Genomic DNA, 112555 nt, shown 5'->3' with positions numbered 1-112555 from the left:
CCGGACGCGGCGTACGCGTTCACCTGGCCGCTGCTCGCGGCGACGGTCGGGTTCGCGTTCCTCGTCACCGGGGATCGCTCGTCACGCGCGACGCAGGTGACCGCCACCCTGGCGGCTCTTCCCGCCGTGCTCCTCCTCAGCCCGCTCGTCACCCTCTACTTCCTGCTGTCCGCCCGGTTCGAGCTGATCCTCCCCGTCGCCACCCCGCTGCCGATGCTGTGGGTCGTGCTGGGGCTGACCGTCGTCGTCCCCCTCGTCCTCGTCGGACGAGAGCGGATGGGGTGGCGTCCGGCGGCTGCCGTGGGCGCGCTGGCCGTGGCCGCAGCAGGGGTCGGCGTGGCGACGAACGTCCTCGGCGCCGCACCCCGTCCGAACCTCCTCGTCCACCACGTCGACGCCGACGCCGGCACGGCGCGGTGGGTGGCCCTGCCGCAGGAGCTCGACGCGCACACCCGGCAGGTCGGCGCGACCGGCTGGGCGCCGACGCCGTTCGAGGCGTCGCCCTTCCACCAACCGGGTGCGACCCGGCCGGCACTCAGTGCCCCGGCACGGATGAGGTCCGGCGGCGACGTGACCCCGCCGGCGGTCACCGTCACCCGCGACACCACGACCACGGCAGGACGGGAGCTCGTCGTCGACGTGGCACCCGGTGCGGGCCGGTACGCGGTCACCGTCGACCTCCGCAGCGCGGGCGGCATCCGGTCGGTCGTCGTCCACGACGAACGCGTGGACGAGGTGACCTCCGGTTCGCCGAGCTCGGTCCGCGTCGTGGCGTTCAGCCCGGGACGGGTCATTCCGCTCCGGTTCACCGTGCCCGCGGGGGCGGACGTGCAGCTGGCCCTCGCGGCCTACACGACCGGCTTCGACGGCTCGCCAGAGGTGCGACCGCGTGGCACCGACCACACCACGGCGGTCCACGAGGTGCCGGACGGCGTCCTCGTCACCTCGGTCGTCGACCTGGGGGGCCCGTCGTGACGGAGCGGACCGTGGGGGAGCGGCGGCTGCTCGCCAGCTTCGCCGCCGTCCCCCCGACCGAACGCGTGCGCCTGGCCAAGCGCACGTCCAACCTCTTCCGCGCCCGGGAGGGCACGTCGACACCCGGGCTCGACACGAGTGGGCTGACCGGCGTGCGAGTCGTCGACGCCGGCACCCTCACCGCGGACGTCGACGGCATGTGCACGTACGAGCACCTCGTCGCCGCAACGCTGCCGCTCGGGCTCGCACCGCTCGTCGTGCCCCAGCTGCGGACCATCACGGTCGGGGGGGCGGTCACCGGTCTCGGGATCGAGTCGACGTCGTTCCGCAACGGGCTGCCGCACGAGTCCGTCCTCGAGATGGACGTCCTCACCGGTGCCGGCGAGATCGTCACGGCCACACCGGACAACGAGCACGCCGACCTCTTCCGCGGCTTCCCCAACTCCTACGGCTCGCTCGGCTACGCGACCCGCCTGCGCATCGAGCTCGAGCCAGTGGGTACCTGTGTGGACGTGAGGCACGTCCGCTTCCACGACCTCGACGCCCTGTGCGCCGCCATCGCCGAGGTCGTCGCGACGGGGTCGCACGACGGCGAGCAGGTCGACCACGTGGACGGAGTGGCCTTCTCGCGCGACGAGGCGTACCTCACGCTGGGTCGTCGCTCCGACCGCACCGGACCGACCAGCGACTACACCGGGCAGCAGGTCTACTACCGGTCGATCCAGCACGAGGGCGCCTCTCCGCGGCGCGACCTGCTCACCACCCACGACTACCTCTGGCGCTGGGACACCGACTGGTTCTGGTGTTCGCGCGCCTTCGGCGCCCAGAACCCCCGCGTGCGGCGGTGGTGGCCGCGCCGGTGGCGCCGGTCGAGCGTGTACTGGACGCTCGTGGCCGCGGACCGCCGCGTCGGGTTCTCGGACCGTCTCGAGGCACGTCGGGGCAACCCGCCGCGGGAGCGGGTCGTCCAGGACGTCGAGATCCCGCTCGAGCAGACCGCGACCTTCCTGCACTGGTTCCTCGACGAGGTGCCGATCGAGCCGATCTGGTTGTGCCCGTTGCGTCTTCGCGACGAGCGGAGGTGGCCGCTCTACCCGCTCGAGCCCGGACGGACCTACGTCAACGTCGGGTTCTGGTCGACCGTGCCCGGCCCGGGACCGGGCGAGGAACCGGGGGCGACCAACCGCGCCATCGAGCGCCGCGTCCACGAGGTCGGCGGCCACAAGTCCCTGTACTCCGACTCCTACTACTCCCGGGCCGACTTCGACGCCCTCTACGGCGGCGACGCGTATGCCGCGCTCAAGGCCACCTACGACCCGAACGGGCGCTTCCCCCACCTCTACGACAAGGCGGTGCGACACGCATGAGCCACACGACCGGTGAGATCCGCACGGTCGCCGACCTCGTCGACGAGGTCGTCGTCGGCCCACTGCCGGTGCGGGTCACGGCCTACGACGGGTCGAAGACGGGACCGGACAGCGCCCCGCGAACCCTCCACATCGCCAACCAGCGAGCGGTCGCCTACCTCGCCACGGCGCCCGGGGACCTCGGCCTGGCCCGCGCCTACACGACCGGCGACCTCGTCGTCGAGGGTGTGCACCCGGGCAACCCCTACGAGGCGCTGGTCGACCTCGAACGCGTGCACTTCCGCCGCCCTGACCCGCGGCTGCTCCTCGACCTCGCTCGCATCGTCGGGCCACGCAACCTCGCGCCCCCGCCCCCGCCGCCGCAGGAGGCGGTGCCGCGGTGGCGGCGGGTTGCGGAGGGTCTGCGCCACTCGCACCGGCGCGACAGCGAGGCGATCCGCCACCACTACGACGTCTCGAACCACTTCTACGAGCAGGTGCTCGGACCGAGCATGACCTACACCTGCGCGGTCTTTCCCGACCACGACACCGGGCTCGACGAGGCGCAGGAGGAGAAGTACCGCCTCGTCTTCGAGAAGCTCGCGCTGCGTCCCGGTGACCGGTTGCTCGACATCGGCTGCGGGTGGGGCGGGATGGTCCGGTACGCCGCGCGGCGGGGCGTGCGCGCGCTCGGCGTGACGCTGTCCGGCGAGCAGGCGGCGTGGGCCCAGGTCGCCATCGCACGAGAGGGGCTGGGGGAGCTCGCCACCGTCCGGCACGAGGACTACCGCGGCGTCACCGAGACCGGGTTCGACGCCATCTCCTCGATCGGCATCACCGAGCACATCGGGGTGCGCAACTACCCCACGTACTTCGACTGGATGCTCCACCACGTCAAGCCGGGAGGGCTGGTGCTCAACCACTGCATCACCAGACCCGAGAACCGGGCCAAGAGCGTCGGCCCTTTCATCGACCGCTACATCTTCCCCGACGGCGAGCTCACCGGGTCCGGTCGGATCATCACGACCATGCAGGACAACGGTTTCGAGGTCGTGCACTCCGAGAACCTGCGTGAGCACTACGCCCTCACCCTGGCGGCCTGGGGTGAAAACCTCGTCGAGCACTGGGCCTCCTGCGTCGCCGACGTGGGGGAGGGCACGGCGAAGGTCTGGGGCCTCTACCTCGCGGGCTCGCGTCGCGGCTTCGAGCGCAACGCCGTCCAGCTCCACCAGGTGCTGGCGGCGAGGCCGGTCCCGTCACGACTCCCGCAGCTGCCGCTGCGGCAGTGGTGGACCTCGTGAGGGTTGCCGCGGTCCAGGCGACGTACGTGCTCATGGACCGCGACGCCACGATCGACCGGGTCGAGGAGCTCACCGCGTCAGCGGCCCGTGAGGGAGCGCAGCTGGTGGTCTTCCCCGAGGCGTTCGTCCCGGGGACACCGATCTGGATCGACACCCGACCCATCTGGGACGGCGACGCCGAGTGGTTCGCGATGCTCGTGGAGAACGCCGTGACCATTCCGGGGAGGGCCGCCGACCGGCTCGCGGCGATCGCGGAGAAGCACGGCGTGTGGCTGGTCGTCGGGGTCCAGGAGCGTGACCCCCACGGGTCGACGATCTACAACACGGTCCTCTACCTCTCCCCGGACGGTGAGCTCGCCGGGCGCCACCGCAAGCTCGTGCCGACCGGGTCGGAACGCACGGTGTGGGGGATGGGTGACGGGTCGACGCTGGACGTCGTCGACACGCCGCTCGGCCGCGTCGGCGGGCTCATCTGCTGGGAGAACTACATGCCGCTGGCCCGGTTCCACCTCTACGCGCAGGGGGTGGACGTCTGGCTGGCCCCGACCCTCGCCGTGGGTGACGCCTGGGTCGCGACCATGCAGCACCTCGCCCGGGAGAACCGCATGTTCGTCGTCGGGGTGAACCCCGTCCTCCACGCCGACGCCGTCCCCGCTGGGTTCCCCGACCGCGACCGGCTCGTTCCGGCCGCGTACCTCGAGGCGAACGGCCCGTGGATCGAGCCGGGGAACACGGTCGTCGTCGGGCCCACCGGCGCGGTGCTCGCCGGGCCGGTCCGCGAGGCGGAGCAGACCCTCGTGGTCGACCTCGACCTGACCGAGGTGAGGGCGGGTCGCAGGCTCATGGACCCGACCGGTCACTACCACCGGCCCGACATCTTCCAGCTCCACGTCGACACCTCCCGCCGGCAGGCGACCATCGCGACCGACCGGTCCGCCGGTGACGTCGGCGGGGGCGGCGTAGCGTCTCGACCCATGGACCGGAACCGGGAGATGTCATGAGGGTCGTCGTCGTCGGTGCAGGTCTGGCCGGGGCGAACGTCGTCGAGGAGCTGCGCGAGCGCGGGCACGAGGGCGAGATCGTCCTCATCGGGGCCGAGTCGCACCTGCCCTACGAGCGGCCACCGCTGAGCAAGGACGTCCTCCTCGGGAAGAAGGAGACCGGTGACGCCACCGTCCACGACGCCGACTGGTACACCGGGCACGACGTCGAGGTGCACACGGGCACGGAGGTCACGTCCATCGACCGGGAGCGTCACGTCGTCGTCACCGGCGCCGGTGCCGGCGAACAGCCCTACGACGTGCTCGTCCTCGCCACCGGCTGTGAGCCGAGGCGCCTGGCCCTGGCGGACGACTCCGGCCGGCCGGTGCAGTACCTGCGGACGGTGGAGGACTCCGCCGCGATCAAGCGGGCACTGACCGACGGGGCGAACGTCGCGATCATCGGTGCGGGCTGGATCGGTCTCGAGGTCGCCGCCGCGGCACGGCTCGCGGGAGCGCAGGTCACCGTCCACGAGAGCGCCGAGCTGCCGCTGGTGGGCGTGCTCGGTCCCGAGGTGGCAGAACGGTTCGCGGAGCTGCACCGATCGCACGGAGTCGACCTCCGGCTCGGTGTGACGGTGACCGCCGACGACCTCGCCGAGGCGGACCTCGTCGTGGTGGGCGTAGGGGTCCTGCCGCGCACCGCCCTCGCGGAGGCGGCGGGTCTCGACGTCGACAACGGCGTGCTCGTCGACGCCCACCTCCGGTCCTCCGACCCGGACATCCTCGCCGTCGGCGACACCGCGAACCAGCAGCACCCGGTCCTGGGCCGGCGGTTGCGCGTCGAGCACTGGGACACCGCGATCAAGCAGGGCAAGGCCGCTGCGGCGACCATCCTCGGCGCCGACGAGCCCTACACCCGTCTGCCGTACTTCTACACCGACCAGTACGACCTCGGGATGGAGTACTGGGGGAGTGTCGGCCCGGACGGCTACGACCGGGTCCGGACCACCGGCGACTTCAGTGGGGCCTTCCGCGCCTGGTGGATCCGGGACGACGTCGTGGTCGCGGCGATGCAGGCCAACGACTGGGACGCGGCCGACGAGATGCGCGCCAGCGTCGGCCGGCCGCCGCCCGCGGAGTCAGGGACGTGACGAGGCATCGCTGAGCAGCCACACGGCATACTCCGCGTCCGGCGGGCGCAGGTCGTAGCCGCCCGCACGCAGGTCGAAGCGCAGTCCGGCGGCCTCGACGTCGAGCGCGAACTCCTCCGGCGGGTAGGCGCGGCTCCCCGCCGGGCCACCGGTGAGGTGGAACCCGATGAGGAGGCGACCGCCGGGAGCGAGCAGCCCGCGCAGCGTGGCGAGCGCCCGTCGCTCGGTGCCCTCCGCGAGCAGGATGAAGACGTTGCCCACCGACACGACGAGGTCGAACTCCGTGGGGCGGCCCTGCGCCGCAAGCGCCTCCGGCGAGAGCGCGAGGATGTCGAGCGGCAGCAGGGCGATCCCGGGGTAGGTGCGTTCGGCCTGGTCGACGAGGGCGAGGTCCGGGTCGACGCCCGTGACCTCGTGTCCGCGCTCCCGGAGCGCCGCCGTGACCCGGCCCATGCCGGCGCCGGCGTCGAGCACCCGGGCACCTCGGGGCAGCAGCGCGTCAGCAAGCCGGGTCTCGCCGTCGACGTCCTCGCCGCGCGCGACGAGGTCGGCGAACCGCCGGCCGTAGCCGAGGTGTGCCTCGCCCCCGAGGGCCCAGCGGGTGGCCGGTAGCTCGCTCACGCGGACTCCAACGGCTCGAGCAGCCCCGGTGCGCCCAGCCACGCCTCGGGGATCGCGAAGGCGTCGACGAGCAGCCTTGCGTGCGGTGCGAGGTCCTTGCACAGGACCCCGACGCCGCGGATGACGCGCTTCGACGCGGTGGGCGTCAACCGTCCGTGCTCGAGGTACCAGGCACGGTGGCGCTCGATGGTCGAGAGGGCGAAGAGGTCGGTGACGTCGTCGAGGAGCTCGGCCACGGGTCCCTCCTCGCACCTCTCCACGGCGGCGCACATCGCTTCCAGCAGCACGCGGTCGATGTGCGCCTCGGCCGCTGCGAGCAGGTGGTCCTGGGCGTTGTTGAAGATCCGGAAGGCGTCCGCCGGCTCGGCCTTGGCGGCCTTCGCGAGCCGGAGCGCCACTCCTTCGAGCAGGTGCTTCTCGCGGTCGAGGAAGAGCGAGAGCTGGCGGCCACGGTGCCGTTCGGCGTCGTCGTCGTCGGTGCTGGGTGCGCGAGCCATGAGCCGTGAGATGAGCCCGGCAGCCGGGGTGCGCTCGAGGATCGACGACGCCGTGAAGCGCGAGGCGAAGGCGATCATCGCTCTCGGCGAGTTGTCCTCGAAGGTCTCCTGGAACTCGGTGAGCAGGCCCTTGGCCACGAGCTGGAGCAGGACGGTGTTGTCGCCCTCGAACGTCGTGAAGACGTCGGTGTCGGCCTTGAGGTCGGTGAGCCGGTTCTGCGCCATGTAGCCGGCGCCACCGCAGGCCTCGCGGCACATCTGGATGGAGTCGGTCGCGTGCCGGGTGGTGACGGCCTTGATCCCGGCGGCGCGGGCCTCGAGCTCGCGCTGGTGCTCCTCGGGCGCGCCACCCTCGTGGCCCGCGACCTCGTGCATCATCTCGACGAGGTCGTTCTGCGCGAGCATGAGCGCGTAGCTCCTGGCGATGGCGGGCAGCAGCTTGCGCTGGTGCGCGCGGTAGCTCATCAGGGTGAGCTCCTCCTCGCCGCCGCCGGGGGCGGCGAACTGCCGTCGGTGCAGGGCGTACCTCGTGGCCAGCGTGAGGGCCGACCGGGTCGCGGCACCCGCCCCGCCGGCCACCGAGATCCGGCCGCGGACCAGCGTGCCCAGCATCGTGAAGAACCGGCGCGAGGCGTTGTCGATCGGCGAGGTGTACGTGCCGTCGGCGTCGAGGTCGCCGTAGCGGCCGAGCAGGTTCTCGCGCGGCACCCGCACGTCGTCGAACTCGAGGGTGCCGTTGTCGACGCCGGGCAGTCCACCCTTGGCACCGTTGTCGCCGATGGTCACCCCGGGCACGGGGTGGCCCTCCTCGTCGCGGATCGGGACGAGGACGCAGTGGACCCCGTGCCCCTCACCGTCGGCGCTGACCAGCTGGGCGAACACCGCCGCCATCCGGCCGTCGCGCGCCGCGTTGCCGATGTAGTTCTTCTGCGACCCGGGGGTCGGGGAGCTGACGACGATCTCGTCCGTCTCGAGGTCCTGCGTCGCCGTGGTCTCGAGGTGCTGCACGTTGGACCCGTGCCCGGTCTCGGTCATGGCGAAGCAGCCCAGGAGGCTCCCGTCGACCATGCCGGGCAGGTATGCCGTGTGGTGCCGCTCGGTGCCGAGGTTGGCGATCGCGCCCCCGAAGAGGCCGAACTGCACCCCGGCCTTGACGAGGAGGGACAGGTCGCCGTGGCCGAGCATCTCGAAGGCGGTGACGGAGGCGCCGAAGTCGGCGCTGCCGCCCATCCCCGTGGCGAGCCCGGCGCTGGCGAAGTCCTCGCCGGTCAGGGTGAGCAGCTGCGCGGTGGTGAACGCGCGGTGCTCGTCGATCGTCAGCCGCTCGGGCGGTGGCGCGAACCGGCTCGGGTCCTCGTGCTCGCGCAGTCGACGACGCACCTCACCCCAGCGTCCGTCGAGGATGCGGGTCAGGGCGGGGGCGAGGTCGTCCACGGTCACTCCTGGGGGCTGTCGGTGTCGGCGTCGGTCACGGGGAAGACGGCGGAGAGCCCGCCCCAGATGAGCTCGGTGAGGTGCTCCTTGAGCGTCTCGCGGGACGTCCCGGAGCCGGCGGCGCCCGCGCGCAGCCAGTCGTCGCCGGCGGCGCGGACCATGCCGACCACGGCGTGGCCCCACGTCGGTGCCGGGTCGGTGCTGCGCCCCGCGGCGCCCAGCGCCACGGCGATGAGCCCACCGATCTGGACCGCGATCGACTGGCTCACGGTCGAGGCGAGGTCGATGGTCTCGGTGCGCTCGGACGGCGGCACGAGCGGGGCGGCGACGATGAAGCGGTAGACCTCGGGGTCGGTCTCGACGAGCGACAGGTAGGCGTCGACGGCGGCGGCGAGCACGTCGCGCGGTGCCGTCGTCGGTTCGGCCTGCCCGTCGGTGAGCGCGAGGACGTCGCCGACAGCCCGGCTGATGTCGCGCAGGATGCTCGTGTTGACGCGTTCGGCGACGGCGCCGTAGAGGCCGGCGCGGTCGGTGAAGTGCCGGTAGAAGACCGTCTTCGAGGTACCCGCGAGGGTCGCGATGTCGTCGATGCCCACGCCCGCGCCCCGGCTCCGGATGGCGCGCAGGGTCGCCTCGACGAGCTCGGTGCGGCGCTGGGCGCGGTGCTCGTCCCAGCGGCTGCTGCGCCCGTCCACCGGCGCCCCGGCGGCGGGCACGGAGCCGCCGTCCGGCTCGGGCCTCGTGGTGCTGGTCACAGGTCGGACCGTAGCAGGCGCGAGCGGGTACCTGCTACCGTCAGTATCGGATATGTGTCGCATCCCACGCGACCCGCACGACCCACCTCTCGACCCCTTCCAGGAGCCCACGGTGACCCCAGCCAGTCCCCGCCGCGCCGCCGTCCTCGGCGGCAACCGCATCCCCTTCGCCCGCCAGTTCGGGCCCTACGCCAAGGCGTCCAACCAGGACATGTTCACCGCCGCGCTCGAGGGGCTCGTCGCACGGCACGGCCTCGCCGGGGAGCGTCTCGGCGAGGTCGTCGGTGGCGCCGTCATCAAGCACAGTCGCGACTTCAACATGACGCGTGAGGCGGTGCTCGGGTCGAGCCTCGCACCGGAGACGACGGCATACGACGTCCAGCAGGCCTGCGGGACGGGTCTCGAGAACGCGATCCTCGTCTCCAACAAGATCAAGCTCGGCCAGATCGAGTCCGGCATCGCCGGTGGCGTCGACACCTCCTCGGACGCGCCGATCATGGTGAGCGAGAAGCTCCGCCGCAAGCTGCTCCGTCTCAACCGGGGCAGGACGACGCTCGACATGGCCAAGGGCGTCCTCGCGATCCGCCCCGGCGACATCGGCATCGAGACCCCGGCCAACACCGAGCCGCGCACCGGGCTGTCCATGGGCGAGCACATGGCGATCACCGCCAAGACGTGGGGCATCACCCGCGAGGCCCAGGACCAGCTCGCCGCAGCGAGCCACCAGAACCTCGCCGCGGCCTACGACCGTGGCTTCTTCGACGACCTCATGACCTCCTACCTCGGCCTCACCAAGGACCAGAACCTGCGCCCCGACTCGAGCGTCGAGAAGCTCGCCGCCCTCAAGCCGGTCTTCGGCAAGGGTGAGAACGCGACGATGACGGCCGGGAACTCGACGCCGCTCACCGACGGCGCGTCCGCGGTCCTGCTCGGGTCCGAGGAGTGGGCCGCCGAGCACCACCTCCCCGTCCAGGCGTGGTTCGTCGACGGCGAGGTCGCGGCGGTCGACTACGTCCACGGTGACGAGGGGCTGCTCATGGCCCCTGCGTATGCCGTCCCGCGCCTTCTCGCCCGCAACGGGCTGACGCTGCAGGACTTCGACTACTACGAGATCCACGAGGCCTTCGCCTCCACCGTGCTCTCGACCCTCAAGGCCTGGGAGGACGAGGAGTTCTGCACCGAGCGCCTCGGCCTCGAGAAGCCGCTCGGGTCCATCGACCGGTCGAAGCTCAACGTCAACGGCTCGTCCCTCGCGGCCGGCCACCCCTTCGCCGCCACCGGAGGCCGCATCGTCGCGACCCTCGCGAAGATGCTCCACGAGAAGGGCCCGGGCAGCCGTGGCCTCATCTCCATCTGCGCTGCCGGCGGGCAGGGCGTCGTCGCGATCCTCGAAGGAGCCTGACCATGGCGTTCAACTACGGCCAGTTCGTCAGCGGGGGAGTGGGCAAGCAGCTCGCCACCACCCTCGGCCTGCCGCGCCCGTCCCGGCTGCGCCGCCACCAGCTCGGTGGCTCGCTCGTCCCCGGAGCCGTGCTCGTCGCCGGTCACGGTGACGCGCCCGTCGCCGAGCGGGTCCGTCACCTGCTCGAGGACGCCGGGGTCCAGGTCGCGTCCCTGCCCTCGACGTCGGTGGTCGGTGTGGTCCTCGACCTCACCGCCATCGAGACGCCCGCCGACCTCGAGACCCTGCGCTCCGTCCTCGGCCCCGCCCTCAAGACGCTCGCGTCCACCGGACGCGTCGTCGTCGTGGGCCGACCACCCGAGGGCACCGGTTCGGTCGCCCAAGCCGCGGCCCGCCGCTCCCTGGAGGGGGTCGTCCGCTCGGTCGGCAAGGAGATGCGAGGCGGGGGGACCGCCAACCTCGTCCTCGTGGCCGACGGCGCCGACGCCGGCGTCGACGCGACGGTGCGCTTCCTGCTCTCCGGTCGCTCCGCGTACGTCTCCGGTCAGGTGTTCCACGTCGGCCGCCCGGTCGGCGAGGTCGTCGCCCCGGCCGACTGGGACCAGCCGCTGGCCGGCAAGGTCGCGGTCGTCACGGGCGCCGCCCGCGGCCTCGGTGCGGCCATCGCCGACACCCTTGCCCGGGACGGGGCCACGATCGTCGCCGTCGACGTGCCCGCCGCCGGTGGGCCGCTGGCCGAGGTCGCCAACCGCCTCGGTGGCACGGCCCTGCAGCTCGACGTCACCGCCCCGGACGCGGGAGCGAGGATCGTCGAGCACGCGCAGGCCCGCCACGGCGGCATCGACATCGTCGTCCACAACGCCGGCATCACGCGCGACAAGCTGCTCGCCAACACCGACGCCGACCGGTGGGACGCCGTCCTCCAGGTCAACCTCCTGTCGATCCTGCGGATGAACGAGGCCCTCGTCCCGGCGATGAACGACGGCGGGCACATCGTCAACGTCAGCTCGACGTCCGGCATCGCCGGCAACCGTGGCCAGAGCAACTACGCCGCATCGAAGGCCGGTGTCATCGGCATGACCCGGGCCCTGGCCGTCGACGACGCGGTCCTCGCCAAGGGGATCACCGTCAACGCGGTGGCTCCGGGCTTCATCGAGACCGAGATGACCGCGAAGGTGCCGCTCACGACCCGCGAGGTCGGTCGGCTGATGAACTCGCTGTCCCAGGGCGGTCAGCCCGTCGACGTCGCCGAGACGATCGGCTACTTCGCGTGGGACGCCAACCGGGCCGTCACCGGCAACGTGGTCCGCGTCTGCGGCCAGATGCTGCTGGGGGCCTGATGCCGACGACCGAGACGTATCGTGAAGCACCTTCTCTCGCAAGGGTCTTCGTCAAGGCAGCCGTGGCGGGCAAGAAGTCCGGCACGACCCTGCCGGACACCGAGCTGGTCCTCGCCGGACACGAGGTCGACCGCGGTCACCTCATGGACTACCAGCGGCTCTGCGGCTTCACCGTCGACGACGCGCTCCCGCACACCTACCCGCACATCCTCGGCTTCCCCCTGCAGGTCGCGCTCATGGGTCGCTCGTCGTTCCCACTGCCGCTCGCCGGACTCGTGCACGTCGAGAACGCGATCACCGTGCGCCGCACGCTCACCGCGTCCGACGTGCTCGACGTCGCCGTGCACGCCGAGCACCTGCGGGACCACCCCAAGGGCCGTCAGGTCGACCTCGTCACCGAGGCCAGCGTCGGGGGCGAGCCGGTCTGGAGCGGGCGCAGCACCTACCTCGCGCGCGGCAAGGGCAACCCCGACGCGGAGCGCGGGGCCGAGGCGCCGTCCCTGCCTCGCGGGTTCCCCGCGGCGCAGTGGTCCCTGCCCGGTGACCTGGGTCGGCAGTATGCCGCCGTGTCCGGTGACGTGAACCCGATCCACCTCCACGCCCTCACCGCGAAGGCGATGGGTTTCCCCCGGGCGATCGCCCACGGGATGTGGACGTCGGCGCGCGTCCTCGGCGCCCTCGGACGCCGGGCGGGCGGGCCGAGCACGTCGCACGTGTGGTTCCGCAAGCCGGTGCTGCTGCCGGGCCGGGTGGACCTCGTCGTCGACCGGAGCGGACCGCTCGTCGTCGCCGGGCTGCGCTCCACCCGCAAGCCGGAGGTCGAGCACCTCGTCCTCACCCTCGAGACCGCCTGAGGTCACGCGGACGGTGCGGGGGTGAAGCCGAACACCCTGCCGTAGAAGACCAGCTCGCGGGTGACCGAGTCCTCGATCGCCCCGGCCGCACGGAACCCGTGGCCCTCCTCGGGGTACATCACGAGGTCCACGTCCTTCCCGGCCGCACGCAGGGCCGCGGCCATGCTCTCCGCCTGTGCGGGCGGCACGACCTCGTCGATCCCGCCCTGGAGCAGCAGCACCGCCCCCTCCACGGCATCGAGGTGGTGGATCGGGGAGCGCTCGACGTAGACGTCCCTCGACTCCGGGTACGGACCCACGAGGCGGTCGAGGTAGCGCGACTCGAACTTGTGGGTGTCGGTCGCGAGTGCCTCCAGGTCGGCCACCCCGAAGTAGCTCGTGCCGGCGGCGAAGGCGTCACTCGTCGTCAGGGCCCGCAGGACGGAGTAGCCCCCGGCGCTGCCACCGCTGATGGCGAGCCGGTCGCCGTCGACCAGGCCGGCGTCGGCGAGCGAGCGGGCGCCGGTGACGACGTCGTCGATGTCGACGACCCCCCACTGGCCGAGCAGCCGGTCCCGGTAGCCCCGTCCGTGTCCGGTGCTGCCCGAGTGGTTGACGTCGAGGACGGCGAAGCCCCGCGTCGTCCAGAACGCCCGGCCGAGCTGCAGCCCCGCCTCGGTCCGGGCCGTCGGCCCGCCGTGGACGAAGACGAGCAGCGGCGGAAGCTCGCCGTCGGGCCCCACCGCCTGCGCGTGCCCCGGCGGGAGGAAGACGCCGTGCACGTCCTGGCCGCCGCTGTTGGTCCAGCTCCACGCCTGCGGCGCGGTGGCGTATGCCGGGTCGAGACCGTCGTCGCGGCTGCGCCGGAGCGTCATGACCGGTCCACCGACGCGTCCGCGGACGACGACGGGGAGCTCGGTGGGGGTGCCGACCCGGACGACGAGCTCGTCACCCACCGCCTGGAGGTGGTCGAACTGCACGCCCGGCACACCGGCGTCCACGAGGTCTCCGGTCTCCGGGTCGAGGACGCCCAGGCGCCCGACCCCGTCGGCCCACCAGTGCACCAGCGCGCGGCCGTCGTCGAAGAAGGCGTGGTCGCCCATCCCGAGGACCCACTGAGGCTGCATGAAGTCCGCCTCGACGCGGTGCAGCGCCTCTGGTCCGGACCCACTGTCGCGCAGGAGGTTCCACCAGCCGGAGGCGTCCGAGACGAACCACAGCGAGCCGTCGGGCGCGAAGCGGGGCTGGCCGACGCTCACGTCGTCGTCGGCCGCGACGACCTCCCAGGCGTCCGCCCCGTCCGAGACGGCACCGGCCAGCACGGCTCGCCGCAAGGTGGTCGTGTCCCACGGCATGTTCGGGTGGTCCCACGTCACCACCGCGACCTCGCCGTCGTCGGGGGACAGGGCCGGGCGGCCGACGAAGTCGGTGCCCTCCCAGAGCACCGTGCCGCCGTCGGCGTTGTCGTCGTCGAGCGAGAGGCGCACCAGGGTGTTGGCCGGCTCCCCACCGCCCGAGTGGTCCTCGCGGACCGCGAGGACGAACCCGTCCCCGAGCACGAGGCCGCCGTAGCGGAACCCTCCCTCGGGCGTGACCGCGCGCATGGACCCGTCGGCCGCCACGACGTGCACCCTGAGGTCCGGCATGGTCGTGACGACCACGGTGCCGGAGCGGACGGCATACGCGCCGCCGCCGTACTCGTGAACCCGGGAACGCACGTTGACCCCCTCACCCACGACGTCCTCGACCGCACCCGTCGAGCCGACGTGTCGGACGAGGGCGACCCGGCCGTTCTCCCATGGGCGCGACTCGAGCCAGTAGGTGTCGGCGCCGTCCACGCGCACCTCGTCGAGGCCACGGGTGGCGGCGGTGAGCGCGGCGGGGGACAGGGGCGAGGGCCAGGAGCCGAACGGCAGAGCGGTCATGACGACCAAACTAGACCGCGGACCCGCGACGGTTGGCGCCAGGCGCTGCCCCCGACGTAGCGTCGCCGCATGGTGACCCTGGCCCGTCCGCACGTCCGCTACCGGCAGTCCTACCTGGCGGCCTCCGACGAGTTCCTCGCCGCCGGGGACGAGCAGCACGGCGGCATCCTCGTGTGGCCGGCCGACGAGACCTTCCCCGGCGTCGAGTTCACCCGGGACGGGCTCGCGGACCCGGAGGAGTTCGAGCGCTTCGTCGCCAACCGGCTCGGCGACGAGGACCCGGACTCGCCGCGCCCGACCGGCTGGGTGCCGTGCACCTACCTGTGGATGGTCGACGGCGACGAGTACCTCGGCGCGATCTCGCTGCGGCACAGCCTCGACAACCCGTTCCTCGCCGAGCTCGGTGGCCACATCGGCTACAGCGTCCGGCCCTCGGCCCGTCGGCGTGGGCATGCGGTCGACGCCCTGCGGCAGGCGGTGGAACTGGCAGGTGCGCGGGGGATCGACCGGGTCCTCGTGACCTGCGACGAGGACAACGTGGCCTCGGCGCGCACCATCGAGTCAGCGGGGGGCCGGCACGAGGACACTCGGCAGGGCCGGCGCCGCTACTGGATCGTCACGGGTCACTGAGCCCCGAGGGCGCCGTCGTCAGAGGCGGTGGTGCACCCACACCCCGGGCTCGACGTAGACGGCGTGGTCGTGCTCGACGCTCGCGTGGACCGGGTTGAGGGCGAACGGCACCTCGACGTCACCGGTCTCGTCGAACGGCAGCCCCGTCCACGAACGCCACTCGGACAGCGTCCCCGAGATCGTCATCGCGCGCGGGCAGACGCCCACGACGGTGGCGCCGACCCGCACGTGCAACCTCAGCCAGGGGTCCTCGGGGAGCCCGTCATCGCGGACCAGGGCGAGGTAGTCGGTCATCGGCAGGCGCGGTCGACGGTGCTTGCCGTTCGGCCGCACGGGTGCGACGAGGTCCGTGAAGCCCAGACGAGCGGCGTTCTGCCGCTTGGCCTCCAGCATGAGCGAGGCAAGCCCGGTGCCCTGGAGGTCGCCGCGGACCGCGACCTCGAGCCCCGACACGTGCGTGGGGCTGCGCCCGGAGAGCTCGTCGAGCCACGCCCAGCGGATGACGCCGTCCCAGCCGTCGTCCGGGAGCCGCGGCCGCCCGACGTCCTCGCCCATCGCGAAGGGGACCGAGTGGGACTTCGCCACGAGACGGCCCGGGTCGGCGGAGTCCCAAGCGACGAGGGTCCACGGGGCATACGTCGTCGTGGTCCGGGAGTAGTAGAGGTCGCCCATGGGGTCGTGCCTCATGAATTCCGGCCAGGTGTCGTCGAAGTCGCGGAGGAGACCGGCGAGGTCGGGGCGCTCGGCGAGGCTGGCGACGACGAGGTCCATCCCGCGACCGTCCCACACCCGGCCGGGGTCTCGCCTGCGGTTTCCCGGGCCCCGGTTGGCGGGGTCGCGACTCATCGGCTCGTCAGCCGGCGCCATGCGTGCAGGACCAGGCCGGGCACGGCGGCCACCGCGAGGATGCGCACGACGACGTCCCAGGCCAACGAGGTGGTGCCGAGCAGCGCCTGGAGCGGCCCGACATACACCGCGGCGACGAGGAGCCCGCCGGCGACGAGCACCGCCAGGTCGAGGCTCCGGGCGGGCAGGCCAGCACGGTTCGCCCGGGGGGCCCGCAGTGCCAGGGCGACGCCCAGCTGGCCGGCGCCGAGCGCGAGGAAGATCGCCGTGCGGCGCTGGTGCTCGTCCCCGTCGACGAAGCCACCGACGACGAGCGCCATGAGGGTGAGTCCCAGGGTGACCGCGACGAGCCGGGCCAACGCCCGTCGGGGGAAGATCGGCTCGGCCGGCGCCCTGGGCGGCTTGGTCATCTCGTCGGAGCTGATGGGCTCGGACCCGAAGGCCACCCCCACGAAACCGTGCGTGAAGAGGTTGATCCAGAGGATCTGCGCGGGCAGCAGCGGGAGGGTCAGCCCCACCGTGAAGCCCCCCAGCATGACGCCCACCTCGGCCAGCCCACCCGAGACGGCGAACGCGAGGAACGCCTGGATGTTGGCGTAGATGCGCCGCCCCTCCTCGACGGCGGCCGTCACCGAGGCGAGGTCGTCGTCGGTGAGGACGAGGTCGGCCGACTCCTTGGCCACCTCCGTGCCGCTGCGCCCGGCCGCAACGCCGATGTCCGCGCGTCGCAGGGCAGGAGCGTCGTTGACCCCGTCACCGAGCATCGCCACGACCTCACCGGCACCCTGCAGGGCTTCGACGACGTCGACCTTCTGGTCCGGCTTCACGCGGGCGACCACGGTGAGGCCGCGACACCGCTCAGCGGTGAGCGCGTCCGGTGTGACCCCGTCCACGGGGAGGACGTGCGGGTCGGTGATGCCGACGCGCGTCGCGATGGCGTGCGCGGTCCCGACGTGGTCCCCGGTGACGAGAACCACCCGGATGCCCGCCTGCCGGAGCCCGCTCACGACGTCCGCGGCGGTCGTGCGGGGCGGGTCACCGATGCCGACGAGCCCGGCCAGCCGCCAGGCGTGCCGGTCCATCCGGTCGGCGACCGCGAGGACCCGCAGCCCGGAGGCAGCCAGCTCGACGGCGGCGCCCATCGCAGCGGTGACGGCGACACCCGGCGCGAGCTCCTCCAGCACCGCCTCGGGCGCTCCCTTGCGCACCTCCAGCTCGCGGCCGTCCGCATCATGGTGGGTCGTCGTCATCGTTCTCGTGTGGTGGTCGAACGGGCTCTCGGCCGTGCGGCGCCAGACGGACCGCCACGCCTCCGGATCCGGACCGGACTTGGCCGCGAGCGCGAGCAGGGCCCCCTCGAGGGGGTCCCCGAGCACGGTCCAGTCGTCCTCGTCGCGACGCAGCTCGGCGTCGTTGCAGAGCACCACGTCCCGCAGGAGGCGGTGCAGCTCCGTGTGGTCCTCGCACAGGCGACCGTCGGGGCCCGTGATGGTGCCCGTCGGGTCGTAGCCCTGGCCCGTGACCTCGAGGCGCTCCCCGTGGAGCCAGACCACCTGGGCCAACATGCGGCCCTCGGTGATCGTGCCGGTCTTGTCGGTGGCGACCACGGTGACCGACCCGAGCGTCTCCACGGCCGACAGCGTGCGCACGACGGCGTTGCGCCGCGCCATGCGGTGGGCCCCCAGCGCCAGCGCGACGGTGACCACGGCGGGAAGCGACTCCGGCACGGCGGCCACCGCGAGGCTCAGACCAACGACGAGCATCTCCGTCCACGGCCGTCCCTGGACCAGCCCGATGCCGACGACGAGCGCGGTCAGCGTGAGCACGAGGGCCACCAGCGCGCGGCTCAGGGCGGAGAGGCGTCGCTGCAGGGGTGTGGGTCGCACCCCCGTGGTGGCGATGAGCTCCGCGATCTGGCCGATCCCGCTCGCCGCCCCCGTGCGGGTGACGAGGACGGTGGCGCTGCCCCGGGTCACCCTGGTGCCGCCGATCACCTCCTCGCCGGTGGCGTGAGGGACGGGCAGCGACTCACCGGTGATGGGAGCCTCGTCGAGCTCGAGCTCACGGCCGTCGACGACGACGGCGTCGGCCGGGACGATGTCGCCCGCGAGCAGCTGGACCACGTCACCGGGGACGAGCTGGTCGGCGGGCAGCTCCTCCGTGCGACCGTCACGCCGCACCCGCGCGGTCGGCGCCACGAGCCGGCGGATCTCGTCCATGGCACGTTCGGCGCGGAACTGTTGGACGACACCGGCGGTGGTGTTGAAGACGACCACGGCCATGATGATCGTGGTGTCCGGCCAGTCGCGCAGCATCGCGGTCACCGACGACGCACCGAGCAGGAGCAGGATCATCGGGTCCCGCAGCTGGTCGAGCGTGCGGCCGAGCACTCCGCGGCGCGGGGGTTCCGGCGCCCGGTTCGGCCCGACCTCGGCGAGGACCTGGTGCGCCTCGCGCGTCGTCAGCCCGTCGGGCACGATGTCGAGCGGCACGGACTCCTCCAGCTCGGGTGGTGGGGAGACCAGTCAAGAGCGTGGGCCCGTCGCCGACGAGTGCCGAAGGTCCCTCCGCCGGGAGCGCACGAGCTTGTGCAGCGCGTCGGCCGCGAGGAGCGCCACCGCCCCGGCCAGGGCCCAGCCCCATCCCTCCGCGGACGGCCAGGCGCCACCGAGCAGCGCGGACACCGGCGCGACGCCGAGGAACACGAGGAGGAGGGCGAGCTCGGAGCCCACGGCCAGCAGGAGGGAGGGGTTGCCGGCGACCCCCGAGCGCCACACCGGCACCGTGTCGCTCCGACAGGCGAACGCGTTGGCCATCTGCGCGAGGGCGATCGTCGCGAAGGCCGCGCCCGACGCACCCGCCAGGAGGGCGGCACCGGGGTCCTGCCCCCAGCTCCACCCGCCCCCCACCAGCACGGCGGTGAAGGCCACGAGCGCCGCCGCCGCCTCGGTCGGGCCCAGCACCCCGAAGGCCCGGAGCAGGAGGCGACGGTCGACCAGGGTGCGGGAGCGGCCGCGTCCCTCCATGACCCGGCGGCTGGGTGGCTCCGCGCCCAGCGCGAGGGCGGGGAGCATGTCCGTGCCGATGTCGAGCGCCAGCACCTGGAGCACCCCGATCGCGAGGGGGAACCGGCCACCACTGAGCGCCCACGCCGCGAAGGGTGCGAGCTCGGCGACGTTGTCGGTGAGGTGGTAGGTGAGGAAACGCCGGACGTTGGCGAAGGTCGCCCTCCCGAGCTCGACCGCGGTGACGATCGTGCCGAAGTGGTCGTCGAGGAGGACGAGGTCGGCGGCCTCGCGGGCGACGTCGCTCCCGGAGGCGCCCATCGCGACGCCGACGTCCGCCTCGCGCAGCGCCCGGGCGTCGTTGACGCCGTCCCCGGTCATGGCGACGACGTGTCCGCGATCCCGCAGCACCCTGGCGATCCGCAGCTTGTCCCCGGGCGTCGCCCTGGCGACGACGACGCCGTCGGCCCGGTCGAGTGCGGCTCCGAGGGTGTCGTCGTCCTCGGGGAGCTCGCGGCCGTCCAGCACGACCCCTCCAGCGTGAAGGAGGCCGATCTCCCGGGCGACGGCCTCCGCGGTGCCGGGGTGGTCCCCGGTGACCATCGCGAGCCTGATGCCGGCACGGAAGCACGCGGCGACCGCCTCGGCGACGTCCGGTCGAGGGGGGTCCTCCAGCCCGAGCAGCCCGAGCAGGCGCAGGTCCTGCTCGAGGGCGTCCGGCTCGGTCTCCCCGTGCCACGGCCGCGACGCGACGGCGAGCACCCGCAGACCACGCCGCGTCATGTCGCCGAGCGCCCGCCTCGCAGCCTCCTGGTCCCCGGAGCAGCGCTGCAGCACGTGCTCGGGTGCGCCGAGGGTCTGCACCACCTCGTCGGTGACCACCGAGCTCATCATCCGCTCGGGACTGTAGGGCGCACTCGCCCGGACCCGCACGCTCGGCAGCGTCGCACCGGCACGCAGGGCGGCGCAGTGGATCGCGGCCTCCATCGGCTCGCCCTGCGCGTGCCACTCGCCGGACCGTTCCTCCACCCGGCCGGCCACGCAGCGCGTCGCCGCCTCCGCCACCCGGCGGACCGCGCGGCGATCCTCCTCGGACGCGCCCACGGTCCCGCTGGGCTCGTAGCCCGACCCCGTGAGGGCCACCGTCCGCCCTGGGGTCCACACGGTCACCACGGACATCCTGTTCTGCGTGACGGTGCCCGTCTTGTCGGTGCAGATGAACGTCGTCGCCCCCAGGGTCTCGACCGCGTCGAGACGCCTCACCAGCGCCTGCCGGTGGGCCATGAGCTGGGCACCCCGCGCGAGCGACAGCGTGACGGTCGGCAGGAGCCCCTCCGGGACGAGCGCCACCGTCACGCCGACGGCGAAGAGGAAAGCGCTCGTCGGCGCCAGCCCGAGGGCGAGGCCACCCAGGCCCAGCGCGGTGCCGGTGCCGCAGGCGACGAGGGCGACGACGCGGACCACTCCCGCCAGCTCGACGGACATCGGGCTGGGCGGGCGGGTGGCCTCCGCGGCGAGGTGCGAGATCTCGGCCAGCGTCGTCCACCGACCCGTCGCCGTGACGAGGGCCTCGCCCGCACCCTGGACGACGAACGTGCCGGCCATGAGCGGGTCACCGTCGACGTGGGACACCGGTTCGCTCTCACCGGTGACGAGCGACTCGTCCAGACGGAGGCCGTGCCCGGCCAGCACCTCGTGGTCGGCGGCCAGCCGGTCACCGGCGGCCAGCTCGACGACGTCGCCGGGGACGAGCTCCTCGGCGCCGAGGGTGCGGACGCGCCCGTCCCGGCGGACCCGCACCCGAGCCGGCATCATCGCGCGGAGGCGTTCAGCGGACCGGTCCGCGCGGCGCTCCTGCCAGAACGCGAAGAGCGCGTTGAGGACCACGACGACGCCGATCGCCCCGGCCAGCGCGGGCAGGCCCCCGAGCAGCGCCAGTCCGGAGGCGACGATGAGCAGCAGGGCCAGGAGGTGCGTGAACTGGCGGGCCAGCTCCCGCCAGGGCGAGGGGCCGGGTCCCGTGGGCAAGGTGTTGGGCCCGACGTCCGCCAGTCGGCGGGCGGCCTCCTCGGACGTCAGCCCCTGCCGGAGCTCGACAAGGTCCCGGACACGGTCCACCCCGCCAGCGTGTGACGGGGCCCCGGCACGGTCACAGGGCCGAAGGTCACGTGACCGCGGGTCGGGGCCCCGTTGTGCGTGGTCGTCGTGCCCGTGGGGTCAGGGTCGGTCGACGGTCATCTCGCCGAGCTCGGACCAGTCGGTGCCGGGCACGCTCGTGCTGACGATGCGTGGCGTGGCGGCGAGGTATGGCGGGAGCTCCCGCTGCGCCGCGTGGAAGTGCTCGGAGCCGACGTGGGCCGCGCCGGCCTCGTCGTCGCGGAAGGCCTCGACGAGGACGTACTCGTCGGCGTCGTCCAGGCTGCGGGACCAGTCGAACCACAGGCACCCGTCCTCCGCGCGGGTGGCCTCGGTGAACGCCCGGGAGATCTCGGGCCACCGGTCGGCGTGCTCGGGCAGGACGGCGAATCGGGCGGTGATGAAGATCAAGGCTCTGCTCCTGCGCGCGGTCGGGGTGGTGCCGATCGCCCGACCCTACCGAGCACGCCCGAACTGCGTCGCGCGAGCGATTTTCGGGCGGCTAGCATCGTGGTGCCGTTCCGCGCCCGACGCGGACGGCATACCTCCCGCAGTCCCCACCCCAGGAGCTTCCACCGTGTCGTCACCCCAGATCACCCTTCACGTCGCCGGAGACGAGCGATCGGTGGCGGAAGAGACGACCGCGGCGGAGCTGTTCGAGGGGCAGCGCGACGTCCTGGTGGCCCGCGTCAACGGGGAGCTGCGCGACCTGGCCCACGTGCTCGCCGAGGGGGACGTGGTCGAGCCGGTGACGGCGCAGGAGCAGGACGGGCTGGATGTCCTGCGGCACAGCGCCGCCCACGTCCTCGCGCAGGCCGTGCAGCAAGTCCACCCGGACGCCAAGCTGGGCATCGGACCGCCGATCCGCGACGGCTTCTACTACGACTTCGACGTCGCCGAGCCGTTCACCCCGGACGACCTCAAGGCGCTCGAGAAGGTCATGCAGAAGATCGTCAACGAGGGCCAGACCTTCGTGCGGCGCGAGACCAGCGACGAGGCGGCCCTCGTCGAGCTCGGCAACGAGCCCTACAAGTGCGAGCTCATCGGCCTCAAGGGCGGCGCCGCTGCCGAGGCCGCCGAGGGCGCCGACGTCGAGGTGGGCGGGGCCCAGCTTACGATCTACGACAACGTCCGCCGTGACGGCACCCGTGCCTGGGGCGACCTGTGCCGCGGCCCGCACGTCCCCACGACCAAGGTGCTCGGCAACGCGTTCAAGGTGATGCGCAGCGCCGCAGCGTACTGGCGGGGCTCCGAGAAGAACCCGCAGCTGCAGCGGATCTACGGCACAGCCTGGGCGACGAAGGACGAGCTCAAGGACTACCTCGACCGTCTCGCCGAGGCCGAGAAGCGCGACCACCGCAGGCTGGGTCGCGAGCTCGACCTCTACTCCTTCCCCGACGAGATCGGGTCGGGGCTCCCGGTGTTCCACCCCAAGGGTGGCGTCATCAAGCGCGAGATGGAGGACTACGTCCGCCGTCGTCACATCGAGGAGGGCTTCGACTACGTCGGGACCCCGCACATCGCCAAGGAGGGTCTGTTCCACACCTCCGGTCACCTGCCCTACTACGGCGAGGGCATGTTCCAGCCCCTCGACGTCGACGGCATGGACTACCGCCTCAAGGCGATGAACTGCCCCATGCACAACCTCATCTACCGCTCGAAGCAGCGCTCCTACCGCGAGCTGCCGCTGCGCCTCTTCGAGTTCGGCCACGTCTACCGGCACGAGAAGTCCGGGGTCATCCACGGGCTGACCCGGGTGCGCGGCTTCGCCCAGGACGACAGCCACTCCTACGTCACCAAGGAGCAGGCGCCGGACGAGATCCGGCACCTCCTGGCGTTCGTCCTCGACCTGCTGCGCGACTTCGGTCTGGACGACTTCTACCTCGAGCTGTCCACGAGGGACGACGAGGGCGACAAGAGCAGCAAGTTCATCGGGTCGGATGCGGACTGGGACGAGGCGACCCGGGTGCTCGAGACGGTGTGCTCGGAGACCGGGCTCGAGCTCGTCGCCGACCCCGGGGGCGCGGCCTACTACGGCCCGAAGGTGTCGGTCCAGGCCCGCGACGCCATCGGCCGCACCTGGCAGATGTCGACGATCCAGTACGACTTCAACCAGCCCTCACCCGAGCGCTTCGGGCTCGAGTACCAGGCCTCGGACGGCTCGCGCCAGCAGCCGGTGATGATCCACTCGGCGAAGTTCGGCTCGATCGAGCGGTTCATCGGCGTCCTCGTCGAGCACTACGCCGGCGCGTTCCCGGTGTGGCTCAGCCCGGTCCAGGTGCTCGGCGTGCCCGTCGCGGACGAGTACAACGACTACCTCTGGGGCGTCCTCACGCAGATGAAGGCCAAGGGCATCCGGGTCGAGCTCGACGACAGCGACGACCGCTTCCCCAAGAAGATCCGCAACGGCAGCAAGTCCAAGGTGCCGTTCATCCTCATCGCCGGCGAGGAGGACCGGGCCGCAGGGGCCGTGTCCTTCCGCTACCGCGACGGGTCGCAGAAGAACGGCGTGCCGGTCGAGGACGCCATCGCCGAGGTCCTCACCGCGGTCGAGACCCGCGCCCAGGTCTGAGGCGGGCCGTGCCGCCGGTGATCCGCCCCGCGGAGCCCCGTGACGCCCTCGCCGTAGCGGCACTCACGCTGCAGGACGACCGGGAGTGCGGCGCGGCCGTCCAGCCGGGCTTCCTCGACCGGTTCGCGGACGCGTGGCTGGCCGACCACGACCGGGTGACCTTCCTCGCCGAGTGCGACGACGGTCGCCCCCTCGGGGTCGTGACCGCCGCCGTCGTGACGAAGCTGCCGAGCTCGCGGCGCCCCGACGGCCGGTGGCTGCACGTGTCCCTGCTCTTCGTCACGCAGGACGCGCGCGGCGCCGGGCTCGGGGCCGCCCTCCTCGGTGCCCTGCGCGACTGGGCACTGGCGCACGGGGTCGGGCGGATGCAGCTCAACGCCGCCCCCGAGGCGCGCTCGCTCTACATCCGGGCCGGCTTCGGGCCACCGACGGACGCGCTCATGGAGTGGCGCGCCGACGGCGTCGGGGGAGCGGACGGCATACGGCGCGCAGCGTTCCCTCCCTGACACGGGGGCCGGCCGTCACGGGCTCCAGACCATCCGGACGTCCGGCTCGCCCTCCTCGTTGTCTCCGTCGGTCCACTCCACCGGCACGAACCCGTGCCGCTCGTAGAACCTCACGGCCCGGGTGTTGCTCTGGAAGGCCCACAGCTGCAGCCCCTGCGGAAGCCGCTCGCGAGCGAGGCGCAGGAGGTGCGAACCCAGCCCACGTCCCGTGTGCGGCGCCGCGACGTACAGGTGCGCCAGCTCATCGGGTTCCCGCAGAGCGAGGAAGCCGACGGCACGGTGCCCCACCTCCGCCACCCACACCTCGCACTGGCGCAGCACGACCTCGCGCACGAAGGGCTCGACGGTGCTCCGGTCGTGCGGGATCATCGGGATCTGCGGCGCCGACTCCGATCGCACTCGCCAGTACAGCTCGGCCAGGGCGGCAGCGTGATCAGGGGTTGCTCGTCGCACGGTGGGGACGCCCGAGTCGGTGCTGCTCGCCATCGCTTCATAGGATCACAGGATGAGCGACGCACTCGAGCCCGACACGAACTTCGCGGGGGTGCCGGACGGGTTCGACCGCCTCTGGACGCCCCACCGGATGGCCTACGTGACGGGGGAGCGCCCTTCGACCGACGCGGGGGACGGGTGCCCGTTCTGCGCGGCGCCCGGCCGCGACGACGCCGAGGGTCTCATCGTCCACCGGGGCGAGCACTGCTACGTCGTCATGAACCTCTTTCCCTACAACCCCGGCCACGTCCTCGTCTGCCCGTACCGGCACGTCTCGCTCTACGTTGACCTCACCGACGAGGAGACGACGGAGTTCACCGACCTCACCAAGACGGCGATGCGTGCGCTGAGCGAGTCCTCAGGGCCGCAGGGCTTCAACATCGGGATGAACCAGGGCGAGGTCGCCGGCGCGGGCGTCGCGGCCCACCTCCACCAGCACATCGTGCCGCGCTGGGGCGGCGACATGAACTTCCTGCCCGTCGTCGGCCAGACCAAGGCGCTGCCGGTCCTCCTCGAGGACGCGCGGCGCCGGCTCGCGGAAGCCTGGCCGGTGCAGTGACGTCGGGCCATTAGGCTGACCGCACCATGCTCAACAAGTACGCGCGCCCCTTCTTCACGAAGCTGCTCACCCCGCTGGCCTCGGTCCTCCTCAAGCTCGGGGTCAGTCCTGACGTCGTGACGATCGTCGGCACCCTCGGGGTGAGCCTCGGTGCGCTGCTGTTCTACCCGCGCGGCGAGTTCCTCATCGGCACCCTCGTCATCACGGCGTTCGTCTTCTCGGACACCGTCGACGGCATCATGGCCCGCCGGTCGGGCCGGTCGAGCACGTGGGGTGCCTTCCTCGACTCGACCCTCGACCGCGTCGCCGACGCCTCCGTCTTCGGCGGGCTCGTCCTCTTCTACGCCGGCGGGCAGAGCGTGCGTCCGGGCGGCGCCTTCGAGGTCTCCCCGGGGCTCATGGCCGCCCTCGCCCTCGCCTGCCTCATCCTCGGCATGGTCGTGTCCTACGCCCGCGCCCGCGCCGAGGGTCTCGGCATGACCGCCAACGTCGGGATCGCCGAGCGGGCCGAGCGCCTCGTCGCCGTCCTCGTGACGACCGGCCTGGTCGGGTGGTTCCTCCCGGAGGTCTTCCTCACCGTGGTGCTCGCCCTCCTCGCCCTCGCGAGCCTGGTCACGGTGGTCCAGCGGATGCTCGAGGTCCGCCGTCAGGCCCTCGACGTCGCGTGAGCGCGCGTGCCGGGGGCGTCGTCTCCCGAACCACCGACGCGGTGACCGTGGCCGGCTTCCGGGTCGGCTGGTCGCTCATCCGCCGTATGCCGGAGGGCGCGGCCCATGCGCTCTTCGACCGGATCGCCGACCTCACCGTCGCCCGGGGCGGGGGAGTGCGGCTGCGCGCCAACTACGCGACGGTGCGACCCGAGCTCGACGAGGCCGCGCTCGACCGGCTCGTCCGTGACGGCATGCGGGCCTACATGCGGTACTACTGCGAGGCCTTCCGGCTGCCGGTCCTCACCGCGGACGACCTCGCGGCGCGGGTGCGGGTCGAGGGCGACGGACCGGTCCGTGAGGTGCTCGCCGACGGCGGGTCGCTCGTCTGCTTCCTCGGCCACCTCGGCAACTGGGACCTCGCCGGGGCCTGGGGCGCGGTGCACCTGGGACCGGTCACGACGGTCGCCGAGCGCCTCGAGCCCGAGGAGGTCTTCGAGGAGTTCCTCGCGTTCCGGACCGGGCTCGGCATGACCATCCACCCGCTCACCGGCGGGGACCCGCCCTTTCCGCTGCTGCGGCAGGCGGCGCGCCGACCCGGGCTCATCCCGCTGCTGTCCGACCGCGACCTCTCCCGCGACGGGGTCGAGGTCGACTTCTGCGGTGAGCCCGCACGGATGGCGGCCGGACCCGCGGCGCTGGCCCTCGCCGAGCGGCGGCCGCTCTTCCCGGTCTCGATCCGGCACGAGCGCACCGGACGCCGCTGGGGCATCGTCATCACCTTCCACGACCCGGTGGCCGTCCCCGAGTCCGGGACCACGCGGGCCAGGGTGACGGCCATGACCCAGTCGTGTGCCGACGTCCTCGGCGAGACCGTCCGGAGCCACACCGCCGACTGGCACATGCTCCAGCCGGTCTTCACCAAGGACCTCGACCTCGCACGGCTCGCCCGGGCCGGTGGCGCATGAGGATCGGACTCGTCTGCCCCTACGCCTTCGACGTCCCCGGCGGGGTCCAGTTCCACGTCCGCGACCTCGCGGAGTTCTTCACCGCACAGGGTCACGAGGTCTCCGTCCTCGCGCCGGTGGACGACGGCGGCGCCAGCCTGCCGGCATACGTCACGTCGTGCGGTCGGGCGGTCCCGGTGCGCTACAACGGGTCGGTCGCGCGGCTCACCTTCGGGCCCGTGACGTCCTCGCGAGTGAGCCGGTGGCTGGAGGAGGGCGACTTCGACGTGCTCCACCTCCACGAGCCGATCACGCCCAGCGCGTCGCTCATGGCCCTGTGGGCCTCGTCCGAGCCGGTCGTCGCGACCTTCCACACGTCGAACATCCGCTCCCGCGCCATGCACGCCGCGAACCCCCTGCTGCGCCCGTCGACCGAGAAGATCCGGGCGCGCATCGCCGTCTCCGAGGAGGCCCGCCAGACGGTGCGTCGCCACCTCGGCGGTGACGCCTACATCATCCCGAACGGCGTCGACACGCAGCGGTTCGCGCCCGACGGCGCGGTGACCCGCTGGACGGGGACCCCGGAGCGGCCCACGCTGGCGTTCCTCGGGCGCATCGACGAGCCGCGCAAGGGCCTCGACGTCATGGTCGCCGCGATGCCGGCCGTCCTCGACGCGCTCCCCGGTGCCCGTCTGGTCGTGGCCGGCCCCGGCGACGTCGACGAGATCGCCGAGTCCCTCGACCCCCGGGTGCGGGCCGCGACCGAGTTCCTCGGTGCGGTCTCCGAGGCCGACAAGGTGGCCCTGCTGAGGTCGGCCGACCTCTACGTCGCGCCGCACACGGGCGGTGAGAGCTTCGGCATCGTGCTCGTCGAGGCGATGTCGGCGGGTGCGCCGGTCCTCGCCAGCGACCTCGAGGCGTTCGTCGCCGTGCTCGGCAGCGGGCCGGCCGGACGCACCTTCCCGGTGGGGGACGGCGCCGCCCTCGCGAGCGCCGTCGTCGAGCTGGTCGGCGACCCCGGCGAACGGCAGCGACTCAGCGACCTCGGGCTGCGACGGGCCCGGTCCTTCGACTGGGGAGTCGTCGCGGAACGGGTCATGGCCGTGTACGAGACCGTGATCGAGGGGGCGGACAGCTCCCCGGTCGAGCCCGCCCTGCGCGCCGGCCTGCTCGGGCGGCTGCGCTGGCCGATCAGAGGTGAGGCGTGATGGACGTCCTGCAGATCGCGACGACGGTGGCCCTCGTGCTGCTCGCCGTGGCCTGGTACCTGTCGTACTCGGCCTCGCGCCTCGACCGCCTCCACGCGAAGGTCGAGGGTGCGGTGTCCGCCCTCGACGCCCAGCTCGTCCGGCGCGCCGAGGCCACCCTCGAGCTCGCGACGAGCGGGGCCCTCGACCCCGCGACGTCGCTGCTGCTCGCCGACGCCGCGAGCGAGGCGCTCGAACGCCACACCCACCAGCCGCTGAGCCATGACCCGCTCGACGGGCAGACCTTCGCCGGACGCGAGGACACCGAGACCAACCTCACCGAGGCCCTGCGGGCGGTCCTGCAGGAGGACACGGTCGCCGCCCTCCGTGGCGACGTCGAGGGGGTCGGCGCCGACGGCCTGTCGCGGGTGGAGGCGAGCGCCCTGCGCGTCCAGCTGGCCCGCCGTTTCCACAACGACGCGGTCCGCGAGGTGCGCCGGGTCCGGACCAAGAGGGTGGTCCGGCTGTTCCGTCTCGCCGGTCACGCGGCCCTGCCGCACCGCGTCGACTTCGACGACGACCTTCCGCCTGCAGTGGTCGACTGAGACGGCTCTACACTGTCGCGCATGAGCGACTCCAGCACCACCGCCGCAGCCCCCACGACCACCTCCCACACCGGCACGACCCGGGTGAAGCGCGGCATGGCCGAGATGCTCAAGGGCGGCGTCATCATGGACGTCGTCAACGTCGAGCAGGCCCGGATCGCCGAGGACGCCGGTGCCGTGGCCGTGATGGCCCTCGAGCGGGTCCCCGCCGACATCCGCGCCCAGGGCGGCGTCTCCCGCATGTCCGACCCCGACATGATCGACGCCATCATCGAGGCCGTCTCGATCCCGGTCATGGCCAAGGCCCGGATCGGCCACTTCGTCGAGGCCCAGGTCCTCCAGTCCCTCGGCGTCGACTACATCGACGAGTCCGAGGTGCTCACCCCCGCCGACTACGCCAACCACATCGACAAGTGGAACTTCACGGTCCCGTTCGTCTGTGGCGCCACCCACCTCGGCGAGGCGCTGCGGCGCATCACCGAGGGCGCGGCGATGATCCGCTCCAAGGGCGAGGCCGGCACCGGTGACGTCTCCAACGCCACGATGCACATGCGCAAGATCCGGGCCGAGATCCGCCGCCTGCACGGCATGGCCGACGACGAGCTGTACGTCGCGGCCAAGGAGCTCCAGGCGCCGTTCGACCTCGTCAAGGAGGTCGCCGTCGCCGGCAAGCTGCCGGTCGTGCTCTTCACCGCGGGCGGCATCGCCACCCCCGCCGACGCCGCCATGATGATGCAGCTCGGCGCCGAGGGCGTGTTCGTCGGCTCCGGCATCTTCAAGTCGGGCAACCCGGTCGAGCGCGCCGAGGCCATCGTCAAGGCGACGACGTTCCACGACGATGCCGACGTCATCGCCAAGGTGTCGCGCGGCCTCGGCGAGGCCATGGTCGGCATCAACGTCGACGAGATCCCCGAGCCGCACCGCCTCGCCGAGCGCGGCTGGTAGTCCGCGACAGCCGGCCCGGCCGAAAGCGGGCCGGTGGGCCGGCGGGCGTGCCCAAACTCGCCAATTCCCCTCCTGCGGCACAGACACGCCGTGCGTGTCGCGTGCCTCCGGGGAGGAATTGGCGAGTTGTGCCCGGGGCGCCAGTGCGGCAGCGCGTCGGTGCGGCAGTGCGGCGGGCCGTCAGTGCGGCGGGCCGTCAGTGGGGGATGCGGTGGGCGTGCGTGTAGACGCTCATCCGGCGCCCTCGGGCGAACCCGACGAGGGTGACGCCCAGCCGGTCGGCGGCCTCGATCGCCAGTGACGACGGCGCCGACACGCACGCCAGCACGGACACCTGCGAGACGGCGGCCTTCTGGACGAGCTCGAAGCTGGCCCGGCTCGACACGACGAGCAGCGCGCCCGCCGTCTCGATACCGAGCACGAGCGCACCGCCGAGCACCTTGTCGACGGCGTTGTGGCGCCCGATGTCCTCGCGCACGATCGCGAGGTCGTGCGCCCCGGCCGGCACCAGCCCGGCGCCGTGCGCCCCGCCGGTGCGGTCGAAGAGCTCCTGCCGGCGGCGGAGCCCCTCCAGCGCCGACGCGACGGACTCGGCGGCCCAGACCACCTCGGGTGGTCGGGCGGCGGTCACCGCCTCGACCGCCTCGACGGCCGTCGTACCGCACAGCCCGCAGCCCCCGAGCGAGGCGAGGTTGCGGGTCGAGGTCACGGCCTCGCCGCTCGCCGGTCGCGTCACCTGGACGTCGAGAACGTTGAGGCTGTCGAGGTCGGAGCAGAACCGGGCCGACCGCACGTCGTCGCGGGCGGCGATGACGCCCTCCGCGCGCAGCAGACCGTGCGCGAGGTCCACGTCGTGCCCGGGCGTGCGCATGGTGACGGTGAAGGTCGTGCCGCCAACCCGGATCTCGAGCGGCTCCTCGCCGGCGACGGTGTCGATCGCGCGCGTTGTGTCGCCGTCGAGGTCGATGCGGACGACCTTGTGGCGCGAGCTGACCCGGCCCATCAGCGGGCCTCCAACCGGACGACGACGGACTTCGAGGTGGGGGTGTTGCTGCCGCGGGCCGTGGAGCCGAGGGGGACGAGCACGTTGGTCTCGGGGAAGTACGCCGCGGCGCACCCCCGGGCGGTTACCGCCGGCACTCCCGCCGCGCTCGTCTTCGGGGGACCGACCTCGAGGTCGGCGTCGCCCCGGTCCTGCTTCGCAGCTCTGCGTGCCATGCGGCCCATTCTCCCTTGGCTCACGTCACCGCGGCGCGGGAGCGGTGCTCGGGCCGCTCGAACTCACGCCCCGCGAGGACGTCGCGCAGGTGCACGGCCGCGGCGAGGGCGTCCTCGTGGGAGAGGTAGAGCGGCGCGAACCCCAGCCGAACGATGTTCGGCTCACGGAAGTCACCGATGACGCCGCGCGCGATGAGGGCCTGCACGACGGCATACGCGTCGGGGTGGCGCAGGCTGACCTGCGAGCCCCGCCGGTCGTCCTCGCGCGGGGTCGCGACCGGGAGGTCGACGCCCAGCGCGCCGACCGCGTCGACGAAGAACGCGGTGAGCGAGAGCGACCGTCGGCGCACGTCCGCCATGGACAGGCCGTCGTATGCCGTGAGCGCGCCTTCCAGCGCGGCGATCCCGAGCACCGGTGGAGTTCCGACGCGGGCCCGCGTGATGCCGTCGGCGGGCGTGTGGTCGGGGGACATCGCGAACGGGGTCGCGTGGCCGTTCCAGCCGAGGATGGGGTTGGTGAACGCGTCCAGGTGCTGCGGCGCGACGAAGATGAACGCCGGTGCGCCGGGGCCGCCGCTGAGGTACTTGTAGCCGCACCCGACGGCGAAGTCGGCGCCACCGGCTGACAACCCGACCTCCACGACCCCCGCCGAGTGGCAGAGGTCCCAGCACGACAGGGCACCGGACTCGTGCGCCGCCGCGGTGATCGCGGCGAGGTCCCAGAGCTCACCGGTGCGGTAGTCGACCTGCGAGTAGGACGCGAGGACGACGTCGTCGGAGCCGCGCAGCCGCTCGACGGCGTCGGCGGGGGAGAGCAGCTCGAGGGTGAGGCCGAGCTGGTCGCAGACGCCGCGGGTGACGTGGACGTCGGTGGGGAAGGAGTCGGGGTCGGTGAGGACGACGCGCCGGCCCGGACGCATCCGGGCGGCAGCGTGCACCGCCTTGTAGAGGCTGACGGTGGTCGAGTCGCCCACGACGACGGTCCCGGCCGGGGCACCGACGAGCTCGGCGATGCGGTCGCCGACCCGTTCCGGGGCGGACCACCACGCCGACTCGTTCCAGGCGCGGATGAGCTGCTCGCCCCACTGCCGCGACACGGCGTCCGCGGTCGCCTCCCGGGCCGCGGTCGAGAGGGCCCCGAGCGAGTTGCCGTCGAGGTAGACGACCCCGCCGGGCAGCTCGAACGCGTCGCGGCGGTCGGTCGGCGCGTGCTGGGTGTCGAGGGCCCTGGCCTGCTCGGCCAGCGAGGTGAGGACGTCGCTGCTCATGCCCGGAAGCATGTCACCACCCTCGCTGCCGGTCGTACGCTGGAGTGTGCGACTCCACCGGGGGAGGCGCCCGTGACCGAGGCCCTCCACCCCGACGACCCGTCCGTGACGCGCGCCGACACGGGCGGCTGGCGGGCGCTGGTCGAGCGGCTGGGCGCCGAGCGGGACGCCGCCCGCGAGCGCAGCGACGACCTCCCGCTCGACGAGCTGCGGCTTCTCGCCGAGGGCACGTGGTGGCTCGGCGACGGTGCGCGGTCGATGGCGCTGGACGAGGAGGTCTACCGCCGGCTCGACGCGGAGCAGGACCCCGTCGCGGCCGCGCAGCAGGCCCTCGACCTCGGTCTCGAGTGGGTGACCCGGGGGGACGTCGTCATCGGGACGGCGTGGCTCGCCCGGGCGCGACGCCTCCTCGAAGGGCTGCCGGAGTCGGTCGTCCACGGGTACCTCCTCTACATCGACGCGACCTACGAGCTCGACGTCCACGGGGACCCGGCGCCGGCGCAGGAGGCCGCCACCCGGCTCGAGGCCCTCGGTCGTGCCCACGACGACTCGGCGCTTCCCTGCTTCGCCCGGGTGCTGGAGGGCTTCGCCCGGGTGCGCGAGGGACGGACCGCCGACGGCTTCGAGGCCCTCGACGAGGCGATGCTCGAGGTGATCGCGGGCCGCGTCCCGCCACGGTGGGCCGGCGACATCTACTGCACCGTCATCCACGTCACCCACGAGCTGGGTGACTGGGCGCGGATGCGGTCGTGGACCGACGCGCTCGAGCGCTGGGCACTCCCGCTGTCCCGGACCTTCATGTACGTGACCGTCACCCGGGTGCACCAGCTCCAGCTCGTCGGTGCCGAGGGCGGCTGGGACGAGGTCCTGGCGCAGATGGAGGGTCCGAGCCGGACCCTCGTCGGGTCGCACGGCTGGCTGGCCGGTGCGGGGTTCGAGGAGCTCGGTGACGTGCTCCGGTGCCGGGGCCGGTGGGCCGACGCATCCGCCGCCTACCGCCGCGCCCGCGAGCTCGGCATGGACCCGCAGCCCGGTGACGCCCTCCTCACGCACGCGGCAGGGCGTTCGCACGAGGCAGCGACGGTGCTGCGCGCGGCGGTGGAGGGCAGGGGGAGGTTGGAGCGGGCGCGGCTCCTGCTGCCGTCGGTCGAGGTCGGCCTGGCCTGTGGCGACGTCGACCTCGCCGAGTCCGCGGCGACCGAGCTCGCCGGGACGGCGAAGCAGTACGACACGGCGGGGATGCGGGCCTGGGCGCGTCACGCCGAGGGTCTGCTGGCGCTTTCCCGCGGTCAGCACGAGGACGCCGCCGTCGCCCTCGAGTCCGCCCTGCGCGAGTACCGGAGCCAGGGACTTCGGTATGCCGTGGCGCGCGCCCACGAGCACCTCGCGACCGCGCGACGCGGGTTGGGCCAGGAGCGGGCTGCCGAGGCTGACGCGGCGACGGCGCTGATGATCTACCGGGAGCTCGGCGCCGCCCCGGACGTGGCGCGCCTCACGGTGTCGGAGCGCCCGGGAGGCCTCACCGGCCGCGAGGAGGAGGTGCTCGCCCTCGTGGCCGGAGGCGCCGGCAACCGGGAGGTGGCGCAGCGGCTCGTCATCAGCGAGAAGACCGTCGGGCGCCACCTCGCCAACATCTTCGCCAACCTCGGCGTCGGGTCCAGGACGGCCGCGGCTGCGTGGGCCCACGCGCACGGCATACATGGTTCACCCCACGGTCGCGCCTGAGATCTGCAGGGTTCGGCCGATGCGGGGCGAAGGGGTGCGTTCCTAGCGTCGTCGTCACGGGCAACGGCCCGTCCGACCAGAAGGAGCAGCACCATGAGCACCATCGAGCAGCAGCAGACGCCGGCAGTCGTCGAGCGCCTCGTGCAGGTCCTCAACGACGGCGCGATCGCCGTCCTCGCCGGCATCGGCCACGACACCGGGCTCTTCGAGACCCTGGCCACCCTCCCACCGGCCAGCAGCCAGCAGATCGCCGACGCTGCGGGCCTCGGCGAGCGCTACGTGCGGGAGTGGCTCGGGGGAGTCGTCACCGCCGAGCTGGTCGACTTCGACGCCGAGACAGGGGAGTACACGCTCTGCGAGGAGAGCGCGCCCTTCGTCACGGGCCCGAGCGCCGACAACCTCGCCCGCAGCATGCGACTCATCGGGCTCATGGGCTCGGTGTCACCGCTCGTCGTCGAGCGCTTCCGCACCGGAGGCGGACTCGGGTACGAGGACTACCCGAGGTTCGTCGAGATCCAGGCCGAGGACTCCCAAGCCGTCAACGACGGGTCGCTCATCGACACGATCGTCCCCCTCACCGGACTCGTGGACCGGCTGCGCAGCGGGATCGACGTCGCCGACGTCGGCTGCGGCGCCGGCCACGCCATCAACCTGATGGCCCGGGAGTTCCCGAGGAGCCGGTTCTGCGGCTACGACTTCGGCGCCGAGGCGATTGCCGTGGCCCGGGCGGAGGCGCGCGAGTGGGGACTCACCAACGCCGTGTTCGTCGAGTGCGACGTCGCGGGCCACATCGACGCCGCCTCGTTCGACCTCGTGACCGCGTTCGACGCCATCCACGACCAGGCCCACCCGGCGACGGTCCTCGCCAACATCCGCCGCGCGCTGCGACCCGGCGGGACCTTCCTCATGGTCGACATCAACGCCTCCAGCCGCCTCGAGCGCAACCTCGAGCTGCCGTGGGCGAGCTTCCTGTATGCCGTCTCGCTCGTGCACTGCATGACGGTGTCCCTCGGTCAGGGTGGTGACGGGCTCGGGACCGTGTGGGGCGTCGAGCTCGCCGAGCAGATGCTCCGTGACGCCGGCTTCGGGGAGGTCACGCTGCACGAGGTCGAGGCCGACCCGTTCAACGCCTACTTCGTGGCGCGCGCCTGACCCGATCGGGGTCCGCCCGCGTCGGCAGCGTCGGCCGGGTCGGCAGCGTCGGGGGCAACGTCGAGGAGCATGAAGGCCAGGTCCGGCCGGTGGGCGGGAAGCCACTCCGGCCGGGCCGTGCCCACCGTCCGCCACCCGCGTCGCCGGTAGAAGAGGCCGGCGCTCGTCTCCTCACCGACGACGTCGAGCATCGGGGTCAGCCCGCGCCGGTCGATCTCGGCCAGGGCGGTGTCGAGGAGAAGGCCCCCGATGCCGGAACCGCGGCGGTCACCGGCGACGAAGAGCACCGAGACCTCCGCCACGCCCTCGGACGGCCGCCCGGTCGCCCTCGCCCAGTCCTTCGCCATGCGCGCGTCGGCCAGCGACGTGACGGAGACGTGGCCGACGACGGCGTCCTCCTCGACGGCCACCCAGGCGGCGAGCTCTCCCGGGCGCACGATGAACTCCTCGGGCGGGAAGGGCAGGGGCCACCGCTGCGGGTAGGAGGTCTTCGCCTGCTGGGCGCCGAGCAGCTCGACGAGGACGGGGAGGTCGCCGGCGCGGCGTTCGCGGGTCGTCACGGGCACCCGAGGATCGTAGGGCGCAACCACGTTGCGGGCACCGTCGGACAGGCTTGTGCAGGCCGGGCGTTATCGGCATCACCAAAGTGGCCTGCCGCCAATGTGCTGCAGGTCACATCACGAGGTATAGAACTGAGGTTGGGCCGCCGTCGTCCTGTCGGTCACCCGTCCGCGCATCCCCCGTGCGCCGTCTCGGGCGGGATGCTGCGCTGGGAGGTCAGCACACCGACCTCTACGTCGACAGCAACACGGCCTCAGTGCTCGTGCGCGACGCACCCTCGGGCGACTACGTCGTCGAAACGAAGGTGCGGCTGTCCGGCCTGCCGGACGAGGGCTGCTGCTTCAACTACGCCCAGGCCGGCCTCGTCGTCTACGGCGACGACGACAACTTCGTCGAGCTCACGAGCGCCTCGATCTGGGAGACGCGCCAGACGGAGTTCGCCAAGGAGCTCAACCCCGTGCCCCAGGGGTGGAGCCGCTACGGCAACACCGTCGTCGGGCCGCCCGGGGACGACTGGACCTGGCTGCGCATCGTCGTCGAGCGGCTCAGCGGTGCCGAGCAGCGCAAGGCCGGTGGCGACACGGAGCGCTACACGGCATACACGAGCCAGGACGGAGAGACCTGGGTGCGCGGGGGCGTCTGGACCCACAGCCTGGGGGAGGACGCCCTCATCGGCCTCGTCTCCATGGGTGCCACCGACCAGGTGACGTCACCGATCACCGCGGAGTTCGACCACGTGCGGGTCCACAGCCTCAAGGGAGGCGCCAGGCCCCGGACCTGAGGTCGCGAGGCAACGGACCGGACGTACGATCGCGGGCGTGACCAGCCAGCCCACCATCGGAGTCCTCGCCGTCCAGGGCGACGTGCGCGAGCACGTCCGCGCCCTCGAGTCGGCGGGTGCCCGGGCCCTGGCGGTCCGCCGCCCCGGCGAGGTCAGGCAGATCGACGGGCTCGTCATCCCGGGCGGCGAGTCGACGACGATGGACAAGCTCGTCCGCATCTTCGAGCTGCGCGACCCCTTGGTCGAACGGTTGAGGGACGGGCTCCCGGCCTACGGGTCCTGCGCCGGGATGATCATGCTCGCCGACCGCATCCTCGACGGCCACCGCGACCAGCAGACCCTCGGCGGGCTCGACATCACCGTGCGCCGCAACGCCTTCGGCCGGCAGGTCGACTCGTTCGAGGAGGACCTCCGGATCCGCGAGCTCGGCCCGGAGCCGGTGCGCGCGGTCTTCATCCGGGCACCGTGGGTCGAGGAGGTCGGCCCCGGCGTCCGCGTCCTCGCGTCGGTCCACGTCGCGGGAGGCGACCACCCGGTGGCGGTGCGCGAGGGCAACGTGCTCGCCACGAGCTTCCACCCCGAGGTCACCGGCGACCACCGCTTCCACCAGCTCTTCGTGGACCTCGTCCGCCGCGCCTGAGAGCCCGGGTCGGCTCGCGAGCCGACCCGGTGCTCCCGAGCCCGATCAAACCCGGCTCGGGAGGTGGCAGACGGCTCCCGAGCCTCTCTCGCTCGCGCGGACCCGGCTGCCCCGGCGGCACCTGAGGGGGCAGAACGGCATACGACATAGGATCGACGCCGAGTCCTGCCCGTTCACAGCACGAGGAGACACCTTTGTCCGGCCACAGCAAATGGGCGACGACGAAGCACAAGAAGGCCGTCGTCGACGCCAAGCGCAGCAAGCTCTTCGCCAAGCTGATCAAGAACATCGAGGTCGCGGCGCGCACCGGCGGCGGTGACCTCACCGGCAACCCGACGCTCTACGACGCGGTCCAGAAGGCCAAGAAGTCGTCGGTGCCCAACAACAACATCGACAACGCGGTCAAGCGCGGCTCCGGTGCCACGGCCGGCGGCTCCGACTGGGAGACCATCACCTACGAGGGCTACGCGCCCGGTGGTGTCGCCATCCTCATCGAGTGCCTCACCGACAACCGCAACCGCGCCGCCGCCGAGGTCCGCACCGCCCTGACCCGCAACGGCGGCCAGCTGGGCGACCCCGGGTCGGTGTCCTACGTGTTCGACCGCAAGGGCGTCGTCGTCGTGCCCAAGGAGCAGGCCGGCACGGAGCTCAGTGAGGACAGGATCCTCGAGGTCGTCCTCGAGGCCGGCGCCGACGAGGTCAACGACCTCGGCGAGGCCTTCGAGATCATCTCTGCGGCGACCGACTTCGTGGCCGTGCGCCAGGCCGTCCAGGACGCCGGCATCGACTACGACTCGGCAGAGGCTTCGTGGGTGCCCAACCTCCAGGTGCCGCTCGACCTCGACGGGGCCAAGAAGATGATCCGGGTCATCGACGCCCTCGAGGACTCCGACGACGTCCAGGACGTCTTCGCCAACGGCGACATCCCCGACGACGTCCTCGCCGAGCTGGGCGACGAGGACTGAGTCCGTCCCGCGGGGGAGCGGCCGGCAGCCCCGCACCCCGCGTGTTGCTGCGCCCCGCCCCCCGCCCCGCTGTGTAGCGTGGCACCGAACACCTGTTCGGTCCTCAGGAAGGCGGCGCGCGTGCGCGTTCTCGGCATTGACCCCGGCCTCACCCGGTGCGGCCTCGGTGTCGTCGACGGCAGGGCCGGACGCGCCAGCATGGTCGCAGTGGGCGTGGTCCGGACCCCGGCCGACGCGGACCCGGCGCAGCGGCTCATCTTCCTCGAGACCGAGCTGGGCGCGTGGATGGACCGGTTCTCGCCCGAGGTCGTGGCCGTCGAACGGGTCTTCGCCGACACCAACGTCACCTCGGTCATGGCGACCGCGCACGCCACCGCGATCGCGCTGCTCACCGCCGGCAAGCGGGGCATCCCCGTCGTGTTCCACACGCCCACCGAGGTCAAGGCCGCGGTCACCGGCAGCGGTCGGGCCGACAAGGCCCAGGTCACCGTCATGGTGACCCGCATCCTCAAGCTCGCCGAGGCACCGCGGCCGGCCGACGCCGCCGACGCCTTGGCCCTGGCGATCTGCCACCTGTGGCGCGGCGCCGCGACGGCGCGACTCGAGGCGCTGGCCAGGGCAGGTGCGCGATGATCTCCTCCCTCTCCGGGCGGGCCGGTCACGTGGGCCTGGACCGCCTCGTCGTCGAGGTCGGTGGCGTGGGGATGCTCGTCCACACGACGCCCCGCACCGCCGCCGAGGTCCGCCCCGGTCAGGACGTCACCGTGTCGACCACCCTCGTCGTGCGCGAGGACTCGCTGACGCTCTTCGGCTTCGGCTCCGCCTCGGAGCGCGACATGTTCGAGACCGTGCAGACCGTCTCGGGCGTCGGACCTCGGCTGGCCCTGGCGATGCTGTCCGTCCTCACCCCCGACGAGGTCCGGGCGGCGCTGACGACCGGCGACGTCTCGACCCTGATGAAGATCCCGGGAGTCGGCCGCAAGAGCGCCGAACGTCTCGTGCTCGAGCTCAAGGACAAGGTGGGTATGCCGTCCGCCACGGCCGGTGCCGACGTCGCGGCTGCAGTCGCCCCGGTCGGGGACGCGCGGCGCGACCAGGTGGGCGAGGCGCTCGTCGGGCTCGGCTGGTCGGCCAAGCAGGCGACCGACGCGGTGAGCCGGGTGTCGGCCGCGGCCGACCCGGAGGCCTCGGTCGCCGCCCTGCTGAGGATGGCCCTGCGCGAGCTGGGCCGATGAGCGGCGCGGGCGACGGGCGGGACGTGGCCGGCAGCCACGGCTTCCGGTCCGACATCGTCGAGTCCGGTGACGGGCGTGCCGTCGACGGCTCGCTCGACGCCACGGCGCGCATCGTCGACGCGGGGGCGGACGGGGACGACGAGCGGGTCGTCGAGGCGGCCCTGCGCCCCAAACGGCTCTCGGAGTTCCCCGGGCAGACGCGGGTGCGAGACCAGCTCGGCCTCGTGCTCGAGGCCGCCCGGCGCCGGGGGACCGTGCCCGACCACATCCTGCTGTCGGGCCCCCCCGGGCTCGGCAAGACGACCCTGGCCCTCATCGTGGCCGCCGAGCTGGAGCGACCCCTCCGGGTGACGTCCGGGCCCGCCATCCAGCACGCCGGCGACCTCGCCGCGGTGCTGTCCTCGCTCGACGAGGGGGAGGTGCTCTTCCTCGACGAGATCCACCGGATGTCCCGGGCGGCGGAGGAGATGCTCTACCTCGCGATGGAGGACTTCCGGGTCGACGTCATCGTCGGCAAGGGCCCCGGCGCGACGGCGATCCCGCTCGAGCTCCCGCCGTTCACCGTCGTCGGGGCGACCACCCGGTCCGGCCTGCTGCCGGCGCCGCTGCGCGACCGGTTCGGCTTCACCGGCCACCTCGACTACTACGACGCCTCCGACCTCACGACGATCCTGCGTCGATCCGCCGGTCTGCTCGGCGTCGAGGCCGACAAGCCGGGGATCACCGAGATCTCCGGCCGGTCCCGGGGCACGCCCCGCATCGCCAACCGGCTGCTGCGCCGGGTGCGCGACTGGGCCCAGGTCCACGGGTCCGGCTCGGTCGACGAGGCCGCCGCCCACGCGGCGCTGCGGCTCTTCGACGTCGACGACGCCGGGCTCGACCGGCTCGACCGGGCCGTTCTCGACGCCCTCTGCCGACGCTTCGGCGGGGGGCCGGTCGGGCTGTCCACGCTGGCGATCGCCGTGGGGGAGGAGTCCGACACCGTCGAGACCGTCGCCGAGCCCTATCTCGTGCGCGAGGGCTTCATGGTGCGCACCCCCCGGGGGCGCGCGGCCTCGGCCAAGGCGTGGCGCCACCTCGGGCTCACCCCGCCGCGCGACCTCGCGGCCCAGGACGTCCTGCCCCTCGACGAGGGTCCCGGCCGTCTCGGCGGGTGAGGTCGCCCGGCGAACCGGTGCCACGGCATACTCGGGCAGTCCCGGGCACCTCGACCGGGTGTCGCGCGTTGGTCGAGGGTGAACACGTCACCTATGCTGACCCGACGGCCCGGCGTCGCCCGGGCCGCTGACGCGCCCGGCCCCACAAGGGCCAGGTGAAACCAGACTCGAAGGACTCTTCATGAATTCCGGTGCCGGCTTCGGCAACCTCCTCGTGCTCGCCCTGCCCCTGCTGCTGCTGGCGTTCCTCATGCTCACGCAGCGCAAGCGCGGACGTGAGGTGCAGACGTTCCAGTCGGCGCTCAGCGTCGGCGACGCGGTCGTCATGACCTCGGGCCTCTACGGCACGATCGTCGTCCTCGACGACAGCACCGCGCTCCTCGAGATCGCTCCCGGTGTGCAGGTGCGCGTCGACCGTCGCGCCATCGGCATGGCCCAGCCCGGCGTGACCGACGCCCCGCCGACGCCCGAGGCCGCCTGACATGGCACAGATGAGCCACGCGAAGTTCGCCCGCCGCGCCCTCGCGGGGATGGCGGTCCTCGCCCTGGCCCTCATGGGCCTGCTCGTCGGGTCGAACCAGTTCGGTGACGGCAGCTACGCGCCCAAGCTCGGCCTCGACCTCGAGGGTGGGACGCAGATCATCCTCGAGCCGCGGCTCACCGGGAACAAGCAGGTCTCGCCCGAGCAGATCGCCCAGGCGCGCGACATCATCGTCCAGCGCGTCGACGCCGGCGGTGTCGCCGGCGCCGAGGTCACCACCCAGGGTGGTCGCAACATCGTCGTGAGCATGCCCGGCACCCCGAGCAAGAGCACCGAGGACGCGATCCGTCGCTCCTCGCAGCTGCAGTTCCGTCCGGTCCTCGCGATCGCCGCCGGCTCACCGCAGCCGGCGCCGTCCGTCTCGCCCAGCGCGTCCCCGAGCGCCCCGGCCAGCCCGGGCGCCAGCGGCACCCCGACGCCGCGCGCGTCCCCGTCCGCGAACGTCCCCTCCGCCAACCCGGCGAGCCCGTCGGCCACCAACAACTCCGCGATCCCGGGAGCCCTGACCACCGGGACCACCTCCCCTTCGCCCTCCCCGACCGCGTCGACCAGCCCGTCCGCCAGCCCGTCCGCCAGCCCGTCGGCCTCCCCGAGCGCGAGCCCGAGCCCCAGCGGCTCCGCGGCGACGTCCGCCGGTGACCCGTTCAGCCTCGACCAGATCACCCCCGAGCTGACGGCCCAGTTCACCGCGCTCAACTGCGCCGAGGATGGCGCGCTCGACGCGCTCGTCGACGACGACACCCTGCCGCTCGTCACCTGTGACGCCGACGGTGCCGCCAAGTACGTCCTCGGCCCGGTCGTCGTCTCCGGCGACAAGATCAGCGACGCCAGCGCCGGCTACCAGGTCGGCCCCAATGGCCAGCAGACGAGCCGGGTCGAGATCCAGCTCAGCCTCAACGGTGAGGGCGCCAAGCAGTACGCCGACGTCTCCAAGAAGATGGTCGTTCTCCAGCAGCCGCAGAACCAGCTGGCCGCGACCCTCGACTCCCGGGTCATCGTGGCGCCCAGCTTCAACGAGGCGATCCTCGACGGCAACGCGAGCATCACCGGTGGCTTCAGCATCGACGAGGCGCGTGACCTGGCCCAGCAGCTGAAGTTCGGTGCGCTGCCGATCTCGTTCGACCTGCAGACACGCGAGCAGATCAGCCCCACCCTCGGCAGCGAGCAGCTCCGCTACGGCCTGTACGCCGGCCTCATCGGCCTCCTGCTCGTCGTCCTGTACTCGCTCGCGCAGTACCGCGTGCTCGGCCTCGTCACCGTCGCCTCGATCCTCGCCGCGGGGCTGCTCACCTACCTCGCGATCGCGATCCTCGGCTGGTCGCACAACTACCGGCTCGACATGGCCGGTGTCACCGGTCTCATCGTCGCCATCGGCTTCACGGCGGACTCGTTCATCGTCTACTTCGAACGCATCCGTGACGAGCTGCGTGAGGGCCGCTCGCTCGAGAGCGCCGTCGCCACCGGCTGGGACCGCGCCAAGCGGACGATCCTCATCGCCGACGGCGTCAACTTCCTCGCCGCGATCGTCCTCTACGTGCTCGCGAGCTCGAGCGTGCGCGGCTTCGCGTTCACCCTCGGTCTCACGACGCTGCTCGACATCCTCATCGTCTTCATGTTCACCCACCCCCTGGTCACGCTCCTCGCGCGACTGCCGTTCTTCCGTGACGGCCACCGCCTCTCGGGCCTGGACCCGAAGAAGCTCGGTGCCGTAAAGAAGACCTCGTATGCCGGCCGCGGCCGGTTCACGACGAAACCCCCCCGTGTCGCGGGCGAAGGGAGTGCCTCATGAAGTTCTCCGACCTCGGCAACGACCTCTACACCGGGAAGCGGTCGATCCCGGTCGTCCGCCGGCGCGCGAGGTTCTACCTCGTCTCGCTGATCCTCATGGCGATCGCCGTGTCCGGTCTCGCCATCAACAAGCTCAACCTCGGGCTCGAGTTCAAGGGTGGCTCGGAGTTCCGGGTGACCAGCACCTCGGTCCCCAGCGACTACGAGGCGACGGCCCGTGAGGCCCTCGGTGCCTCGGACGACTCGCAGGGGGTCCGCGTCTCCAAGCTCGGCGCCGGCACCGTGCGGGTGCAGACCGAGCGACTCGACGACGCCGAGAGCGCCCGCGTGCGCACGGAGCTCGCCAAGACCTTCTCGGTCAACGAGGAGAACGTCAGCGCGACCTTCATCGGTCCGTCGTGGGGCGACTCGGTCACCAAACAGGCCCTGCGCGCGCTCATCATCTTCGTCGTGCTCGTGGCCGCCGTCCTCGCGATCTACTTCCGCAACTGGAAGATGGCCCTGGCCGCGCTCATCGCGCTGGTGCACGACCTCATCATCACCGTGGGCATCTATTCGTTCACCAAGTTCGAGGTGTCCCCGGCGACGATGATCGGCTTCCTCACGGTCCTCGGGTACTCGATCTACGACACCGTCGTCGTGTTCGACAAGGTGCGCGAGAACACCAACGAGGCGTTCGCCAACGGGCGGATGAGCTTCGCGAAGGCCGCCAACCTCGCCGTGAACCAGACCCTCGTGCGGTCGATCAACACCACGGTGATCGGCATCCTGCCGATCCTCGCCGTGATGGTCGTGGGCGCGATCTTCCTCGGCCCCGGGACCCTGCTCGACCTCGCACTGGTCCTCTTCATCGGCATCCTCGTCGGTGCGTACTCGTCGATCTTCCTCGCGACCCCGCTCCTCGTGACTCTGCGCGCCAAGGACGACGCCGTCGTCGACCTCGACAAGCGGTCGGCCCGCTCGCAGGCCAAACACGACAAGGAGAACCCCGTGGTGGCCCCCGCCGCCGACCGGGACGACGTCGACACCGACCCCGACCGGGAGGCCGCCCTGGCCACGTCGGCGCCGATGGCCAGCGGTGAGGACTCGGCGACGATCACCGGCCGCCAGGTGCACAAGTACGCCCAGGCCGGACCGCGCAACCAGCCCAAGCGTCCCCCGAAGTCCCGTCGCAAGTAGCCCGTGAGCGACCTCCACGTGCTGTCCGACCTCATCGCGAGCCGGCTGCGTGACGTCCCCGACTTCCCCCGCGCGGGGGTGGTCTTCAAGGACATCACGCCGCTGCTCGGCGACGGGGACGCCTTCGGTGAGGTGGTCCGGGCGCTTGCGGCACGGCATACGCAGGGTGTGAGCCGGGTCGACGTCGTCGCGGGCGTGGAGGCACGAGGCTTCATCGTCGGAGCCGCATTGGCGCACGAGCTCGGCGTCGGGTTCGTGCCGGTCCGCAAGGCCGGAAAGCTGCCCGGCGAGACGGTGCAGCAGACCTACGACCTCGAGTACGGCTCGGCGACGATCGAGGTCCACGTCGACGCGGTCACGCACGGGCAGCGCGTGCTGCTCGTCGACGACGTCCTCGCGACCGGCGGCACCGCCATCGCGGCCTGGGACCTGCTCACCCGATGCGGCGCCGACGTCGTCGAGCTCACGACGATCGTCGAGCTGGCCTTCCTCGACGGGCGGGCAGCGATGGGGGAGCGGGCGGTCCACGCCCTGCACGTCGTCGGTGGCGCGGACGCCTAGACTCGCTCCATGGCAGAGGAGACCACGCCGATCCCGGTGCGCAGTGGGGCGTCCGGCTCCAACCGCGCTCGCGCGCGTGCTCGCCTCGCCCGTTTCGGCGGCGTGCGTCCCTCGAGCCACCCGGTGCTCGAGCCGCTGCTCACCTCGGTCCGCCTGACCCACCCCAAGGCCGACGTCTCCGTCATCGAGCGGGCCTACGACGTCGCCGAGCGCGCCCACGAGGGCCAGATGCGCAAGAGCGGTGACGCGTACATCACCCACCCGCTCGCCGTGGCGACGATCCTCGCCGAGCTGGGCATGACGCCGCCGACGCTGGCCGCGGCCCTCCTGCACGACACCGTCGAGGACACCGACTACGGGCTGCCACAGCTCGAGAAGGACTTCGGCGCCGAGATCGCGATGCTCGTCGACGGCGTCACCAAGCTCGACAAGGTCACCTACGGCCAGGCCGCCCAGGCCGAGACCGTGCGCAAGATGGTCGTGGCGATGGCCCGCGACATCCGCGTCCTCGTCATCAAGCTCGCCGACCGGCTCCACAACGCGCGCACCTGGCGCCACGTCTCGCGCGAGTCGGCCCAGCGCAAGGCCCGCGAGACCCTCGAGATCTACGCCCCGCTGGCCCACCGGCTCGGCATGAACACGATCAAGTGGGAGCTCGAGGACCTGTCGTTCCAGACCCTCTACCCCAAGGTCTACGACGAGATCGTCCGGCTCGTCGCCGAGCGGGCGCCCGCGCGCGAGGAGTACCTCGCGACCGTGCGTGACAGCGTCGAGTCCGACCTGCGCGAGGCCAAGCTCAAGGCGACGGTGACCGGGCGCCCGAAGCACTACTACTCCGTCTACCAGAAGATGATCGTCGGCGGCCGCGACTTCGAGCAGATCTACGACCTCGTCGCGGTGCGCGTCCTCGTCGACACGGTGCGCGACTGCTACGCCGCCCTCGGTGCGATGCACGCGCGCTGGACGCCGGTGCCGGGCCGCTTCAAGGACTACATCGCGACCCCGAAGTTCAACATGTACCAGTCGCTGCACACGACGGTCATCGGGCCCGAGGGCAAGCCGGTCGAGATCCAGATCCGCACGCACACCATGCACCGCCGTGCCGAGTACGGCGTCGCGGCCCACTGGAAGTACAAGGAGAAGCCGGGCGGTCCGGAGACGCCGTCGACGAGCAACACCGGTGCCAACGACATGGCCTGGCTGCGCCAGCTCCTCGACTGGCAGAACGAGACCGCAGACCCGGGCGAGTTCCTCGAGTCGCTGCGCTTCGAGATCAACGCCAGCGAGGTCTACGTCTTCACCCCCAAGGGGCAGCTCGTCGGCCTCCCCGCCGGGTCGACCTCCGTCGACTTCGCGTATGCCGTCCACACCGAGGTCGGCCACCACACCATCGGGGCCCGCGTGAACGGCCGCCTCGTGCCGCTGGAGTCGCGCCTCGACAACGGCGACACCGTCGAGGTGCTCACCTCCAAGGCTGACGGGGCCGGCCCGTCCCGTGACTGGCTCACCTTCGTCAAGTCGGCCCGGGCGCGCAACAAGATCCGCCACTGGTTCACCCGTGAGCGCCGCGAGGAGATGATCGACAACGGCAAGGAGGCGCTCGTCAAGGCGATGCGCAAGCGCACCCTGCCGGTCGCGCGCCTGTCGTCGGTCGAGTCGCTCACCGGCGTCGCCGAGGAGCTCCGGCTCAGCGGGATCGACGCCCTGTACGCCGCCATCGGCGAGGGCCACGTCAGCGCCCAGCACGTCGTCGCGCGACTGCTCGCTGCCCAGGGCGGCGAGGAGTCGAGCGAGGACCTCGCCGAGACGACGGTGCCGCGCCCGATCTCCAACCGCCGCCGACGCGCCGGCGACCCCGGTGTCGTCGTCAAGGACATGTCCGACGTGTGGGTCAAGCTCGCCCGCTGCTGCACGCCGGTGCCCGGTGACGACATCCTCGGGTTCGTCACCCGCGGCATGGGGGTCTCGGTGCACCGCCGCGACTGCACGAACGCCGAGTCGCTGCTGCGCCAGGACGACAAGATCATCGAGGTCGAGTGGGCGCCGACGGCGAACAGCATCTTCCTCGTGCAGCTCCAGGTCGAGGCGCTCGACCGGTCCGCCCTGCTGTCCGACGTCACCCGGGTGCTGTCCGAGAGCGGGGTCAACATCCTCAGCGCGACCGTGCACACCTCGCGGGACCGGGTCGCCGGGCTGAAGTTCACCTTCGAGATGGGTGACCCCAGCCACCTCGACCACGTCATCCGCAGCGTGCGTGGGGTCGGCGGCGTCTTCGACGCCTACCGCGTCACCCAGACCTGACCCCCCGACTTATTGCGCCTTCCGGTCGGGCGGAATCAAGGAAGTCACGCAACACCGTTGGCGATGTTCGCAGACAGTAGTTCGTTGAGCATCTCGGCTGGGGTTTTGAAGGCGTGGCGTTTGCGGGGTCTGGAGTTCAGTTCGGCGGCGATGTTGTCGAGCATCCCGGGCCCGTAGAAGCTGAGGTCGCTACCTTTGGGCAGGTACTGGCGCAGCAGCCCGTTGGTGTTCTCGTTCGTGCCGCGCTGCCAGGGCGAGTGGGGGTCACAGAAGTAGATCTCCAGACCGGTGGCTTCGGCGATCTGGGCGTGACGTGCCATCTCGCTGCCCTGGTCCCAGGTCAGCGACCGTCTGAGCTGTTCAGGCAGCGTCAGCATCTTGGCCACCAGCGCGTCCTGCACGGCCAGGGCGCCGTGGTTGTCGGGCAGGTGCAGCAGCATCGTGAAGCCGGTGGTGCGCTCCACCAACGTGCCGACCGCGGACGCCGAGGCGGTGGAGCCGAGGATGAGGTCGCCTTCCCAGTGTCCGGGCACCGCGCGGTCCTCGACCTCGGGCGGGCGCGAGCTGATCATCACCATGTCCGGGATCCGCGCGCGGCGCTCACCCTCGCGGCGGCGTGGTCGGCGCATCGACCGGCCGGTGCGCAAGCACGCGGTCAGCTCCCGCTTGAGACCACCACGGGCCTGGATGTACAGCGACTGGTAGATCGTCTCGTGCGACACCCGCATCTCCGGTTCGTCGGGGAAGTCGACCTTCAGTCTTCCAGCGACCTGTTCCGGGCTTTCGTGCCGCTCCAGCCTGGCCTGGACCTCCCCACGCAGCCGGAGATTGGTGGCCAGCTTCGCCGCGCGAGGAGCCGTGCGGCCACGATCGACTGCGGCTTGGGCCACCGAGGGACGGTAGCCGCGCCTGGTCGCGCCCCGAGCCAGCTCGCGGCTGATGCTGCCCGGATCACGCCCCAGCCGGCGGGCGATCTCCCGTACCCCGCGGTCGGCATGGACCAACGCCGCGATCTCCTCCCGCTCCGAGAACGACAGGTACCGGCCAACCGGGGCGGCAACAGACGTGGGTTTCACCCCGCCAGCCTCCCGGAAGATGCGACTGGCCCACCTGTACGACAGCCCCGTCAACCCGCCCGCATCCTCCACGCTCAACCCGTCCCGGATCCCAGCCCAAAACCGGCGATCCAGCTCCCGCGGCGCCCTCGGCCGACCCCTCATGACAAACAACTCCTCGTGATCGAGGTGTTGCGTGACTCCCTTGAACCCGCCTCGGGCAAACCCGACGTATTGCGCATTCCGGTCAGGCAAACCCGACGTATTGCGCATACCGGTCGGATCTCTTGAGGTCGCCCGGCCCGGAGTGGTCGCAATGCGCCATCAGTCCGGGGGGCGTCCGCCGACGCTCCCCGACGAAGCGGCTCGCGAGCCGCTCAGTGCCTCGCAAGCCTCATCGAGCCGGCACAGGACGGTAGTCCCGGCTCGCGAGCCCTCATCTCGAACCGACGTCTTGCGCATTCCGGTCACCGCGGAGGCCGACCGGCTCGCTGCGGTGTGAACGGAATACGCAATAGGTCGGATTTGCTAGGTCGGGATGCGCAATAAGTCGGGGGGCGTCAGGCGCCGAACTCGTCGTTTGCGGCCTCGGCCTGCTTGAGCCAGACCTGCTGGGACTCGAGGCGGGCCGTGAGGTCCTTGACCTTCTTGTCGTTGCCGGCGGCGGTCGCCTTCGCGAGGTCGGCCTCAAGGGTCTCGATCGAGGACCGGAGCTGGGTGACCATGGAGTTGGCCCGGGCCGCGACCTCGGGGTTCGAGGACTTCCATTTCTTGTCCTCGACCTCGCGCACGGCGGTCTCGACGCGACGCATGACCTTCTCGGTCCGCTCGATGTCGGCGCGGGGCACCTTGCCGGCGGCGTCCCACTTGTCCTGGATGACCCGCAGCGCCGACTTGGCGGACTCGAGGTCGGTGACGGGAAGGATCTTCTCGGCGTCGACCATGAGCCCCTCCTTGACGGCGAGGTTGGCCCGGAACTCCTCCTCCTCGGCGGCCGACACCTCGTCCTTGGCGTTGAAGAACGCGTCCTGTGCGGCCTTGAAACGCTCCCAGAGGGCGTCGTCCTCGGCTCGCGAGGCACGGCCGGCCTGGCGCCACTGATCCATGAGGTTCTTGAACGCGCGGGCTGTGGGACCCCAGTCCTTGCTCGCCGACAGCGCCTCGGCCTCGCGGACGAGCGCCTCCTTGGCGGTGCGGGCGTCGGCGCGGGAGGAGTCGAGCTGCGCGAAGTACGTGCGCCGGCCCTTGTCGAAGTGGTTGCGGGCGTGGCTGAAGCGCTGCCACAGCGACGTCTCGGTCGGCTTGTCGAGCTTGACGCCGGCGCGCTGGTGCCCCTTCCACTGGTCGAGGAGGGCACGCATCCGCTCGCCGCTCTGCTTCCACTGGGTCTGCTCGGGGTTTTGGGCCGCGATGGACTCGGCCTCGGCGACGATCGCCTCCCGCTCGGCCGCGGCCGCGACGCGCGCCTCGGCACGGGCCGCCTGCTCGGTCTCGCGCTTGGTGGCCAGGCCCGCCTCGATGGCGGCGACGGTGGAGTCGAGGGCGGCGAGGTCGCCGACGACCTTCGCCTCCGCCACGTGCTCCTTGAGGGTCGCCAGACCGTCTGCGACCTCCTTGGCGGGCACGTCCGGGTTGCCGAGCCGCTGCTGGAGCAGGTCGGCGGAGGCGGCGATCTCGTCGTACTTGCGGGCGAAGTACTGCAGCGCCTCGTCGGGACCGGCGCCGGGGTACGAGCCGACTTCGCGCTCCTCGTCGCCGACGGTGACGAAGACGTGGCCCTCGTCGTCGACGCGGCCGAAGCGCGCGGAGTCGGAGTGCTGGTGGACGGGGGCCGCCACCGGGGGAGCGGGGCGGGCGGCCATCCGGGAGGCCAAAGCGGCGGGAGAGGGCACCGCGGGGCGAGGCGTCGGCGCCGCCGGGGCAGCCGCGGGTGCCGGCTCCTCGGTAGCAGGCTCGGGCTCGGTGGCTGTCTCGACTGCTGCAGGCTCGGGCTCGGGTTCCGTGGCTGTCTCGACTGCTGCAGGCTCGGGCTCGGTGGCTGTCTCGACTGCTGCGGGCTCGGGCTCGGGTTCCGTGGTCGTCTCGACTGCCGCGGGCTCGGGCTCGGTGGTCGGCTCGACTGCGGCAGGCTCAGGTTCGGTGGCCGTCTCCGCCGCCGCAGGCTCCGTCGTGGTCTCGTTGGACGGCGTCGGCGTCGGCGTCTCGACCTCGGCGGTGGCCTCGGGCGCTGCCGCGGACTCCTCGGCGGGCACCTCCACGATCTCGTCCGCGGGGGTGTTGCTCGTCGTCTGGTCGCTCACGGCTATGCCTTCTTCTCAGTCACGGCAACCCGAAGGATGCTGATGGGTGCCTTGGGGGCACCGATGGTCTCCGACTCGCCGCCGGGTTCGACTCCCGCTGCGGCGACCTTGTCGACGATATCCAAACCCTGGGTGATCGTGCCGAAGATCGTGTACCCCTTCGCGTCGGGGAGCTTCGTCTCGCCGTTGACGAGGAAGAACTGGCCGCCGTTGCCCTTCTCGGGGTCCTGCGTGCGCGCCATGGCGACGGTGCCGCGGGGGTAGGTGCCGGCGGCAGGGGCGTTCTCGACTCCGAACCCGTAGCCCGGGTTGCCCTGCCCGGTGCCGGTCGGGTCGCCGCACTGGAGCAGCTTGAAGCCGTCGCCGACGCCGAGGCGCTGGCAGGGGGAGTTGAGCCAGTAGTCGGCCCTGGCCAGCTGGATGAACGAGGCGACCGCCTGGGGCGCCTTGGCGCCGTCGAGGTCGAGCACGATGTCGCCGCAGTTGGTGGTGAGCGTCGCCGTCCAGGTCGTCGCTTTGGCCGTCGCCTTGTCGGGCAGCTCGAGCTTCGCGGCCGTGCCCAGCGGCTGTGGTGGTTGCTCGCAGCCTGCGGCGTGCGGCTGTGCCGCGGCGGGCTCGGGGTCCGGCTCGGGCCTGAGTACCACGGCGAGGCCCGCGACGAGGCCGGCCACGACGATGCCGGTCCCGAGGATCGCCGTGATGCGCTTGGTGCGCTCGCGCCTCTCGGCCCGCAGGGCCAGGGTCTTCTGCTGCTTCTCCCACCGGCGCCGGGCCCGCTCGCGCTCCTGCTTCTTCGTCACCCGGGTGAGTCTAGGGAGCGGGTGCCGCCGCCGCGCACCCGACTAGGGTTGGGCCGCGTGCTGACCATCGCCTTCCCTGCCGCGGCCTTCGGGACCAACTGCTACGTCATCGCCCCCGCGGAGGGCGAGGAGTGCCTCGTCGTCGACCCGGGCATCGGCATCGAGGAGACGCTGCGCGAGGTTCTCACCGAGCACCGGCTCAAGCCCGCCGCCGTCCTGCTCACCCACGGCCACGTCGACCACGTCTACTCGGTGACACCGGTCTGCGGAGGTGACACCGCGGCATACATCCACTCCGACGACCGCTACCGCCTGACCGACCCCCTCGGGTCGGCGAGCCCCGGCCTCGTCGAGATGCTCGAGCAGCAGTTCGGCCGGGCGGCGACGTGGCAGGAGCCGAGCACCGTCGTCGAGGTGCACGACCGCGAGCGGCTCACCCTCGCCGGGCTCGACGTCGACGTCCTGCACGCGCCGGGCCACACCGAGGGCTCGGTGATGTTCGGGTTCGACCGGCTCCCCGACGGGGTCCGCGCCCCCGAGGAGCTCGACCGCACCATGGTCACCGGCGACGTCCTCTTCGCCGGCTCGATCGGGCGCACCGACCTGCCCGGCGGCGACGGGGCCGCGATGCAGCGGTCGCTGCGCGACGTCGTGCTGCCCCTGCCGGACTCGACGCTCGTCCTGCCCGGCCACGGGTCGGCGACGACGATGCGCCGTGAGCGGGGCACCAACCCCTACCTGCGAGGATTGGGCGCGTGAAGGTCACCAAGCTCAGCGGATTCCCCGAGTACCTCCCGGCCGAGCGGATCGTCGAGCAGCACTTCCTCGACGTCATCCGCGAGACCTTCGAGCTGCACGGGTTCACGTCGTTGGAGACGCGGGCCGTCGAGCCGGTGGAGCGCCTGCTCGGCAAGGGCGGCGACGCCGACAAGGAGATCTACGGCGTCACTCGTCTGGCCGACGAGGGCGCGCAGGGAGCGCAGGGCTCGTCGCGGGACGTCGCGCTCGGCCTGCACTTCGACCTCACCGTGCCGTTCGCCCGGTTCGTCCTCGAGAACGCCGGTCGCCTGACCTTCCCGTACCGCCGCTACCAGATCCAGAAGGTGTGGCGGGGCGAGCGCCCGCAGGAGGGCCGGTACCGCGAGTTCACCCAGGCCGACATCGACGTCGTCGACGTCGGCGAGCTCAGCGCCCACTTCGAGGCGGAGATGCCGCTGGTCATCGCCGAGGTGTTCGCGAAGCTGCCCATCGGGCGGATGACGATCCAGGTCAACAACCGCAAGATCCCCGAGGGCTTCTACCTGGGCATCGGCATCGAGGACGTCGCCGGGACCCTCCGGATCGTCGACAAGCTCGACAAGATCGGGCCCGACAAGGTCGCCGCGCTGCTGCGCGAGGCGGGACGCACCGACGAGCAGGCCGCGCAGTGCCTGGCCCTGGCGGCCATCCGCACCGAGGACCTCTCGTTCGTCGACCGGGTCCGCGCGCTCGGGGTGGAGCACCCCACCCTCGACGAGGGCCTCGACGCCCTGGCGGCGGTCATCCGCGCCGGGCTCGAGAACGCACCGGGGGCCATGGTCGCCGACCTCAAGATCGCGCGCGGCCTCGACTACTACACCGGCACCGTCTACGAGACCCAGCTCGAGGGTCACGAGTCGTGGGGCTCGTTCTGCTCCGGCGGCCGCTACGACGCGCTCGCCAGCGACGGGAGGACGACCTACCCGGGTGTGGGCATCTCCATCGGCGTCTCCCGGCTGCTCGGGCTGCTGCTCTCCCAGGGCCTCGTCACCGCCTCCCGCGCCACCCCCGCCGCCGTCCTCGTCGCCGTGGTCGAGGAGGACTCGCGGCGCGCCTCCGACGCCGTCGCCCGGGCGCTGCGGGCGCGCGGCATCCCCTGCGAGGTCGCGCCCACCGCGGCGAAGTTCGGCAAGCAGATCCGGTATGCCGACCGGCGCGGCATCCCGTACGTCTGGTTCCCCTCGGGAGACTCAGCACCGGCGTCCGTGGGGCAGGTCAAGGACATCCGCTCCGGCGACCAGGTCGACGCGGACCCGCAGACGTGGTCGCCCCCGGCCGAGGACCTCAGGCCGTCCGTGGGGGCGCCAGTCCCGAGTCCCTGAGCTCGAGCAGGGCGAGCGCCCTGATCGTGTCGCGCTCACCACGGCGCCACGCCCCGCTCGGGTCGGCCGACACCTTGGCCAGTGCCGCCATCGGCTGGTTGGCCATGGCCCGCAGGGCGAACAGGTCGAGGTCGTCGTCGGCGTCGATGAAGCGCTGCGCCGCGGAGGCCCGGCGCACGAACCGACCGCGGGCGACCACCCACCAGATCCCGACGATGAGGATCGGGACGAGGGCGGTGGTCCAGCCGATGAGCAGCGCCAGGCGCTCGACGGCGCCCACGAGGTCGGTGCCCGCCTGCTCGATGTCCGTGCCGGCACCGGCGGCCGAGCGGAACGGGCCGGCGATCCGGTCGTCGAGGAGCGGCAGGTCGTCCACGCCGTCCCCCGCACCCGTCATCTTCTCGCGGAAGCCGGCACCGGCACTCTCGAGCCGGCGGCCGGGCTCGGCCAGCGCCATCGTCACGTCGTGGACACGTCGCCCCACCCACGCCCACAGGGCGACCCATGCGAGGACCGAGAGGTCGGCGAGGATCTGGACGAGTCGTCGCCCGGGCAGGTCTGCATAGAGCTTCACGGCCCTAGACTCGCATCGCGGCAGACCCACCGCAGCCCACGACGAAGGAGTCACCGGTGCGCATCGGCATCCCCAGCGAAGTCAAGAACAACGAGTTCCGCGTCGGCATCACGCCTGTGGGCGTGCACGAGCTGGTGGGCCGGGGCCACGAGATCCTCATCCAGAAGGGCGCCGGCCTGGGGTCGTCGATCCCCGACGACGAGTTCGTGGCGCAGGGCGCCCGGATCGTCGACAGCGCCGACGACGTCTGGGGTGACGCCGAGATGGTGATGAAGGTCAAGGAGCCCATCGCCGAGGAGTACCACCGGCTGCGCGAGGACCTCACGCTCTTCACCTATCTCCACCTCGCGGCTGACGAGCGCCTCACGAAGGAGCTCGTCGCCAAGCGGACGACCGCGATCGCCTACGAGACGGTGCAGCTGCCGTCGGGCCTGCTGCCCCTGCTCTACCCGATGTCCGAGGTCGCCGGGTGCCTCGCGCCCCAGGTCGGTGCCTACTCGCTCATGAAGCCGCAGGGCGGCCGTGGCGTCCTCATGGGTGGCGTCGGCGGCGTCGCGAACGCCAAGGTCGTCATCATCGGCGCCGGCGTCTCGGGGCAGAACGCCGCCAACATCGCGCTCGGCATGGGCGCTGACGTCACGCTCCTCGACACCGACCTCGACAAGCTGCGGATGAGCTTCTGGCGCTACAACAACCGCGTCCACGGGCTCGCGTCGTCGACGCTGACGATCCGCCAGCAGGTCATGGAGGCCGACATGGTCATCGGCGCCGTGCTCGTCCCCGGCGCCAAGGCGCCCACCCTCGTCTCCAACGAGCTCGTGTCGCAGATGAAGCCGGGCTCGGTGCTCGTCGACATCGCCGTCGACCAGGGCGGCTGCTTCGAGGACACGCACGCGACGACCCACGCCGACCCGACCTACGAGGTCCACAACTCGATCTTCTACTGCGTCGCGAACATGCCCGGTTCGGTGCCGAACACGAGCACGTGGGCGCTCACCAACGCCACCCTTCCGTATGCCGTCCGGCTGGCCGAGAAGGGCTGGCTCGAGGCGTCGCGGGCCGACGAGTCGCTCGGCCTGGGCCTCAACACCCACGCCGGTGAGGTGGTCTACGCCCCCGTGGCCGAGGCGCACGGGCTCACCCACCGCGACGTGTCCGAGGTGCTCGCCTGAACGCGGTCGACCGCTCGGCCCGCGCCTGGCTGACCCACCTCGACGTCGAGCGGGGGGTGTCGGCCAACACGCTCACGGCGTACCGGCGTGACCTCGCCCGCTGGACGGCATACCTCGCCTCCATCGGGGTCGACGACCCCGCGACGGTGACCGAGCAGCACGTCACCGAGTTCCTCGCACGGCTGCGGGAGGGCGGCGAGGAGCACCCTCCGCTCGCGGCGAGCTCGGCGGCGCGCACCCTCGTCGCCGTGCGCGGGCTGCACCGGTTCCTCGCCCTCGAGGGCGACGTCGAGGCCGACCCGGCCGCCGCGGTGAGCCCGCCGCCGCCGCCGTCGCGGCTGCCCAAGGCGATCAGCGTCAGCGAGGTCCAGCGCCTGCTCGCCGCCGCGGCGGTGGGGGACACCCCCGCCTCGCTGCGGGACACGGCCCTGCTCGAGGTCCTCTACGGCACTGGAGCGCGCATCTCGGAGGCGGTGGGCCTCGACATCGACGACATCGACGTCGAGGCGGGCGTCGTGCGGCTGCAGGGCAAGGGCGGCAAGCAGCGGCTCGTGCCCCTGGGCTCCTACGCACGGGACGCGCTCACGGCATACCTCGTGCGGGGGAGGGGGACGTTCTCCGGCAAGGGGAGGGGGACGCCCGCGATCTTCCTCAACCAGCGCGGCTCACGCCTGTCCCGCCAGAGCGCCTGGTCCCTCCTGCGCGCCGCGGCCGACCGTGCGGGGCTCTCCGGCCACCTGTCACCGCACACGTTGCGGCACTCGTTCGCGACGCACCTGCTCGAGGGCGGCGCCGACGTGCGGGTCGTGCAGGAGCTGCTGGGCCACGCGTCGGTCACGACGACGCAGGTCTACACGCTCGTCACGGTGCAGCAGCTGCGCGAGGTCTACGCGCAGAGTCACCCTCGTGCCCGCTGATAAGGTCGTCCCGATCAGCGGGACGCTGACCGCCTGTACGCCAGTTCCGGGAGAGAGATGGATTCGTCAGACATCGACGCCGTGGTGACCACCGTGGATGACCCCACCGACACCGCGAGCCGACACGGACACCTGCCCGGGACGGAGAACGCCGGCAACGGCACGCTCGGCCCCACCGGCCGTCCTCTTCCCCACTTCCCCGAACCCCCGCCGCTGACCGGCCACGGCCCGGCGCGGGTCATCGCCATGTGCAACCAGAAGGGTGGCGTCGGCAAGACGACGACGACCATCAACCTCGGGGCCACCCTCGCCGAGTACGGCCGGCGCGTCCTCCTCGTCGACTTCGACCCCCAGGGCGCGCTCTCGGTGGGCCTCGGCATCCCCGCGCACCAGCTCGACGTCACCGTCTACAACCTGCTCACGGAGCGGGGCCACGACGTCCGCGACGTCATCCAGAAGACCAAGGTCGAGAACCTCGACGTCCTTCCCGCCAACATCGACCTGTCGGCGGCCGAGGTGCAGCTCGTCGGCGAGGTGGCCCGCGAGCAGATCCTCGCGCGGGTGCTGCGCCCTGTCCTCGACGACTACGACGTCGTCCTCATCGACTGCCAGCCCTCGCTCGGCCTGCTCACGGTCAACGCGCTGACCGCCGCGCACGGCGTGCTCATCCCGCTCGAGTGCGAGTTCTTCGCCATGCGCGGCGTCGCCCTGCTCGTCGAGACGATCGAGAAGATCACCGACCGGCTCAACCCGCGCCTGCAGGTCGACGGCATCCTCGCGACGATGTACGACGGCCGCACCCTCCACTCCAAGGAGGTCGTGGCCAGCGTCGTCGAGCACTTCGACGAGCGGGTCTTCCACACCGTCATCAGCCGCACGGTGAAGTTCCCGGACGCTTCGCTCGCGGCGGAGCCGATCACGACCTACGACTCGACCCACAAGGGCGCCGGGGCGTACCGCCAGCTGGCCAGGGAGCTCATCGCTCGTGGCGGAGCAGCCTGACACCATGACCGACGCCCCCGGCGGAGTCATCACCCGACGGGCGGCGACGACCGCGTTCGAGGTCCACCTGGACGTCTTCTCCGGCCCGTTCGACCTGCTCCTCGGCCTCATCTCCAAGCACAAGCTCGACATCACCGAGATCGCGCTGGCCAAGGTGACCGACGAGTTCATCTCGCACATCAAGACCGAGCAGGCCAAGGGCGGCGACGTCTGGGACCTCTCCCAGGCCTCGGAGTTCCTCCTCGTCGCCGCGACCCTGCTCGACATCAAGGCCGCCCGGCTCCTGCCCCAGGTGGGTCCCGAGGACGAGGACGACCTCGCGCTCATCGAGGCCCGCGACCTGCTCTTCGCCCGGCTGCTCCAGTACCGCGCGTTCAAGGACATCGCGAGCACCTTCGGGGAGCGCATCGCCGCGGCCGGCCGGATGACCGCACGCCAGGCCGGCCTCGAGCCGCAGTTCGCCAAGCTGCTGCCCGAGCTGGTCATGACGATCACCCCGGAGCAGCTGGCGATGATCGCCGCCGGCGCCCTCGCCCCGAGGATCCCCGACACCGTCGGCCTCGGCCACCTGCACGCCCCCACGGTGAGCGTGCGCGAGCAGGCCACGATCATCGGGGAGCGCCTGCGCCGCGAAGGGGTCGCGTCCTTCCGCACCCTCGTGCGCGACGCCGACAACACCCTCGTCATCGTGGCCCGCTTCCTCGCCCTGCTCGAGCTCTTCCGCGAGTCCTCGATCGCCTTCGAGCAGGCCGAGGCGCTCGGCAAGCTCACCGTCCGCTGGACCGGACCGATGGAGGGCGACATCGAGGTCGAGGACGAGTTCGACGACGACGTCGTGCCGCCCGAGGACGCAGCCCCGCCCGAGGACGCGCCCGAGCCCGACGACCCCGCACCGCCCACCGATCAGCGAGAGGCTGACCATGACTGATGCACCCGCGCCCGCGCCGGAGCTCCTCGACGAGGGGGTGGTCGAGGACGTCCCGCAGGACCAGCTCGCCTTCGACGTCGACGACTTCCCCGGAGGCCGCACGAGCGCCATCGAGGCGGTGCTCATGGTCGTCGACGAGCCGGTCACCGAGCTCGCCCTCGCCTCCGCCCTCGAGATCCCCGTACCCGACGTCGAGGCGGCCCTCGCCGCGCTCGAGGAGGGGTATGCCGCGCAGCAGCGGGGCTTCACCCTGCGCCACGTCGGCGGTGGCTGGCGCATCTACAGCCGACCCGACTTCGCACCCGTCGTCGGCAAGTTCATCCTCGACGGCCAGCAGGCCAGGCTCACGCAGGCCTCGCTCGAGACCCTGGCGGTCATCGCGTACCGCCAACCCGTGTCACGCTCTCGGGTGGCAGCGGTGCGCGGCGTCAACGTCGACGGCGTGATCCGCACGCTCCTCTCCCGGGGGCTCATCGAGGAGCGGGGTTCGGACGAGGAGTCGACCGCGACCCTCTACGGCACCACCCCCTACTTCCTCGAGCGGCTCGGCCTGCAGTCCCTCGATGACCTACCCGCCCTTGCTCCCTACCTTCCGGAGGTCGACGTGCTCGACGAGATCGCAGAGAGTGGCCGGTCATGACACCGCCACCCAGCCGACGCGGCGGACCCGCGAAGAAGCCGTCCGGTGGACGGGGCCGGGGCACCACGCCCGGCGGCCGTGGTGGCCGCGGCGCGGACAGCCCGGCCCGTCGCCCCAGCGGCATCGGCACGACGAAGGCCAGCCAGCCGACGCAGCTGCCCCCACGGCGTCCCGTCAAGCCGATCGACGTCCACGACCCGGACGGTGTCCGGCTCCAGAAGCTGCTCGCCGCAGCCGGTGTGGGCTCACGCCGCGTGTGCGAGCAGATGATCGCCGACGGTCGGGTCGAGGTCGACGGCCAGGTCGTCACCGAGCTCGGCGTCCGGATCAACGCCGAGCAGGTGGTGCACGTCGACGGCGTGCGGGTCACCCTCGACGAGTCGCGGGTCTACCTCGCCTTCAACAAGCCGCTCAACGTCGTCACGTCGATGAACGACGACCTCGGGCGGATCGACATCGGCGACTACTTCGGTGACCGCAAGGAACGGCTCTTCCACGTCGGCCGCCTCGACGCGGACACCGAGGGCCTGCTCCTGCTCACCAACGACGGCGACCTCGCCCACCGGCTGCAGCACCCCAGGTACGGCGTCCTCAAGACCTACCTCGCCCAGATCCGTGGCCCGGTCCCGCGCGACCTCGGCAAGCGGCTGCGTGAGGGCGTCGAGCTCGACGACGGTCCCGTCGCGGTCGACTCCTTCCGCGTCGTCGACTCCCAGCCCGGCAAGGCGATCGTCGAGGTGATCCTCCACGAGGGCCGCAAGCACATCGTGCGCCGGATGCTCGCCGAGGTCGGCTTCCCGGTCCTCTCCCTCGTGCGCACCCAGGTCGGCCCGATCCGGCTCGGCGACACCAAGCCGGGCAAGTTCCGCCGGCTCACCAAGGGCGAGGTCGGCGAGCTCTACTCCGCGGCGGGGATGTGACCGACGGGTCGGTGCCCGCCCGCGTCCACGTCATCGGCACCGGTCTCATCGGCACCAGCCTCGGCCTGGCGCTGACCCGGGCCGGGCGCGTCGTCACGCTCGAGGACATCTCCTCGACCAACGCCGCCCTCGCGCGCGACCTCGGTGCCGGATCCCTGCCGTATGCCGGTGACGCACCCGCCGGGGCCGGTCCCGACCTCGTCGTGGTCGCCACGCCACCCGACGTCACCGCGGCCACGGTCGCGGCGGCGCTGGAACGGTGGCCGGAGGCGTGCGTCACCGACGTCGCCTCCGTCAAGGGGGCGGTGATCGACGGGCTGCGTTCCCGTGGAGCCGACCTCACCCGCTACTGCGGCTCGCACCCCATGGCGGGACGGGAGCGCAGCGGCGCCGTGTCGGGACGCCACGACCTCTTCCACGGGCGGGCCTGGGTGATCAGCCCGACGGTCGAGACCGCCGACGCGGCGGTCGACCTCGTCCGGTCGGTCGCGACGTCCGTCGGCGCGGCCGTCGTGACCCTCGACCCGTCCGAGCACGACGCCGCGGTCGCCTCGGTCTCGCACGTGCCGCAGCTCGTCGCCAGCCTCGTCGCCGCCCGGCTCGAGCACCTCGCCGACTCGTCGGTGGCACTGGCCGGGCAGGGGCTGCGCGACGTCACCCGCATCGCGGCGAGCGACCCGCACCTGTGGACCCAGATCCTGTCGGGCAACGCCCACGCGGTCCGTGACGTGCTCGCGCTCCTGGCCGCCGACCTCGAGGGGGTCATCGGCGCACTCGACGCCCTCGGCACGGACACCGACGCGCCGGGCGCCCGCGGCACCCTCGCGCGGGCCATCGCCGCGGGCAACGCCGGCCACGCGCGCATCCCCGGCAAGCACGGTGCCGCGCCGACGGCATACACCACCGTCCGCGTCCTCATCCCGGACGAGCCGGGGCAGCTGGGTCGCCTCTTCGCCGACGTCGGCGCGACCGGCACCAACATCGAGGAGTTCCACCTCGACCACGGTCTCGGCCAGGCCTTCGGTCTCGCCGAGATCGACGTCGTGCCCGGATCCGCCGCCAGCCTCGCCGACGGGCTCGAGCAGCGTGGGTGGCGGCTGCACGGCTGACCGTCGGCCCTAGGCTGGCCGCCATGACTCGCGAGACCGACTCCCTCACCATCGCCATCGACGGACCCTCGGGGTCGGGGAAGTCGAGCGTCTCGAAGGCGGTCGCGAGCCGGCTGGGCATCGGCTACCTCGACACGGGCGCCATGTACCGCGCGCTCACGTGGTGGTGCGTGGACCGGGCGATCGACCTCGGCGACCACGCGGCCGTCGCGGACGCGGCCGCCGACCTGCCGCTCGACCTCTCGGCCGACCCCGAGGCGCAGCGCGTCGTGGTCGACGGCACCGACGTCACGGACAAGATCCGCTCGACGGCGATCAGCGCCGAGGTCTCCAAGGTCGCCACCAACACCGCCGTGCGGCCGATCCTGCAGCAGGCCCAGCGCGACCGCATGGCCGCGATCACGGCGGAGACCGGCGGTGTCGTCGCCGAGGGCCGCGACATCACGACCGTCGTCGCACCGGACGCCCTCGTGCGGCTGCTCCTCACGGCAAGCGAGGACGCGCGGCTGCGTCGCCGCTCGGCCGAGGTCCACGGCAGCGCCGACGAGCACGCGATCGCGGCGACGCGCGACCAGGTGCTGCGGCGGGACCGCGACGACTCCGCCGTCTCGCAGTTCACCGTCGCGGCCGACGGTGTCGTCACCGTGGACACCTCCGACCTCGACTTCGACGAGAGCGTCGAGGCGGTCCTCGCCGTCGTCGCCTCGGTCGCCGGGCACGCGTCCACCGACGTCCCGTGACCGCCCGGCCGCCCGCCGCGTGGCGGGCGACGGCGGGACGGGTGGTGAGCCGGACCCTCGTGCGGTCGCTGTACTCCGCCGAGGTCCACGGTCGCGAGCACGTCCCGGCCACGGGCCCGGTGGTCCTCGCCGCGAACCACACGGGCTACCTCGACGGAGCCGTCGTCCACGGACTGTCCCCCCGGCCCGCCCACTTCCTCGTGCTCGCGTCGACGTTCGAGCGGGGGATCGGCCCGGTCCTGCGCCACAGCGGACAGATCCCCCTCGTGCAGGGCACGGGCTCCCGCCTGGCCCTGATGACCGCGCTCGGCGTGCTGGAGCGCGGGGGAGTGGTGGGCATCTTCCCCGAGGGTGGGCGCGGCCGCGGCGACCTGGCCCGGGCCGAGAAGGGGGTGGCCTGGCTCGCCGTCCAGAGCGGGGCGCCCGTCGTCCCCGTCGCCTGCCTCGGCACCCGCGCCACCGGAGCGCTGGCCGACTCGTGGCCCCGGCTGCGCAGCCGTCTCGTGGCCGACTTCGGTGCGCCGGTCGTCATCGCCGAGGCGGACGGCACACCCGGCCGGGTCCGGCTCGACCGAGCGGCGGAACAGCTCCGCACGGCCCTCGCGGACCACGTCGCCGCGGCGAGCGCGCGGCACGGCATCGCCCTGCCGACGGACGTCCCGCCCGACCTCTGGGACTGAGCACCACGTCGGCTGGGGGAGAATGGGTGGTATGAACACCCCCGAGACCGACCAGACCGTGACCGACGACGGGTCGCTGGACGAGTCCGTCACGCATGCGCTGCGGGCCGGCCTGGCCGAGTTCGAGCTGAGCGACGAGGACCTCGCGCTCGTCGAGCGGGGCGACGACGCGGTCGGTCACGAGGAGCCCGAGGGGCCCCTCCCGGTGGTCGCCGTCGTCGGCCGCCCCAACGTCGGCAAGTCGACCCTGGTCAACCGCATCATCGGCCGCCGTGAGGCCGTCGTCGAGGACGTCCCCGGTGTGACCCGCGACCGCGTCGCCTACGACGCCGAGTGGACCGGCACCCGCTTCACCCTCGTCGACACCGGTGGCTGGGCCATCGACGCCAAGGGGATCCACCTCCGGGTCGCCGAGCAGGCCGAGATCGCCGTCGAGCTCGCGGACGCCGTCCTCTTCGTCGTGGACGCCGTCGTCGGCGCCACCGACGACGACGCCGCCGTGGTCAAGCTGCTCCGCCGCTCCGGCAAGCCGGTCATCCTCGTCGCCAACAAGGTCGACGACCAGCGCACCGAGGCCGACGCCGCCGCCCTGTGGAACCTCGGCCTCGGTCAGCCGTGGCCGGTCTCGGCACTCCACGGCCGTGGCAGCGGCGACGTCCTCGACGCCGTCGTCGACGTCCTGCCCGACATCTCCGCCGTCGGCGCCTACCGGCCCGGGGGCCCGCGCCGCGTCGCGCTGCTGGGTCGGCCCAACGTCGGCAAGTCCTCGATGCTCAACAAGCTCGCCGGCAGCGAGCGCGTCGTCGTCGACGAGGTCGCCGGCACGACCCGTGACCCGGTCGACGAGTTCATCGAGCTCGGCGGCACGACGTGGCGCTTCGTCGACACCGCCGGCATCCGCCGCCGGGTCCACCAGACCCGCGGGGCCGACTTCTACGCCTCGCTGCGCACCCAGACGGCCCTCGAGAAGGCCGAGGTCGCCGTCGTCCTCGTCGACGCCTCCGTGCCGATCACCGAGCAGGACATCCGGGTCGTCCAGCAGGTCGTCGACTCCGGGCGGGCCCTCGTCATCGCCTACAACAAGTGGGACCTCACCGACGAGGAGCGTCGCCACTTCCTCGAGCGCGAGATCGAGCGTGAGCTCGTCCAGATCCCGTGGGCGCCGCGCGTCAACGTGTCCGCCTCGACCGGTCGCCACATGGACCGCCTCGTGCCGGCGCTCGACACGGCGCTGGAGTCGTGGGACACCCGCATCCCGACCGGTCGGCTCAACGCCTTCCTCGGCGAGATCGTCGCCGGGCACCCGCACCCCGTCCGCGGCGGCAAGCAGCCCCGCATCCTCTTCGCGACCCAGGCCTCGACGCGGCCCCCGCGCTTCGTGCTGTTCGCCTCCGGGTTCATCGAGGCGGGCTACCGCCGGTTCGTCGAGCGCCGGATCCGCGAGGAGTTCGGCTTCGAGGGCACGCCCATCGAGGTGTCGGTCCGGGTGCGCGAGAAGCGCTCGCGTCGCTGAGCCCGCTCAGGGGCTCAGCCCGCTCAGCCCCGTCGCTCGGCGTCGTCGAGGAGCCGCTGTGCGAACTCGGTGTGCGTCACCAGTGAGGTGAGGTAGCCGCCCCGGATCCCCGCGGCGGCCGCCGGCACCTTGTCGAGACCGTAGGCGACCCCGATGACCTCCGGGACGCGCCGGAGCTGGGCTGCGCTGATGCCGATGATCCGTCGGCTCACGGGGGTCTCGACGGGCACGCCCTGCCCGTCGAGGAGCACGCCCGAGAGGTCGGCTCGCACACCGCACTGCCGCACCGCCTGCTGCTCCTGCGCGGTGAGGGCGTCGTGGAGCGTGGAGCTGGGTGGGTCCCACCCCCCGACCCCGACCACGGCCGTCGTGACGGTCGCGAACCGGGCGACCGCCTCCGCGACCGCGGGCTCCCGGTAGAGCCCCAGTGCCGTCTGCTCGTCCCCGACGACCATGGGTGCGTAGAAGACCGACGCGGGGGCGCCGACGTCCCGGGCAATGCTCCGCACGACGTCGACCGAGCTCGGCTCGACGTCGGGGCGGGACAGTGCCCCGGTCAGCTGGACCACCCGAGCCGCCTGCAGGCCACGGAGGTGGGTCGCCATCGCCAGCACGACCCGGGCCCAGCCGATCCCGAGGACGTCGTCCACCGTCGTGATCCGGGTGAGGAGGTGAGCCGCAGCCGCCCCGAGCTGGTCCCGGGTCTGCGTGTCGTCGCCGTGCGGGACGTGGGCGACGACCGCGTGGGTCAGGCCGAACCGGTCGCGCAGCCGCCGGCCGAGCTCCAGCTCGAGCGCGCCGACTCCGGCCACGGTGATCCGCACGAGGCCGCTGCTGCGCGCCAGGTCGAGGAGGCGTGCGACCTTGAACCGCGTCACCCCCAGCTCCTCGGCGATCTGCACCTTGGAGCGGTCCTCGAGGTAGTGCATGCGGGCGACGCGGGCGGCCACGATGGCCTCGACCGGGCCGGAGAACGGTGCGTGGGGTGGCGCTGCCATCGGTCCTCGCTCGTCTCGTGCCGACTCTTGACACCGAGCGTAACGTTTGAGCGTTCGCGGTGGTGCCGGTGCTCACATGAGCCCCGGCGCGTGGGCCGTGAACCGGTGGACCGCCTACGACCCCCACGGTGAGGACAGTGACATGAACGCGATGGACCGCTTCAGCCTCGACGGCCGGGTGGCCGTCGTCACCGGCGGCACCCGAGGGCTCGGGGAGGGGTTCGCCGCGGCACTGGCCGACGCGGGGGCCTCGGTGATGCTCGTCGGCCGCGACGCCGAGCGGGGCCGCCACGTCGCCGACGGCCTGTCCGCGCGCGGCCTCGACGCCGACTTCACGCGAGCCGACGTCACCGTCGCCGACGACGTGACGCGCACGCTCGAGTCCACCCTCGAGCGGTTCGGCCGGGTCGACGTCCTCATCAACAACGCCGGCGCCTGCGTGCACGCCCCGGCGCTCGAGGTCACCGACGAGGACTGGCGCCACGTCATGGACGTCAACCTCGACGCGGTGTGGCGGTGCGCCCGCACGTACGGCCGCCACTTCGTCGCCCAGCGCTCGGGGGTCATCGTCAACATCGGCTCGATGTCCGGTCTCGTCGTCAACCGCCCCCAGTGGCAGCCGGCATACAACGCCTCGAAGGCCGCTGTGCACCACCTGACCCGAAGCCTGGCCGCGGAGTGGGGCCCCTCCGGGGTGCGCGTCAACGCCCTCGCTCCGGGCTACATCAAGACCGACATGTCCCCCGTGGACGAGCCCCGGTTCCGCCGGCACTGGATCGAGGACGCGCCGATGCAGCGGTACGGCTCCGTCGAGGAGCTCGCCCCGGCCGTCGTCTTCCTCGCCAGCGACGCGTCGAGCTTCGTCACCGGCTCCGTGCTCGTCGCCGACGGCGGCTACACCGCGTTCTGAGCCGCATCTCGGCGGCGACGGCCACGTGACCCGGTCGTCGGCGCGGCGCCTCCCTGCCGGGCGCGAAAGACTAGTCAATGGCTATATTCTGATGGTCCAAGGGAAGGGGCCATTCGTGTCATTGACAGCCGTGCAGGTCGTCGTCGCGGACGACGACGACGACATCCGGGACCTCGTCGAGCTCAAGCTCACCCAGTCCGGGTACCACGTCCGCGCCCGCGCCAACGGCGTCGACGCTCTCGAGGAGATCCGACGGGACCCGCCGCAGCTGGCCGTGCTCGACGTCATGATGCCGGGACTGTCCGGCATCGACGTCCTCCGCGAGATCCGCGCCGACGAGGCCCTGCGGGACGTGCGGGTCGTGCTCCTCACCGCCCGCTCCCGCGACACCGACGTCGACATGGGGTTCTCGACCGGTGCCGACGACTACCTCATCAAGCCGTTCAGCCCGCGTGAGCTCGTGCACCGCGTCGGGGCGCTCATCGCACGCTCCGGGTGACCGACCAGCAGACCCTCGCCCAGGGCTTCGTCGACGAGGTCCTCGTCGGCGTCCTCCTGCTGTGCGTCGTCCTCGCGCTCGTCGTCATCGTCAGCAGGCTCCGGATCCAGCGCAACGCGGCCGTCACCGCGGCACGGCTCGCACCGTTGCGGCCCTTCCTGCTCGCCGTCGCCGCGGGGGAGGACGAGTCCGGCGAGGCCGGCCGCAGGCTGGTCGCCGACCGCACCGCGGGGTCGGTGCTCGACCGCTCCGTCGTCGACCTGCTCACCAAGGTGCGGGGCGCGCCGGCCGACGACCTCGTGGGCGTCCTGCGTGAACGGCACGGCGTGTCGACGGCGCTGGCCTCCCTCGACGCCACCTCCAGCGTGCGCCGCGCCCGTGCCACCCGCACCCTCGGTCTGCTGCGCGACCCGTCCCTCACCACCGAGATCGTCCGCATGCTCGACGACCGCTCCGCCGAGGTGCGCATCGTGGCCGCACGCTCCGTGGGCGCCCTGGGTCCGCGCGCCGGGTCGTCGGCCGCGGGTGCGGTCCTGCGGGCCGTGCGCCCACGACGCTCGGGTCCGGGGGTGCCCGCGACGGTCGCGATGGGGACGCTCACCCAGCTGGGCGTCGAGGCCGAGTCGGCCGTCCACGACGGGCTGGAGGACGCCGACCCCGGCGTCCGCAACGTCGCCGCAGCGGTCGCCGGGCACAGCCTCTTCCTCGGCTGCACGGCCAGGCTGGCCGAGCTGGCGGCCACGGACCCGGACCGGACCGTCCGGGTCAGCGCGACCGAGGCCCTGGGCGCCGTCGGCCGGCCGGACGACGTGGCCGCGATCTCGGGCCTGCTCGCCACGGACGAGCCACCCACTGTCCGTCGCGCCGCGGCGCGGGCGCTCGGTGAGCTGGGCGGGCCCGACGCGGTCGACGCCCTCGTGTCGGTGCTCGCGGACGACGACCGCTTCCTTGCCGTCACCTCGGCGTCCGCACTCGCCCAGACCGAGGAGGGGCGCAGCGCGCTCCGCCGCACGTCGGTCGACGAGGGCGCGCCCGAGGCTGCGCGGTCCGCGGTGAGGGGCACCGTGCAGCTGATGGATCTGCGTGACCTGGATCGAGCGCGAGGATGAGCCCCGACGAGATCGTCCCGGGGATGCGCGAGGTGGTCGTCGACCTCCTGGCGACGATGCAGTGGCCGATCCTCATCTACTTCGTGCTCATCAACACGTCCTACCTCGTCTTCATCGCGCTGGCGGCGTGGGACTTCGTGCACCACCTGCGCCGGGTGGAGCAGACCGGCCGTCAGGAGCGGGTCGCCAGCGAGTTCGTCCCCTCGGTGACGGTCGTCGTCCCGATGTACAACGAGGCCGCCGGCATCGTCCAGTCCGTGCAGTCCCTGCTCTCGCTGCGGTACCCGCACCACGAGGTCGTGTGCGTCGACGACGGCAGCACGGACGGGACCTTCGCCGAGCTCGAGGCGGCCTTCGACCTCGTCGAGGTCGACCGCGAGATCCCCCGCGAGCTGCCCGTGCGGGCGCAGCTGCTGTCGGTCCACGTGCCCCGCAACGGTCGGACGCCGCTGACGATCATCCGCAAGGCGAACTCGGGTCGCTCCGACGCCGTCAACCACGGCATCAACGCCGCGTCCGGAGAGCTGGTCGTCTTCGTCGACGCGGACTCCATCCTCGACCCCGACGCCCTGCTCACCGTCACCGTCCCGTTCGCCGACGACCCGACCCGGGTGGTGGCCGCCGGCGGCGTCATCCGCGCCGCCAACGGCAGCCGGGTGGTGGCAGGTCGGCTCGTGGAGCCGCGGATGCCCCGCCAGCTCCTGCCGCGGATCCAGGTCGTCGAGTACCTCCGCGCCTTCCTCATCGGACGGGCGGGCTGGTCCCGGCTCGGTGCGCTCGTCCTGATCTCCGGAGCGTTCGGCGTCTTCCGCCGTGACGTGCTCGTCGAGGTCGGCGGCCTGGACACCGAGAGCATCGGCGAGGACTTCGAGGTCCTCATGCGGGTCCACCGGCACCTCCGCCGGGAGGGCCGCGACTACCGGGTGCAGTTCGTGGGTGAGCCGGTGTGCTGGACCGAGGTCCCGTCCACGACGAAGGTCCTCAGGAAGCAGCGGGCCCGGTGGCACCGTGGCCTCTGGGAGACGCTGTGGAAGTACCGGCACATGATGCTCAACCCGCGCTACGGGCGGGTCGGGATGCTCGCCGTCCCGTACTACTGGCTCTTCGAGCTCATCGCCCCGCTGCTCGAGTTCGGGGGCCTGCTGCTCGTCGTCCTGGGTCTGGCCCTCGACGTCGTCAACGTGCCCTTCGCGATCCTCTTCATGCTCGTCGCCTACGGGTACGCGATCCTCGTCACGCTCGCCGCCATGACGCTGGAGGAGATGACGTTCCGCAAGTACCCGCGGTGGCGCGACCTCGGCGTCATGCTCGTGGGCGCCGTGGCCGAGAACCTCGGCTACCGCCAGCTCACCGCCTGGTGGCGCCTCCAGGGCTGGTGGTCCAGTCTGCGCGGCCAGAAGCAGGTCTGGGGAACCATGACCCGGGTCGGACTCGGCGAGAAGGCGGAGCCGTGAGCACCAGGGGTGCGCTGACGGTGACCCAGCGGCTGCGCCGGCTGGTCTTCCTGCTGGTCGGGCTCATGCTCCTCGCCCTGGGCGCGGGCACCGTGGCGGTGCTCGGTGCCTACCGCCAGGTCGACGACCTCGCCACGCTCAACGGACCGGCGGCGGACGCCAACGCGTCCATCCTCCAGACGTTGACGGACGCCGAGACCGGGTTGCGCGCGTACGACGGGTCCCGTGACCAGGTCCTGCTCGAGCCGTTCAACGGCGCGCAGACGAGAGCCGAGGCGCAACAGGAGTCGCTGCGCCGGGCGCTCGCTCCCGAGCTCCCGCTGTGGTCGGAGAGGCTGACCGCGCAGGACCGGGCGATCACCGCGTGGTGGGAGTACGCCAACGGATCCCGGGCAGCCCTCGCCTCGCAGGGCACGCTCGACTTCCGGGCGGGCAAGCGGGTGTTCGACGAGGTGCGCCGGGCCAACGCCGCGATCGGGCAGGACCTCACGGCGCAGCGCATCGCCGCCCGCGAGGCGTCCACCGGACAGCTCCGGGACGCCATGGCCCTGCTCGTCGGGGGAGCACTGGGCGCGGCGCTCATCGCCCTGTATGCCGGGGGGCGCATCGCGCGGTCGCTGACGGTGGCCATCGACGCGGTGCGCCAGGTCGTGCACGCCCAGAGGATGGGGGACCGCACCGCCCTGGCGCGGGAGACGGCGGGGCCGCGTGACGTGAGGGAGCTCGCCGCCGACTTCAACCACCTGACCGAGACCACCCGCTCGCTCGAGGCCGACCAGCGGGACGCCATCCGGATGCAGGAGGTGACCCTTTCGCTCGCCACCCGGTTGCGCGGCCGCGTCCAGCCCGACGAGGCCCTGGCGACCACGGCGCGGACCCTCGCAGAGGCGACGTCGACGACGGCCGCGATCTTCACTGCGGAGCTGGAGGACGGCACCGGGGACGGCCGGTGGCGACTCGCGGCGTGCTGGCCGGAGGACGCTCTCGACGAGTCGCGCGTCGTCCTCGTCCCCCCGGTCTCACGGGAGAGCATCGCCCGGGGCCACTGGGTGTCCGGAACCCTCCTGGAGAGCGAGGACCTCGCCCACGACGAGGTGCGGACGCAGCCGTTCATCGCGAGCCTGGCCGAGCAGCTGCCGCTCGGTGCCTTCCTCGGCACACCGCTCGGCGTGGGGGACGGCGTCATCGGGGGCATCCTGCTCATCTCGGCGACGGCACGACGGTGGACGCCTCACGAGCGCACCGCCCTCCAGCAGGCGACCGCCTACACCGCTCGGAGCTTCCTCACCGGCGAGCGGGTGCGGCAGCAGGTCGAGCACGTCGCGCGCCTGGAGTCACTGGACCGGCAGAAGGACGAGTTCGTCGGCACGGTGAGCCATGAGCTGCGCACGCCGCTGACCTCGATCGCCGGCTACCTCGAGATGCTCGCCGACGGCGACCTCGGCGAGGTGTCCCCGGCGCAGCACAAGGCGCTCACGGTGATCGACCGCAACACCGTCCGCCTGCGCGGTCTCATCGAGGACGTCCTGGTCCTCAACCGGATCGAGACCCGCGGACTGGATCCCAGCTTCGTCCCGGTCGACATCAGCGCGGTGGTCCGCGACGTCGTCCAGGACCTGCAACCGCAGGCGTCGGGCAATGCGGTCAGCCTCGACGTGGTCTCGATCCCGGGGTCGTGCACCGTCGAGGGCGACCCGATGCAGCTCGGCCGCGCGCTGACCAACGTCATCGGCAACGCAGTGAAGTTCTCGCGGACCGGCGGCACCGTCTCGGTCGCTGCCGTCGTCGAAGCCACCCGCGTGCGCATTCAGTGCCGGGACGACGGGATCGGGATTCCCGCCGCCGACATGGAGCGGATGTTCTCCCGGTTCTTCAGGGCGAGCAACGCCACGGCGAGCGCGATCCCCGGCACGGGCCTCGGGCTGGCGATCGTCCAGGCAATCGTCGAGGCCCACCACGGTGAGCTCGAGCTGCACTCGGTCGAAGGCGAGGGCACCACCGTCGTCCTGGTCCTGCCGCTCTCCACCCGTGACGAGCCCTGAGCCAGGACGTCGTCGGTCGACCTCAGATTTCGGTGTAGATGCCGGGGCTGAGACATCGGGTGGCCGTAGAGGATCAAGGGAGGTGCCATCACTTTCTTGGGGACGCCAAACAGAGACGAGTCACCGAACACTGGCAGCGGCCCCGGGTGGTGCACGCAAGGGTCTCAAGCGCGATCGAGCTTTCGCCGGGGATGCTCGTCGACTTCCCCCCACGGTCGAGGTCGACGGTGTCGTTCCCATGGGAGCCTGACGCTCCACCCTCCCAGTCAGGCCCCCTGTATCCAGGGGCCCGCATGACAACTTGGGGCTCCCATCGGGCTGCTCCGCGTGGCTCAGGACGCGGCCGAAGGCCTGTACCGCCTGGTCGATGCCGCCTCAGGGTTGGGCAGATCCCATGGGCATCAGCGGGCAGAACTCGTGACCGTCACCGGGCGCGTCCCGCTCCGCCCTGGGCACAAACCAATAACCCTTGACACTTAGGGATCGTTACCTTGTTGGTGACGACGAGCGGACTGCGCTCCCTTCCGAGTCTCGTCGCGTGAGCGTTCACTGCGACAGATTCACTCGACGATGCCCGCCCGCAGCCGCGTCACGTTTGTCCCGGAACCATCGGATCGAGCCCGTCCACGCGACCCGCTCCGCGAGCACAGTCGCCGGCATGTCCGGGGTCTCCTCCAGCAGCGCCCGCACCCGGACTCGAACACGGTGAAGGTTGTCGGCGTCGGAGACCTCTCATTCCGAGGTGGCGAATCCGAGGCGACCGCCTTCACCACCGTCGTCGGCGAGATCCCCAAACCGCTCGGCGATCCGCGCCTACGGCACCCTCCGTCGCCAGCCTCCTGATGAGCGCCCAGTCCGCGAAGGTGATCACTCTCCAATCGTCGTGTGTTCACTTCTCACCGCCGAATTGTTCAGCTTTCGAGCGCCGTCGACCAAGGGATGCGGCTCGGCGACGTTGAGGACTGTCTTGACCGGCAGATGCGCACGTACCTGTCATCCTTTTTCCATGCACGAGCAGATCAGTCGTCGCGACGCCGTGAAGTTGATCGCAGGGGGGGCCGCGGTCGGCGGGATCGGGCTGGCGGCGTGCAGCGCGGAACAGGGCGCGCAGGAAGGGGGTCCGTCGACGGCAACGTCTCCCCAGCGCGCTCCCGCGTCAGGTGTGCGAGCTCGGTCGAACCGGATCACGGCGGAGAACAAGAACGCCGGGTCCGGTGCTTGGCGGCCTGGTCTCCAAGGTACGTCCGCCTCGGACGACGCGGAACGTCAGATCCAGGGGTATGCCTCGGCGACGAGCGTCAACGTCGGCGAGTCGATCGACTTCTACGTGACAGTCGACCGCCCACAGACCTTCTCGATCGAGATCTACCGGCTCGGCGGCTACTCCGGAGCGGGGGCGCGCAAGATGTCGGTTGATGCGCAGGATCTCCCGGGGGTGACCCAATCAGTGCCGGACCCCGATCGCGACACGGGTCTGTTGAGCTGCGACTGGGGGACGGCGTGGACCCTTGAGGTCCCTGACGCGTGGGTGTCGGGAGCCTACGTGGCCGTGCTGACGAGTGATGCCCGCTACCGGGCGTGCGTCCCCTTCGTGGTGCGCGACGACCGTCGCAAGGCATCGTTGTGTGTCGTCCTGCCCTTCGCGACCTATCTGGCATACAACCAGTGGCCGATGGATGACACGACGGGCCGCAGCCTCTACTACGGCTACTCGACGGCTGGCGATCGCGACGGGACCGGGCGCGCCGTTCGTGTCTCCTTCGATCGGCCATTTCCGCTGGCAGGGATCCCTGAGGCGATGAAGATGGATCACGAGTTCATTCGATGGGTGGAGGACCTGGGTTACGACGTCACGTACGCCACGAGCGTCGACCTGCATGATGGGAGGATCGATCCGTCACGACATACTGGCGTGGTATTCGCCGGGCACGACGAGTATTGGTCGACCAGCATGCGTGAGGTGGCGGAGCGCGCAGTCGAGTCTGGGACCAGTTTGGCTTTCCTGTCGGCCAACAACGTCTACTGGCACGTTCGCTTCGGCCCGTCTGCGGATGGTCGACCGGACCGGGCGATGACCTGCTACAAGAAGTCCCCGGACCCGGAGGCTGGTGCCGACGGCGCAACCGGCCTGTGGCGTGAACTCGGCTCTCCGGGCTCGCGTGCGGAGCAGGCCCTCCTCGGGGTCCAGTACAACGGGATCGTCAAGGACGCTAAGCCCCTCGTGGTCCGTGCGGCCGACCACTGGGTGTGGGCCGGTTCCGGCGCGCGTGACGGCGACAAGATCCCGACGCTGGTGGACGTGGAGGCCGACGGGTTGGATCCTGCCGCGCCTCGTCCCCCAGGGCAGGATGCGACAACGCTCTCGGCGTCCCCGTACACCACGCCGTATGGGGTCCAGAAGGTTCAGAGCACCCACGTCTACACGACTCCCGCGGGCGGGGTTGTCTTCGCCGCAGGCACGATGGCGTGGACCCTAGCCCTGCGACGCGACGGTTACGTTGATGCCCGCGTCCAGCAAGCAACCCGCAACGTGCTCGACCGCATGGTTTCTGGCGTAGCGGGAAGGCGTACGTGAGTTGTCACGAACTGGTCAGGCGCGCCGTCGACGAGACACCACTCGAGCGGATCGCGGAGCCACGCTCACCTCGTCTCACGGGTACGCCGCTGACCTGCCAAAACGTGGAGCCGGTGACGGAATCGAAGCCGCGTCTCCAGCCTGAGAAGCAGGCACGTCTACGCGCGGGCGTGCGCACGGGGCGTGGCCGTGAGTAACCCCCCTGGCTCGTGGGTGACCGCCTGCTGGGCACGGATCGGGCACGACCACGACGATCGATACCCAGGAGAGGCGGTGAACGGCCGCAGGAACGACCCCAACATTCGGGGGTGCGTACGCGGACCCGAACACCTTGCCCATCCCGCCGTGGCACCGCCATGTCATCGGTGCTGTCGGCTCCGGCTCCCATCCCCGCCACGAGCGAGGCGACCTTCAAACCGGCGTTCGCGCCCATGTCCGTGGCCACGGTGAGGCGCCCTTGGACAAGCTCACACAACCCGGCAGCACCGGCCAACGTCATCACCGGGACCAGCCCAGCTGACGACACGAGATTCGGATCATCGGAGACCGCAGTTTGTCGCTGTCATCGTGTGAGAGGTTGTTGTCCCAGAGATGCCCTGACGTGAGCTCGAGCTTTGGACCGTTGCAAGCCCAACTCGCTAGCCTCGCAGGGACATTCTCGTGCTCCGACGCGCGCACCCAGCCCACCCATCGGTGGATCGAGGCTAAAAGGGGACTTGGCGGCCGACCTCGGCGATTCGGGCGCATCGGCGGGTGGGGCATGAGAACAGGCCCTGACCTGTATGTACAGGTCAGGGCCGCGTTGGTCGGGCTGACAGGATTTGAACCTGCGACCCCTTGACCCCCAGTCAAGTGCGCTACCAAGCTGCGCCACAGCCCGTGGCCTGCTCGCACGTCACCGTGAGAGCGAACGAACCTTATCCCATGGCCCACGCCACGACCGAATCGGTTCCGTGGGGTCAGTAGGACCGGCGTCGACGCAGCGACGAGGGTCGCCCGTCCGGGTCCCCGACGAGCCGCTGGGGCACCTCCAGCACGCGCCGGAGGACCGGGCCGATGTCGGGTTCGTGGACCCGGCGCAGCCGCCCGGCCGGTCGCGGGGCGAGCATCCCGCCGTCGTGCCACGACTGCAACGCCGTCGCGGACGCGGCGTACGCGGCGAACATCGCGGGCGCCGAGACGCAGTCGGCCATCGCCGCCTCGTGCTCGGGGCCGGACAGGGGCCGGTCGAGGTGCTCCGCCGCCAGCCGCAGTCGCAGTGCGCGGGCGAAGGGCGAGTGGTCGACCCCGGACTCGTCGATGACGAGGGCCGCCAGCTCGGAGTCGTGCGTCCAGGACCGGCGGTTGACGTTGTCGGACCCGATGGTCGCGTACCAGTCGTCGATGACGAAGACCTTTGCGTGCACGTAGACGGGCCAGCCGGTGTGGTTCTCGATGCCGTATGCCGCGAAGCGGTCCGGTGCCGCCTCCGACAGCTGGGCGATGGCCTCGAACCTGCCCTCGAGCTGCAGCAGCTCGGCCGTGCCGCTGAGGTCCGGGCGGTGGGGGAGGACGGTGAGGAGGTGCAGGTCGGGGTGGGACCGCAGGGCCTCGGCAAGGGCGGAGGTCACCGAGGACGACCAGAGGTACTGCTCCTCGACGTAGATGAGGTCGCGTGCCCGGGAGATCGCGTTGAGGTGCGCGCGCGCGATGGAGCGCTCACCCCGGGGCGCGAACGGGTAGGCCCGACCGAGGTGGCGGTGCGGGTAGGTGCGCAGCAGCTGGACGACGTGGGTGCCACCCTCGACGGGATCCGGCGCCGGCCGGGTCGGCGGCAGCGGCGTCGGCTCGTCCTTGACGCGCCCGAGCCGGTCCCGCAGCCTCGAGTGCCAGGCCGGTGTGAGCGGGGCGGGGTCCTCCCAGCGCTCGCGGAAGACCGTCTCGACGTCACCGACCGCGGGCCCCTTGATGGCGCAGTGGACGTCGTGCCAGCCGGGGCGTGGACCGTACTCCGCGGCGAGCCCCTGCTGCTGCGGGTCGCCGTGGTGGTCGGAGTCGTCACGACGCGAGTGGGCGACGTCGATCCCCCCGACGAAGGCGACGTCGCGGGAGGGGTCGTCGCGGTGCCTGACGACGACGAACTTCTGGTGGTGGGAGCCGCCGCGACGGACCCGCATGTCGAGCATGACCTCGGCGTGCTCGTCGTCCTCGTCGGCGAGGTCCTCGGCGACCTCGCGGTTTTCCTCGGCGGAGAAGTCGAGCTGCTCGGTGTGCGAGCGCCAGACGAGGACGCGCACGTGCACCTTCCGGTTCTCGGCGCGGTCGAGGACGCCGAGCAGGGAGCTTGACGGGTCGTCCGTGAGCTGCTGGTCGCCGTCGATGCGCCACCCGGCGAACATCACGAGGTCGCCCTCGGTCGTCGCCTCGAGCACCTCGTGGAGCTCGGCGAAGTAGGTCGCGCCGTCGACGAGCGGCCGCACGAGGTTGCCGGTCGACCACGCCTCCTCGCCGGGGTGGGCGTCGTCGAGCCGGGTGGCGGGGTTGTCGCGCTCGCTCGCGGTGAGCAGCCATCGGGTCACGTCGGGGTTCACGCGAGCGACCCTGCCATGCGCTCGACGGCTTCGGTGACGATTGCGGGCGACGTCGCGAGGTTGAGGCGCACGTGGCCGCGCCCGGAGACGCCGAAGCCCGGCCCGGACGAGAGCGCCACCCGGCCCCGTTCCCGGAACGCCGCAGCCGGGTCGTCGCCGAGACCGAGGGCCCGGCAGTCGAGCCAGGCGAGGTAGGTCGCGGCCGGTGCGGCATACCCGACCTGCGGAAGCCGTTGCGCGAGAAGGCGACCCAGCAGGTCGCGGTTCGCCGCCAGCTCGCGGTTCACCTGCTCGAGCCACGGTCGCCCGTCCGTCCACGCGGCGACGGCCGCGATCTGGCCGAGGTGGCTGGCGCCGTGGGAGTGGACCTCATGAAACGCCACGTCGGGGTGCGCGTCGGAGCCGACCACCGCGAGGGCCGCCCGGAGTCCGGCGAGGTTCCACGCCTTCGTCGCCGACACCAGGCTGACCCCACGCTCCCCGCCGGGCACGGTGAGGTAGGGCGTGAACGTCCCGTCGTGGACGATCGAGGCGTGGATCTCGTCGGCGACGACGACGACGCCGTGGTGGTCCGCGAGCGCGGCCAGCCGGGCCAGCTCGTCCGCGGTGTGCACGGTGCCAGTGGGGTTCTGGGGGTTGCACAGCAGGTATGCCGTCCGCTCACCCCGCGCGGCCGCCTCACCGAACGCCGTGTCGAGGGCCGTGGGGTCGAGCCGGCCCGAGGCGTCCAGCGGCGCGTCCACGACGCGGCGACCGGTCATGGCGACGAAGTCGAAGAAGGCGTTGTAGACCGGCGACGAGACGACGACCGGACCGCCGGGGTCGGTGACGCGCCGGACGACCTCGCTCACCCCGGTCATGACGTCCGCGACCGGTGACGCGCGCGAGGTGTCGAGGGTCCACCCCCAGGTGTCGGCGGCATACGCGGCGCCGGCCTCGACGAACTCGTGCCCGAGGGGGTAGCCCGTGTCACCCCGCACCAGCGCCGCCGTGACCGCCTCGACGACGGGCGGGCAGGGCCCGGCGTCCATCTCGGCGACCCAGAGCGGCAGGACGTCGTCGGCGTAGTGCCGCCACTTGGCACCGGTGCGGCGCGCCCGCCAGCCGTCGGCGTCGCCGGAGAGGATCGGGGTGGTCATGGACCGACTGTAGACACGGCCCCGGGCCAGCCGTGCCGGGCCGTGGGACCCGAGCGAATAGGCTGCACCCATGACTGCCGGTGAGAGCGTCCGGGGGACCGACAGCGCCCCCGTCGACCGTGTTCTCACGCTGCCGAACGCGTTGTCGACGTTGCGCCTGCTGGGTGTCCCCGCGTTCATCTGGGCGATCGCGACCCAGCACGACGCGATCGCGCTGGTCATCCTCATGGCGTCGGGGATCACCGACTACCTCGACGGCAAGATCGCCCGCCACTACGGACTCGTCTCCCGGGTCGGCCAGCTCCTCGACCCCCTCGCCGACCGGCTCTACATCGTCACGACCCTCGTCGGTCTCGCGTGGCGCGACATCATCCCGTGGTGGCTCGTGGCGCTGCTCTTCGCGCGCGAGGCGTTCATGGGGGTGGTCGTCCTCGTCGCCCAGCGCCACGGGTGGACCGGGCTGCCGGTGCACTTCATCGGCAAGGCCGCGACCTTCAACCTCCTGTACGCGTTCCCGGCCCTGCTCATGGCCGACGGTGACGGAGCGCTGGCGACGTTCATGCGGCCGGTCGGTTGGGGCTTCGCGTGGTGGGGAGCGGTCCTGTACTGGGTCGCCGGCGTCCTGTACGTCGTCCAGCTGCGCCGCCTGCTCGCCCAGCGGGGGGCCCCGTGAGCCCGCAGGTCACCGTGCCGCCGCGCCGTCCGGACGCGTCGATGACGCTCATCACGTCGATGATCGAGCGTCCCCTCGACCCGGGGTACGCCGCCGCCGCGGAGCGTCGCGACCGGGCCGGGCTGCCCCGCGCGACCAGCCTGACGTCGCCCAGGCTCGTGCTCTTCGCGGTGCTCGTCGGGGTGCTCGTCGGCATCGCGGCGGTCCAGCTGCGGGGGGGCGAGACGACCAAGCAGCGCACCAAGTCCAGCCTCATCGAGCGCATCGAGCAGCAGCAGGAGACCGTCGACACCAGGGCCGCCGAGGCGGGAGCGCTGCGCTCGGAGATCTCCACCCTCGACGCCGAGACCCTGCGCGACGTCAGCGAGTCGCTCGCGGCCGACGTCGAGCGACTGTCCCTCGTCGCCGGCGCGGTGCCGGTCCGCGGTCCGGCGTTCGTCGTCACGGTCGACGACGCGCCGACGGCCGGTGACGACGCCTCCGCGCCCGACCCGCGCGCGGACACCGAGAGCACCGACGGCAAGGTCATCGCCCGCGACCTACAGATCCTCACCAACAGCCTCTGGGAGGCCGGCGCCGAGGCGGTCTCCATCAACGGGCAACGGCTCACCACGACGGCCTCGATCCGGTTCGCCGGCGAGGCGATCCTCGTCGACTACCGCCCGCTCAAGCGCCCCTACGTCCTCACCGCCATCGGCGACCCGGGACGGCTCCCGGCCACGTTCGCGGACGGCAACGGCGGCACCTACCTCTCGACGCTCAAGAGCTCCTTCGGGATCCGGGCCGAGACGGCGGTGCGCAAGCAGGTCACGATCCCGGCATCCGCCACGCTGCGCACCCGGGCCGCAGTGCCCGCGGTTACCCTCGAGCAGTCAGGAACGCCGACCCCGGCGCCATCGTCCGAAGGAGACCCGTCGTGATCCCCGCCCTGGGCCTCGTCGTCGGCATCGTCGTCGGCGTCCTGCTCCAGCCCGAGGTCCCGCTCTGGCTCCAGCCCTACCTCCCCATCGCGGTCATCGCCGCGCTCGACGCCGTCTTCGGTGCCATCCGGGCGGTCCTCGACGGCATCTTCAACGACAAGGTGTTCGTCATCTCGTTCCTGTCCAACGTCGTCGTCGCGGCCTTCATCGTCTTCCTCGGTGACCAGCTGGGTGTGGGCAGCCAGCTCTCGACGGGCGTCGTCGTCGTCCTCGGGGTCCGGATCTTCTCCAACGTCGCGTCCATCCGGCGCCACCTCTTCAACGCGTGAGCGCTGGCGACATGAGCACCCAGGGCCACGACTCGCAGCGTTCGTGGCGACGGCTGCGACGCGCCGGCAAGCCGCGCCCCACGAAGGGGACGGTCCTGGCGACGGTGCTCGCGCTCGGGCTCGGTTTCGCCATCGCGGCCCAGGTCCACCAGACCTCGATCGAGGGGCTGGAGGACCTGCGCGAAGACGAGCTCATCCGCATCCTCGACACCGTCGACCAGGACGGCAACCGGCTCGCCGAGGAGATCCAGACGCTCCGGCTCTCCCGCGACCGGCTCCAGAGCGACACGACGAGCCTCACCGAGGCCCGCGAGGCCGCGCAGCAGCGGCTCGACTCCCTGGCCATCCTCGCCGGTACCGCGCCGGCCAAGGGCCCCGGCATCGTCCTCACCATCCGCGACCCCGAGAACCGGGTGACCGCGCCGCTGCTCCTCGACACCCTCCAGGAGCTGCGTGACGCCGGCGCCGAGGCGATCGAGATCAACAGCATCCGGGTCGTCGCCAGCACCTTCTTCACCGACGGGGAGGGCGGCATCTCCATCTCGGGCAGGGAGGTCTCCGCGCCCTTCGTCGTCACGGCCATCGGCGACGGCTCCACCCTCGCCTCGGCGATGGAGATCCCCGGCGGGGTGACCAACTCCGTCCGCAGCGTCGGCGGGGAGGCCGGCGTCGAGACCAAGGACGAGGTGACGGTGTCCGCGTTGCGGTCCGTTTCCGAGCCTCAGTACGCTCGACCCGTACCCAGTTCCACCCCGTCCTGAACCACGTCCTGACCCGGACCAGAAGGAGCCCAACGATGAGCGACCTCGAGTACCCGAGCGACCTGCGCTACACCGCCGAGCACGAGTGGGTGCGCTCGGTCGAGGACGGCGCCGTCCGCATCGGGATCACCTCGTTCGCCCAGGACTCCCTCGGTGACGTCGTCTACGTCAGCCTCCCCGGGGTCGGCGACACGGTCGCGGTGGGTGACGCGTGCGGCGAGGTCGAGTCGACCAAGTCCGTGAGCGACCTCTACGCGCCCCTGGCCGGCGAGGTCACCGCCGTCAACGAGGCGCTCGACGCCTCACCGGAGCTCGTCAACTCCGACCCCTACGGCGAGGGCTGGATGTACGAGCTGCGTCCCAGCGACTCCGCCGCCGTCGACGGGCTCCTCGACGTCGAGGGCTACCAGCAGCAGCTCAGCTGATTCCCCGTCCCTTCACCGGTGGGCGCCTGTTCATCCCTCGACCGGTCATCTAGGGTGAGGGGTCCAGAAGGTCGCGTTGCAGACAAGGAGCCGCACTGATGAGTGACCGAAGTCGTGAGATCCCGGACCGCGAGCCGGAGTCGTCGACGACGATGCACATCCCTGCGGTGGGAGGGCTCGAACGCTCCGACATCGTCCACGAGAGCGAGCACGTCCTCACGCGGGCCGACCAGGCCACCGTCGAGGCGCTCCGTCCCGGCACGGCCCTGCTCGTCGTCCTGCGCGGCCCCAACACCGGGGCACGCTTCCTGCTCGACGACGACGAGGTCACGTCGGGCCGCCACCCCGAGAGCGACATCTTCCTCGACGACGTGACGGTGTCGCGCAAGCACGCGACGTTCGAGCGCACCGAGGGCCGCTTCGTCGTCAAGGACGTCGGCTCCCTCAACGGCACCTACGTCAACCGTGAGCGGATCGACGAGTCGGTCCTGCAGACCGGCGACGAGGTGCAGATCGGCAAGTACCGCCTCGTCTTCTATGCCGCCAAGCAGGCCTGAGCGGCCGCTGACCATCGGGAAGGTCCTCGCCGCACTGCGCGAGGAGTTTCCCGAGGTCAGCATCTCCAAGATCCGCTTCCTCGAGGGCGAGGGCCTCGTCGAGCCGCAGCGCACGCCGTCGGGCTACCGCACGTACACCGGCGCCGACGTCGCCCGGCTCCAGTACGTCCTGCGCGCCCAGCGCGACCGCTTCTGGCCGCTCAAGGTCATCCGTGAGTCGCTCGACGCGCTCGACCGCGGCCTCGAGGCCTCACCCCGGGACGACGACCGCCCGCGCCCCCCCGAGCCCCAGCAGGACCCCGACGTCCCCGACGCGTCCTCGCTCGAGCACGGGCGCGAGGTCCGGCTCACCCGCGCCGAGCTGGCCACCGCCACCGGTCTGCACGCCGACCTCCTCACCTCGCTCGAGGGCTTCGGCCTGCTCCGGCCCGACGGCGAGGGGCACTACTCCGGCACCGACCTCCAGGCGGCGCACGCCGCGGCCGGTCTCGCGGCATACGGGATCGAGGCGCGTCACCTGCGCCCGTTCCGCACCGCGGCGGACCGCGAGGTGGGCCTCGTCGAGCAGGCGATGAGCACCCGGCGAGCCGGCGGTCGGGCCCGCGAACAGGCCGAGGTCGCCCGGCTCTGCCTCCAGCTGCACGCCGCGCTGGTCAAGGGTGGTCTGGCCCGTCCCTGACGACGTACGGTGAGAGCGTGAAGCCACTGGACGTTCTCGGGGTTCGGGTCGAGATGCCGACGAACCAGCCCATCGTCCTGCTCCGCGAACGGGACGGGACCCGCTACCTGCCGATCTGGGTGGGGGCCGCCGAGGCGGCCGCGATCGCCTACGCCCAGCAGGGGGTGGTGCCGCCGCGTCCGCTCACGCACGACCTGCTCAAGAACGTCCTCGACGAGCTCGGCCACAACCTCGACCGGGTCCGCATCACCGCCCTCACCGACGGGGTCTTCCACGCGGTGCTCGACATCGACGGGGGAGCCGACGGGGGAGGGCAGAGCATCGACTCGCGCTCGTCCGACGCGATCGCCCTGGCGCTGCGGGTGGGGGTCGAGATCGTCACCACCGAGGAGCTGCTCGACGAGGCCGGTGTGGCCATGGCCGGGGAGCAGGAGGACGACGAGGTGGAGAAGTTCAAGGAGTTCCTCGACCACGTGTCCGCGGACGACTTCGACACCGGAGACCAACCCTCCAGTTGAGGGTCAGTGTTACGGATGGGGCCCACGACACGCGTGAGGTCAGGGTCCAGTGGTAGTTGACCCCGGGTCCCGTGCGCCCTAGCGTCACCCCCAAGAGAACGACGTCCGTGTAGTTACAGCGCACCGAGGTGCAGCAGGAGGCTGGCGTGAACGCCATCGACGAGTACCCCCAGGGTCGGTTGCCCATCGGGGCGCAGGGCCTGCTGTTCACCGACGACCTCCCCGAGCTCGACGAGGAGATGGGCTTCCGCGGCCCGACCGCGTGCAAGGCGGCCGGGATCACCTACCGCCAGCTCGACTACTGGGCACGCACCTCGCTCGTCGAACCGTCGGTGCGTGGTGCGGCCGGCTCCGGGTCGCAGCGGCTCTACGGCTTCCGCGACGTCCTCGCCCTCAAGATCGTCAAACGCCTCCTCGACACCGGTGTCTCCCTCCAGCAGATCCGCGGCGCCGTCCAGGTGCTGCGTGACCGCGGGGTGGACGACCTCGCCCAGATCACCCTCATGAGCGACGGCGCCTCGGTCTACGAGTGCACCTCCGACGAGGAGGTCATCGACCTGCTCCAGGGCGGGCAGGGCGTCTTCGGGATCGCCGTCGGCAAGGTGTGGCGCGAGGTCGAGGGTGACCTGTCGCACCTCCCGAGCGAGCGGCTCGCCGACGAGACCCCGGCGGCCCACCCCGACGACGAGCTCAGCGCGCGCCGGGCCGCCCGGCTGGCCTGACCGCCACGCACGACCCATCGCGACCTCACGGCGCGCACCCCGGTCGGGGTGCGCGCTGTTTGTTACCCTGAGCCTGCCGCCAACACCGTGCGGGAGAGTCCTCGGTCCGCCAGCGGAGCCGGGGCGCCGAAGGGGCAAACTCCCCGGAACCTCTCAGGCGCAAGGGACCGCACGGATCAGGCACCTCTGAGACGGCCCAGGCCGCGACAGATGGGGAGGCCCGTGCCCGCCCGTGCGCCAGGAGCCTCACCTCATGACTGACACCATGCCGAACCCGACCATGCTGCCCGCGTTCGCCGAGCGACACATCGGCCCGGACGACGCCCAGGTCGCCGAGATGCTCGCCGTCATCGGCCGCTCGAGCCTGGACGACCTCACCGCCGTCGCCGTCCCGGACGCGATCCGGGCCACCGACGCGATGGGCATCGTGCCCGCCGACTCCGAGGCGGCCGTCGTCGAGGAGCTGCGCGGCCTCGCCTCACGCAACCGCGTGCTCACCTCGATGATCGGGCTGGGCTACTACGGCACGCTCACCCCCGCGGTGATCCAGCGCAACGTGCTCGAGAACCCGGCCTGGTACACGGCGTACACGCCGTACCAGCCCGAGATCTCGCAGGGCCGCCTCGAGGCCCTCCTCAACTTCCAGACGGTCGTCTCGGACCTCACCGGGCTGAGCACCGCCGGAGCCTCCCTCCTCGACGAGGCGACGGCGGCCGCCGAGGCGATGACCCTCATGCGTCGCTCGAGCAAGGCGGCCAAGGACGCCGTGCTCGTCGTCGACCACGCGGTCTTCCCGCAGACGCTGGCCGTGATGCGCACCCGCGCGGTGCCGCTCGGCATCGAGGTCGTCGTCGCGGACCTCACCGGCGTGACGACCGGCGAGGCCCTCGCCGAGGCGGCAGGCGGGCGCGACGTCTTCGGGGTCCTCGTCCAGTACCCCGACCTCCACGGGCGGCTGCGCGACCACCGGGCCCTCGCCGAGGCGGCCCACGGGGCCGGGGCGCTCGTCACGGCCGCGGCGGACCTCATGGCCCTCACCCTGGCCACGGCGCCGGGGGAGTGGGGTGCCGACATCGCGGTGGGCACCACCCAGCGCTTCGGAGTGCCGATGGCCTTCGGTGGACCGCACGCCGGCTACATGTCGGTCCGGTCCGGGCTCGAGCGCACGCTGCCGGGCCGACTCGTCGGCGTGTCGGTCGACGTCACCGGCGCGCCGGCCTACCGCCTCGCGCTGCAGACCCGTGAGCAGCACATCCGCCGGGAGAAGGCGACGTCGAACATCTGCACCGCCCAGGTCCTCCTCGCCGTCATGGCGAGCATGTATGCCGTCTACCACGGCCCGCGGGGCCTGCGCGCGATCGCACTGCGCATCCACGCGCACGCGAGCACCCTGGCCGGCGCACTGCGAGAGGGCGGCGTCGACGTCGACTCCGAGCCGGGTTTCGACACGCTCTCGGTGAGCGTGCCGGGCCGGGCCGACGAGGTCGTCGCGGCGGCGCTGGCCGAGGGCGCGAACCTCTGGCGGCACGACGGTGACACCGTCCTGCTCTCCCTCGACGAGACCACCGACCACGACGACCTGGCCAAGGTCTGCCGGGCGTTCGGCGTGTCCGAGCCGGGCCGGGTCACCATCGAGGAACCGACGTGGGACGGCGCCCTGCTCCGCACCTCGGACTACCTCACCCACCCCGTCTTCACGAGCCACCACAGCGAGACGGCGATGCTGCGCTACCTGCGCCGCCTGTCCGACCGCGACTTCGCCCTCGACCGCGGCATGATCCCGCTCGGCTCGTGCACGATGAAGCTCAACGCGACGACCGAGATGCTCGCGATCACCTGGCCCGAGTTCGCGAACCTCCACCCGTTCGCCCCGCTGGACCAGACCGAGGGGATCCGCCACCTCATCGACGAGCTGTCGCGGTGGCTGTGCGACATCACCGGCTACGACGCCGTGTCGCTCCAGCCGAACGCCGGGTCTCAGGGCGAGCTCTCCGGCCTCCTGGCCATCGCGGCCTACCACCGGTCGCAGGGGGACGACGAGCGCACCGTGTGCCTCATCCCGGCCAGTGCCCACGGCACCAACGCGGCGAGCGCCGTCATGGCCGGCATGAAGGTCGTCGTCGTCAAGACCGCGGAGATCACGGGCAACGTCGACATGGACGACCTCAAGGCCAAGGTCGAGCAGCACCGCGACCAGCTCGCCGCGATCATGGTGACCTACCCCTCGACGCACGGGGTGTTCGAGGACACGATCACCGACCTGTGCGCCATGGTCCACGACGCGGGCGGCCAGGTCTACGTCGACGGCGCCAACCTCAACGCCCTCGTCGGCCTCGCCCAGCCCGGCCGGTTCGGTGCCGACGTCTCGCACCTCAACCTCCACAAGACGTTCTGCATCCCGCACGGTGGCGGTGGTCCCGGGGTCGGGCCGGTGGCGTGCCGCGAGCACCTCGCACCGTTCCTGCCCAACCACCCGCTCGACGCCGAGGCCGGCCCGCAGACCGGTGTCGGCCCGGTCTCGGCGGCCCCCTACGGCTCGGCGGGGATCCTGCCGATCTCCTGGGCCTACGTGCGGCTCATGGGCGCGTCGGGTCTGCGCCGCGCGACGGAGGTCGCGGTGCTCAACGCGAACTACGTGGCGACCCGCCTGCGCGACCACTATCCGGTCCTCTACTCCGGCGAGGGCGGCCTCGTCGCCCACGAGTGCATCCTCGACGTCCGACCGCTCACGAAGGAGACGGGCGTCAGCGTCGACGACATCGCCAAGCGGCTCGTCGACTACGGCTTCCACGCCCCGACCATGTCCTTCCCCGTCGCCGGCACCCTCATGGTGGAGCCGACCGAGAGCGAGGACAAGGTCGAGCTGGACCGCTTCTGCGACGCGATGATCGCGATCCGCGCGGAGATCGACGCCGTGGGCGCGTCCGGCAGCGCCGCGACCAGTGTCCTGCGTGGCGCCCCGCACACCGCGCAGTCGCTCGCCGGGGACTGGGACGTCGACTACAGCCGTCAGGACGCGGCCTACCCGCCGGGAGTCGACCCGCTCGCGAAGTACTGGCCGCCGGTCCGCCGCATCGACGGCGCCTACGGCGACCGTCACCTCGTCTGTTCCTGCCCCCCGCCCGAGGCGTTCGAGGACTGACCCTCACGACCCCGTGCCGGTCCGGGGCGCCGCGTGACCTCCACGGTCACGCGGCGCTCTCGGCTCCCGGGGTCGAGACGGCGACCGTGCTGCCGCTGGCGGTCTTGCGCACGGAGAGCTGGCTGGTGATGCGGCTGCGGAGCTCGGCGACGTGGGACACGACGCCGACCGCGCGACCGCCCTCACGCAGCGAGTCGAGGACGGAGATGACCTGCTCCAGGCTCTCGTCGTCGAGCGTGCCGAAGCCCTCGTCGACGAAGAGGGTGCCGAGGTCGAACCCGCCGGACTCCTCGCGGACCGCGTCCGCGAGCCCGAGCGCCAGGGCGAGCGAGGCCATGAACGCCTCACCCCCGGACAGGGTCGACGTCTCACGGCTGACCCCGGTCCACTGGTCGAGCACCCGCAGGCCCAGGCCGCTGCGGGCTCCCCGGGCGGCGAGGCGGTCGGAGTGCTCGAGCCGGTAGCGGCCGTCACCCATGATCCGCAACCGCTCGTTGGCGAGCTGGGCGACCTTCTCGAGACGGGCCGCGAGGACGTAGGAGGTGAGCCGCATGCGCAGGGTGTTGTTGAGCCCGCCTCCGGCGAAGGTGTCGGCCAGCTCCTTGACGCGGTGGTGCCGCTCGAGGGCCGGGCCGGAGGCATCGAGGGCGGCGACGAGGCTGGCCCGCACGGACAGGAAGGACGTGCGGGCCCCGGTGGCCTCGGTCTGCGCGGACTGGGCGGTGAGCAGGGCGCCTCGCGCCTGCTGCGCCGAGGCGGCGAGGGCCTCGAGGTCGGGCCCGGGGCCGATCTCGGCGTCGCGGACGTCGCTGTCGGAGAGGACGGCCTCGGCGGACGCGCGCGCCCGGTCGTGGTCGTGGAGGCGGTCCCGGAGCCGGTCGAGGGCGGCGGGTGCGCGCACCGCGGTCGCCGCGTCGTCGAGGGAGTCGAAGCCGGCCTCCGCGGCGGCGGACAGGGCGGTCGCGTGCGCGATGACGAACCGTGACGCCGCCGCCTCGTGGAGCGCGACGGCGTCACGCCAGCCCTCCACGGCGGCCACGGCCCGGCCATGGACCCGGGACAGCGCCGAGGGATCGAGAGCCGCCTCGGTGCCGCCGAGCATGCGGTCAGCGAGCGGCGGGTCGGCACCCGTCGCACCGACGCCACAGGGGCAGTCGGCGTGCCGGGCGGCGAGGACGCGTGAGGTCGCAGCCTCGGTCTCCTCGGCCTGCTTCGCCTGCCCGGCGACGGTCGTGGCGCGCTCGAGGTCGCGCCGCGCCGTCGTCACCCCGACCTCCACCTGCGCCGCCGCGGCCCGGGCTGCGGTGAGCCGGCGTCCGAGGTCCGGTCGGCCGGCAGCGCGACGGCGCACGAGGGCGACGGCTCGCTCCGCCTCGTCGGCGGCTGCGGACATCGCCGCGAGGTCGAGGTCGCGAGCCTCCTGCGCGTCGAGGACGCGCAGGGCCTCACGGAGAAGGGCGCGGGCGGCAGCGACGGCCGACTCGCTCTCCTGAGCGGTGCGGGCGAGCTCGGCGTGGACCCGGCGCGCGCGGTCGAGCTCGGCGGCGCTCACCCGGTCGGCACCGTGCGCCGGCACGGGGTGCTCCTCGGCGCCGCAGACGGGGCAGGCCGAACCGTCGACGAGGCCCTCGGCGAGCTCGGCGGCCATCTGGGACAGGCGCTGGGCGACGAGGTCCTGCTCGTGCTCGCGGGCGTCCTGGGCGGCTGTGCGCGCGTCGACCGAGGTCGCGGCGAGCCGCGCCACGGTGACCTCATCGAGGACGACCTGCTGGGCGAGCCGGTGGCGGTCCCTCGCCGTCCGTGCCGTCTGCTCGGCACCGTCGAGGGCGGCCTCGGCCTCGAGGGCGTCGGCGAGCGCCGCTTCCGCCTCGCCGACGCGGGTGAGGGCCTCCGCCCGGTCGGCGTCCGCCGTGTCGAGGACGGACGTGGCCGCCTCGACGGCCTCGACGTGCTCGCGCAGCAGCCGGGTGCGGGCAGCACGCGACTGCGCCAGGCGCACCAGCTCGCGCAGGGAGTCGTCGTGCTCGTGCAGCGCCGCCAGGACGGCCGTGGGGTCGTCGGCCGCGGGGACGAGCGCGAGCACCCGCGCGCGGGCGGCCGAGGCGGTGGCGTCGGTCTGGCCGGACTCCGCCTCGGCGCGGGTGAGCGCGGCGAGGTGCCCGCTCACGCCCGCAGCCCTGCTGGCGGCGGAGTGTTCGAGCCGCGCGGCGGCGACGTCGCCCTCCGCGAGCTCCAGGGCGGCGAGGGACTCCCGGGCCGCCCTGCCCCGCTCACGCAGGGTCGTCAGGGCGCGCCCCCGCTCGGCCGCCGCGGCGGCGGTCCGCTCGTGCGCCACGGCGACGTCGAGCGTGACCATCGCCTCGGACAGGTGCGCGTCGAGAGCCTCACCGAGGTCGTCGAGCCGTGTGCGGATGCCCTCGGGCGAGTCCGGATCGACCGCGGGGGAGCCGGGATCGTGGGCAGAGCTGTCGTCAGTGCTGCCCAGCCCACTGGCGGCGACGACGTCGGCGAGCCGGGCCAGGTCGGTGTCGATGCCCGTGCGACGCGACTGCATCTCGGCCTCGCTCGCCCGGCGCTGCTCGACGAGCCACCCCTCGACGTCGGCGAAGCGGGAGATGTCGAAGAGCTGCTCGAGCAGGCCCCTGCGGTCCTCGTCCTTGGCGGTGAGGAACGCGGCGAACTCGCCCTGCGGGAGCATCGCCACCTTGGCGAACTGCTCCTTGCCCATCCCGATGACGTCGTGGATGACCTCGGCCGCCTCGTCGTTGCGGGTGGACACCACCGTCCACTCGCCCCGTCGCTGCTCGGACAGGCTCACGGTCGCGGGCGCCTCGATGGTGCCGGTGCCCCGCTTCTTGGGTCGGGAGTGCGCCGGGGAGCGGCGCAGCCGGAACCGCCGAGTGCCGGAGGTGAACTCGAGCTCCACCGAAGGGGTGGCCGTGGGTGCGGCGTGGTCGCTGACGATGCCGCGCTTGTCCCGCAGACCGGGCACGTCGGCGAAGAGCGCGAAGCAGATGGCGTCGAGCAGGCTCGTCTTGCCGGCGCCGGTCGGGCCGTGGATGAGGAAGAGGCCCGCGGCGCTGAGGGTGTCGAAGTCGACCTCGACCTCGTCGGGGAAGGGGCCGAAGGCGGTGGCGGCGAGCCGGTGGATCCTCATGCCGCACCGGAGCGGCGCCCGGACGCGGACCCCTCGCCGTCGGCGTGGGCACGGCCCAGCCGGGCCCCCTCGACGGCCTCGGCGAGGAGCCGTCGCTCCGCGTCGTCGGCGCCGTGGCCACCCCGGACGTGGGTGAGGAAGTCGCAGCACACGTCGAGGTCGGAGCGCTCCGTGAGTGACGCGGCATACGCGCTCATCGTCGTCACCGTCCCCGTGGGGGCGAAGCGCAGATCGAGGGTGTGGGGGAAGCGCTCGCGCAGCCGCTCCATCGCGCCGAGCGGGCGCAGCGGGTCGGTGAGCGTGACCTGGCACCACGCCTGCTCGGCCGGCGCGTGCTCGCGTCCGGTGAGGAGGTCGTCGAGCGTGCCACGGAGCAGGGCGAGCGGGCGCTCGACCGGGGCGGCGACGAAGTGGACGGCGGGCTCTGCGTCACCGGTGAGGTCGACGAGCCAGGACCCCTTGGTGTGCCGTGCCTCGCTGAAGGACATCGCGACGGGGGAGCCGGAGTAGCGGACGCCGTCGGCCACCTCCTGACGGCCGTGCAAGTGCCCCAGCGCTGCGTAGTCGACGCCGTCGAAGACCGTGGGCGGCACGGCGGCGACGCCCCCCACGGCGATGTCGCGCTCGGAGTCGCTCGTGGCGCCGCCGGTGACGAAGGCGTGCGCCATGACGACGGAGCGACGGTGGGACCCGGTCGCCAGCGAGTCGCGCACGCGGTCCATGGCCGCGCGCAGCACGGAGGCGTGGGTGCGATCGGTGGCGCCGAGTCGACCGGCGGTCAGGGACGGCTCGAGGTAGGGGAGCGGGTGGACCGCGACGTCGCCGAAGAGGACCGGTCGACCGATGTCGTCCAGGCTGGTCCGGATGTGCAGCCCCGACCGCTCGAGGACCCGGGAGGCGAAACCGAGCCGGATGGCGGAGTCGTGGTTGCCGCTGGACAGGACCACCGCGGCTCCGGCGTCGATGAGCCGCTCGACGACGTCGGAGAGCATCGCGACGGTGTCCGGGGCGGGCAGCGCGCGGTCGTAGACGTCACCCGAGACGAGCACCGCGTCGACCGACTCGGCACGCACGACCTCGACGAGGTGGTCGAGGAAGGCCGACTGGGCGTCCTGCAGCCCGACCTGGTGGAAGGCCCGGCCCAGGTGCCAGTCGGAGGTGTGGATCATGCGCACGTCACCGAGGCTAGGTCGAGGCACCGACACCGCCGGTGACCGAAACGCGGATTCAGCGGCGTTCCGCTCGCCCGCCATGATCGGATGGTGATTGAGTGGGCCCTTCGAGCCACACAGCGACGAGAGCCGGAGGTGATGGGCGTGGGTGCCGAGGTCAACGCACAGAGCTACACGCGTGAGGAGCGCCAGCGCTACCGCGAGAAGGTGCGTCAGAACCTCGACGTCTTCGAGCGCATGCTCAGCCAGCACTCCTTCGAGTTCGACCGCCCGCTCACCGGACTCGAGATCGAGCTCAACCTCGTCAACGCCGACTTCGACCCGCACTTCGCCAACGCCGAGGTGCTCGGGGCGATCGCCGACCCGGGCTACCAGACCGAGCTGGCGCAGTACAACATCGAGCTCAACGTGCCCCCGCGGCCGTTGCCCGGTGACTCCGCGCTCGAGCTCGAGCAGGAGCTGCGCGAGTCGCTCAACGCGGCCGACGCGAAGGCCCGCGAGGTCGGCTCTCGGCTCATCGCCATCGGGATCCTGCCGACGATCATGCCGGAGCACTACGAGGGCGAGTGGATCAGCGACAACAACCGCTACACCGCCCTCAACGACTCGATCTTCGTCGCCCGCGGCGAGGACATCTTCCTCGACATCACCGGACCGCAGGGGGAGCGGGTCGCCACCTACTGCAACTCGATCGCGCCCGAGTCCGCGTGCACGAGCGTGCAGCTCCACCTCCAGGTCGCCCCGGCCGACTTCGCCGACCACTGGAACGCCGCCCAGGCGCTGTCTCCGGTCCAGGTCGCCCTCGCCGCGAACTCACCCTTCTTCTTCGGGCAGCGGCTGCACGCCGAGACCCGCATCGAGCTGTTCAAGCAGGCGACGGACACGCGGCCGGTCGAGCTGAAGAACCAGGGGGTCCGACCCCGGGTCTTCTTCGGCGAGCGCTGGATCACCTCGATCTTCGACCTGTTCGAGGAGAACGTGCGCTACTTCCCGGCGCTGCTCGCGGAGAGCACCGACGAGGACCCGATGGCCAAGCTCGAGGCGGGGGAGGCCCCCGACCTCGCCGAGCTCCGCCTGCACAACGGGACCGTCTACCGGTGGAACCGACCGATCTACGACATCGTCAAGGGACGGCCGCACCTGCGGGTCGAGAACCGTGTCCTGCCGGCCGGACCGACGATCGTCGACACCCTGGCCAACGCCGCGTTCTACTACGGCGCGGTCCGCCGGCTCGCCATGACCGACCGTCCGGTGTGGACGAAGATGAGCTTCGCGGCGTGCGAGGAGAACTTCCACCGCGCCGCCCGAGACGGCATCGAGGCCCGCCTGTACTGGCCGGGCTTCGGCGAGGTGGGCGTGGACGAGCTCGTGCTGCGCCACCTGCTGCCGCTCGCCCACGAGGGCCTCGAGGAGTGGGGCGTGTCGCAGGCGGTGCGCGAGCGCTTCCTGGGCGTCATCGAGGCCCGCTGCCAGGAGGGTGTCAACGGCGCCACGTGGCAGACGTCGGCGGTCAAGGCGTTCGAGTCACGCGGGTCCGACCGGCGCACGGCCCTGCACCAGATGCTCGAGCTCTACGCCGAGCACATGAGCTCCAACGAGCCGGTGCACACCTGGCCGCTGCCCTGACCGCGTCGTCCGCGTCGTCCGCGGCGTCCGCGTCGTCCGGGTGGGGCGTCAGGAGAGGCTGTTCCAGAGCCTGATGGCCGGCTGCTCCCGCTCGTGCTCGAGCACGCTCACCGAGCCCGCGTCGAGCAGGATGCGGGCGGCGAACCGTGGCTGCTCCCGCAGGAACACCGCGGCGAGGATGCGCAGCGCGTGTCCGTGGCCGAAGAGCAGCACGTCCCGCGTCGCAAGCACCGGCGCCGCGCGCAGCAGGACCCGGGACGCCCGGGCCGCCACCTCCTCGACCGTCTCGCCCGGCGAGGCCCCCGGGGCCACACCGTGCTCGAAGACGGTCCACCCGTAGCCGAGGTCCTCCCGGATCTCCTTGGTGGTCCGGCCCTCGTAGACGCCGTAGTCCCACTCGACGAGGTGGTCGTCGATCTCGGGGGAGTAGCCCGCGATCTCGGCGGTGCGTCGCGCACGCTGCATCGGCGAGGACAGCACCAGACCGACGTCGTACCGGGCGAGCCGGTCGGCGAGGGTCGCCGCGTCCGCCTCGCCCTGCGGCGTCAGCGAGATGTCGGTGGTACCGGTGTGCTGCCCGGACTCGCTCCACTCGGTCTTGCCGTGGCGGACGAGGACGATGCGGCCTTCGGGGACAGCGGGTGCGCCGGTCATGGCGGCCACTCTGGCAGGATCCGGGTATGCCGCGCCACCTGGCCTTCCTGCGTGCCGTCAACCTTGGGCCCGTCCGCAAGGTCCCCATGGCCGAGCTGCGCGAGCGCCTCACCGGTGCCGGCTTCACGGACGTGGAGACGCACATCCAGACGGGCAACGTCGCCCTCACCTCGACCATGCGCTCGGGCGCCAAGGTCGAGTCGGTGATCGAGGAGCTGCTCGCCGCCTGGTGCGGCTTCGACGTGCCGACCATGGTCCGCTCGCCCCGTGAGCTGCACGACCTCGCCCGGGAGGTCGAGGCGATCCCACCCCTGCTCACGGCCGACGCGCGCCGCTACGTGGCGTTCGTCAAGAGCGAGCCGAGCCCGTCCGCGCGGGACGCGCTCACGGCATACGACGCGACACCGGAGCGGGCACGCATGGTGGGCCGGGACGTCCTGCTCGAGTACGACAGCGGCTTCCCGAACGCGAAGCTCGCCGGGGCGCGTCTCGAGAAGCTGGCCGGCAGCGCCGTCACCATCCGCGACCTCAAGGTCGTGCGAGCCCTCGACGAGAGATGGAGCACCACATGAGCGAGACCTCCGCCGCACCCGAGGCCGAGACCGGCGGCACCGGACCGGGGCACCGCTCCGTGACGATGACCCGCACCGCGCACGGCGAGTTCGACGTGACCAACGTGCGCGGCGGGACCATCCATCTCGGCACCGGCGAGAGCGACGACTTCACGCCGGTCGAGCTGCTGCTCACCGCCATCGCGGGCTGCAGCGCGGTCGACGTCGACTTCATCACGAGCCGTCGCGCCGAGCCGGTCGAGTTCACCGTCACCGGGTCCGGCGTCAAGATGCGGGACCCGGAGAAGGGCAACTACCTGGAGGACCTCGAGGTGAGCTTCCGGGTGCGCTTCCCCGAGGGCGAGGCCGGCGACCGGGCCCGCGACATGCTGCCGCGGGCCATCGGCCAGTCGCACGACCGCCTCTGCACGGTCTCTCGCACCGTCCTGCTCGGCACGCCCATCCACATGCGGGAGGACTGAGCCGTGGCCCGCTACCTCGACGTGCACCCCGACGACCCGCAGCCGCGCTCCATCCGGCAGGCGGTCCAGACCCTGCGCGACGGCGGCCTCATCGCCTACCCGACGGACTCCGGCTACGCGCTGGGTGCCGCGCTCGGCAACCAGTCGGCCAAGGACCGGATCCGCGACATCCGCCGGCTCGACGACAAGCACCACTACACGCTCGTGTGCGCCGACTTCGCGCAGCTCGGGCACTTCGTCCACGTCGACAACGCCGTCTTCCGGGCGGTCAAGGCGTCGACCCCCGGGCCCTACACGTTCATCCTGCCCGCGACGGGCGAGGTGCCGCGCCGCGTCCTGCACCCGAAGAAGAAGACCGTCGGCGTGCGCATCCCCGAGAACGCCGTCGTGCAGGCCCTGCTCGCCGAGCTGGGCGAGCCGATGCTCACCTCCACGCTCATCCTGCCGGGTGAGAACGAGCCGATGACCGACGGCTGGCAGGTCAAGGAGACCCTCGACCACGTCGTCGACACGGTGATCGACTCGGGGGAGTGCGGCACCGAGCCGACGACGGTCGTCGACCTCTCCGGTGACGTCCCGGAGGTGCTCCGGGTCGGCGCCGGGGACCCGAGCCGCTTCGAGGTCTGACGCCGGTCACCGGTGTCCACCCGGGGGCAGGGGGAGACGCGTCACCCCCACCGGTGCCTGAGCCCCTGGACCGGTGGGGGTGACGTGAACTGCTCGGGAGGAGCGAGCAGTCCTCAGCTGCCGTAGAGCGACCGCACTCCCACGCGGTCGGTCTCGGTCATGCTGAGGTTCGTGGAGGAGCCGTTGCACTGGGGGTAGTGCATGATCGACGCCCGGTCGTAGGCGGTCAGCGGACGCCAGTTGTTGTCCTCGAAGCAGGTTCCGGCCTCGGGGCGGGTGTGCTCGTGGCGGAAGCCCAGGGTGTGGCCGAGCTCGTGCGCCATGATGTTGGAGGGGGTCCAGGAGCCGCTGCTGTACAGCGATGCGGCGTTGACGAGGACGTTGCGGCCGGACTTCGGGGTGTTCGGGAAGAAGGCACGCGCGATGTACTGGGTGGTCTTGGTCGGCTCGACCGAGAAGAGCACAGAGCTGTTGCGCGTCGTGCAGTTGCCGTCCTGGGCGGTGACGTGCGTGTAGTTGACCTTGCTCGTCGCGGCCTCCCACTGTCCGACACCCGCGGTCATCGCGGACACGACCCGGCTGTAGTCGGCGCCGAACTTCGTGCTCACGCAGTAGGTGAGGTTGAGGGCCTGGCTCGCCGACCACTTGGTGTCGACACCGTTGCTGGTGTTGACGATGAGGCCGTCCTCCATGCCGCCCTTCGGGGCGACCATGGAGTCGTAGAACTTGTGCAGCTCGCCGTCGTTGCCCATCGGCTCGTCACCGTTGACGATGAACGTGCGGTCGGCGTCCTGGAACGTCGAGGCCTTGAACTCGGAGTAGGTGGGGGTCTCACCCTCGGCGGCCGTGGCCTGGCCGGCGAAGAGGGCACCGCCGGTGAGGGCGGTGGCGGCGAGAACGGCGAGGGTGCGACTGGTCGTCGGCATGTGTGGCTCCTTGGCAGGGACAGCCGCGGTGAGCGGCCGTCCGCCAACGTACGAACCGCTGGGTCAGCACTGGGTCCGGTTACGGTCAAGAGTTGGTATGCCGGGTCAAGAGTTCGTCGCGACGCGCACCCGGCGTTGTCGGCTCGGGACCTAAATTGAGGGCATGGAAGCGCTCGAGTTCACCGCAGAGGTGTGGGAGTGGCGGGGTCCGGCGCCCTACCACTTCGTGTCCGTGCCGGCGGCCCTGTGCGAGGACGTGCGTGACGCCGCCGAGGTCGTCAGCTACGGCTGGGGGATGGTTCCGGTGTCGCTGCGGCTGGGGGAGACCTCGTGGACGACGTCGCTGTGGCCGAAGGACGGTGGCTACGTCGTGCCGCTCAAGGATGCCGTGCGTGCTGCGGAGGGTGTCGAGCTCGGTGACCGCGTCACGGTGAGGATGGACATCGCGGCGAAGACCTGAGCGCTCCGACCGGTCGGACTATCGTGCGAAGGCATGGACCTCGTACGCAGCGTGGTCGTCTTCGACGCGGCCGACATCCAGACCGAGAGCGCGTTCTGGGCCGGTGTACTGGGTGGTCACGTCTTCGCCGGCGAGGCGTTCGACTCGGTCGTCGACGCGACGGGGGAGTGGCGCGTCGGCGTCCAGCTCGCGCCGCAGCACGTCCCGCCCGAATGGCCGGACGGGTCGCCCCAGCAGGTGCACCTGGACCTGCACGTGGAGGACCCCTCGTCCGCGCACGAGCACGTCATGTCGTTGGGCGCGCGGTTGCTGCGGGCCGCCCCCGACCTCGCCGCGGTCGAGGGACACCAGGTGTACGCCGACCCCGCGGGGCACCCGTTCTGCATCGGCTGGGGGCATCCGTCCCACGAGACGTTGGCCACGTTCGTCGCCGAACGGTTCGGGTGACCCGGTCACGCTCCCGGCCGGTCCGATGCGAAGAGCGTTGCGCCTCAGCGGCTTTCGTGTGCCGTGGCTTCGAGGACGAAGACGCGGACCCGCCGGCGGCCGCCGATCCGCTGCCGGTAACGGCCGTAGCCGGGGTAGAAGCTCGCCGACCGGGCGAAGACCTCCTCGGCCTCCTCCGGTGTGGCGGGCCGCGCGATGACGTCACGAGAGACGCCGCGGTACGTCACGACGGCTCGGGGTTCCGCCTCGACGTTGAGGACCCAGGCCGGCGTGGCGGGCTGCCCGAAGTTCGTCCCGATGAGGGCCAGGGTGTCTCCGAGCGGCGTCGCGATGAGGTGGCTCGTGCGGGCAGCCCCGGACCGCCGGCCGGCGGTCGTCACGGTGAGGACGGCGATCCCGGTGAACAGGCTCGGCGCGCTGTGCCGCCCGCCGGTGAGCCGACCGATGACGGAGTCGGCCCGGCGCAGCGTGTAGGAGAAGGCCCACGCCCCGGCGCGGGTGCCGGCGAGCCAACGGACCGCCCGGTGGGCGGGGTTGCCCTCGCGGTGCGCGTAGCCCAGGTGGGCAGCGAGTCCCGCGCTGCTCACGGCGTCGCCTCGAGGCGCCGGTGGACGATCCACGCGTGCTTGCCGACCTGTCGCACCCGGGTGAACCCGAGGTCCTCGAAGAGCTCGACGGTGCCGCTGAAGAGGAAGCGGCCGGGTGCCTCACGCCCCTGCGTCACCTCGGGGATGGCCTCGACGAGCCCGCCGCCGGCCTGCGCGATGAGGTCGATCGCACCCTCGACGGCCGTGCGGGCGACTCCCAGTCCACGGTGACGCCTGTCGACGAAGACGCACGTGATCCGCCAGTCCGGCAGCGGGGGAGGGGCCTGCTCGTAGGCTCGCCGGTGCTTGATGCCCGGGAGCTCGCCGACGTCTCCGAACTGCGCCCAGCCCTGCACCGACCCGTCGTCGTCGTCGACGACGAGGGCGGCGTGCGCGCGCTCGGTGTGCACCCGCTCGCGCTTGGCCTCCCGGTGGTCGCCTCCACGCTCACCGCGGTCGAGGTGGAAGCTGATGCACCAGCACCCACCGAAGATCCCGTTGTTGCGGTCGACGAGGTCGGCGAAGCCGTCCCAGGTCGCTGGTCCGAGCGCCGTCACGGAGTAGGCCATGCGCGTCTCCTCGAGGTTCGATGGCCCATGCTGCCGCAGGACAACGGAGCCCGTGGGAGAAGGACGAGGTCCTGGCGCGGACGGCATACGCTCGGCGAAGACGCGAGGCGACAGGGAGCCCGACATGACCGCACCCGACGACGGGTCGACGAGGCGCGAGAGCGTGGACGTCAGCGCCCTGGCGATCAACGTGACCATCCCGGAAGCCCTGCAGTGGCGGGACACCCGGCGGGGGGAGGAGTTCGTCCTCACGACGCTCAACGTGCGGTTGCTGCCGGACGGGCACGTCGCCGCCAAGGCCTATGGACGTCCCGTGGCCGGTGGGCGCGGCGGCTACACGTCCTTCCGTGTGCCGGAGCGGCCCGAGCTGACGAGGCTCATCGACGCCGCTGCCACCCGCGCCAGCGCGCTGTGGGCCGGGCACCGTGGACCGGCGTGAGGTGGGGGAGCGGTCACGAGGTCAGTCGCCCTGCGGGGACGGCGGACCCTGCTCCGGGTACTTGCTGCGGTAGAAACCGACGATCGTGTCGACGACCTGCTCGTAGGGCACGGTCCCGGTGTTGATGACGAGGTCGTAGTACTCGTCGGTGTGCGGGTCCCACTGGTACAGGAGGCGCGACATCTCCGCGCGAACGCGGTCCTCGACGGCGATCCTCGACTCCGCCTCGGACTCGCTGAGGCCGGTCTTCGACCGGACCCGCGCGATGCGGGTGTCGAGCGGCGCCGTCAACCTCACGTGCAGGGAGCCGACGGCGCGTCCGAGGACGATGGCCCCGTTGCGCCCGGCGATAACCGCGCCGTCCCGCGCGAACGAGAGCAGCTCGAGGCGGTTCTGCTGGGCGAGGGAGTGGTCCTCGGCGCTGTCCAGCGCCCGTGCCATGTCGGCGTCCTGCGTTCCCCCGTACGACACGGTGCGCAGCCAGCGCGCGAAGGCGTTGTCCGAGGACAGGGCCCGCGTGTCCACCCGCGCGACCTGGTCCGAGGTGAACTTCTGCGGGACGTACCTGACGCCGAGCCGCTCGGCCACCGCAGGACCGATCTCGGTGGCTCCGGAGCCCTCGCGTTCGAAGATCGTGACGACCGGCAGCGTCCCCCTGTCGCGGGGCCGCAGGAGCAGGTCCCGGGCGTCACCGCGCTCGTCGACGACGACGCGCGCGGCCTCGACCCCGTGTGCCGTGCTGACCGCGCCGGTCGAGCGACGGGCGTTGAGCTCACGCACGATCATCCTGTGGTCCTCGACGGTGAGGTGGTAGCCGACCATCACCACGGTGGCGGCCACCGCGAGGGCTGCCGGCAGCAGGCCGGTGGCCAGTCGGATGCCCTCCTGGGCCGTCGCGTCCTGCGCCTGCGCCTGCGGGACGTACCCGTACGCGCCGATGAGGGCCGCACCGGCCCAGCCGCCGATGCCCTGACCGGTCTTGCGGATGAAGGACAGGATCGAGTACGAGCCACCCTCGGACCGGACGCCGGTCTTCCACTCGCCGTAGTCGACGGTGTCAGCCTGCATCGAGAACATCAGCGCGTTGGTCCCACCGGTCCCGGCACCGAACAGGAACCACGCCACGACGGCGATGGGCAGGCTGCCCTCGGGCACGAGGTAGATGAGGACGAAGGCGAGGATCGCCACGAGCGCGGCCGCGATGTACCCGTTGCGCTTGCCGAACCGCGAGGTGACTCCCGGGACCATCGAGGCGACCGCGACGGTGCCGACGGCCTGGGCGAGCGCCAGGAACGTGTACCAGCCGGCGTTGCCCAGCACGTAGCGGGCGTAGTACAGGCCGACGGCGTTCATCGTGAAGATGGCCGCGAGGAGGAAGAAGGCCGCGAGGCACAGCACGACGAGGGGCCGGTTGTGGCGGATCATGCGCACGGTGCGCCCGAGCGAGATCTTCGTCGCGCCGCGCGCGACGACCTCCCTGCTGTTCCTGAAGCAGACGAGGTGCAGGGCGACGGCGACGAGCCCGAGCGCGGCGGTGGTCAGCGTGAACTGGAGCCGCACGTGGTCGCCGGTGGTGTCCTGGAACTGGGGTGCGACGACGGCGGAGAGGACGACGCCGGTGAGCGAGCTGGCGACCGAGCGGGCACCCGACAACTTCGACCGGTCGACGGAGTCCTGCGTCATCGCCGAGGACAGGGAGCCGTAGGGGATGTTGACGAAAGAGTACGCGAGCTGGAAGAGGGCGTCGAAGAGGAAGATCCAGGCGACGGTGAGCGCGGGGCTCAGGCCGGCGGGCGCGCTGAACAGCAGGACGAAGACGATGGCGAGGGGGGTGCTGCCGAAGAGCAGCCAGGGACGCAGGCGACCCCACCGGGTGTCGAACCGGTCGACCGTCTGTCCTGCGACGAGGTCGGCGACGCCGGCCCAGATCTTGGTGACCCCGTAGATCGTGCCGGCGACGCCCGCCGAGATGCCGGCGATGTCCGTCATGTACACCATGAGGAACATCGAGGTCATCATGAACGAGAGGTTGTTGGCGACGTCGCCGAGCGCGTACGAGAAGACCTGCCGACCCGACAGCGTTCCACGGTCCGTGCCGGGCGTGGCTGCCATCACCGCCTCCTCAGGGCCGACGTCGTCGCCGCCCGCGTGCCCATCCTGCCGCTCGCTGCGCCCGCTGTCTCCGGGTCGCGCCCGGCGGTGTCATCGGCCCTCGGGGACGTGAGGGGGAGGCCCCTTCCCACGCCCTTCCCCATACTGAGTTGACATAATGTTGATTATCGGCGTTATGCCGTGAGGCGTGGGCAGGGGGAAACGCCGTTGCGGACCCGGGTGTCGCACCCTAACGTCGGCGGTGTCCGGCGCTCGACGACAGCACGATCGCGGCCGGGCCCGATCCGGACGGAGACCTCCATGAGCCTGACGCTCGCCGCCGTGAGCGTCGACGCCACCGAACCGATGGTCGTCGCCTCGTTCTGGGCCGGCGTGCTCGGCCGTGACCTCCTCGAACAGGTGTCCGAGGACCAGGTGCGGGTGCGGTCACGCGACGCCGGGCTCACCCTGGTCGTCCAGCGATCCGCGCTGCCGAAGGTGGGACCCAACCGGATCCACCTCGACCTCACGACGGCGTCGCAGGAGGACCTGGAAGCGACGGTGGCCCTCGCGCTGGAGCTCGGAGGACGGCACATCGACATCGGTCAGACCGCCGCGGACCGCCACGTCGTCCTGGCCGACCCGGGGGGCAACGAGCTGTGCGTCATCGAACCGGGCAACGCGTTCCTGTCCGACACCGACCGGATCGGTGCGGTCAACTGTGACGGGAGCCGGGCGGTCGGCCAGTTCTGGAGCCGCGCCCTGGGCTGGCCGCTCGTGTGGGACCAGGACGAGGAGACGGCCATCCAGTCACCGGACGGCGGGTCGAAGGTCACATGGAGCGGTCCCCCGCTGATGCCGCGGCTGGGACCCGACCGGGTGCGCCTCGAGGTTGCTGCGGCGGACGGCGCCGATCTGCGGGCCGAGGTCGAACGACTGGTCGAGCTCGGCGCCCGGCAGGTGTCCGGGCCGACCGGGGACCCCACCGTCGCGGTGGTCCTCGTCGACCCCGACGGGAACGACGCCCGTCTCTCGGCGTCGGGCTGAGCGGAGCCCCGAGCGGTGGACGACGGCCCGCCCGACCAGGCTGCACCCGAGCACCCCCAGCGCCGGGAGCGGCACCGTCTGCGCTGGGTCGCCGCGGCCGTGCTCCTCCCGCTCGTCGTGGGCGTGGCGGCGTTCGGCCTGAGCCCGACCCCCGGCGCCCTCGTCGTCCGGGCGTTGTTCGACCGTGACGCCGACGCCACGACCGAGGCCCTGGCCGTGGACGCACCGGCGACCGACGTCATCGCGGACGTCGCCTACCGCGACGACGACCCCGACGCGCTGCTCGACGTCTACACGGCCGTCGGCGCCACCGGCGCCCGGCCCACGATCGTGTGGACTCATGGTGGCGCGTGGATCTCGGGCCATCGCACGCACTACGCCGGCTACTACCAGCGCCTCGTCCAGGCCGGGTTCACCGTGGTGTCGGTCGGCTACTCGATCGCACCGGGGCAGCGGTACCCCACCGCGGTCCACCAGCTCAACGACGCCCACGCCCACCTCCTGACCCACGCCGACGAGCTGCACGTCGACCCCAGGCGCATCGTGCTCGCCGGCGACTCCGCCGGCGCCCAGCTCTCCGCGCAGCTGGCCGCGGCGATCACCTCACCGGCCACCGCGCGCGACCTCGGTGTCGACCCGGCGATCCCCGTCGGGTCACTGCGTGGGGTCGTCCTCAACTGCGGCATCTACGACGTCCCCGCCATGGGCGCAAGCGGCGGGCTCGTCGGGTGGGGCGTGAAGCAGGCGCTGTGGGCCTACACCGGCGAGCGCGACTTCGCGGGATCGGCCGCCGCCCGGCAGATGTCCGCCGTGGGGCACGTCACCGGGGCCTTTCCGCCGACCCTCATCACCGGGGGCAACGCCGACCCCCTCACCGCCACGCAGTCGAGGCCTCTCGCGGCGCGGCTCGGTGAGCTCGACGTCGAGACCGACGAGCTGTTCTACGAGGACGACCACACCCCGGAGCTCGGGCACGAGTACCAGTTCGACCTGGCCCTCGAGGACGCGCAGCACGCACTCGAACGCACGATCTCCTTCGCACAGCGGGTGACTCGCGACTAGCCTCGAACGATGGTGGTCGACAAGGTTGCCAGGGTCGCCCGGACGCCGGACGAGTTCCGCTGCGCCGCAGAGCTCTTCGCCGACTTCCAGCGGGAGTACGACGACCCGGCCCCAGAGGTCGACGAGATGGCGAGGCATCTGACCCGCCTCGTCGACGGTGGCGACACCAGCGTCCTGCTCGCCGGCGACCCCGCCGTCGGCCTGGCCATCGTCCGGTTCCGCACCGCCACCTGGGCGGACCTCGTCGAGGCCTACCTCGCCGAGCTCTACGTGGCGCCCGCTCACCGCAACCGTGGCCTGGGTCGCGCCTTCCTCACGGACGTCCTCGACCACTGCCGGGCCCGCGGCGCGGGGTACGTCGACCTCAACACCTCCGAGGACGACGAGGCGGCCCGCCACCTCTACGAGGACCTCGGCTTCGACTGCCACGAGGGGCGCGGCGAGGGGCCGCTCGCGATCTACTACGAGAAGGACCTCTGAGCGGCACCTGCCCGAGCCGGTTTGCCCCCCGCTCCCCCGCATGGGAGCCTCGAACCAGAGCCCGACACGGGTTCCCGGACGAGGGGCGCCGTACCCGGAACGCGACAAGACGGCCCGCAGGAGCGCCCGTCATGTCATGGATCGTCCTCGTCCTCTCCGGTGTGCTCGAAGCCGTCTGGGCCACCGCCCTCGGCAGGTCCGAAGGCCTCACCCGTCTCGCGCCGTCGGTCACCTTCGGGATCGCGCTCGTCCTCAGCATGGGCGGCCTCGCCTGGGCGATGCGTGAGCTCCCGGTCGGCACGGCGTATGCCGTGTGGGTCGGCATCGGTGCCGTCCTCACCGTCGGGTGGGCGATGGCCACCGGCGAGGAGCCGGCGTCGGCCGTGCGGCTGCTGCTCGTCGGCCTCATCGTCGCCGGCGTCGTCGGCCTCAAGCTCACCCACTGACCCGACGCCGCGACAACCGGCTGACCTCGACCTCGTAGCGGCTTGCCGCTCCCCCGGCCGTCCGGAAGAAGCGGCGGCGCAGGGCCCCGGTGACGTGGACCGTGTCACCGTCGGTCAGCCTGACCGCGGCCCGACGCGACGACGCCGACCAGCAGGCGAGGTCGATGGTGTCGACGGGTCCCCCGGCCGGACGTGGCACGACGAGTCGGAGGGTGACGAGGACGTCCCCGCTGGGCAGCACCCGCGACTCGGGGTCACCGCTGACCCGGCCGACGAGCTCGACGCTGTTGGTCGTGACCTCGTCCTCCCGAAGGGCCTTCGCCGCCATTCTCCACTCCCCGATCCGCCGCTCCCGGCACCGATGTCAGTCCCGAGCGTGCTGCCGTGACCGCTCCCCCGACCAGTGGCACCGCCGTGATCTGTGGACGACGCACGGCCGTCCGCCGCCCTGTGGACGGACGGCGGCGGAGGTCAGGCGACCGGGTCGGTCACTGGAGCGTCAGCGCGAACAGCTTGAGCCGGTCGTCTCGCGGGAGCGTGTATCGACTGCACCTGCTTCGATGCGTCGGACGGTGGGGGCCACGGGCGCGTCGGCGACGGACCCGTCCAAGTAGGCCACCCGCGGGGTCGTCACACAGGACGACCGCTCTTGTCCGATGAGGTGTCTCGACCGGACAGGACGCGCCTCCCTCCTCCCGCCGGGGAGCGTGGGACACTCCAGCCCATGAACGACCGCCTCAAGAACGGCGCCCTGGCGGGTCTGCTGGTCCTGACCCTTGTGCTCGTCGGCTTCTCCCTCCGCACACCCGCGATGCAGTCCGTGGGCGCCCCGGCGGGATCGGCCTCCGGTTCGGGCAGCGCCACCAGCACGCCCACGCCGTCGCCGACGGCACCGAGACCCAGCGGACCGGTCGTGTTCCTTGGTGACTCCGTGACCGAGGGGACGTCGGCGACCAGCCCGGCGAAGCGCTGGACGGCCCTCGTCGCGGCCGAGCTCGGACAGAAGGAGGTCAACCTCGGCCACGCCCGCACCGGCTACCTGCGCCGGGGCCCGGAGGGTTCGTGCGGAGCCGAGCCGTGCCCCAACTTCGCGCAGTCGGTGGACGACGTCGTGGCCGCGAAGCCGTCGACGGTCGTCGTCACCGGTGGCGGCAACGACACGGGGCTCCCGGCCGACGACGTCGCGGCGGCCGTGTCGACGACGCTGACGAGCCTGCGCAAGGCCCTGCCGGACGCCCGGATCTACGTCGTCAACCCGTGGTGGGACCTCCGGGAGGTCCCCGACTCCCTGGCGTCGCTGACGGCGGCCGTGCAGGCCGCCGCCAAGGCCGCCGGGGCCGTGGCGCTCGACACCAAGCAGCCGCTCGTGGGCCAGCCCGACCTCATGGTCGAGGGCGGCACCAACCCCAACGACGCTGGTCACGCGGCCCTCGCGAAGGCGGTCACCGCGGCGATCGGACAGCAGTCCAACGCCTGACAGGCCCTGAGGGCTCCTCTACGCTGGGTCCAGGACGCCCGGGACACACCCCGGCGACGCAGGGGGTGCACGGGCGCCCGGAGAGTGACTCACACATGCAACGGATTCGCCCCTCGCGGATCGCGGCAGGCCTCGCCGCGTCCGTGGTCGCCGTTGCGCTGACCCTCGGTTCCGCCGCCGCGGAGCCGGTCGAGCCGAGCCCCCCGGGCATCTCCGAGCCGACCCCCGAGCCCACGCCCGACCCGACGCCCTCTCCCGACCCGACGACGCCGGACCCGACGCCGGACCCGACGCCGCCCCCGGTGACGACCCCGCCCCCCACGACTCCTCCCCCCAGCCCGCCGACGACGGCACCACCCACGACGCCACCGGCGCCCAGCACCACCCCGCGTCCGACGTCCACGCCGAAGCCGACGGTGCAGCCGCCGTGGCAGCCGCCGCGCAGCGATGACCCCGACAACGGACCGACCTCGTTCGACCCCGACGTCACCCTGAGCACGACCGAGCTGGGCAACCAGGTCGCCGCCGCGGAGCAGATCTGGGCGCAGATCACCGCGTCCAACAGCGGTCTCGCGGTCGCCCTCAAGGAGCTTCAGGGGCTGGCCTCGCAGTCCAACGCCCTGCTTGAGTCGCTGACCGGAGCCACGGCGACCGAGCAGGCCGCCACCGCGTCCGCCGCACAGGCCGCCGTGGAGCTGGGCGTCCTCAAGGGCCGACTGGACCGGGCCCGTGCGATCGTGCGCGAGTGGGCCTTCCAGGCCTACGCCGAGGGCGGATCCGGGGGCGAGCTGCTCTCGTTCCTCGACGCCATGCGGGCCGAGGAGGCCGAGGTCGGGGACCCGCTCGGTGACCTCTCCTACCTCACCGACCAACGGGTGCGCGCCGTGGATGAGGTCCGGGTGCTCACCAAGCGCCAGGACGAGCTGACCGCCAGCCGCAGCGCGGCACAGAAGGCCGCGACCGACGCCTCGGCCAAGATCGCCCGCGAGAAGGCCACGCTCGACGCCCTCGTGCGGACCCAGCAGACCAAGCTCACCGCGCTCCAGAAGTCGCACGCCGCCGACGTGGCCAGGGCCAGTCCGATCGCGGCCTACCTCGCCGGCATCCAGACCCCGGCGGCCAAGGCGGCATACACCAAGCTCGTCAAGGTGCTCGGCAAGACGTTCGACTCCGCCGGTATCGGCAAGCCCTGCAGCAACGCCTCCTCCGCCTACCCCAACGGCATGTACCCCACGAGCGCCCTCTGCCCCCTGTGGCAGGCGCCGGGCGAGATGCTCTCGCCCCGCGCCGCGGCCGCGTTCAACGCGATGACCCAGGCCTACGCCAAGCAGACCGGCAGCCCGATCTGCGTCACCGACTCCTACCGCTCGCTCAGCCAGCAGTACGTCACCAAGGCCAAGCGCGGGCGGTTCGCGGCCCGGCCCGGCACGAGCCGACACGGTCTCGGCATGGCCCTGGACCTCTGCGGCGGCATCAACAACTTCGGCTCCCCCGCCCACCTCTGGATGAAGCAGAACGCGCCGGTCTACGGCTGGTTCCACCCGAGCTGGGCCGGCCCCGGCGGCGCCACCCCGGAGCCGTGGCACTGGGAGTTCGCGGGCTGAGTAGACGTACTCGCCCCCCGTCCCGGTCGGGTGTGCGACAGTTCGGCGCATGACGACGCAGTCAGACCTCGCCATCGCCGAGGACTACGCCACCAACGCCCGGTACCAACGTCCGTGGTACTGGTACGACTGGGCCAACTCCGCCTTCGTCACGACCACCGCGACGGTCCTCTTCGGGCCCTACCTCACCTCGATCGCGACCGAGGCGGCGTGCCCCGGGCTGGCCGAGGGCGCGGACTGCACCACGGACCTCAACGTGCTCGGGCTGCCGATCGACCCGGGTTCGCTCCACCCCTACACCGTCGGGCTGTCGACCTTCGTTGGTGCCCTGCTCCTCATCTTCGTCGGGGCGATCGCCGACCGCACCCAGCGACCGGCTCGGCTCATGGCCCTCTTCGCCGGCATCGGCGCCCTCGCCGCGTCGGCGATGTTCCTCGTCGAGGGGACCAACTGGGGCCTCGGGGTCCTGCTCCTCATGGTTGCGAGCATCGCGCTCGGGGCCTCGCTGGTCGTCTACGACGCCATCCTCGTGCGCATCGCCCACCCCGACGACCGCGACAAGGTGTCGTCCCGCGGGTGGGCCCTGGGCTACCTCGGTGGAGGCATCCTGCTCGCGATCAACTTCCTCATGCTGAGCAACGCCGATGCCCTCGGGGGCACCGGGCAGGCCGTACGGATCAGCATGCTCATGGCCGGCCTGTGGTGGGGGCTGTTCACCCTGATCCCGGTCCTCGGCATGTGGCAGATGCGCGGCGTGGAGCGGCCGGTGGTCGCCGCGAAGGCCGGGGTGCTCGGGGGGACCTTCCGGCAGCTCAAGGACACCTTCCGTCACCTGCTGGGCCTGCGCCAGACGCTGCTCTTCCTCGTCGCGTACATGTTCTTCAACGACGGCATCCAGACCGTCATCGGGCAGTCGAGCCTCTACGGGACGGCCGAGCTCGGCTTCTCCGAGACGACCATGCTCACGCTCTTCCTCATGGTGCAGTTCGTCGCGTTCGGTGGGGCCCTGATCTTCGGCCAGGTCGCCCGTCGCCTGGGGGCGTGGCGCACCGTGCTCGGCGGCATCGGCATGTGGGTCCTCGTCATCATCTCGGCCTACTTCGTGCCCGAGAAGGCCCTCGCCGCGCTCTTCGCCCTCGGGGTCGGCATCGGCCTGGTCATGGGCGGAACGCAGGCACTGAGCCGGTCGATGTACTCGCAGCTGGTCCCCCGGGACCGGGAGGCGGAGTTCTTCAGCCTCTACCAGGCGCTCGAGCGCGGCACGAGCTGGTTCGGCGCCGTGATCTTCGGTGTCGTCCACCAGCTCACCGACTCGTACCGGCCGGCGATCCTCGCGCTCATCGTCTTCTTCGTCCTCGGCGGGGTCCTCCTCGCCAAGGTGGACATGCCCCGCGGCATCCGGGAGGCCGGCAACGAGGTGCCAGCAGTGGTCTGAGTCCGCTAGACTGATCTGTCGCGCCGTTTCGGCGTGAGGCAAGTCACAGCGGGAACGCCCACCCCGCCGAGGGTGCAGCGACGTCCTCGCTGTCCGGAACAAACACCCGGTCCTCAGGCGTTCCACTCAGTGACACCCGGCGTTGCACCCATCCGCCGGGATCCACCATTTCGTTGGGAGTAACCCCATGGCAGAACGCAGCCTGCGCGGCAGCCGACTCGGCGCCCTCAGCATGGAGACGGACGTGAACGTCGTCCCGAGCGAGCGTCAGATCACCACCTACCTGTGCCCCCAGGGCCACCGCATCGAGCTCCCGTTCTCGATCGAGGCCGAGATCCCGGCCGTGTGGGAGTGCCGTTGCGGCGAGGAGGCCAAGCTCCAGGGCGGCGGCCCCGAGCCCGAGGCCAAGCCGGTCAAGCACGTGCGCACCCACTGGGACATGCTGCTCGAGCGCCGCTCCATCCCCGAGCTCGAGGAGCTCCTCGAGGAGCGCCTCACCCTGCTGCGCGCGAGCCGCGGCGAGAAGCCGGGCAAGAAGAAGTCCGCCTGAGGCGTCCCCCTCCCCCACGTCGAATGCCGTGTGCCCACCTCGGGCACACGGCATCCGCATGTCGTGGGCACATCGGTGGCCCCGCCGCCCGAAGGCGACGGGGCCACCGACCCGGGTGGGCTACTTCACCTCCGAGCGCACGACGAACCGGAGGCCGACCAGGGCCGGCAGCACCAGCCACAGCAGGACCGTGGTCGCGACCTGGCCCCACTGCTGGCCGGTCGGCGGTCCCTCGAAGAGGAACGACCGGGCCAGCTCGGCGTCCACCCACGGCCGGACGTCCGCGAAGTCGGCCTGGTTGGCCGCGAGGATCCCGAAGAGGGTGGGGAGCACGAGGGTCATGACGAAGTAGGTGACGAGCGCACCCGGGGAGTTCCGGATGAGCATGCCGAGCATCGTGCCCGTGAGCAGGCAGAGCAGGCTGCCGACCACGATGGTCCCGAACTGGGCGGCCGAGAGGTCCCAGACCAGGTCGGTCCCCGAGAGGGTCGTGCCGACGACGTTGCCGAGCACGCCCACGACGAGCGCGACGAGCATCGCGGCGATCCCGACGACCACCGAGGCGATGGTCTTGGCCACGAGGACCCGGCCGCGGTGCGGGACGAGCGTGAACGTGGTCAGCCCGGTGCGCTGGCTCCATTCACCGGTGATCGAGAGGATCGCGATGATCGGGAGCACGATCGTCATGGGGAAGCCGATCGCCGCCGCGAACGTGTTGTGGGTGAGCTGGTCGTCGGGGGCGAAGAGGATCGTCCCGATGGTGGCGAGGACGCCCACGATGACGAGGCTCGCCAGGAGCCAGAAGCCGGCGCGGGTGTTGAACATCTTGCGCAGCTCGACCCGGACGACGCGCGCCAAAGGGATGGGAGCGTCGCGGTCCAGCGCCTGCGCGGGAACGGTGCGGGTGAGGGTGGTCATGCCACTGTCCTTTCTCGACGGGTGTCTCGTTGGGTGTTGGCGGTGAGCTCGAGGAACATGTCCTCGAGTCCGCTCTCGGCGGCGCGCAGCTCGGTGAGCGCCACCCGGTGCTCGATCGCGACCTGGCCGACCACCGACGGCTCGGCCGCCGTGGCCAGGGCGCCGTCGCTGGTGACCGTGGCGACGTGCCCGGAGGCGTGGAGCGCCCGCAGCAGGGCCCGGGGGTCCGCGGCCCGGGCGACGCTGCCCTCGCCGCGCAGCAGGCTCGCCTTGGAGCCTTGGCAGACGATCCGGCCCTGGCCGATCATGACGATGTCGTCGGCGATGATCTCGACCTCGCGCAGGAGGTGCGAGGACAGGAGGACGGTCCCGCCCCCGTCCGCGAAGTCACGGAGCAGGTCGCGCATCCAGCGGATGCCGGCCGGGTCGAGCCCGTTGGCCGGCTCGTCGAGGACGAGGACCCCGGGGTTCCCGATGAGGGCGGTGCCCACCCCGAGCCGCTGGCGCATGCCGAGCGAGTAGTTCCCCACCCGCCGGTCCGCCTCGGCCGGGGTCAGGCTGACGAGCTCGAGCATCTCCTCGACGCGGCGGGCGGGCACGCCCATGGTCTGCTGGGCGATGCCGAGGATCTCCCGGCCGGTGCGGCCGGCGTGCTGGGCGGACGCGTCCAGCATCACGCCGACCGCGACGCCCGGGTTGGGCAGGTCCGCGAACCGGCGACCGGCGATGGTGGCCGTCCCGGTCGTGGGCTGGGTGAGGCCGACGATCATCCGCATCGTCGTGGACTTGCCGGCCCCGTTGGGACCGAGGAAGCCGGTCACCCGGCCGGCCTCGGCGACGAAGCTGACGTGGTCGACCGCGACGGTGGAGCCGTAGGTCCTGGACAGGTTGTCGATGGTGATCATGTGGTTCTCCTTCCGGTGCTGTGGTGCCTGTCCACGACGTTAGGGACGCCACGGCGGGAGCGCGTCGTCGCGAGGTCGTGTCTGCGCTACGACCAACCGACGACCCGCACTGGTCCTCAGGGAGGACGTCGCGCTCAGGGCGCGTCGAAGAGGCCGGTCTGGTAGGCGAGGACGATCGCCTGGGCCCGGTCGCGCAGGCCGAGCTTCTGCAGCAGCCGCGTGACGTGCGTCTTGACCGTCGTGTCGCTGATGAACAGCTCCCGGCCGATCTCGGCGTTGGACAGCCCTCTCGTGATGAGCCCGAAGACCTCCAGCTCGCGCGTGGTGAGGTCTGCCACCCCGGGTGGCGGGGACTGTCGACGTTCGCTCGTGAAGTGCCGGATCACCCTCCTGGTGACGGACGGGGACAGCAGCGCGTCACCGGCGGCCACGGTGCGCACGGCGGCGAGCAGCTGCTCGGGAGGGTCGTCCTTGAGCACGAACCCGCTCGCTCCGGCGCGCAGCGCCTCGAAGACGTAGTCGTCGAGGTCGAAGGTGGTGAGGATGAGCACCCTGGCCGACGTGCCCGTCGCGAGGATCTGCCGGGTGGCCTCGAGCCCGTCGAGCTCGGGCATCCGGATGTCCATGAGGATGACGTCCGGGTCGAGCCGGGCCGCGTGGGCGACCGCCTCCCGGCCGGTGCCGGCCTCGGCCACCACCTCGATGTCCGGCTCGTCGGCGAGGAGGAGCCGGAAGCCGGCTCGCACCATCGACTGGTCGTCGACGACGAGCACCCGGATGGTCATCGTTCCTCGTCCCCCAGCGGGAGCCGGGCCCGCACGAGGAACCCTCCGCCCGGGGCGGGGCCGGCCGTCATCTCCCCACCGAAGATCTTGACCCGTTCGCGGATGCCGACGAGCCCGTGGCCGTGTCCGTCGGGGGTCGCCTGGTCCTGGCCGCCGTGGTCGCGCACCTCGAGCCGCAGCCCGTCGGCTCCGTAGTCGAGGGTGACGTCGGCCGTGCCCGTCCCGGAGTGCCGAAGGCTGTTGGTGAGGCTCTCCTGGAGGATGCGGTAGGCCGACAGGTCGAGCCCCGGGGGCAGGACCGCCGGCTCCCCGACGACCCGCAGCCGCACCTGCAGGCCGGCCGCGCCGACGTCCGTGAGCAACCGGTCGAGGTCGCCCAGGCCGGGGTGTGGCGCGAGCTCGGCCCGGTCCCCCTCCTCCCGCATGGCGTGGAGGAGCCGGCGCATCTCGGCGAGCGCGGTCCGCCCGACCTCCTCGACGTTGCGCAGCGTCTCCCGCTCCTCCGTCGCGCTCTCGGGGAGCCGGTGGCGGACCGCGCCGACCTGCAGGACGATGACGCTCACCGCGTGGGCGACGATGTCGTGCAGCTCCCGGGCGATCCGGCCGCGCTCCTCCGCCACGGCCACCCGGGCGGCCGCCTCGCGCTCGCGCTCGGCGCGCACCGCCCGTTCCTCGGCCGCCCGGGTCCGCTCGGTGCGCTCGCGCAGGGCCCACCCGACGAGCCACCCGAGGGCGAACATCACCGGGACCGAGATCATGTCGTCGGTGGAGGAGGCGGGGCCGTTGCGCACCACCGTGAGGCCCCCGGCCAGCACGACCACCAGCCCCAGCCGGGAGAGCGCGGCGTTCGGATGGGCGCCCAGCAGCACCGCGGCGCCCATGCCGGCGACGAGGATGCCGGCCCCGTTGACGATCAGCTGACCGTCGAGGAAGGAGAGCGCCGGGCACACCACCCACGTCGCCGCCGGTGCCGCGAACGGGAAACGACGGCGGGCCAGCAGCACGAGGACCGCCGCGGTGATCCCGACGATGCCGACGACGAACCGCGGTCCGCTCGGGTGCTCGAGGTCGTCGCGCAGGGCCGTCGCGGTCGCGGTGACGACGGCCGTGGCCACGACCAGGAGGTCGAGGCCATGCCCGTCGAGGAACAGCCGAACCCGGCCCACACCTCACGGTAGGGCGGCCGTCGGGGCGCAGGAGTCACCCAAAAGGAGGACATCGGACCCCCTCGGGTGCACGGGCCCGCCGTGGCCGGCGGACGTCCCGGTCGTGCTAGTCGACGACCTCGCCGCGGATCGTGCCCTGGGGGCCGGACTCCCCCGGCCCGCGAGGCCCGCCGGGTCCACCCGGACCACCCGGACCGCCGGAGGGGAAGGGCATCCGCACGAGGACCCGGCTCGCGACGAAGGCCTCGAGGAGGCGGCGCGCGAAGACCCGGGTGAACGGCAGCACGAAGAACAGCCCGATGACGTCGCTGACGAACCCGGGCAGGAGCAGGAAGGTGCCACCGATGAGGACGAGGGCGCCGTCGGCGATCTCCCGGCTCGGCATGCGTCCGGTGCGTGAGGCCTCCCGCAGGGCCTTCCACGTCCGGGAGCCCTCACGTCGCATGAGCCAGGTGCCGAGAAGGGTGAGGAGCAGGAGCGCGAGGAGGGTCCATCCCACACCGATGGTGCGGCCCACCACGACGAGCACGGCGATCTCGATGATCGGTGCGGCCACGAGCCCGACGAGCACGAAGGTCAGCCAGCGCGGCCGACGGCGACGTCGCGCGTAGGGGGTGGAGCCGATCGGTTGCGTCACAACTGGTGCCAACGCCCGCGGCCGCCGAGCCGTTCCCTCACCTGCCCGGCGCGCCGCTGGACTCCCCAGACGGTGATCCGGCCCAGCGACTCGCGCACGATGCTCTGGTCCATCTTGGAGTCGCCGATCTCGCGCTCGACGAAGGTGATCGGCACCTCGACGACCTCGAGGCCGGCGGCGACGGCCCGTCGGGTGAGGTCGACCTGGAAGCAGTACCCAGCGGACTCGACGCTGGCGAGGTCGAGCCCGCGCAGCGCCGAGGCCCGGTAGACCCGGTAGCCCGCCGTGGCGTCACTGACGTCCATGCCGAGCAGCACCCGCGTGTAGATGTTGCCGCCCACGCTGAGCACCTTGCGGTGGGTGGGCCAGTTGACGACCCTCCCGCCCGGCACCCAGCGCGAGCCGATGACGAGGTCCGCGTCGCAGGCGGCCGCGAGGAGGCGCCGCAGGTCCTCGGGTCGGTGGGACCCGTCGGCGTCCATCTCGACGACCGCGTCGTAGCCCTGCTCCAGCGCCCACGCGAACCCGTGGAGGTATGCCGCCCCGAGACCCTGCTTCCCCGCGCGGTGGATGACGTGGACCTGTCCGTCGTCCTGGGCCAGCTCGTCGGCGACCTCGCCGGTGCCGTCCGGGGAGTTGTCGTCGAGGACGCAGACGTCGACCTCGGGGACCTCACGGCGCACCCGCTCGACGATCGTCGGCAGGTTCTCGCGCTCGTTGTAGGTGGGGATGAGCACGACAACGCGGTCGAGGCTCGGACGCTCAGTCAACGTGGTCCTTCGTGGGTCGCTCCGGATCGGGTCGTCCGACCCTAACGCCTCGCCGCGCGACACCCGCGCCGCCGACCAGCAGGCCGAGCGCCGCCACGGCGACCCACTCCGGCCAGGCGCCGAGCCGGTCGGAGAAGGTGCGCTCGGTCCGGATCGTCACCGGGGCGACCGCCTGCTCGGCGGTGAAGAGGCCGGTCTTGCCGGTGACCGAGCCGTCGGGGGCGATGAAGCCCGAGACGCCGACGGTGGACACGTGCGCGACCGAGCGCCCGTGCTCGATG

108 protein-coding genes, 1 tRNA gene, 1 pseudogene and 2 riboswitches (2 of these 112 only partly in view) are annotated in these 112555 nt (G+C 72.1%); of the genes and pseudogenes, 73 read left to right on the top strand and 37 right to left on the bottom strand.

Annotated features, from left to right (window positions below; all coding sequences use genetic code 11):
- The 5 genes in view from AC3EU2_RS16880 to AC3EU2_RS16860 are tightly spaced (each overlapping or abutting the next) and all read left to right on the top strand, a layout consistent with a single transcriptional unit that may run on beyond the window.
- On the top strand, nt 1–975 hold the end of the coding sequence (locus tag AC3EU2_RS16880) for a M28 family peptidase (protein ID WP_488177436.1). The gene continues 1407 nt to the left of window position 1, outside the view; the window shows 975 of its 2382 coding nt (coding positions 1408–2382); its start codon lies beyond the left edge, outside the window; it ends in the stop codon at nt 973–975.
- On the top strand, nt 972–2342 hold the full coding sequence (locus tag AC3EU2_RS16875) for an FAD-binding oxidoreductase (protein WP_488177435.1): 1371 nt from the start codon (nt 972–974) through the stop codon (nt 2340–2342). Before AC3EU2_RS16880 ends, AC3EU2_RS16875 begins: the two co-directional genes overlap by 4 nt.
- On the top strand, nt 2339–3622 hold the full coding sequence (locus tag AC3EU2_RS16870; RefSeq protein WP_488177434.1) for a class I SAM-dependent methyltransferase: 1284 nt from the start codon (nt 2339–2341) through the stop codon (nt 3620–3622). Before AC3EU2_RS16875 ends, AC3EU2_RS16870 begins: the two co-directional genes overlap by 4 nt.
- The gene (locus AC3EU2_RS16865) at nt 3619–4623 is read left to right on the top strand and encodes a carbon-nitrogen hydrolase family protein (protein ID WP_488177433.1); all 1005 of its coding nucleotides are present in this window, start codon (nt 3619–3621) and stop codon (nt 4621–4623) included. The genes AC3EU2_RS16870 and AC3EU2_RS16865 overlap by 4 nt, the downstream gene beginning before the upstream one ends.
- The gene (locus AC3EU2_RS16860; protein WP_488177432.1) at nt 4620–5756 is read left to right on the top strand and encodes an NAD(P)/FAD-dependent oxidoreductase; all 1137 of its coding nucleotides are present in this window, start codon (nt 4620–4622) and stop codon (nt 5754–5756) included. The genes AC3EU2_RS16865 and AC3EU2_RS16860 overlap by 4 nt, the downstream gene beginning before the upstream one ends.
- On the opposite strand, the gene AC3EU2_RS16855 is transcribed toward AC3EU2_RS16860, so the two are convergent.
- The 3 genes from AC3EU2_RS16855 to AC3EU2_RS16845 are packed head-to-tail and all read right to left on the bottom strand — an operon-like array spanning nt 5745 to nt 9063.
- A complete protein-coding gene (locus AC3EU2_RS16855; protein ID WP_488177431.1) occupies nt 5745–6377 on the bottom strand; it encodes a class I SAM-dependent methyltransferase in 633 nt (210 codons plus the stop codon). The genes AC3EU2_RS16860 and AC3EU2_RS16855 overlap by 12 nt on opposite strands.
- Nucleotides 6374–8308 (bottom strand): acyl-CoA dehydrogenase family protein, encoded by a 1935-nt coding sequence (locus AC3EU2_RS16850; protein WP_488177430.1) that lies wholly within the window; start codon nt 8306–8308, stop codon nt 6374–6376. The genes AC3EU2_RS16855 and AC3EU2_RS16850 overlap by 4 nt, the downstream gene beginning before the upstream one ends.
- Before the next feature lie 2 nt (nt 8309–8310).
- Nucleotides 8311–9063, bottom strand: coding sequence for a TetR family transcriptional regulator (locus tag AC3EU2_RS16845; RefSeq protein WP_488177429.1), 753 nt, complete (start codon nt 9061–9063; stop codon nt 8311–8313).
- Nucleotides 9064–9115: 52 nt separating this feature from the next.
- On the opposite strand from AC3EU2_RS16845, the gene AC3EU2_RS16840 reads away from it, so the two are divergent.
- Genes AC3EU2_RS16840 through AC3EU2_RS16830 form a run of 3 tightly spaced genes read left to right on the top strand, consistent with a single transcriptional unit; the run spans nt 9116 to nt 12659 of the window.
- A complete protein-coding gene (locus AC3EU2_RS16840) occupies nt 9116–10465 on the top strand; it encodes an acetyl-CoA C-acetyltransferase (RefSeq protein ID WP_488177428.1) in 1350 nt (449 codons plus the stop codon).
- Nucleotides 10466–10467: 2 nt separating this feature from the next.
- Nucleotides 10468–11805: a 3-oxoacyl-ACP reductase gene (locus AC3EU2_RS16835; protein WP_488177427.1), complete on the top strand. Its 1338-nt coding sequence runs from the start codon at nt 10468–10470 to the stop codon at nt 11803–11805.
- On the top strand, nt 11805–12659 hold the full coding sequence (locus tag AC3EU2_RS16830; RefSeq protein WP_488177426.1) for a MaoC/PaaZ C-terminal domain-containing protein: 855 nt from the start codon (nt 11805–11807) through the stop codon (nt 12657–12659). The genes AC3EU2_RS16835 and AC3EU2_RS16830 overlap by 1 nt, the downstream gene beginning before the upstream one ends.
- Nucleotides 12660–12661: 2 nt before the next feature.
- Here the strand turns inward: AC3EU2_RS16830 and AC3EU2_RS16825 are convergent, their stop codons facing one another.
- Nucleotides 12662–14563, bottom strand: a complete 1902-nt coding sequence (locus AC3EU2_RS16825; protein WP_488177425.1) for an alpha/beta hydrolase family protein — start codon at nt 14561–14563, stop codon at nt 12662–12664.
- A gap of 69 nt (nt 14564–14632) precedes the next feature.
- Between AC3EU2_RS16825 and AC3EU2_RS16820 the strand changes: the two genes are divergently transcribed.
- Nucleotides 14633–15193 (top strand): GNAT family N-acetyltransferase, encoded by a 561-nt coding sequence (locus AC3EU2_RS16820; RefSeq protein WP_488177424.1) that lies wholly within the window; start codon nt 14633–14635, stop codon nt 15191–15193.
- An 18-nt stretch (nt 15194–15211) separates the two neighbouring features.
- Here the strand turns inward: AC3EU2_RS16820 and AC3EU2_RS16815 are convergent, their stop codons facing one another.
- The 4 genes from AC3EU2_RS16815 to AC3EU2_RS16800 all read right to left on the bottom strand — a co-directional run bounded on the left by AC3EU2_RS16815 (nt 15212) and on the right by AC3EU2_RS16800 (nt 21591).
- A complete protein-coding gene (locus AC3EU2_RS16815) occupies nt 15212–15964 on the bottom strand; it encodes an N-acetyltransferase (RefSeq protein ID WP_488177423.1) in 753 nt (250 codons plus the stop codon).
- Between the two features lie 71 nt (nt 15965–16035).
- The gene (locus AC3EU2_RS16810; protein WP_488177422.1) at nt 16036–18531 is read right to left on the bottom strand and encodes a cation-translocating P-type ATPase; all 2496 of its coding nucleotides are present in this window, start codon (nt 18529–18531) and stop codon (nt 16036–16038) included.
- Nucleotides 18532–18564: 33 nt separating this feature from the next.
- The gene (locus AC3EU2_RS16805) at nt 18565–21162 is read right to left on the bottom strand and encodes a cation-translocating P-type ATPase (protein WP_488177421.1); all 2598 of its coding nucleotides are present in this window, start codon (nt 21160–21162) and stop codon (nt 18565–18567) included.
- Between the two features lie 99 nt (nt 21163–21261).
- Nucleotides 21262–21591 (bottom strand): putative quinol monooxygenase, encoded by a 330-nt coding sequence (locus AC3EU2_RS16800; RefSeq protein WP_488177420.1) that lies wholly within the window; start codon nt 21589–21591, stop codon nt 21262–21264.
- 166 nt (nt 21592–21757) lie between these two features.
- Here AC3EU2_RS16800 and thrS point away from each other — a divergent pair, with 166 nt between their 5' ends.
- A complete protein-coding gene (thrS, locus tag AC3EU2_RS16795; RefSeq protein WP_488177419.1) occupies nt 21758–23752 on the top strand; it encodes a threonine--tRNA ligase in 1995 nt (664 codons plus the stop codon).
- Between the two features lie 17 nt (nt 23753–23769).
- On the top strand, nt 23770–24258 hold the full coding sequence (locus AC3EU2_RS16790) for an N-acetyltransferase family protein (protein ID WP_488177418.1): 489 nt from the start codon (nt 23770–23772) through the stop codon (nt 24256–24258).
- 15 nt (nt 24259–24273) lie between these two features.
- Here the strand turns inward: AC3EU2_RS16790 and AC3EU2_RS16785 are convergent, their stop codons facing one another.
- Nucleotides 24274–24744: an N-acetyltransferase family protein gene (locus AC3EU2_RS16785; protein WP_488177417.1), complete on the bottom strand. Its 471-nt coding sequence runs from the start codon at nt 24742–24744 to the stop codon at nt 24274–24276.
- A gap of 19 nt (nt 24745–24763) precedes the next feature.
- Between AC3EU2_RS16785 and AC3EU2_RS16780 the strand changes: the two genes are divergently transcribed.
- Genes AC3EU2_RS16780 through pdxS form a run of 6 tightly spaced genes read left to right on the top strand, consistent with a single transcriptional unit; the run spans nt 24764 to nt 29640 of the window.
- The gene (locus tag AC3EU2_RS16780; RefSeq protein WP_488177416.1) at nt 24764–25309 is read left to right on the top strand and encodes an HIT family protein; all 546 of its coding nucleotides are present in this window, start codon (nt 24764–24766) and stop codon (nt 25307–25309) included.
- Between the two features lie 26 nt (nt 25310–25335).
- Nucleotides 25336–25977 (top strand): phosphatidylinositol phosphate synthase, encoded by a 642-nt coding sequence (gene pgsA, locus AC3EU2_RS16775; RefSeq protein WP_488177415.1) that lies wholly within the window; start codon nt 25336–25338, stop codon nt 25975–25977.
- The gene (locus AC3EU2_RS16770; protein WP_488177414.1) at nt 25974–26924 is read left to right on the top strand and encodes a phosphatidylinositol mannoside acyltransferase; all 951 of its coding nucleotides are present in this window, start codon (nt 25974–25976) and stop codon (nt 26922–26924) included. The genes pgsA and AC3EU2_RS16770 overlap by 4 nt, the downstream gene beginning before the upstream one ends.
- Complete coding sequence (locus AC3EU2_RS16765) at nt 26921–28111, top strand: glycosyltransferase family 4 protein (protein ID WP_488177413.1); 1191 nt, start codon at nt 26921–26923, stop codon at nt 28109–28111. The genes AC3EU2_RS16770 and AC3EU2_RS16765 overlap by 4 nt, the downstream gene beginning before the upstream one ends.
- Nucleotides 28111–28695 carry a hypothetical protein gene (locus tag AC3EU2_RS16760; protein WP_488177412.1) on the top strand — a complete coding sequence of 195 codons (585 nt, stop codon included), beginning with the start codon at nt 28111–28113 and terminating at the stop codon, nt 28693–28695. The genes AC3EU2_RS16765 and AC3EU2_RS16760 overlap by 1 nt, the downstream gene beginning before the upstream one ends.
- Before the next feature lie 21 nt (nt 28696–28716).
- On the top strand, nt 28717–29640 hold the full coding sequence (pdxS, locus tag AC3EU2_RS16755; protein WP_488177411.1) for a pyridoxal 5'-phosphate synthase lyase subunit PdxS: 924 nt from the start codon (nt 28717–28719) through the stop codon (nt 29638–29640).
- A 196-nt stretch (nt 29641–29836) separates the two neighbouring features.
- Here pdxS and fdhD read toward each other — a convergent pair whose 3' ends face one another.
- The 3 genes from fdhD to AC3EU2_RS16740 are packed head-to-tail and all read right to left on the bottom strand — an operon-like array spanning nt 29837 to nt 32126.
- Nucleotides 29837–30643 carry a formate dehydrogenase accessory sulfurtransferase FdhD gene (fdhD, locus tag AC3EU2_RS16750; RefSeq protein ID WP_488177410.1) on the bottom strand — a complete coding sequence of 269 codons (807 nt, stop codon included), beginning with the start codon at nt 30641–30643 and terminating at the stop codon, nt 29837–29839.
- Complete coding sequence (locus tag AC3EU2_RS16745) at nt 30643–30858, bottom strand: hypothetical protein (RefSeq protein WP_488179523.1); 216 nt, start codon at nt 30856–30858, stop codon at nt 30643–30645. The genes fdhD and AC3EU2_RS16745 overlap by 1 nt, the downstream gene beginning before the upstream one ends.
- Nucleotides 30859–30878: 20 nt before the next feature.
- Nucleotides 30879–32126 (bottom strand): kynureninase, encoded by a 1248-nt coding sequence (locus tag AC3EU2_RS16740; protein ID WP_488177409.1) that lies wholly within the window; start codon nt 32124–32126, stop codon nt 30879–30881.
- A gap of 72 nt (nt 32127–32198) precedes the next feature.
- On the opposite strand from AC3EU2_RS16740, the gene AC3EU2_RS16735 reads away from it, so the two are divergent.
- Nucleotides 32199–33851: a LuxR C-terminal-related transcriptional regulator gene (locus AC3EU2_RS16735; RefSeq protein WP_488177408.1), complete on the top strand. Its 1653-nt coding sequence runs from the start codon at nt 32199–32201 to the stop codon at nt 33849–33851.
- A gap of 93 nt (nt 33852–33944) precedes the next feature.
- Nucleotides 33945–35003 carry a class I SAM-dependent methyltransferase gene (locus AC3EU2_RS16730; RefSeq protein WP_488177407.1) on the top strand — a complete coding sequence of 353 codons (1059 nt, stop codon included), beginning with the start codon at nt 33945–33947 and terminating at the stop codon, nt 35001–35003.
- Here AC3EU2_RS16730 and AC3EU2_RS16725 read toward each other — a convergent pair.
- Nucleotides 34982–35569, bottom strand: a complete 588-nt coding sequence (locus AC3EU2_RS16725) for a GNAT family N-acetyltransferase (protein WP_488177406.1) — start codon at nt 35567–35569, stop codon at nt 34982–34984. The two genes, AC3EU2_RS16730 and AC3EU2_RS16725, sit on opposite strands and share 22 nt — an antisense overlap.
- A 176-nt stretch (nt 35570–35745) precedes the next feature.
- On the opposite strand from AC3EU2_RS16725, the gene AC3EU2_RS16720 reads away from it, so the two are divergent.
- The 11 genes from AC3EU2_RS16720 to AC3EU2_RS16670 all read left to right on the top strand — a co-directional run bounded on the left by AC3EU2_RS16720 (nt 35746) and on the right by AC3EU2_RS16670 (nt 46712).
- Nucleotides 35746–36345 (top strand): DUF1349 domain-containing protein, encoded by a 600-nt coding sequence (locus AC3EU2_RS16720; RefSeq protein WP_488177405.1) that lies wholly within the window; start codon nt 35746–35748, stop codon nt 36343–36345.
- A gap of 28 nt (nt 36346–36373) precedes the next feature.
- Entirely contained in the window at nt 36374–36985 is a 612-nt protein-coding gene (pdxT, locus tag AC3EU2_RS16715; RefSeq protein ID WP_488179508.1) for a pyridoxal 5'-phosphate synthase glutaminase subunit PdxT, read from the top strand.
- Between the two features lie 194 nt (nt 36986–37179).
- Nucleotides 37180–37950: a YebC/PmpR family DNA-binding transcriptional regulator gene (locus tag AC3EU2_RS16710; RefSeq protein ID WP_488177404.1), complete on the top strand. Its 771-nt coding sequence runs from the start codon at nt 37180–37182 to the stop codon at nt 37948–37950.
- A gap of 120 nt (nt 37951–38070) precedes the next feature.
- A complete protein-coding gene (ruvC, locus tag AC3EU2_RS16705; RefSeq protein WP_488177403.1) occupies nt 38071–38583 on the top strand; it encodes a crossover junction endodeoxyribonuclease RuvC in 513 nt (170 codons plus the stop codon).
- Nucleotides 38580–39185, top strand: a complete 606-nt coding sequence (gene ruvA / locus AC3EU2_RS16700; RefSeq protein ID WP_488177402.1) for a Holliday junction branch migration protein RuvA — start codon at nt 38580–38582, stop codon at nt 39183–39185. The genes ruvC and ruvA overlap by 4 nt, the downstream gene beginning before the upstream one ends.
- A complete protein-coding gene (gene ruvB / locus AC3EU2_RS16695; protein ID WP_488177401.1) occupies nt 39182–40342 on the top strand; it encodes a Holliday junction branch migration DNA helicase RuvB in 1161 nt (386 codons plus the stop codon). The genes ruvA and ruvB overlap by 4 nt, the downstream gene beginning before the upstream one ends.
- Before the next feature lie 181 nt (nt 40343–40523).
- Nucleotides 40524–40823, top strand: coding sequence for a preprotein translocase subunit YajC (gene yajC, locus AC3EU2_RS16690; protein WP_488177400.1), 300 nt, complete (start codon nt 40524–40526; stop codon nt 40821–40823).
- Nucleotides 40824–40833: 10 nt separating this feature from the next.
- A complete protein-coding gene (secD, locus tag AC3EU2_RS16685) occupies nt 40834–42672 on the top strand; it encodes a protein translocase subunit SecD (protein ID WP_488177399.1) in 1839 nt (612 codons plus the stop codon).
- Nucleotides 42669–43850 carry a protein translocase subunit SecF gene (gene secF / locus AC3EU2_RS16680; RefSeq protein ID WP_488177398.1) on the top strand — a complete coding sequence of 394 codons (1182 nt, stop codon included), beginning with the start codon at nt 42669–42671 and terminating at the stop codon, nt 43848–43850. Before secD ends, secF begins: the two co-directional genes overlap by 4 nt.
- Before the next feature lie 3 nt (nt 43851–43853).
- Nucleotides 43854–44411, top strand: coding sequence for an adenine phosphoribosyltransferase (locus AC3EU2_RS16675; protein WP_488177397.1), 558 nt, complete (start codon nt 43854–43856; stop codon nt 44409–44411).
- 9 nt (nt 44412–44420) lie between these two features.
- Entirely contained in the window at nt 44421–46712 is a 2292-nt protein-coding gene (locus AC3EU2_RS16670; protein WP_488177396.1) for a RelA/SpoT family protein, read from the top strand.
- Nucleotides 46713–46756: 44 nt separating this feature from the next.
- Here AC3EU2_RS16670 and AC3EU2_RS16665 read toward each other — a convergent pair whose 3' ends face one another.
- The 3 genes from AC3EU2_RS16665 to AC3EU2_RS16655 form a co-directional block, all read right to left on the bottom strand.
- Complete coding sequence (locus AC3EU2_RS16665; protein WP_488176163.1) at nt 46757–47932, bottom strand: IS30 family transposase; 1176 nt, start codon at nt 47930–47932, stop codon at nt 46757–46759.
- Between the two features lie 395 nt (nt 47933–48327).
- A complete protein-coding gene (locus tag AC3EU2_RS16660; protein WP_488177395.1) occupies nt 48328–50067 on the bottom strand; it encodes a DUF349 domain-containing protein in 1740 nt (579 codons plus the stop codon).
- Nucleotides 50068–50069: 2 nt separating this feature from the next.
- The gene (locus AC3EU2_RS16655; protein ID WP_488177394.1) at nt 50070–50867 is read right to left on the bottom strand and encodes a peptidylprolyl isomerase; all 798 of its coding nucleotides are present in this window, start codon (nt 50865–50867) and stop codon (nt 50070–50072) included.
- A 57-nt stretch (nt 50868–50924) separates the two neighbouring features.
- On the opposite strand from AC3EU2_RS16655, the gene AC3EU2_RS16650 reads away from it, so the two are divergent.
- Complete coding sequence (locus tag AC3EU2_RS16650; RefSeq protein ID WP_488177393.1) at nt 50925–51626, top strand: MBL fold metallo-hydrolase; 702 nt, start codon at nt 50925–50927, stop codon at nt 51624–51626.
- Nucleotides 51623–52987, top strand: coding sequence for a histidine--tRNA ligase (gene hisS, locus AC3EU2_RS16645; protein ID WP_488177392.1), 1365 nt, complete (start codon nt 51623–51625; stop codon nt 52985–52987). The genes AC3EU2_RS16650 and hisS overlap by 4 nt, the downstream gene beginning before the upstream one ends.
- Here the strand turns inward: hisS and AC3EU2_RS16640 are convergent.
- Complete coding sequence (locus AC3EU2_RS16640; protein WP_488177391.1) at nt 52950–53561, bottom strand: hypothetical protein; 612 nt, start codon at nt 53559–53561, stop codon at nt 52950–52952. The two genes, hisS and AC3EU2_RS16640, sit on opposite strands and share 38 nt — an antisense overlap.
- A gap of 56 nt (nt 53562–53617) precedes the next feature.
- Here AC3EU2_RS16640 and ald point away from each other — a divergent pair, with 56 nt between their 5' ends.
- From ald to der, 10 genes are read left to right on the top strand one after another with little or no spacing between them, the layout of a single operon-like run.
- Nucleotides 53618–54733: an alanine dehydrogenase gene (gene ald, locus AC3EU2_RS16635; protein ID WP_488177390.1), complete on the top strand. Its 1116-nt coding sequence runs from the start codon at nt 53618–53620 to the stop codon at nt 54731–54733.
- Nucleotides 54730–55650: a site-specific tyrosine recombinase XerD gene (gene xerD, locus AC3EU2_RS16630; RefSeq protein ID WP_488179507.1), complete on the top strand. Its 921-nt coding sequence runs from the start codon at nt 54730–54732 to the stop codon at nt 55648–55650. Before ald ends, xerD begins: the two co-directional genes overlap by 4 nt.
- A gap of 57 nt (nt 55651–55707) precedes the next feature.
- Complete coding sequence (locus AC3EU2_RS16625) at nt 55708–56652, top strand: ParA family protein (RefSeq protein WP_488177389.1); 945 nt, start codon at nt 55708–55710, stop codon at nt 56650–56652.
- A 4-nt stretch (nt 56653–56656) separates the two neighbouring features.
- Nucleotides 56657–57580 carry a segregation and condensation protein A gene (locus tag AC3EU2_RS16620; RefSeq protein WP_488177388.1) on the top strand — a complete coding sequence of 308 codons (924 nt, stop codon included), beginning with the start codon at nt 56657–56659 and terminating at the stop codon, nt 57578–57580.
- A complete protein-coding gene (gene scpB, locus AC3EU2_RS16615) occupies nt 57573–58220 on the top strand; it encodes an SMC-Scp complex subunit ScpB (RefSeq protein WP_488177387.1) in 648 nt (215 codons plus the stop codon). Before AC3EU2_RS16620 ends, scpB begins: the two co-directional genes overlap by 8 nt.
- Nucleotides 58217–59140 carry a pseudouridine synthase gene (locus AC3EU2_RS16610; protein ID WP_488177386.1) on the top strand — a complete coding sequence of 308 codons (924 nt, stop codon included), beginning with the start codon at nt 58217–58219 and terminating at the stop codon, nt 59138–59140. Before scpB ends, AC3EU2_RS16610 begins: the two co-directional genes overlap by 4 nt.
- An 11-nt stretch (nt 59141–59151) precedes the next feature.
- Nucleotides 59152–60249, top strand: a complete 1098-nt coding sequence (locus AC3EU2_RS16605) for a prephenate dehydrogenase (protein WP_488177385.1) — start codon at nt 59152–59154, stop codon at nt 60247–60249.
- A gap of 23 nt (nt 60250–60272) precedes the next feature.
- The gene (gene cmk / locus AC3EU2_RS16600; RefSeq protein WP_488177384.1) at nt 60273–60989 is read left to right on the top strand and encodes a (d)CMP kinase; all 717 of its coding nucleotides are present in this window, start codon (nt 60273–60275) and stop codon (nt 60987–60989) included.
- On the top strand, nt 60986–61669 hold the full coding sequence (locus AC3EU2_RS16595; RefSeq protein WP_488177383.1) for a lysophospholipid acyltransferase family protein: 684 nt from the start codon (nt 60986–60988) through the stop codon (nt 61667–61669). The genes cmk and AC3EU2_RS16595 overlap by 4 nt, the downstream gene beginning before the upstream one ends.
- A gap of 31 nt (nt 61670–61700) precedes the next feature.
- Entirely contained in the window at nt 61701–63182 is a 1482-nt protein-coding gene (der, locus tag AC3EU2_RS16590) for a ribosome biogenesis GTPase Der (RefSeq protein WP_488177381.1), read from the top strand.
- Between the two features lie 23 nt (nt 63183–63205).
- Here the strand turns inward: der and AC3EU2_RS16585 are convergent, their stop codons facing one another.
- Nucleotides 63206–64180, bottom strand: a complete 975-nt coding sequence (locus AC3EU2_RS16585) for a sugar-binding transcriptional regulator (RefSeq protein ID WP_488177380.1) — start codon at nt 64178–64180, stop codon at nt 63206–63208.
- 76 nt (nt 64181–64256) lie between these two features.
- Between AC3EU2_RS16585 and AC3EU2_RS16580 the strand changes: the two genes are divergently transcribed.
- The 6 genes from AC3EU2_RS16580 to AC3EU2_RS16555 all read left to right on the top strand — a co-directional run bounded on the left by AC3EU2_RS16580 (nt 64257) and on the right by AC3EU2_RS16555 (nt 72769).
- The gene (locus AC3EU2_RS16580; protein WP_488177379.1) at nt 64257–65090 is read left to right on the top strand and encodes an SDR family NAD(P)-dependent oxidoreductase; all 834 of its coding nucleotides are present in this window, start codon (nt 64257–64259) and stop codon (nt 65088–65090) included.
- Between the two features lie 115 nt (nt 65091–65205).
- The gene (locus AC3EU2_RS16575; protein WP_488177378.1) at nt 65206–65589 is read left to right on the top strand and encodes a response regulator transcription factor; all 384 of its coding nucleotides are present in this window, start codon (nt 65206–65208) and stop codon (nt 65587–65589) included.
- The gene (locus AC3EU2_RS16570) at nt 65586–66698 is read left to right on the top strand and encodes a HEAT repeat domain-containing protein (protein ID WP_488177377.1); all 1113 of its coding nucleotides are present in this window, start codon (nt 65586–65588) and stop codon (nt 66696–66698) included. Before AC3EU2_RS16575 ends, AC3EU2_RS16570 begins: the two co-directional genes overlap by 4 nt.
- Entirely contained in the window at nt 66695–68152 is a 1458-nt protein-coding gene (locus tag AC3EU2_RS16565) for a glycosyltransferase family 2 protein (protein WP_488177376.1), read from the top strand. Before AC3EU2_RS16570 ends, AC3EU2_RS16565 begins: the two co-directional genes overlap by 4 nt.
- Nucleotides 68149–70194 (top strand): ATP-binding protein, encoded by a 2046-nt coding sequence (locus tag AC3EU2_RS16560; protein WP_488177375.1) that lies wholly within the window; start codon nt 68149–68151, stop codon nt 70192–70194. Before AC3EU2_RS16565 ends, AC3EU2_RS16560 begins: the two co-directional genes overlap by 4 nt.
- A gap of 1006 nt (nt 70195–71200) precedes the next feature.
- Nucleotides 71201–72769: a N,N-dimethylformamidase beta subunit family domain-containing protein gene (locus AC3EU2_RS16555; protein ID WP_488177374.1), complete on the top strand. Its 1569-nt coding sequence runs from the start codon at nt 71201–71203 to the stop codon at nt 72767–72769.
- A 272-nt stretch (nt 72770–73041) separates the two neighbouring features.
- Here the strand turns inward: AC3EU2_RS16555 and AC3EU2_RS16550 are convergent.
- The 4 genes and pseudogenes from AC3EU2_RS16550 to AC3EU2_RS16535 all read right to left on the bottom strand — a co-directional run.
- Nucleotides 73042–73268, bottom strand: a pseudogene (locus tag AC3EU2_RS16550) (IS1380 family transposase); the annotation flags it as partial.
- Nucleotides 73269–73572: 304 nt separating this feature from the next.
- Nucleotides 73573–73649: transfer RNA gene (locus tag AC3EU2_RS16545), tRNA-Pro, on the bottom strand.
- A gap of 79 nt (nt 73650–73728) precedes the next feature.
- On the bottom strand, nt 73729–75339 hold the full coding sequence (locus AC3EU2_RS16540; RefSeq protein ID WP_488177373.1) for a phospholipase D family protein: 1611 nt from the start codon (nt 75337–75339) through the stop codon (nt 73729–73731).
- Complete coding sequence (locus AC3EU2_RS16535; protein WP_488177372.1) at nt 75336–76478, bottom strand: MalY/PatB family protein; 1143 nt, start codon at nt 76476–76478, stop codon at nt 75336–75338. Before AC3EU2_RS16535 ends, AC3EU2_RS16540 begins: the two co-directional genes overlap by 4 nt.
- Nucleotides 76479–76548: 70 nt before the next feature.
- Here AC3EU2_RS16535 and clsA point away from each other — a divergent pair, with 70 nt between their 5' ends.
- The 10 genes from clsA to gcvP all read left to right on the top strand — a co-directional run bounded on the left by clsA (nt 76549) and on the right by gcvP (nt 85204).
- On the top strand, nt 76549–77151 hold the full coding sequence (gene clsA / locus AC3EU2_RS16530; RefSeq protein ID WP_488177371.1) for a cardiolipin synthase ClsA: 603 nt from the start codon (nt 76549–76551) through the stop codon (nt 77149–77151).
- Nucleotides 77148–78071 (top strand): DUF881 domain-containing protein, encoded by a 924-nt coding sequence (locus AC3EU2_RS16525; RefSeq protein ID WP_488177370.1) that lies wholly within the window; start codon nt 77148–77150, stop codon nt 78069–78071. The genes clsA and AC3EU2_RS16525 overlap by 4 nt, the downstream gene beginning before the upstream one ends.
- Nucleotides 78068–78400, top strand: coding sequence for a small basic family protein (locus AC3EU2_RS16520; protein ID WP_488177369.1), 333 nt, complete (start codon nt 78068–78070; stop codon nt 78398–78400). Before AC3EU2_RS16525 ends, AC3EU2_RS16520 begins: the two co-directional genes overlap by 4 nt.
- A gap of 11 nt (nt 78401–78411) precedes the next feature.
- Nucleotides 78412–79161 carry a DUF881 domain-containing protein gene (locus AC3EU2_RS16515; RefSeq protein WP_488177368.1) on the top strand — a complete coding sequence of 250 codons (750 nt, stop codon included), beginning with the start codon at nt 78412–78414 and terminating at the stop codon, nt 79159–79161.
- Nucleotides 79162–79196: 35 nt separating this feature from the next.
- Nucleotides 79197–79586: a glycine cleavage system protein GcvH gene (gene gcvH / locus AC3EU2_RS16510; protein WP_488177367.1), complete on the top strand. Its 390-nt coding sequence runs from the start codon at nt 79197–79199 to the stop codon at nt 79584–79586.
- 98 nt (nt 79587–79684) lie between these two features.
- Nucleotides 79685–80143: an FHA domain-containing protein gene (locus tag AC3EU2_RS16505; RefSeq protein ID WP_035936928.1), complete on the top strand. Its 459-nt coding sequence runs from the start codon at nt 79685–79687 to the stop codon at nt 80141–80143.
- On the top strand, nt 80124–80822 hold the full coding sequence (ftsR, locus tag AC3EU2_RS16500) for a transcriptional regulator FtsR (protein WP_488177366.1): 699 nt from the start codon (nt 80124–80126) through the stop codon (nt 80820–80822). Before AC3EU2_RS16505 ends, ftsR begins: the two co-directional genes overlap by 20 nt.
- A gap of 17 nt (nt 80823–80839) precedes the next feature.
- Nucleotides 80840–81340 carry a bifunctional nuclease family protein gene (locus AC3EU2_RS16495; RefSeq protein ID WP_488177365.1) on the top strand — a complete coding sequence of 167 codons (501 nt, stop codon included), beginning with the start codon at nt 80840–80842 and terminating at the stop codon, nt 81338–81340.
- 146 nt (nt 81341–81486) lie between these two features.
- Nucleotides 81487–82062 carry a MerR family transcriptional regulator gene (locus AC3EU2_RS16490; RefSeq protein WP_035936939.1) on the top strand — a complete coding sequence of 192 codons (576 nt, stop codon included), beginning with the start codon at nt 81487–81489 and terminating at the stop codon, nt 82060–82062.
- An 80-nt stretch (nt 82063–82142) separates the two neighbouring features.
- Nucleotides 82143–82242, top strand: a riboswitch (glycine riboswitch).
- Between the two features lie 73 nt (nt 82243–82315).
- Nucleotides 82316–85204 (top strand): aminomethyl-transferring glycine dehydrogenase, encoded by a 2889-nt coding sequence (gene gcvP / locus AC3EU2_RS16485; RefSeq protein WP_488177364.1) that lies wholly within the window; start codon nt 82316–82318, stop codon nt 85202–85204.
- Between the two features lie 46 nt (nt 85205–85250).
- On the opposite strand, the gene AC3EU2_RS16480 is transcribed toward gcvP, so the two are convergent.
- Both AC3EU2_RS16480 and AC3EU2_RS16475 read right to left on the bottom strand, forming a co-directional pair.
- Complete coding sequence (locus tag AC3EU2_RS16480; RefSeq protein WP_488177363.1) at nt 85251–88361, bottom strand: AAA family ATPase; 3111 nt, start codon at nt 88359–88361, stop codon at nt 85251–85253.
- Nucleotides 88358–89536, bottom strand: coding sequence for an exonuclease SbcCD subunit D (locus tag AC3EU2_RS16475; RefSeq protein WP_488177362.1), 1179 nt, complete (start codon nt 89534–89536; stop codon nt 88358–88360). Before AC3EU2_RS16475 ends, AC3EU2_RS16480 begins: the two co-directional genes overlap by 4 nt.
- 141 nt (nt 89537–89677) lie before the next feature.
- Between AC3EU2_RS16475 and AC3EU2_RS16470 the strand changes: the two genes are divergently transcribed.
- Entirely contained in the window at nt 89678–91159 is a 1482-nt protein-coding gene (locus AC3EU2_RS16470; RefSeq protein ID WP_488177361.1) for a glutamate-cysteine ligase family protein, read from the top strand.
- A 48-nt stretch (nt 91160–91207) separates the two neighbouring features.
- Here the strand turns inward: AC3EU2_RS16470 and AC3EU2_RS16465 are convergent, their stop codons facing one another.
- Entirely contained in the window at nt 91208–91813 is a 606-nt protein-coding gene (locus AC3EU2_RS16465) for a histidine phosphatase family protein (protein ID WP_488177360.1), read from the bottom strand.
- A gap of 26 nt (nt 91814–91839) precedes the next feature.
- Here AC3EU2_RS16465 and AC3EU2_RS16460 point away from each other — a divergent pair, with 26 nt between their 5' ends.
- From AC3EU2_RS16460 to AC3EU2_RS16450, 3 genes are read left to right on the top strand one after another with little or no spacing between them, the layout of a single operon-like run.
- On the top strand, nt 91840–92385 hold the full coding sequence (locus tag AC3EU2_RS16460) for a DUF1697 domain-containing protein (protein WP_488177359.1): 546 nt from the start codon (nt 91840–91842) through the stop codon (nt 92383–92385).
- A complete protein-coding gene (locus AC3EU2_RS16455) occupies nt 92382–92846 on the top strand; it encodes an OsmC family protein (RefSeq protein WP_488177358.1) in 465 nt (154 codons plus the stop codon). The genes AC3EU2_RS16460 and AC3EU2_RS16455 overlap by 4 nt, the downstream gene beginning before the upstream one ends.
- A gap of 3 nt (nt 92847–92849) precedes the next feature.
- Entirely contained in the window at nt 92850–93473 is a 624-nt protein-coding gene (locus AC3EU2_RS16450; protein ID WP_488177357.1) for an L-threonylcarbamoyladenylate synthase, read from the top strand.
- Between the two features lie 113 nt (nt 93474–93586).
- Here the strand turns inward: AC3EU2_RS16450 and AC3EU2_RS16445 are convergent, their stop codons facing one another.
- On the bottom strand, nt 93587–94399 hold the full coding sequence (locus AC3EU2_RS16445; RefSeq protein ID WP_488177356.1) for a M57 family metalloprotease: 813 nt from the start codon (nt 94397–94399) through the stop codon (nt 93587–93589).
- 163 nt (nt 94400–94562) lie between these two features.
- Between AC3EU2_RS16445 and AC3EU2_RS16440 the strand changes: the two genes are divergently transcribed.
- Both AC3EU2_RS16440 and AC3EU2_RS16435 read left to right on the top strand, forming a co-directional pair.
- Nucleotides 94563–94859 carry a DUF1905 domain-containing protein gene (locus AC3EU2_RS16440; protein ID WP_488177355.1) on the top strand — a complete coding sequence of 99 codons (297 nt, stop codon included), beginning with the start codon at nt 94563–94565 and terminating at the stop codon, nt 94857–94859.
- A gap of 33 nt (nt 94860–94892) precedes the next feature.
- Entirely contained in the window at nt 94893–95306 is a 414-nt protein-coding gene (locus AC3EU2_RS16435; protein ID WP_488177354.1) for a VOC family protein, read from the top strand.
- Between the two features lie 44 nt (nt 95307–95350).
- Here AC3EU2_RS16435 and AC3EU2_RS16430 read toward each other — a convergent pair whose 3' ends face one another.
- Nucleotides 95351–95893, bottom strand: a complete 543-nt coding sequence (locus tag AC3EU2_RS16430; RefSeq protein ID WP_488177353.1) for a nitroreductase family deazaflavin-dependent oxidoreductase — start codon at nt 95891–95893, stop codon at nt 95351–95353.
- On the bottom strand, nt 95890–96462 hold the full coding sequence (locus tag AC3EU2_RS16425; protein WP_488177352.1) for a GNAT family N-acetyltransferase: 573 nt from the start codon (nt 96460–96462) through the stop codon (nt 95890–95892). Before AC3EU2_RS16425 ends, AC3EU2_RS16430 begins: the two co-directional genes overlap by 4 nt.
- A gap of 124 nt (nt 96463–96586) precedes the next feature.
- Between AC3EU2_RS16425 and AC3EU2_RS16420 the strand changes: the two genes are divergently transcribed.
- The gene (locus AC3EU2_RS16420) at nt 96587–96901 is read left to right on the top strand and encodes a hypothetical protein (protein WP_488177351.1); all 315 of its coding nucleotides are present in this window, start codon (nt 96587–96589) and stop codon (nt 96899–96901) included.
- Between the two features lie 21 nt (nt 96902–96922).
- Here AC3EU2_RS16420 and AC3EU2_RS16415 read toward each other — a convergent pair whose 3' ends face one another.
- The gene (locus AC3EU2_RS16415; protein WP_488177350.1) at nt 96923–99013 is read right to left on the bottom strand and encodes a glycoside-pentoside-hexuronide (GPH):cation symporter; all 2091 of its coding nucleotides are present in this window, start codon (nt 99011–99013) and stop codon (nt 96923–96925) included.
- 300 nt (nt 99014–99313) lie between these two features.
- Between AC3EU2_RS16415 and AC3EU2_RS16410 the strand changes: the two genes are divergently transcribed.
- From AC3EU2_RS16410 to AC3EU2_RS16395, 4 genes are all read left to right on the top strand, one after another.
- Nucleotides 99314–100039 (top strand): VOC family protein, encoded by a 726-nt coding sequence (locus AC3EU2_RS16410; protein WP_488177349.1) that lies wholly within the window; start codon nt 99314–99316, stop codon nt 100037–100039.
- Between the two features lie 15 nt (nt 100040–100054).
- The gene (locus tag AC3EU2_RS16405; protein ID WP_488177348.1) at nt 100055–101101 is read left to right on the top strand and encodes an alpha/beta hydrolase; all 1047 of its coding nucleotides are present in this window, start codon (nt 100055–100057) and stop codon (nt 101099–101101) included.
- A 9-nt stretch (nt 101102–101110) separates the two neighbouring features.
- Nucleotides 101111–101581 (top strand): GNAT family N-acetyltransferase, encoded by a 471-nt coding sequence (locus tag AC3EU2_RS16400; RefSeq protein ID WP_488177347.1) that lies wholly within the window; start codon nt 101111–101113, stop codon nt 101579–101581.
- Between the two features lie 54 nt (nt 101582–101635).
- Nucleotides 101636–101700, top strand: a riboswitch (guanidine-III (ykkC-III) riboswitch).
- A gap of 12 nt (nt 101701–101712) precedes the next feature.
- Entirely contained in the window at nt 101713–102027 is a 315-nt protein-coding gene (locus AC3EU2_RS16395; RefSeq protein WP_488177346.1) for a DMT family transporter, read from the top strand.
- Here the strand turns inward: AC3EU2_RS16395 and AC3EU2_RS16390 are convergent.
- Nucleotides 102017–102355, bottom strand: a complete 339-nt coding sequence (locus AC3EU2_RS16390; RefSeq protein WP_488177345.1) for a single-stranded DNA-binding protein — start codon at nt 102353–102355, stop codon at nt 102017–102019. The two genes, AC3EU2_RS16395 and AC3EU2_RS16390, sit on opposite strands and share 11 nt — an antisense overlap.
- A gap of 396 nt (nt 102356–102751) precedes the next feature.
- Between AC3EU2_RS16390 and AC3EU2_RS16385 the strand changes: the two genes are divergently transcribed.
- The 4 genes from AC3EU2_RS16385 to AC3EU2_RS16370 all read left to right on the top strand — a co-directional run bounded on the left by AC3EU2_RS16385 (nt 102752) and on the right by AC3EU2_RS16370 (nt 107093).
- A complete protein-coding gene (locus tag AC3EU2_RS16385; RefSeq protein WP_488177344.1) occupies nt 102752–103504 on the top strand; it encodes an SGNH/GDSL hydrolase family protein in 753 nt (250 codons plus the stop codon).
- 95 nt (nt 103505–103599) lie between these two features.
- Nucleotides 103600–105108, top strand: a complete 1509-nt coding sequence (locus AC3EU2_RS16380) for a D-alanyl-D-alanine carboxypeptidase family protein (RefSeq protein WP_488177343.1) — start codon at nt 103600–103602, stop codon at nt 105106–105108.
- A 49-nt stretch (nt 105109–105157) separates the two neighbouring features.
- Nucleotides 105158–106543, top strand: a complete 1386-nt coding sequence (locus tag AC3EU2_RS16375) for an MFS transporter (protein WP_488177342.1) — start codon at nt 105158–105160, stop codon at nt 106541–106543.
- Between the two features lie 187 nt (nt 106544–106730).
- A complete protein-coding gene (locus AC3EU2_RS16370) occupies nt 106731–107093 on the top strand; it encodes an RNA polymerase-binding protein RbpA (protein WP_488177341.1) in 363 nt (120 codons plus the stop codon).
- A gap of 120 nt (nt 107094–107213) precedes the next feature.
- Here the strand turns inward: AC3EU2_RS16370 and AC3EU2_RS16365 are convergent, their stop codons facing one another.
- From AC3EU2_RS16365 to lnt, 7 genes are all read right to left on the bottom strand, one after another.
- Nucleotides 107214–108011 carry an ABC transporter permease gene (locus tag AC3EU2_RS16365; protein ID WP_488177340.1) on the bottom strand — a complete coding sequence of 266 codons (798 nt, stop codon included), beginning with the start codon at nt 108009–108011 and terminating at the stop codon, nt 107214–107216.
- Nucleotides 108008–108916, bottom strand: coding sequence for an ABC transporter ATP-binding protein (locus AC3EU2_RS16360; protein WP_488177339.1), 909 nt, complete (start codon nt 108914–108916; stop codon nt 108008–108010). Before AC3EU2_RS16360 ends, AC3EU2_RS16365 begins: the two co-directional genes overlap by 4 nt.
- A 134-nt stretch (nt 108917–109050) precedes the next feature.
- Nucleotides 109051–109701 carry a response regulator gene (locus AC3EU2_RS16355; protein ID WP_488177338.1) on the bottom strand — a complete coding sequence of 217 codons (651 nt, stop codon included), beginning with the start codon at nt 109699–109701 and terminating at the stop codon, nt 109051–109053.
- Nucleotides 109698–110867 carry a sensor histidine kinase gene (locus AC3EU2_RS16350; RefSeq protein WP_488177337.1) on the bottom strand — a complete coding sequence of 390 codons (1170 nt, stop codon included), beginning with the start codon at nt 110865–110867 and terminating at the stop codon, nt 109698–109700. The genes AC3EU2_RS16355 and AC3EU2_RS16350 overlap by 4 nt, the downstream gene beginning before the upstream one ends.
- A gap of 106 nt (nt 110868–110973) precedes the next feature.
- Nucleotides 110974–111504 (bottom strand): FxsA family protein, encoded by a 531-nt coding sequence (locus AC3EU2_RS16345; RefSeq protein WP_488177336.1) that lies wholly within the window; start codon nt 111502–111504, stop codon nt 110974–110976.
- The gene (locus AC3EU2_RS16340; protein WP_488177335.1) at nt 111501–112274 is read right to left on the bottom strand and encodes a polyprenol monophosphomannose synthase; all 774 of its coding nucleotides are present in this window, start codon (nt 112272–112274) and stop codon (nt 111501–111503) included. The genes AC3EU2_RS16345 and AC3EU2_RS16340 overlap by 4 nt, the downstream gene beginning before the upstream one ends.
- On the bottom strand, nt 112267–112555 hold the end of the coding sequence (gene lnt, locus AC3EU2_RS16335; protein ID WP_488177334.1) for an apolipoprotein N-acyltransferase. Its footprint extends 1325 nt past the window's final position; only the last 289 of its 1614 coding nucleotides appear in the window; its start codon lies off the right edge, out of view; its stop codon occupies nt 112267–112269. The genes AC3EU2_RS16340 and lnt overlap by 8 nt, the downstream gene beginning before the upstream one ends.

This window comes from Knoellia sp. B-D-2, from assembly GCF_057714695.1.
The sequence above is the reverse complement of the archived record's forward strand: the minus strand, read 5'-3'. Positions and strand labels throughout refer to the sequence as shown.

Excerpts from the sequence above, each read along its gene's own strand:
- AC3EU2_RS16870 (WP_488177434.1), top strand. The coding sequence starts at position 2,339 with ATGAGCCACACGACCGGTGAGATCCGCACGGTCGCCGACCTCGTCGAC.
- AC3EU2_RS16860 (WP_488177432.1), top strand. The coding sequence starts at position 4,620 with ATGAGGGTCGTCGTCGTCGGTGCAGGTCTGGCCGGGGCGAACGTCGTC.
- AC3EU2_RS16840 (WP_488177428.1), top strand. The coding sequence starts at position 9,116 with ATGTGTCGCATCCCACGCGACCCGCACGACCCACCTCTCGACCCCTTC.
- AC3EU2_RS16835 (WP_488177427.1), top strand. The coding sequence starts at position 10,468 with ATGGCGTTCAACTACGGCCAGTTCGTCAGCGGGGGAGTGGGCAAGCAG.
- AC3EU2_RS16830 (WP_488177426.1), top strand. The coding sequence starts at position 11,805 with ATGCCGACGACCGAGACGTATCGTGAAGCACCTTCTCTCGCAAGGGTC.
- AC3EU2_RS16825 (WP_488177425.1), bottom strand. The coding sequence starts at position 14,563 with ATGACCGCTCTGCCGTTCGGCTCCTGGCCCTCGCCCCTGTCCCCCGCC.
- AC3EU2_RS16820 (WP_488177424.1), top strand. The coding sequence starts at position 14,633 with ATGGTGACCCTGGCCCGTCCGCACGTCCGCTACCGGCAGTCCTACCTG.
- AC3EU2_RS16815 (WP_488177423.1), bottom strand. The coding sequence starts at position 15,964 with ATGGACCTCGTCGTCGCCAGCCTCGCCGAGCGCCCCGACCTCGCCGGT.
- AC3EU2_RS16785 (WP_488177417.1), bottom strand. The coding sequence starts at position 24,744 with ATGGCGAGCAGCACCGACTCGGGCGTCCCCACCGTGCGACGAGCAACC.
- AC3EU2_RS16780 (WP_488177416.1), top strand. The coding sequence starts at position 24,764 with ATGAGCGACGCACTCGAGCCCGACACGAACTTCGCGGGGGTGCCGGAC.
- pgsA (WP_488177415.1), top strand. The coding sequence starts at position 25,336 with ATGCTCAACAAGTACGCGCGCCCCTTCTTCACGAAGCTGCTCACCCCG.
- AC3EU2_RS16765 (WP_488177413.1), top strand. The coding sequence starts at position 26,921 with ATGAGGATCGGACTCGTCTGCCCCTACGCCTTCGACGTCCCCGGCGGG.
- AC3EU2_RS16760 (WP_488177412.1), top strand. The coding sequence starts at position 28,111 with ATGGACGTCCTGCAGATCGCGACGACGGTGGCCCTCGTGCTGCTCGCC.
- pdxS (WP_488177411.1), top strand. The coding sequence starts at position 28,717 with ATGAGCGACTCCAGCACCACCGCCGCAGCCCCCACGACCACCTCCCAC.
- fdhD (WP_488177410.1), bottom strand. The coding sequence starts at position 30,643 with ATGGGCCGGGTCAGCTCGCGCCACAAGGTCGTCCGCATCGACCTCGAC.
- AC3EU2_RS16745 (WP_488179523.1), bottom strand. The coding sequence starts at position 30,858 with ATGGCACGCAGAGCTGCGAAGCAGGACCGGGGCGACGCCGACCTCGAG.
- AC3EU2_RS16740 (WP_488177409.1), bottom strand. The coding sequence starts at position 32,126 with ATGAGCAGCGACGTCCTCACCTCGCTGGCCGAGCAGGCCAGGGCCCTC.
- AC3EU2_RS16730 (WP_488177407.1), top strand. The coding sequence starts at position 33,945 with ATGAGCACCATCGAGCAGCAGCAGACGCCGGCAGTCGTCGAGCGCCTC.
- ruvA (WP_488177402.1), top strand. The coding sequence starts at position 38,580 with ATGATCTCCTCCCTCTCCGGGCGGGCCGGTCACGTGGGCCTGGACCGC.
- ruvB (WP_488177401.1), top strand. The coding sequence starts at position 39,182 with ATGAGCGGCGCGGGCGACGGGCGGGACGTGGCCGGCAGCCACGGCTTC.
- yajC (WP_488177400.1), top strand. The coding sequence starts at position 40,524 with ATGAATTCCGGTGCCGGCTTCGGCAACCTCCTCGTGCTCGCCCTGCCC.
- secD (WP_488177399.1), top strand. The coding sequence starts at position 40,834 with ATGAGCCACGCGAAGTTCGCCCGCCGCGCCCTCGCGGGGATGGCGGTC.
- secF (WP_488177398.1), top strand. The coding sequence starts at position 42,669 with ATGAAGTTCTCCGACCTCGGCAACGACCTCTACACCGGGAAGCGGTCG.
- AC3EU2_RS16670 (WP_488177396.1), top strand. The coding sequence starts at position 44,421 with ATGGCAGAGGAGACCACGCCGATCCCGGTGCGCAGTGGGGCGTCCGGC.
- AC3EU2_RS16665 (WP_488176163.1), bottom strand. The coding sequence starts at position 47,932 with ATGAGGGGTCGGCCGAGGGCGCCGCGGGAGCTGGATCGCCGGTTTTGG.
- AC3EU2_RS16625 (WP_488177389.1), top strand. The coding sequence starts at position 55,708 with ATGGATTCGTCAGACATCGACGCCGTGGTGACCACCGTGGATGACCCC.
- AC3EU2_RS16620 (WP_488177388.1), top strand. The coding sequence starts at position 56,657 with ATGACCGACGCCCCCGGCGGAGTCATCACCCGACGGGCGGCGACGACC.
- scpB (WP_488177387.1), top strand. The coding sequence starts at position 57,573 with ATGACTGATGCACCCGCGCCCGCGCCGGAGCTCCTCGACGAGGGGGTG.
- AC3EU2_RS16610 (WP_488177386.1), top strand. The coding sequence starts at position 58,217 with ATGACACCGCCACCCAGCCGACGCGGCGGACCCGCGAAGAAGCCGTCC.
- cmk (WP_488177384.1), top strand. The coding sequence starts at position 60,273 with ATGACTCGCGAGACCGACTCCCTCACCATCGCCATCGACGGACCCTCG.
- der (WP_488177381.1), top strand. The coding sequence starts at position 61,701 with ATGAACACCCCCGAGACCGACCAGACCGTGACCGACGACGGGTCGCTG.
- AC3EU2_RS16585 (WP_488177380.1), bottom strand. The coding sequence starts at position 64,180 with ATGGCAGCGCCACCCCACGCACCGTTCTCCGGCCCGGTCGAGGCCATC.
- AC3EU2_RS16580 (WP_488177379.1), top strand. The coding sequence starts at position 64,257 with ATGAGCCCCGGCGCGTGGGCCGTGAACCGGTGGACCGCCTACGACCCC.
- AC3EU2_RS16565 (WP_488177376.1), top strand. The coding sequence starts at position 66,695 with ATGAGCCCCGACGAGATCGTCCCGGGGATGCGCGAGGTGGTCGTCGAC.
- AC3EU2_RS16555 (WP_488177374.1), top strand. The coding sequence starts at position 71,201 with ATGCACGAGCAGATCAGTCGTCGCGACGCCGTGAAGTTGATCGCAGGG.
- AC3EU2_RS16535 (WP_488177372.1), bottom strand. The coding sequence starts at position 76,478 with ATGACCACCCCGATCCTCTCCGGCGACGCCGACGGCTGGCGGGCGCGC.
- clsA (WP_488177371.1), top strand. The coding sequence starts at position 76,549 with ATGACTGCCGGTGAGAGCGTCCGGGGGACCGACAGCGCCCCCGTCGAC.
- AC3EU2_RS16515 (WP_488177368.1), top strand. The coding sequence starts at position 78,412 with ATGAGCACCCAGGGCCACGACTCGCAGCGTTCGTGGCGACGGCTGCGA.
- gcvH (WP_488177367.1), top strand. The coding sequence starts at position 79,197 with ATGAGCGACCTCGAGTACCCGAGCGACCTGCGCTACACCGCCGAGCAC.
- AC3EU2_RS16505 (WP_035936928.1), top strand. The coding sequence starts at position 79,685 with ATGAGTGACCGAAGTCGTGAGATCCCGGACCGCGAGCCGGAGTCGTCG.
- ftsR (WP_488177366.1), top strand. The coding sequence starts at position 80,124 with ATGCCGCCAAGCAGGCCTGAGCGGCCGCTGACCATCGGGAAGGTCCTC.
- gcvP (WP_488177364.1), top strand. The coding sequence starts at position 82,316 with ATGACTGACACCATGCCGAACCCGACCATGCTGCCCGCGTTCGCCGAG.
- AC3EU2_RS16480 (WP_488177363.1), bottom strand. The coding sequence starts at position 88,361 with ATGAGGATCCACCGGCTCGCCGCCACCGCCTTCGGCCCCTTCCCCGAC.
- AC3EU2_RS16465 (WP_488177360.1), bottom strand. The coding sequence starts at position 91,813 with ATGACCGGCGCACCCGCTGTCCCCGAAGGCCGCATCGTCCTCGTCCGC.
- AC3EU2_RS16460 (WP_488177359.1), top strand. The coding sequence starts at position 91,840 with ATGCCGCGCCACCTGGCCTTCCTGCGTGCCGTCAACCTTGGGCCCGTC.
- AC3EU2_RS16455 (WP_488177358.1), top strand. The coding sequence starts at position 92,382 with ATGAGCGAGACCTCCGCCGCACCCGAGGCCGAGACCGGCGGCACCGGA.
- AC3EU2_RS16445 (WP_488177356.1), bottom strand. The coding sequence starts at position 94,399 with ATGCCGACGACCAGTCGCACCCTCGCCGTTCTCGCCGCCACCGCCCTC.
- AC3EU2_RS16440 (WP_488177355.1), top strand. The coding sequence starts at position 94,563 with ATGGAAGCGCTCGAGTTCACCGCAGAGGTGTGGGAGTGGCGGGGTCCG.
- AC3EU2_RS16435 (WP_488177354.1), top strand. The coding sequence starts at position 94,893 with ATGGACCTCGTACGCAGCGTGGTCGTCTTCGACGCGGCCGACATCCAG.
- AC3EU2_RS16425 (WP_488177352.1), bottom strand. The coding sequence starts at position 96,462 with ATGGCCTACTCCGTGACGGCGCTCGGACCAGCGACCTGGGACGGCTTC.
- AC3EU2_RS16420 (WP_488177351.1), top strand. The coding sequence starts at position 96,587 with ATGACCGCACCCGACGACGGGTCGACGAGGCGCGAGAGCGTGGACGTC.
- AC3EU2_RS16415 (WP_488177350.1), bottom strand. The coding sequence starts at position 99,013 with ATGGCAGCCACGCCCGGCACGGACCGTGGAACGCTGTCGGGTCGGCAG.
- AC3EU2_RS16410 (WP_488177349.1), top strand. The coding sequence starts at position 99,314 with ATGAGCCTGACGCTCGCCGCCGTGAGCGTCGACGCCACCGAACCGATG.
- AC3EU2_RS16400 (WP_488177347.1), top strand. The coding sequence starts at position 101,111 with ATGGTGGTCGACAAGGTTGCCAGGGTCGCCCGGACGCCGGACGAGTTC.
- AC3EU2_RS16395 (WP_488177346.1), top strand. The coding sequence starts at position 101,713 with ATGTCATGGATCGTCCTCGTCCTCTCCGGTGTGCTCGAAGCCGTCTGG.
- AC3EU2_RS16390 (WP_488177345.1), bottom strand. The coding sequence starts at position 102,355 with ATGGCGGCGAAGGCCCTTCGGGAGGACGAGGTCACGACCAACAGCGTC.
- AC3EU2_RS16385 (WP_488177344.1), top strand. The coding sequence starts at position 102,752 with ATGAACGACCGCCTCAAGAACGGCGCCCTGGCGGGTCTGCTGGTCCTG.
- AC3EU2_RS16380 (WP_488177343.1), top strand. The coding sequence starts at position 103,600 with ATGCAACGGATTCGCCCCTCGCGGATCGCGGCAGGCCTCGCCGCGTCC.
- AC3EU2_RS16375 (WP_488177342.1), top strand. The coding sequence starts at position 105,158 with ATGACGACGCAGTCAGACCTCGCCATCGCCGAGGACTACGCCACCAAC.
- AC3EU2_RS16370 (WP_488177341.1), top strand. The coding sequence starts at position 106,731 with ATGGCAGAACGCAGCCTGCGCGGCAGCCGACTCGGCGCCCTCAGCATG.
- AC3EU2_RS16365 (WP_488177340.1), bottom strand. The coding sequence starts at position 108,011 with ATGACCACCCTCACCCGCACCGTTCCCGCGCAGGCGCTGGACCGCGAC.
- AC3EU2_RS16360 (WP_488177339.1), bottom strand. The coding sequence starts at position 108,916 with ATGATCACCATCGACAACCTGTCCAGGACCTACGGCTCCACCGTCGCG.
- AC3EU2_RS16355 (WP_488177338.1), bottom strand. The coding sequence starts at position 109,701 with ATGACCATCCGGGTGCTCGTCGTCGACGACCAGTCGATGGTGCGAGCC.